Below are 115,343 nucleotides of genomic sequence, written 5' to 3'. Positions count from 1 at the left end.
ACCAACTGAACTACCGGTCCGCTGTATCGCACTGATATCTAGCAGGGTATTGCATCATTACCATTTGAGTACGCCAAGCGATTCAAATGGTGGGTGGTACTGGGTTCGAACCAGTGACCCCCAGCTTGTAAGGCTGGTGCTCTCCCAACTGAGCTAACCACCCAGCGCATTGGCATCATTAGCTGAACTTTGCCAATTGAATTTTTACCGCTTGTTTATCGTGGCGGACCGGACGAGACTCGAACTCGCGACCTCCGGCGTGACAGGCCGGCATTCTAACCAACTGAACTACCGGTCCACATACGACAAAACATGGAAAACAAACGAAAAAGTGACGATGGCGGACCGGACGAGACTCGAACTCGCGACCTCCGGCGTGACAGGCCGGCATTCTAACCAACTGAACTACCGGTCCGCTGTATCGCACTGCTAACGCTAGGTGCTTTCCTTACTGCAACGTTTCCAGGCCATCAAAAGATGGTGGGTGGTACTGGGTTCGAACCAGTGACCCCCAGCTTGTAAGGCTGGTGCTCTCCCAACTGAGCTAACCACCCGCTGGTCACGTGGCGCTGCATTCTACAGTAGATGCGAAGGAAGTCAACAGACTATGTCGAAATACTGCGTCCAGATACTGTCCTTACAAAGACTGTTTCCAACGCAATTTTCCAGACGCCTCACTGCGGCGATTGAGCGCGCACGAAGGATGCCCCATGAGCCGCTGCCTCGTCAATCAAAATCGTCTGATCAAGCCCCGATGCCCGGCGGGGTTTGAAGTCGTGATCGCCATCGGTCAACCAGGTCACGCGGGCATTATCCGGTAGCGCATACCCCGCGACTTCATCACGATTCCCCAGCGGATCGCGCTCGCCCTGAAGTATGAGCGCCGGCACCGGCACCTTCGACCAGTGCGCCAGGCGCAGTCTGTCGGGCGCTTTGGGGGGATGAAAGGGATAACCGGCAATCACCAGCCCGGGGCAAGGCTGCTCGCTTGCCAGCATACTCGCCACACGGCCCCCCATGGATTTACCCCCCAGCCATAGCGGCTTGATCGTTAGCGGCGACAGGCAGGCATACCAACGCGCCAGTTCAGCAACGCTCCGTTCGATGGCGGGCGGTGGGCGGCGTTTGCCCGTCGCCTGCATTTGCTGCATGTAGCCCAGATCAAAGGTAATCACCTGCAGCCCCCTACGCGCGAGTGCACTGGCAAACTGCTGCATGAAGGCCGAACGCTGCCCGGCACCCGCTCCATGAGCGAGCAGTAGGCAGCCGAGGTCTGCCTGGCCATAAAGCCTGAGCGGCCCCAGGCCCTCCCGCCAAAAACAGCCTTCGGCCTGCTCGGCGACCGCTTCAGCCAGCAACTGCTGGCTGACGACTTTTTCCTCTGGCCATTGCGCGTCCAACTCACCCCTCCTGTGTCGCTTGTCGGTAACGGGCTTTTCCTTGACGTGGCTCAACGTTGCCTCGTGCGGCACTCGCTACCATGAATCAATACTCAGTCTGGAGCCCTGCCTCATGCCTGCCCCTATTCATTCAGCGCCTGGTAATCCACTCGCGTCGCCGGTGTGGGCCCCTGACCGCCTCCATCGCTATGCGAAAAGCGGACCGCGCTATACATCCTACCCGACCGCGCTATCCTTTGACGCGGCGTTCACTGCCGACGAGTTTAGCGCGGCACTGCAACGCAGTAACGAAGCTCAACGACCACTATCACTGTATGTGCACGTCCCCTTCTGCCGCAAAGTCTGCTTTTACTGTGCGTGCAACAAGATCGCGACCAAAAACACCGCGCTCGCCGCGCCCTACCTCGCAAGGCTCGACACGGAAATGGCGCTGACAGCGCAGCATCTGGATACCCGACGCCCGGTTGAACAGCTCCACTGGGGCGGTGGCACACCGACGTTTCTGACTCTCGATCAAATGAGCGAACTGGTGGATAAGCTGGATGCGCACTTCGGGCTTTCAGACGCCCCTGAGCGCGACTATGCCATCGAAATCGACCCTCGCGAAGCCGATGTGCTGACGCTGCGTCATCTACAGTCACTGGGTTTCAATCGCTTGAGCCTGGGCGTACAAGACCTCGATCCACGGGTTCAAAAGGCGATCAATCGCCCCCAGCCGCGGGCGCTAACCGAAACGTTGATGGACGAAGCCCATCGACTGGGCTTCCGTTCGTTAAACCTCGACTTGATTTACGGCCTGCCCAGACAAACCCCAGACAGCTTTGCACAAACCCTTCGCCAGGTGATCGAGCTGAACCCCGCACGCCTGTCGGTCTTCAATTACGCCCATTTGCCCCAGCGCTTCCCTCCACAGCGACGGATCCTTGATGCCGAGCTACCCAGTCACAACGAAAAGCTGGCGATGCTGCGCATCACGATTGAATTGCTCACAACCGCCGGCTACGTGCATATCGGCATGGACCATTTTGCCCGCCCTGATGACAGCCTGGCCATCGCCCAGCGTCACGGTACGCTACAACGCAACTTTCAAGGTTATTCCAGCCACGCCCAATGCGACCTTATCGGCCTTGGGGTCTCCGCCATTTCACGCCTGAATGACAGCTACGCACAAAACAAAAGCACGCTTGAGCACTACGAGGCGGCGATTGACCAAGGGCAACTGGCCACACAACGCGGCATACGGCTATGTCGAGACGACCTGCTTCGCCGTGAAGCCATCGAGCGTTTAATGTGCGATATGCGGCTCGACTTGTCAGCGCTCAGTGAGCGCTGGCAGGTCGATGCGCGAGATTATTTTCAATCGGCCTTGAACGCCCTGGAGCAGGCGCAACACGACGGCTTGATCGATATCCGCGGCAGTTTACTGGAGGTGACGCCTGTCGGACGCCTGTTAATACGCCACCTGGCCATGGCCTTTGATGCACGCTTGCTTTCTCAGACCGACAACCACTACTCGAATATTGTTTAGCAGTTGTTATTCATGGGCACACGCTTCCATAATGAACATACGAATTCTCTTTTGGAGACTCTAATGCTGGAAGCCCCGCAACGGCGGCGCGCCGTCCTGCACGAAGCACGCTGCCAGACCTGCAGCTTGAGTTCGCTGTGCCTGCCGCTGGCACTGGAGCTTGAGGATATCGATCAATTTGACGCGATCATTCGGCGACGCGCCCCCCTCAAGAAAGGAGAGCATCTGTTTCATCAGGGGGATGCCTTCAACAGTGTCTATGCGGTGCGCTCTGGTAGCCTCAAGCAGGTCACCAGCGAAGGTGGCGGGCATGACCAACTGACCAACTTTTACCTGCCCAGTGAATTGGTGGGGCTTGATGCTATCGATGAGCCGCACTACCCCGGCAGCGTAATCGCCTTGGAAACCACCACTGTGTGTGAGATTCCCTTTGACCGCCTGGACCAACTGTCTGAGAAACTGCCCGAGTTACGCGGCCAGATATATCGCAGCATGAGCAAAGAACTGCGCAATGACCGGCGGATGATGCGTCTGCTATCGGGCAAGACCGCTGATCAGCGATTGGCAACCTTCCTGGTCACGCTTTCCGATCGCTTCCGTCGCCGGGGTTACTCGCCCTATAGCTTCCGTCTTTCCATGCCCAGGGCTGATATCGGCAACTACCTGGGCCTTGCCGTTGAGACCGTCAGCCGGATTGTCAGTCGCTTCCAGTCCCAGGACGTGGTAGCCATTTCCGGTCGTGAGGTAAACATTCTCGACATGGCGAAGCTTCAACGACTCGCCGAAGAAGAGCCCGCTTAACCGACGTTGAGCGCCTGAATACGCCCAGCCCTCAATTCCGCCTGCTTGGCCTCCAGCCCGGCAAAGTCGAACAGGTCGCGGTCGGCCAGCTGTGAAGGCGCGACGTTGGTGACGGCCTTGAACATGCTTTCCAGGCGGCCAGGGTGTTTCTTGTTCCATTCGGCCAACATTTCCTTGACCACCTGGCGCTGCATATTGGGCTGGGAGCCGCACAGGTTGCAGGGGATAATGGGAAACGCCATCAAACGCGCGTACTCGGCAATATCCGCTTCTTTGCAGTAGGCCAGCGGCCGGATGACGATATTCTTGCCATCATCGGAGAGCAGCTTGGGCGGCATTGATTTCAAACTGCCACCGAAAAACATGTTCAAAAACAGCGTTTCCAGGATATCTTCCCGGTGATGCCCCAGGGCGATCTTGGTCGCACCGATTTCCTCGGCAAAGCCATACAGCGACCCGCGCCGCAAGCGCGAACACAGCGCGCAGGTGGTTTTGCCTTCGGGGGTTTTCTCCTTCACCACCGAATAGGTATCACGTTCCAGAATGTGGTAGTCCACACCGCGTTGCTCGAGATAGGTCGGCAGCACATGCTCGGGAAACCCCGGCTGTTTCTGGTCCATGTTGACGGCTATCAGCGAGAAGTTGACCGGCGCGTTGCGCTGCAGGCTGAGCAGCATTTCCAGCATGGTGTAGCTATCCTTGCCACCGCTCAGGCACACCATGACGCGGTCACCTTCGTCGATCATGCGATAGTCGATAATCGCATTGCCCGCTTCACGGCGGAGCCGCTTTTGCAGCTTATTGAACTCGCGTTTTTGTCTGACATCTTGGGACTCCGAAGTGTCAGCCGCTTCGGATAAGCTGGATGTCGCGTCGGCAGTCGCCAACGCTGGATCAAAATGAACAAGATCATGTTGCATGGTAATAGCACTGCCGATGGTAAGAGAAGCAGCCGTTATTCTAGCAACTCACAGCGCAATGACCCAATCGCAGGCCGCTATGAAACAGTATCTACCTCGTTACGCTGCAGACGAAGGTACAAGAGCGCGCTGGCTGTGGCGTCTTCCAGTGCCCGCTGAGGCGTCTTACTGGGCACTTGCCAGCAGTCAAGCGCACGCGCCAGCTCGGCCGCGTGTTCCGCCTGGGGATGTAGACGACGCAGATGGCGCTGATGCAGCTTGGTAACATCCACCCGGGCATTGGGCAGGCCAAACCCCAAATGATGGCGAAGCGCCTGCTCAAGCGGGGCGAGACGCTGGTCGAGTTGCCAGCCAATGATTGGCCGATTACCGATAAACTCAACCAGCGAGCGCAGGCTTTCAATGTTCAACGGTTTGGTCGCCTCGACGCTATACAGCAGTTGATGGCGCCGCTCGGCGGCATCACTTCCGCACGCGTCTTCAATGAGCGCTGCCACCCAGGCACGACTGGTCAGCACCTGATGCTGGCGCAGTGTGACCGCTGCTACGCTCATGACGCCATGGTGAGCAAAGCATGCCAATGCCACCAGCTCATTGCCCAGGTAGGGCTGGAAGAGCCATGCGTAGGGAGAAGCTGCATAACGGCGGCGCTCGCTTCCTCTGCGCAGCATGCCGCCAAGCCAAGCGAAAGGGGCGTCCAGATAGTGTCGACTGATCACGAATACTCCAAATGGTAACGATGCGAGAGACGCTGCTTGAAATCCTTGACGATATGCAGCGCTTCGCGCAGTAAATCGCGCTCCAACGACGATAATTCCTGCACCACGACGCGGTTGGATCGCTCCTGTTGGTCACCGGAGCCGTCGTTGGTAATGTCGTCCAGTTGCTGTTTGAGCCGCAACTCGCTAAACAGCGCCAGGGCTTCGCCAAGGTCATCGGCAAAACGACGGTTGAGTCGTCCGTCCTCTGCCAGTGCATCCAGACGTTCAAATGTCGAGGTGGCATGAATACGCCGTTCAAGCGCCAGTGTGCGAACACCATGAACAATGGGAAAAATGCCGCCTTTCTTGATATCGATACCGTGCTGGGGCTTCTTTAGCGAACCGAACAGCGTCAGCGGCGTGGAAAAGCGCAGCGCGGTGCGGGCGAAGTAAGACAGCAGCAACTCATCCCGCGAGCAGCGCTCGAACAGCTCTTCGCGCACGCTTTCCAGCAGGCTCGGATTGCCCGCCACGCCGTGGGAATCAAGCATGATGGCAAGTTTCATCAGACTGTCGCCGTCCCGCGCGCTGGCCCAGCGCGCAATGCGCCCTTTCCATTCACTCACCGTGGCGACCCAGTCCGGGTTCGACACCATGATATTGCCCGGGCACGGCGGATACCCCAGCTCGATCAGGGTCGAGGTAAGCCGTTGCATGTCGTCGTGCACCGCGGTCCAGTCTGCATCATCGGCCAGAATCAGCCCATTATCCTGATCGGTCTTGAGAATTTGCTCGCCGCGCCCCTCACTGCCCATGACCATCATGCAGCTGTCTTGGTGGTGCGCCGCATCAATCGTGAACTCCCAGGCCTTGCTCATGATGCGACCGTTCAGTGCCGCCAGCAGATCCATCGCAAAACGCAGCTTCACACCCTGGGCCATCAGCGCGCTGACCAATTCGGGCGTGCGGTGGCTGGCAGTTGCCAACTCGGTCAAGTCATGGGCCTGTTCAACCTGGAGACTGACCACATAACTGCGACTGGAGAAATAACTCAGCACATCGGTCAACTCGACGACGCCGACGACCTGTTTATCGTCCACCACCACGACACGCGTAACCTTGTGACGCGTCATGCTGACCAGCGCTTCAAACAAGTATTGATCGGACTTCACCGTCACCAGGGTATATTGGGCGATATCGGCAAGCGCCGTGGTCACCGGGCGCTGCGACAGCACAATGGCATTGAGCAGGTCGGTCTTGGTCACCATACCCGTCTGGCTGGAGGCATCGACCAGCAAACTGTCGGCATGGCTGTCGCTGAGCGTGCGCACGGCCTTGTCGATATCCGCGTTGGCAGGCAGAAGAAGCGGTGCGCGCATGCATTCGCTGACGCGGGCCAGCATGAAGCCCGCCATCGTCACGCCGCCTTCGGCGCGCTTTTCGGTCAACAGGCGAGCTTTATGGGCCAGTGACTGGCGGAAGAACTGGCTAAACTCGGGGTACTTCTGACACAGCGTCTTGAATAACGCTTTGGGCATCAGGTAACAAAGGCATTCCTGCTCCGCTTGAAAGCGGTAGCGGCTTTTACCGTTCAATATACTGATTGCGCCAAATAAGTCGCCTGCCGTGTAGTGCCCGATACGTGACATGGACGATGGCAAGGTAGGGTCCAGTTCAGCGACCTCCCCCCTGTGGATCAAATAGACGTACTCGCCAGTCTGGCCTGTCTCGACAATAATATCGTGGCGTTCAAAATAGGCGAGGTCCATGCCACGACGCACGTGATCCTTGCCCTCGTCATCCAGCAGTGAAAACGGGGGCTGGGAAAGGTCTACATCTACCATGGGCATGACCTCATTAGAATAATGCGGAGTCAGATAACCTGACGGTCTCAACTACATCTCACAACCACTCTTCTCAACCAGTCTCTCAACTACTACTTTGGGTTATTGCGCTAATGTCTAATGCGCTTTATTTACGTTGTCGGCATGTCACTGACAAAACAAATCGTCCCTTTTAGACTTATTAAAAAAGCGGGCTTTCCATATTCTGAACATAGCAAACATCGCCCTATACTCCCCACCTAGACCATCGTCCCATGCAGCTAATAAAACTTTGCACGATAGCGTCAAAAACCCACAAAAAGGCTCATTTTCAACTGATTGGATACCTTTTGTTCACCACCAAAGTTTATTGATACCAAAGTCTGGGATTTAATTTTTGCATTTATTGCCCAGTATTGTCAGTGAGTCATGCAGGGTAATCGCACGTCGTTGCACCACTCAAAGTCCTTCTTAGCCAAGTGACGTGTTAACGAACAGCTGATTCATGACATCACAAAAAGCGAGTGGATCTAAAACGTGCGATTGACCTGGTGGGTCAACCGCTATTCCGAGTGAACTTTCCAACCTAAAAAACACTAGTGGAGAGCAACACAATGGCAGACGACAAATCCAATGCTGCTGAATACTGGAAAGCCAACGTCCGTACCATTATTGGATGCTTGGCTGTCTGGGCATTCGTCTCATACGGCTGCGCTATTCTCTTTCGCCCGCTACTGGCCTCAATCCCTGTCGGTGGGACCGACCTGGGCTTCTGGTTTGCTCAGCAAGGGTCAATTCTCACCTTCATCGCCTTGATCTTTTTCTATGCCTGGAAAATGAACAAGCTCGACGAAAAATTTGGCCTAGGGGAGTAAGCCGGTATGAGCCAATTTGCAATCAACCTGCTCTTCGTAGGTGCCTCCTTTGCCTTGTATATAGGCATTGCGATCTGGGCACGTGCGGGATCGACAAAAGACTTCTATGTCGCTGGCGGCGGCGTCCACCCGATCACCAACGGGATGGCAACCGCCGCGGACTGGATGTCAGCGGCATCTTTCATTTCAATGGCGGGTCTTCTGGCCTCTGGTGGCTACGCCAACTCTACCTTCCTGATGGGCTGGACTGGCGGCTACGTCATTCTCGCCATGCTGCTTGCGCCCTACCTGCGTAAGTTCGGCAAGTTTACCGTTCCCGACTTTATCGGTGACCGCTTCTACAGCAACACGGCCCGTCTGGTAGCGGTTATCTGTTTGATCGTGGCTTCGGTGACTTACGTTATCGGTCAGATGACCGGTGCGGGTGTGGCGTTCTCTCGTTTCCTCGAAGTGCCCAACACCGCCGGCATCTGGATTGCGGCAGCGATCGTATTCCTGTACGCCGTTTTCGGTGGCATGAAGGGCATCACCTATACCCAGGTCGCGCAGTATGTCGTCCTGATCATTGCCTATACCATCCCGGCGGTATTCATTGCCATGCAGCTGACAGGCAACCCCATCCCGATGTTTGGCATGTTCAGCACGCATACTGAATCGGGTCTTCCGCTGCTGGAGAAACTCGATGACGTAGTGAACGCGCTGGGTTTCCGGGACTACACGGCTGACGTCGACAACAAGCTCAACATGGTGCTGTTTACCCTGTCGCTGATGGTCGGCACCGCGGGCCTGCCCCACGTCATCATTCGCTTCTTCACCGTACCGAAGGTCGCTGACGCACGCTGGTCAGCCGGCTGGGCGTTGGTGTTCATCGCGCTACTTTACCTCACCGCACCGGCGGTTGGTTCCATGGCGCGCTTAAACCTCGCCACGACGATCTACCCGGAAATGGCAGGGCAAGTAGAAGACTATGACGCCGCTGCGGAACAGGCACTTGTCTACGAGGATCGCCCTGGCTGGATCCGCACCTGGGAAGAAACCGGCCTCATCAACTTTGACGACAAGAACAATGATGGTCGCATTCAGGTCTACAACGACAGCAATGAAGAATATGCCGAAATTGCTGAGTCACGTGGCTGGGAAGGGAGCGAGCTGACCGTCAATAACGATATTCTTGTACTCGCTAACCCCGAAATTGCCAACCTACCCGGCTGGGTCATTGGCTTGATTGCAGCAGGCGGTATCGCCGCGGCGCTGTCGACGGCAGCCGGTCTTCTGCTTGCGATCTCGTCGGCCATCAGCCACGATTTGATCAAGACCATGATCAATCCCAAAATCACCGAGAAAGGTGAAATGTTGGCCGCCCGTATTTCCATGGCGGGTGCCATCCTGGTAGCAACGTACCTTGGCCTTAACCCACCCGGGTTTGCCGCGCAAACAGTGGCTCTGGCCTTCGGTATCGCGGGTGCCTCGCTGTTCCCCGCGTTGATGATGGGTATCTTCTCCAAGAAGATGAACAACTCAGGCGCCGTTGCCGGTATGCTGGCTGGTCTGGGCTGCACCCTGCTGTACATCTTCACCTACCTGGGCTGGCTGTTCATCCCCGACACCAACATGCTGGCCAACACCCAGGAAAACTGGCTGTTCGGCATTTCGCCGCTGTCCTTCGGTGCGGTCGGCGCAATGATCAACTTCGCCGTGGCCTTCCTGGTCTGCAAGGTGACCAACGAGCCTCCGCAGGAGATTCAGGACCTGGTCGAAAGCGTTCGCTACCCGAAAGGCGCTGGCGTTGCCGTTGACCATTAAGTCATAATCATCCCTTACCTGCCGACTCAAGGGTCGCAGGCTGTGGAATCGACCCGCCATCGGGCTTCCTCCGGGAGGCCCGATGGCTTTTTAGAAGGACGTATTATGATTTGGCATCTGATTGCCGCCATATTTGCAGGCTTGGCAGCGGCAGGGGTTGGCTTATTACTGCGCACGCTCAGCGGTAAGCGATTACCCAAATGGATTGTGCCCGTTTGCGGGGGGCTGGGTATGATCAGCTACCAGATCCATATGGAATATTCGTGGTTTGAGCATAAGCAGCAGCAGCTTCCCGACACCGCTGAGGTGATTTCCAGCGCTACAAGTCAACAGGTCTGGCGGCCGTGGACGTTCATCTTTCCAGTGACGACCAAATTCAGCGTCGTCGACAGCGAGAACATTCAACTGGGTACCAGCGACGATGCGCGAGTGGCACAATTTATTCTTTATCAGTTCGAACGCCACTACACCGATGTGATTACCCACCATCCGTATGTACTCAATTGCGATAGCCGTGAACTGATTCCTCTCGAGCCGGAAACCCGGGAGCCGCAAATCGATCGGATGCGTACGCTGCGCGATACCTCCCCGCTACTGAACAATGTATGCGATAACGCATAGTCACCCCTATCCCACGCCTGACGACAAATCTTATTTCGCCTAGAATGGTTCGCCTGACGGGTAGGTTCCAATGGCTTGAACGATAGGCATAAGGCGGGAGACAGATATGTTTCATGGCGGACTGTTAGTCGCGGTATCACTTGTGTATATCGCGGTGCTATTCGCTATTGCCTGGTACGGCGACCGCCGCGCTCGCATGGTCGGATCAAGCCGCCGTCGCCCCATTATCTACAGCCTGGCACTGGCGATTTACTGCACCTCCTGGACCTTCTATGGGGCCGTGGGCCAGGCAGCGACCGCCGGATGGTCGTTTGCCAGTATTTTCGTGGGGCCCGTACTGACCTTTTTACTGTTCTGGCCCGTGCTTGCGAAAATGATTCGCGTGGCCAAGCATCAGAACGTCACCTCCATCGCCGATTTTATTGCCTCGCGCTACGGTAAAACGCAATCGCTGGCGGCGTTCGCAAGCCTTGTCGCCCTGGTCGGCACACTGCCCTACATAGCGCTGCAATTAAAGGCCGTCTCGACGACCTTCAGCGTGCTGACCGCCGAAGGCGACATGACCAACACGCCGCTGTTTGGCGATACCGCTTTTTATGTCGCCGTGGTGATGGCAATTTTTGCCATTCTGTTCGGGACGCGACATACCGACGCCACCGAGCACCACGAAGGCCTGATCCACGCTGTCGCCTTCGAGTCGATGGTTAAACTGCTCGCCTTCGTGGTACTTGGCGTGTTTGTCACCTGGGGCATGTTCGACGGATTGGGCGAGTTGATGGGCTACGCGGAGACCCAGCTGGAACTTCAACGCCAACTGGCCAATCAGGATTTCGGTCAAAGCTTCTGGGCTCAGACACTGCTGGCGATGCTGGCAATACTCTGCCTACCCCGTCAGTTTCACGTTGCAGTGGTTGAAAACACCCATTCCGATGATGCGACAAAAGCACGCTGGCTGTTTCCGCTTTACCTGATCGTGATCGCGTTTTTTGTCGTGCCGCTGGCCGCCGCCGGCTTGATGATGTTTTCCGGCTCATCGGTTGAGCCCGACACCTATGTGCTGGCGCTGTCCATGGCCTCCGGCCATGAGTGGCTCACCCTGCTGACGTTCATCGGTGGCTTTTCTGCCGCCACGGGTATGGTCATCGTTGCGGCCGTCGCCGTGTCGATCATGATCTCCAACGAGATCGTGATTCCGGCACTGTTCCGGTTGCGCTGGTTCGACACCAAGGCCCGCGATTATGGTCGGCTGGTGCTGCGAGCCCGGCGGCTGACCATCGTCGCCGTCTTGGCGATGGCTTACGGCTTCTATCAGATGATCGCCGAGTTCACATCGTTGGCGTCGATTGGCATGCTGTCCTTTGCGGCGGCAGCCCAGTTTGCCCCTGCGCTGATCGGCGGCCTGTACTGGAAGCGCGGTAACCGGCTGGGCGTCATCGTGGGCATGAATGCCGGCTTTGCCATTTGGGTCTACAGCCTGCTCATGCCCGCCATGATCAGTGCTGATGTGCTGCCGGCCGACTGGCTTGACGGTGGCCCCCTGGGGCTTGCATGGCTGTCGCCTACGGCGCTGTTTGGCCTGAACCTGGGCGACAGCTTCACCCATGGGGTGATGCTTTCCCTGGGGGTTAACCTGTTCAGCTATATCTTCATCTCCCAGGTCACGTCCCAGCGCGTGGTCGAGCGTATTCAGGCGTCGCTATTCGTCGATAGTGTTGAAACCCGCCAAACCTCGATTAACCGCCCCTGGACCGGGGCGACCACGGTGGGCGACTTGAAGGTGCTCTGTGAACGTTTCCTGGGTGCTGACCAAGTGGACCGCGCTTTTGAAGACTACGCGCGACGCACGGGGAAACCGCTGGATGACAGTACTCGAGCCTCTATCGATGTTATCCAGTTCACGGAGCGCTTCCTGGCCTCAGTGCTTGGGGCGTCTTCAGCGCGGATCGTGGTCAACTCCGCGCTGCAAGGCCGCGGCATCGGTATTTCCGACGTCATCTCGATTGTCGATGAAGCCTCCCAGGTGCTCGAATTCAACCGCGCGCTGTTGCAGGCCACCATCGAGAACATCAACCAGGGCATCAGCGTTGTCGATCAGAACCTGCGGCTGGTGGTATGGAATCAGCGCTACCTCGAGCTGTTTCGTTTCCCTGATCACCTCATCCGTGTAGGTGCGCCGATGGACCGCATTTTCCGCTATAACGCCCACAACGGCGAATACGGCCCCGGCGACCCTGAGGAACACGTCCAGCTGCTGCTCGACAACATCCGCGACGGTCAGCCCCACCGCTACGTCCGCTACCGCCAGGATGGCAGTGTGCTCGAAGTCCAGGGCAACCCGATGCCCGGCGGCGGTTTCGTCTATACCTATCAGGATATCACCCAGCAGAAACGCATCGAGGAAGCGCTGATCCGATCCGAGAACAATATCCGGATTTACACCGATAACGTTCCTGCCCTGATCGCCTATTTCGATAAAGAAGGACGTTACCTGTTCACCAACCGTGCTTATGAACAGGCCTTTGGTATTGATCGTAATGCCGTGATCGGCAAACGCTACGAAGACGTGCTGCCCACACGCCAGGCCCAGGAAAGAGCCCCCTGGGTGGCCCTTACCCTGGGCGGTGAACGAGTCAGCTTTGAAGTCGCCATGCAGATGAGCGACTCCATGCGCCACATGCTGGTGACCTATACCCCGCACTTCGGTGACAGCCAGTCCATCCTGGGCTTTTTCGCCCTTTACCAGGACATTACCGAACGCCGTCAGGCGGAAATCGCGCTCAAGGAAACCAACGAAACCCTGGAAGAGCGTGTCCGCGAACGCACCCAGGCGCTTTCCGAGGCCAATGCGGCGCTGCGACAGGAAAACCGCGTACGTGCCGAAGCCGAGCAGGCGCTACGCCAGGCAAAGCAGCTGGCCGAGGATGCCAACGCCTCGAAGACACGCTTCCTGGCCGCGGCCAGTCACGATCTGCTCCAGCCGCTGAATGCCGCGCGCCTGTTCACCTCGGCGCTGATGCAAAACGTCAGCGTGCCGGATACCCAGCGCACCATTGGCCATATCGATAATTCACTTCAAGCGGCGGAAGAACTCCTCAGCACACTCCTGGATATCTCCAAGCTTGACGCCGGGGCTCTGACACCGCGCCGCAGTCACTTTGCGCTGGCCGACATTTTTCGACCGTTGCGCGCCGAGTTTGAAGTGATGGCCGATGAGCGAGGGCTGGACCTGGTCGTGGTACCTACCCAGCAATGGGTCGACTCGGATCCGCAGATGCTGCGACGTATTGTGCAAAACTTCCTGTCCAACGCGATTCGCTATACCCAGGAAGGCCGTGTCTTGCTCGGCTGTCGCCGTCAGGGCGAGCGACTGGTGATTGAAGTCTGGGACAGCGGTCCAGGCATTCCCGACTCGAAGCTGAGCGAGATTTTCCAGGAGTTTCGTCGCCTGGACCAGGTATCACGGCACAAAGAAAGTGAAAAAGGCCTTGGGCTTGGGCTTTCCATCGCCGATCGCATGAGTCGTGTGCTCGATCATCCGATCAAGGTCCGCTCATGGGAAGACACCGGCACTGCCTTCTCGGTCAGCGTTCCGCGCGTTGAAGCCAGCGAAACCCGCGTTGTCGACCAGGATCAGGGACCGCGTCGCACGGGTAACAAACTGGCGGGTACCCGCATCGTATGTATCGACAACGAAACGCTGATTCTCGAGGGCATGACCGCCATGCTCAGCGGCTGGGGGTGCGAGGTGTTCACCGCCACCAGTATCGGTGGCGCCAAATCGATCCTGCGCAACATGGACGGCGACCCGGATGCCATCCTGGCCGACTACCATCTGGACAACGAGGTCACTGGCCTGATGGCCCTGGAAGCCCTCAGCGAGCGCCTGACCAGCGCCGTCCCCGGCATCGTGATTACCGCTGACCGCACCGAAGCCGTGGCCGAGGAGGTCAAGCGCGCCGGGTATCAGTTGCTGCTCAAGCCCGTTAAACCGGCAGCCCTGCGTGCACTACTGACCCGCACACTTCAGGCCAGCCGGGCCAAACCGTGACCGTTGCAAGAACTTAAACGACGACGCCGCGCTCGTTATACAAACAGCGCGGCGTCGAATAAGGCGAACGGAGAAGGGTTACCCCAAGTGTCGTTATGACTCGACCTTGGGCGGCTCGACTTCCAGCTTCTGCGCTGCAATCACGGCTTGCGTGCGCGAGTGTACGCCCAGCTTGCGCAGAATAGCTGTCACATGCGCCTTGATGGTCGCCTCTGACACATTGAGCTCGTAGGCGATCTGCTTGTTCAGCAACCCTTCGGTGAGCATGTTGAGTACCCGGAACTGCTGCGGGGTCAGCGAGGCAATCGCTTCGGCAAAGCGCGATTCTTCTTCGCTGGTTTCTTCCAGAACGCCAGCCAATGCCTCGGGTAGCCACACCTCGCCCTGCAAAATCTCGCTGACTGCTTCAGCGATCAACTGCAGCGACGAGGACTTGGGAATAAAGCCTGATGCGCCATAATCGATGGCACGGCGCACGACGTAGGGCTCGTCGCTGCCGGAGACCACGGCCACCGGGATATCAGGCATTTGCCCACGTAGTTGGATAAGCCCCGAAAAACCGTGGGCGCCCGGCATGTGCAAATCCAGCAGAATGAGGTCAGCATCCGGGTGTCGGTTGACCACCTCCGTTGTCGCCTCCATGGTATCGGCTTCCACGATTTCTGCCTGCGGGGCCAGTTGGCGCAACGCCTGGGTGAGTGCTGCACGAAACAGCGGATGGTCGTCTGCGACGATAAACTTGTGGGCTACTGCCATGGATATTCCTCCGGTTCCTCAAGCAGCGGGGTTTGCTGCTGCCGCGACGCTAGGCTCATACGGTTAAAGCATGGTACCCCATGGGCTTCGCCATGCCCAAGCGTCATATGCACAATTTGTAATGGATTCTTCATCGCGCTGAACAAAGCAGTGCCGGCACGATGGCCGGCACTGATCGTCATGGCCCTTGGGAAGCAGGCCAACACTCAGCCTGTTCTTTATCACCTGCCCCATCGCGGCAACAACGGGGCCAAGTGAACGGGCTATTGATTTGCGCGATGTTCGATCAATTCATCCACTACCGAAGGATCGGCCAGCGTACTGGTATCCCCCAAACCGTCGCATTCATTGGCGGCAATCTTGCGCAGGATACGGCGCATGATCTTGCCCGAGCGGGTTTTGGGGAGGCCCGGCGCCCACTGGATGACGTCCGGTGAGGCAATGGGGCCGATATCCTTGCGCACCCACTGGGTCAGCTCTTTTTTAAGCTCCTCTGTCGGGTCAATCTCATCGTTCAGGGTCACGTAAATATAGATACCCTGACCCTTGATATCATGAGGGAAGCCGACCACCGCAGCTTCGGCAACGGCGGAATGAGCTACCAGCGACGATTCGATCTCGGCAGTCCCCATGCGGTGGCCCGAAACGTTAAGGACGTCGTCAACCCGGCCGGTGATCCAGTAATAACCGTCTTCATCACGACGACAGCCGTCACCGGTAAAGTACATGTTGTCGTAGGTGGAGAAATAGGTCTGCACGAAGCGATCATGGTCGCCCCAGATTGACCGCGCCTGACCGGGCCAGGCATCCAGGATGACCAGATTGCCTTCGGTGGCGCCTTCGAGCAGGTTGCCCTCGTTATCCACCAGCGCGGGCTGTACGCCAAAGAACGGCTTGGTCGCCGACCCCGGCTTGAGCGGCGTCGCACCGGGAAGTGGCGAGATCATGATACCGCCGGTTTCGGTTTGCCACCAGGTGTCCACAATCGGGCATTTTTCGTTACCGATGACCCGGTAGAACCATTCCCAGGCTTCAGGATTGATGGGCTCACCCACCGAACCGAGCAGGCGCAGCGAATCGCGTTTGCTTGAGTCCATGACATTGTCGCCGTGGGCCATCAAGGCACGCACCGCGGTCGGTGCGGTGTACAGAATATTGACGTTATGCTTGTCGACGATGTCGCCCATACGTCCATGGGTCGGGTAGCTGGGCACGCCTTCAAACATCAGCGTGGTGGCGCCGTTGGCCAGCGGGCCATAGACGATATAGCTGTGCCCGGTAACCCAGCCCACATCGGCGGTGCACCAATAAACTTCGCCGTCCTGATAGTCGAACACGTACTGGTGGGTCATCGCCGCAAAGGTCAGGTACCCGCCGGTGGTGTGCTTGAGCCCTTTGGGTGCGCCGGTGGAACCCGAGGTATAAAGAATGAACAGCGGGTCTTCCGCGCCCATCGCTTCGGGCTTGCATTCGGTTGACTGCTTGTCGACCAGGTCGCTAAACCACAGGTCGCGACCTTCTTTCCATTCAATCTCGCCGCCGGTGCGCTTGACCACCAGCACGTTCTGGCAGACGTCGGTGCCTTCCCGGGTCAGGGCGGCGTCGACGTTGTCTTTCAGCGGTACCTGCTTGCCACCGCGCACCGACTCATCGGCGGTAATCACCAGCTTGGAATCAGCCCCGATAACCCGCTGGGCCACGGCGTCGGGCGAGAAGCCGCCAAAGACGACCGAATGCACCGCACCGATACGCGCACAGGCCAGCATTGCCATGGCGGCTTCGGGAATCATCGGCATATACAGGGTGACCGTGTCGCCTTTACCGACCCCCAATTCCTTCAGGCCGTTGGCCAGCTGATTGGTGCGTTCGTAAAGCTCACGATAGCTGATGCGCTTGGAATCATTGGGATCGTCGCCTTCCCAGATGATCGCGGTCTGATCACCACGTTTTTCTAGGTGTCTGTCCAGGCAGTTGGCGGCAACGTTGAGCTGGCCATCTTCAAACCAGCGAATATCGACATTGTCACGCGCGAAGGAAGTGCTCTTGATCTTGGTCGGCGCCTTGATCCAGTCAAGCCGCTTGGCCTGCTCAGCCCAAAAGCCTTCCGGATCGTCTACCGACTGCTGGTACATAGCCTGGTAGGTGGCTTCGTCAGCCCACGCGTTGGCGGCGATATCCTCGCGCACCGGATAGACGTTCTGCTGTTCGCTCATGAAATTGCCTCTGTCCGTGGAAATGCACTCTCTGAAGGAATGTAGCCGATATTATTTTTTACGTTACCGGCACCACATAATGTCACCCTAGCATAAACCTCTCGGCCCGGCCTTCCCTTTAGACATTGGTATTAACGTTTTTAGCATTAATTACAATAACTTATAGCAAACAATCAGGACGTCATCCAGCACAGTAGACCAAGGTCTCAGCACAATGACGACATCGATAGCGACGACCTTTTACGACCAAAGCATGACGCCGTGGCGTCAACTGGTAATCTCGGCAACCGCACCGGTAGCGATAAGGGGCCGGTTGCGCACGCGCCACATTAAAGCGATGCGTTACCTTGGGCGGCAATCCAAACAGGTCTTGCATCACGGTTTTCCACTCGCGCCCATGGGGCTTCAAGCGGGTTCCATCGGCGAGGTGAAACACCAGCCAGTGGGCCATTTCATGAGGGATAACCTCGTCAAAAAACGCGCAGCGGTTTTCATCCAGCAGCACCGGGTTGAACCTTAATCCGCCGCGGCCAAGGTGCGCCTGCCCGGCAGAAGCACCGCGCAGGTCAAACCATACCCCAGGACACGGGAGTTCTGGATAGACCTCGCGGCAGCGCTGCCAAGCATGCTCGACGCGCTCGCGGGCAGCCTGGTGCAATGCGTCTGTCGTCAGGGCCGCAAGCGTTGCATCGGGCCAGGGGGGGAGTGGCGTGGTCGTCATTAGTGATAAACTAGCCGTCATTGTGTCATTTTGACTGTTTGTTTCCGCTGCTCATTGATGAGGCTCCTTATGCCAGCGCGTCCCCATTCGCCCGAAGAGGCGACTCCGCCACAGCCGCTGCTTGACGATGAACAACTCGATAGACTGGACGACTTTCTTGCGTCGGACCGGGTCGATGAAGATGCTCTGGATTTGATTTCGGCGCATGGATTTCTCGTCGCACTGGCCGTCGGCCCCAGCGAAGTGCCGCCTACCCAATGGATCGCCGAACTGTTCCATGGCGAACCCCGCTACGTCGACGAGGCGCAGCGCGACGATATTATCCACCTGCTCACGCTGCTACGCGATAATGCCATGGCGGTTCTCGAGCAGGGCGGCTTGCCTGAACTGCCTTTCGAACTGACCCTTGCCGGTATGCCCGCCGAAGAGACGCCCATCGGTGATTGGTGCGCCGGGTTCATGGAAGGCGTGTTCTGCGATGAGAGTGCCTGGTTCCGGGATGACGAAGAAACCGCGGCCACCCTGCTGCTGCCTTTCATGCTGCTGTCGGGGCTGTTTGACGACGAGCCCGATATGGCCGACATGGCTGGCGACCTCGAGCGCCAGGAAGCCCTGGTGACCCAGTTACCGGAGCTGGTGCTCGACCTTTACCTACACTACCGCGTGCCACCAGAAACCACCAAGCCCAAGCCGCGCCGTAAAACGCCCGCCAAGGGCAAACAGCGGCGATAAGTCACTTGAGCCGGGTCACCAGGGCATCCAGCAGTCCATAGACCCATTCCTTGGCGCGCTGCTTCCAGGGCCGCGCCGCCCAGGCGGCAGCGTCCACCTCCTCGCTGGCGGCGAAGTGGCCCTCGAAAAGCTCGCGCACTTGTTGAGCAAGGCCTGGATCCTCCACCTCCTGGTTCGCTTCGAGGTTCCAGTGCAGATTCCAATGGTCGAAATTGCACGACCCGATACTGACCCACTCGTCGGCCAGCACGAATTTAGCGTGGATAAACGTCGGCTGGAACTCATAGATACGCACCCCGGCCTTGAGCATCGCCTGATAAAAGCGCTGCCCGGCATAGCGCACGCCGGGGTGATCGTGCTGGGCCCCTGGCAATAGCAGTCGAACATCGACACCGCGCCTGGCGGCGCGCACCAGCCGTCGGCGCAAGGGAAACGTGGGCACGAAATAGGGCGTACACAGCCACAGTTGTTGCGTCGCCTGCCCTACCCGTTGATGCAGCGAATGACGAATGGCCTGGTAGCGATAGCCCCTCGCCGACATGACTCGCCCACGCACGCCGTCGGCAAGATAAGGTGGTTTGCGCTGAACGGGCAGCGGCTGGCTGCGCGCCTGCGACTTATCGGGGCGCGTCAGCCGTGACCGCCACAAACGTCTGAACAGGCCTTCCCAGTCCGCCACCACCCGACCTTCAACCCGCACCGCAATTTCGTACCAGGCATCGAGAAACTCATCGACCGCGCCAAAGCCGCCGGTGAACGCCAGTTCTCCATCGACCACCACGATCTTTCGATGGTCGCGACTCAAGTTGCGTGCCAGGGAGTGAAAGCCGAGCGGGTTAAAAAAGCGCAGTTGGATGCCCGCGTTGACCAAGCGACGTCGGTCCTGGCTCGACAAGCCCATCGAGCCAAACCCATCCAGCAGCAGACACACCGTTACCCCACGACCGACCGCCTGGACGAGCGCCTCGCTAACCCGGTCTGCCAACCTGCCTGACTCCATCAGATAGAGCTCTACCAGCACATAATGCTGGGCATGATGAACAGCCTCGAGCATTGCAGGTAGAAACCGCGACGCTTCAGGAAGCAGGGTAAAGCGGTTGCCTTCGCACCAGATCGGCGACATTCCCCCCTCCTTGGTCCTCATTAGCGCGTCAGGGCGCGATGGACATACATATCGTAGCGACTGGTTTTGCCTTCCAGCGTGTGCTGGGGTGAAGGTCCGTCAATCGGCGGCGCCTTGCGTGGTCGCTTGACCACCACACGGTGAGTGGCCACATCCAAAGCCGCTTCCAGCAGGCGAGGCGCATCGTCATCATCGCCCGCCAGCTCGCGAAACAGGCGCATCTCTTTTTTGACCAATGCGGATTTTTCACGGTGGGGAAACATGGGGTCCAAATGGACAACCTCAGGATTAAAGTCAGCGTCAGCCACCAGCGCGGCCAATGCCCCAGCGGCATCCCCATGGCGCAACGTCATACGCGCGGCAATGGGCGCGGTGTCGACCGAGTTGGCTGCACGGGCCAAACCATCGGCAAGCAGGGCGGCAATCGCCGGGACGCGCTCGATCATCAACACCGACGCCCCCAGGCTTGCCAGCACAAAGGCATCGCGGCCCAGACCGGCCGTGGCATCAACCACGTATGGGTCGCAACCCTTGTTCAGACCACAGGCCTTGGCCACCAACTGACCACGTCCGCCGCCAAATTGACGCCGATGAGCAGCCCGGCCCGCCACAAAATCAACACTGAGAGGTTTGCCGAACTGCCGCTCATCGCCGGTCAATACCAGTTGCCCATCACGGTAGGCAAGCATTAACCCGGCGGGCAGTTCACCGACATCGGGCAGTGTCATGCGGGCTTTTTCCACGCCACCTGGTTGCGCAGATAGACCGGCTGCACGGCGTGGGCTGGCTGCCCCAGACCAACCGCGAAGTCCCGGGCGGCCAGCCAGGCCATTTCCTCAGCACGCGGCTCCAGGTCGGTCAGGTGCTGCGTCATCGCCGCCTGCAAGGGTGCGCTGAACTGCTCCCAACGTGTAAAACCGGAACCGATACCGACCCAATCGGGTTCTTCGTCAGGCAGAGTTACCGCATCAGGCGCCATGACCGCCTCGGCACTTTGAAGGCGCAAGCTGTCGTGCAAACAGTGCCACGTCGCCACATAAACTTCTCCCATTCGGGCATCCAGCGCGGTGACAACATGGCGCAAGTGATAGCGTCGGTGGGCCTGGAGTGCCAGCGCTTCGAGCGTGGAGATACCCAGCAACGGTCGATCCAGTCCAAATGCCAGGCCTTGCGCTGCCCCCGCTGCGATACGCAGCCCGGTAAACGAACCGGGGCCGCGACCGTAGGCAATCGCATCCAGCTGGCTTGAGGTAACCTGGGCGTCGCCCAACACCTCATCGACCATCGGCAACAGCCGCCGGGTATGCGCACGCGGTGTCATTTCAAAGCGCGCAACACACTCGCTGTGGTCGGCGTCCTGACGCAGCAAGGCAGCGGAGCAGGCACTTGAAGAGGCATCGAGGGCGAGAAGATATAGCGACATAGCGATTCAGCACTCGTGAGAAGTAGAGAGGCATTATACCTTTGCCTTGCGCATACGACGATGACCCGCACTTGGCGGGCCATCACGTATTGGCTCGTGCTTGCCTGGGGCGCCCTAACTCAGCGCTTCGGTGACCTGACGCGTAATATCATCCACGCTTCCAACCCCTTCAACGCGGTGGTATTGCGGTGCCGCCTCGGGGTCTTCCTTAGCCCACTGCTGGTAATAATCGACCAGCGGTGCCGTTTGATCATGATAAACCGCCAGCCGATTACGTACAGTAGACTCCTGGTCGTCCTCGCGCTGAATCAGCGCCTCGCCGGTCACGTCATCCTTGCCCGGCTCTTTGGGAGGATTGTGCTCCACATGATAGACCCGCCCAGACTCAGGGTGAACGCGCCGCCCCGCCAAGCGGTTAACAATTTCCTCATCGGGAACGGCAATTTCCAGCACGTGGTCAAGCTTGACGCCGCCTTCTTTCATGGCATCCGCCTGGGGAATGGTGCGTGGGAAGCCGTCGAACAGAAAGCCATTTTCGCAGTCGGGCTGGTTGATACGCTCTTTGACCAAGTCGATAATGATATCGTCGGACACCAGGCCACCGCTGTTCATGATCTCTTTGACCTTGAGGCCCAGCTCGCTGCCATCCTTGATCGCCGCGCGTAACATGTCGCCGGTGGAAATCTGGGGAATTTTATAACGCTCACAGATGAACTGAGCTTGAGTCCCCTTCCCCGCACCGGGGGCACCCAACAGGATTAAACGCATGGCTCTGCTCCTTGAATAATAGAAATGCAATAAATCAATCAGCCGACAATAACCGTGCCTCTAAGGCGACACAACTACCCAAAAGCCTGAAAGCATGGTTGTGAAGGCATTTTTTTAAATAAAATCAGCCAAGTGACGCCCAACCTGTACTTTGGTCGCCCTTGTGTTCAAACAAAGGAGGCCCAAACACGAGCGGCGCCCTGACGGACGCCGCTCGCAAGACCCTCCATTGCCACTTACAGCAGTAGACGGCGAATATCGGTCAGGACATCCGCAAGGAACGCGGTAAAGCGCGCTGCATCCGCACCGTTGATCGCACGGTGATCGTATGACAGCGATAGCGGCATCATAAGCCTCGGCTGGAAGGCACTGCCATCCCATACCGGCTTCATCTGGGACTTGGAAACACCCAGAATGGCCACTTCCGGTGCATTGACGATAGGTGTGAACGCGGTACCGCCAATCGAGCCCAGGCTCGAAATGGTAAAGCACCCACCGGTCATCTCGTCACGCTTGAGCTTTTTGGACTGCGCTTTCTTGCCAAGCTCAGCCATCTCCTTGGCAATCTCAATCAGGGATTTCTGGTCGGCGTTACGCACCACCGGGACCATCAAGCCTTCTGGCGTGTCCACCGCCACCCCGATATGCACATAGTTCTTCCATACCAGCGTTTCGCCGTCACCTTTCAGGCTGACGTTGAACTGCGGGAATTTGCGCAGTGCGAAGGCACAAGCCTTGACCATGAACGGCAGCGGCGTCAGCTTCGCGCCCTGGGCCTCGGCTTCTGCTTTCATCGACTTGCGGAAGTTCTCAAGCTCGGTGATATCCGCTTCGTCGAACTGGGTAACGTGGGGCACGTTGAGCCAGCTGCGATGCAAATTGGTCGCGCCCATCTTGAGCAGACGACCCATCGGCTTCTCTTCCACCTCGCCAAACTGGCTGAAGTCAACTTCCGGGATCGGCGGTATACCTGCGCCACCGGTGGCAGCGGGCGCTGCACCCGCCTGCGCTTTGCCCTGATTGGCAATGGCCTGTTTCACATAGGCCTGAACATCTTCTTTCAACACACGGTCTTTCGGGCCACTGGGCTTGACCAGCCCCAGGTCAACACCCAGTTCGCGTGCCAGCATGCGCACGGCGGGGCCAGCATGAACCAACTTGCCATCACGTGGCTTGTGCGATGCCATCTGCGCTTCGGGGCTGGGGGTGCCAGCAGGCGACTCGGCAGATTTGGCACTGGATGGGCTGGCGCTCTGCGGCTGGGCTTTTTCAGAGGCGGCCTTTTTCGGGGCTGCCTGCTTGGCACCCGCGACTTCAATATAGCCGATCACATCGCCTTCGGAGACCGTGTCGCCCTCTTTGACGGTCAGCTCAAGGAGCTTGCCTTTGTAGGGGCTAGGGACATCCATTGACGCCTTGTCGGATTCCAGCGTGATTAACGGGTCTTCTTCGTTGACCTCGTCTCCGGCCGCTACGCCAATTTCAATAATCGGTACGTCAGAGGAGCCGGACAGGTCCGGTACTCGAATCTCTTTGCGCGCCGGCTCACCGCTAGCAGCTTCTTCTGGCTCGTCATGCTGCTCAGCCGCCGCTTGTGGTTCGCTGCTGGCCTGGCTGGACGTCTGCTCGTCGGCCGTGTCTTCGGCGTCGTCGCCTTCACCGGCGATTTCCATTTGCCCAATGACATCGCCTTCAGAGACCGTATCACCTTCTTTCACGCTGAACGAAACGATCTTACCGGTATGAGGACTCGGCACGTCCATGGAGGCTTTATCGGACTCCAGAGTGATCAAGGTATCTTCGGCGTCAACTTCATCGCCTTCACCCACCGCGACTTCAATGATTTCGACGTTATCCGAGCCACCCAGATCGGGCACTTTGATATCCACGGTCTGCTTGCCGCCGGACGCCTTCTTGGCGGCAGGCTTCGAGGGTTCCGGCGCAGGTGCTTTGGAGGGGGCTTCGTCCTGCTGGCTGCCGGATGACTCAGCGGGAGAGGCGTCGCTTTCACCCCCGGCGTCGCCACCACCTTCGACTTCCAGCTCGACGATATCGTCACCTTCAGAGACGCTATCGCCCTCTTTGACCAGCACCTTTATGACCTTCCCCCCTTTCGGAGCCGGTACGTCCATGCTGGCTTTATCGGATTCGAGCGTGATCAGGGTGTCTTCTGCTTCAATGACATCGCCTTCCGACACCGCAATCTCGATGATTTCGACATCGGTATCGCCACCGATATCGGGAACTTTGATGATTTCGCTACTCAAGGTCGCGCTCCTTTAAAATCGGATCGAGCCGGCGGGCATTTGCCCGCCGGGCAGCGGATCAGCTGGTCAGCGGGTTCGGCTTGTTGACATCGATGCCGTACTTCTTCAGGGCGTCACCGACAAGCTTGCGATCGATTTCGCCACGGTCTGCCAGTGCGCGCAGCGCCGCAACAGTCACGAAGTAACGATCCACCTCAAAGAAGTAACGCAGCTTCTCGCGGGTATCGGAACGACCAAAGCCATCGGTACCCAGTACAGTGTAATCGTTCGGCACCCAGGCACGCACCTGATCAGCGTATAGCTTCATGTAGTCGGTAGACGCAATCACCGGCCCTTCCCGGCCTTCCAGACACTTGGTGACGTGAGGCTTGATGGCCTCGGCATCAGGGCTCAGGAAGGCTTCCCGGTCCAGCAGCAGTGCTTCACGACGTAGTTCATTGAAGCTGGTCACGCTCCAGATATCAGCGCCAATCCCCCAGTCGTTTTCAAGCAGCGTGGCCGCTTCTTCGACTTCGCGCAGGATCGTACCCGAACCCATCAGCTGCACGCGGCCTTTTTTGCCCTTGGTTTCGCGTAGCAGGTACATGCCTTTGACGATGTCATCGACAGGCACAGTTTCAAGCTCGGGGTGCTCGTAGTTCTCGTTCATGACCGTCAGGTAATAGAAGCAGTTCTCCTTGTCGGTGAACATGCGCTTCATGCCATCATGCAGAATCACCGCGACCTCATGGGCATAGGTCGGGTCGTAGCTGCGGCAGTTGGGAATGGTCGATGCCTGAATCAGGCTGTGGCCATCCTGGTGCTGCAAACCCTCACCGTTGAGCGTCGTGCGGCCTGCGGTACCGCCAACCATGAAGCCACGTGCCTGCAGGTCGCCTGCAGCCCAGGCCAGATCGCCGATACGCTGGAAGCCGAACATCGAGTAATAGACGTAGAACGGCAGCAGGGTGACGTTGTTGTTGCTGTAGGAGGTGGCCGCTGCAATCCACGCGGACATTGCGCCTGCTTCGGAAATACCCTCCTCGAGAATCTGGCCCTTCTGATCTTCACGGTAGAACATGATCTGGCCTTTATCGACCGGCTCATACTTCTGCCCTTCAGAGGTGTAGATCCCCAACTGACGGAACATGCCTTCCATGCCGAAGGTACGCGCCTCGTCAGGAATAATCGGCACCACTTTCTTGCCGATCTTCTTGTCCTTGACCAGCCCGTTCAGCACCCGCACAAACGCCATGGTGGTGGACACTTCACGGCCTTTGGAACCGCCCATTTGCGAGGCAAAGGCTTTATCTTCAAGGGTGGGAATTTCCAGCGCCTCGAAGTCGCTGCGACGGCTGGGCAAATAGCCACCCAGGCGCTCGCGCTGCAGGTGCAAGTACTTGAGCTCGGGGGAATCCTGCTCTGGCATGTAGTACGGCACGTCTTTGAGCTGCTCGTCGGTCAGCGGAATGCCGAAGCGGTCACGGAAAGTCTTCAGCGCCTCGTATTCCATGCTCTTGACCTGGTGGGCTTCGTTGGCGGCTTCGCCATCGCCACTACCCATGCCATAGCCCTTGACGGTATGCGCCAGGATGACCGTGGGCTTGCCGTTCGAGGTATTGACCGCCTCGTGGTAGGCCGCGTAGACCTTGAACGGGTCGTGACCACCGCGGTTGAGCTTCCAGATGTCCTCGTCGGAGAGGTCTTTGACCATCTCTTCGGTTTCCGGATACTTGCCGAAGAAGTGCTCGCGGGTATAGGCCCCGCCGTTGGCCTTGTAGTTCTGATACTCGCCGTCGACTGCTTCGTCCATGCGGTTTTGCAGAATGCCTTTCTTGTCCTTCTCGAACAGTGGATCCCAGTGGCGACCCCAGACAACCTTGATAACGTTCCAGCCCGCACCGCGGAATACACCCTCGAATTCGTCCATGACGCGGGAATTACCGCGCACAGGGCCATCCAGACGCTGGAGGTTACAGTTGATGACGAAAATCAGGTTGTCGAGGTTTTCACGACCGGCCAGTGAAATGGCGCCCAGAGATTCCGGCTCGTCGCACTCGCCGTCACCCAGGAAGCACCAGATCTTGCGGTCGTACATGTCTTTCAGCTCACGGTGATGCAGGTACTTCATCACGTGCGCCTGGTAGATCGCCTGGATCGGACCAAGGCCCATGGAAACCGTCGGGAATTGCCAGTAATCCGGCATCAGCCACGGGTGCGGGTAGGATGACAGGCCATCACCATCGACTTCCTGGCGGAAACGGTCCATCTGTTCTTCGCTCAGGCGGCCTTCCAGGTAGGAGCGCGCGTAGATACCCGGTGCCACGTGGCCCTGAATGTAGATCAGGTCGCCTTCGAAGTCGCCCTGAGGAGCACGGAAAAAGTGGTTAAAGCCCACGTCATACAGCGTGGCTGATGACATGAAGCTGGCAATGTGGCCGCCCAGACCGGGCTTGGCGCGGTTGTTGCGAATCACCTGGGCAATGGCATTATAGCGGATCAAGGAGCGGATACGCCGCTCCATGAACAGGTCGCCAGGCATCGGCGCTTCGCGGTGAACCGGAATCGTATTACGATGCGGGGTTGTCACCGAGAAGGGCACCCTCATGCCGTCCCGACGCAGGCGGTCCGCCAGGCGGGTCATCAGGTAGCGGGCACGATCTTCGCCCTCACGATCCAATACCGACTCCAGGGAATCAATCCATTCCGTGGTTTCGATCGGATCGAGATCTTCTCTTGTCTCCAGACTCATAGAGGTCTCTCCGAATGACGATAAATGACAATCAACCCCGCTGGCCCGTTGGGCCTGGGGCGGCTGTGGTGTGTCGCCACCACTGGCATGCTGACAGTCGACGCCTGAGCGTCGTCTGGTTTTTCTTCTACATTCAACGAGCTACATACATGGAAATGTAGTAAAGCTACATAATTGTTGTAAAAGTTAGCCTTTTGTATAGGCGAAGATACCGCAAAGTCGCCACGCTGCCAATTACAGTAACACCTAAAAGGCTATCGAAAACAAACTATTGCACCGCAACATAAGGCATTGTTAAGGCACTTGCCAAGACGACCCAGACCCCCCTCATGTAGTCAAACTACCGTTTTAATTTCTTGACTCATCCCGACTTAAATCATCTTCCTGGGTCGCAACCAACTGACGCCAATAAGCCCAATCAAACGTTGGCCCGGGGTCGGTTTTACGCAACGGTGCCACCCGTGCATGACTGGTCACACGCTCCGGGGTAAGCGCAGGATAACGGCCCAACAACCACCGAGCAGCCTTGGCCAACGCCACATACTGGGCCTTGGTAAAGGGCGTCGTTTCATCACCTTCCAGTTCAATACCCACCGAAAAATCATTGAGCGCTTGCCGCCAGCGCTGTTGGCGCGAATCCCACCAACGGGAACGTCCTGCGTGCCAGGCCCGCTGATCGGTGTCGACAAACTGGACGCATTCGCCATCGCGGCGAATCAGCAGGTGGGCGGATACCCGTAAATGGGCAATGGCGGCAAAATAAGGATGTGCACCGGGGTCTAGCTGGTTGGTAAACAGTGCCTCAACGGCTGTTCCCTGAAACTGACCGGGAGGCAGGCTGATGGCATGAATCAGCAGTAGCGATACCTCGTCATCGGGGCGCTGGTCTGCATTTGGCGACGCCACCTGGCGTGCGACTTGCCATCGGCCAGGAGAAAATTGTCGGTCAATCACGCGAAGGACTCCTCTACGTTGGCGCTCTCTTTCACTATAATGCCGGTCATCGACGTTAACGCCCAGAGAATTGATGCCATGCATTACCAAACTGCCCTTGCCGAAGAAATCCGCTCCAGTGCTGCTCGTCTGCTCTCCGAAGACGTAGGCCCGGGCGATATCACCGCCGAGTTGATTCCGGACCACCAACTGGCGACGGCGGAGGTCATTACCCGCGTCCCGGCCGTGCTGTGCGGCGTTGCCTTTGTCGACGATATTTTCCGCCGCCTGGACAGCCGCGTTGCACTTTACTGGCAAGCCGCCGACGGTGACCGACTGGAGGCCGGGCAATGTTTTCTCACCCTGGAGGGCCCCGCACGTAGCCTGTTGACTGGCGAACGTGCCGCCCTCAACGTGCTGCAAACGCTGTCAGCCACGGCGACAACGACCCGCCGCTATGTCGACCTGATCGCCGACACCGGCGTGCGCTTGCTGGATACCCGCAAGACGCTGCCCGGCATGCGGCTGGCACAGAAATACGCCGTGATGTGTGGCGGCGGCCACAATCATCGCATTGGCCTGTGGGATGCGTTTCTGATCAAGGAAAATCATATCGCCGCCTGTGGCGGTATCCAGGCAGCGGTCGCCCAGGCGCGCAAACTGGCCGCCGAGCTTCCCGTTGAGGTTGAGGTCGAAAATTTCGCCGAGTTGGAACAGGCGCTGGCCGCGAAAGCAGATGTCATTATGCTGGATAACTTCAGCCTGGATGAACTGCGCACGGCCGTTGAACTGACGGCTGGCAGCGCCACGCTTGAAGCGTCAGGGAATGTTGATACCGAGACCCTGCGCGCGATTGCTGAGACCGGCGTCGACTGTATCTCCTGCGGCACCTTGACCAAGGACATCCAGGCCATTGACCTGTCGATGCGGATCACCCGCCAAACAAACCGTTAACCGGATGAAGTCAGGTCTCGACGGCGTTAAGCCGCTTCTGCAGACGAAAACGCTGAAGCGGCTCACCGCCACGCTCAACCCACTGCTCGCCAAGGTTTTCCCAACCGCGCCGCAGCAGCCGTTCATAGAGCGTCAGGCTTGCCTCGATCTGAATACGGGAAACACCCTGCTCCAACAGCCACCGTTCAGCGTGAATCAACAGCGTGGTGCCGATGCCGCGTCCGTTGAGCGATGGCCACACATAGAGGGTCTCAACCCGTCCGGCTGGCACATCAAGTTCAATAAACCCGACGCAGCGACCATCACAGCTGGCAACAAGCGTCGTATATAGCGCCTGGCGCGCTGACCAGGCGCTGGCCTCGCGGGGTAAGGCGCTCGCCCATGCGCGCCGCTGCGCCAGGCTGTAACGCGTTGCAGCCCCTTGCATGACGGCATGGTAAAACACCTCCGCTTGATCAGCGGCATCTCTGGCACGTGCCACGCGGTAGGTGATGCGGGCCGTCGAGGGCTGTGCAGTCTGTTCATCTGTCATGTTTCACCATGTGAGCGTTATCGCTTTCTTTTTTCAAGGCATGCTCAGCACCACTGTACTGAGAACACGGCTGTTTTATACTCAGCCCTCTGGTTTTCCCTTTGATAAGGCAGTGTGATGCATCATGCCCCTTCCAGCGAGTCCTTTACACTGACGCCTATCGGCTATGTGGTTAGCGACTACGCCGACAAGTTTGGCGTTCCCCGCCAGCCTGGCCTGGCGCCTGCAGCCAACGCCGAGTTGATACTTAGCCCGCCTTATGACGACCCGCTGGTCGTGCGCGGGCTCGACGCGTTCAGCCATGTGTGGATCAGCTTTGTGTTCCACCAGAGTCCTGAACGCTGGTCACCTCTCGTCAGACCGCCGCGGTTAGGTGGCAACCGAAAAGTGGGCGTGTTTGCCAGCCGCAGTACGCATCGCCCCAACAGGCTAGGTCTTTCGCTTGTCGAACTGGGGGGTATTGATACCCATCAGGGCGTGCGCCTGAAACTGTCAGGCTGCGACCTGGTCAACGGCACCCCCGTGGTGGATATTAAACCCTACCTCCCCTGGGCTGAATCCCCACCTAATGCGCAAGCAGGCTTTGCCCCCGCCCCACCCGAACAGTTGACGGTTCAGTTCAGCGCTACTGCCCTTGATCAGTTGGCACAGCGTGCTGATCGCGACTCATTAAGCGCGCTGATCGAGCAGGTCATTGGTCAGGATCCTCGACCGGCCTACCGGCACGGCCAAGCTTCCGAGCGGGTTTACGGTGTCCGGCTTCGCGATGTGGACGTCAAATTTTGTCCGCGCCAGAACGGCGAAGCCACCACACTGGAGGTGGTGGCTATCGACATTAGCGGCTAGACGTTAGCGGGGAAAGGTAACCCCGAGGCGGCGGCCAACTTCTTCGTAGGCTTCAATCACGCCGCCAAGGCCCTGGCGAAAACGATCCTTGTCGAGCTTCTCGCGGGTATTGGCGTCCCATAACCGGCATCCGTCCGGGGAGAACTCATCACCCAGCACCACTTGGCCGTTAAATACGCCAAACTCAAGCTTGTAATCCACCAGGAGCATATCGCCCTCCGCAAACAGCTGCTTGAGCACATGATTGACCTTGAAGGTGAGCGTTTTCATCTTGGCGAGCTGCTCTGGGGTCGCCCAGCCAAACGTTTCCGCCAGCGACTCGTTGATCATCGGGTCGCCCTTTTCGTCGTTTTTCAGGAACAGTTCGAACGTCGGCGGGTTCAGCGCGATACCTTCCTCAACGCCGAGTCGCTTGACCAGACCGCCCGCGGCAATATTGCGCACCACGCATTCCACCGGGATCATCTGCATCTTCTTGACCAGACTTTCTGTGTCAGAAAGCTGCTTCTCGAAATGCGTCGGAATGCCGGCATCTTCCAGCCGCTCCATGATGTAGGCATTGAAGAGGTTATTCACCATCCCCTTGCGCGCCAGCGACTCTTTCTTCTTGCCGTCAAAGGCGCTGGTGTCATCACGAAACTCAAGTACCAGCAGATCCGGATCATCGGTGGTGTAGACAGATTTTGCCTTACCGGCATAGAGTTCTTGGCGCTTTTCCATGGGAGCTCCGCAGAGAGACAAAGGTCATTGAATTAACGTAAATAGCTGGATACCCGCTCGAGCAGTTCGCGCTCGGCGTTTTCGCTCAACGGCTGCTCACCGGTTGCCTTGGCGCGAAGCACGCTTTGGTCGCCGCGAGGCTCAACGATCAGGCGCACTTCTTGGGCCTGATCGCTGGTATCGGTGAATAACACCACCTGCAACAAACTCCGGTCCCGCTGTTCACGGGCCAGATAGCTTACAAGGAAGGCATAGTTATCAGCGTCGGCGGCCAGCAACTCACGCTCGTCAGTTTGATCGAAGTCCTGCGCCAGATAATGATGGATCTCAGCCCATACACGATCTGCCGCGTAAGGTATTGATACTTCCCACCCATCACCACGCTGACGAAGCGAGAGGGGGTCATTGTTTTCCAAACGCTGCGCGCTCCAGGATGATGCAGTCGCCGAAGCGGATTGAGAAGCGGAAGCGTTGGCGCTCAGATAGGTTTTTAGAGCCTCAAGGCAGCTTGTCATGCTTTGGCCGCCACGCTCGCAGCGGACTTCACTACTCCCCTCCCGGAGACCGCTTTGCAAACGAAACTCAGCCTGAGAGGTGACCAGAACACCATCGCTGGCACGGCTTTCCTGAACGTCCAGACCGCGCTGACGTGCGAAGCTTTCAAGCTGTGTCCAGACGCTCCCCGGATCAGCCGCAACGACTAACCAGCGCTGATCTCCGATCTCACGGCCTTCAACATAATCTACTTCCGTACTTCCCCCAACCGTAAGAGGTTGAGGAGGACGCACTTCGGCCACCCCATCACGAGCACGCTGGCTGGCTGCTTCCGGCACCGGCAGTGCCTGACGATAACGCTGAGTATTGCGGGTTTCCGGCAATACCAACGGCGACGCAGGTTCTACGTCAGCATAATCCAAATTGCGATCATCATAAAAACCTTCATCCCGGGCGCAACCGGCAAGCGTCACGACACCTGCCAGCGCCAGCGGAATCCATTTCAGCGCGTGTTTTCCAAGCACAGAGCTCATCAAGCCACCTTAACAGTCAACAGATCGTTTACCTGACGCCATGCAACCCAGGATCGCCAAGTAGCAAAATTCTTTGCGGTTTATTCCTCGACAACCCCAGCAAGCTGAAGGGCCTCACTGACCGTGGCGTGATACTTGTCTGACAGCCATGTCAGCGGCAGGCGAATACCCGCGTCTGCGTAACCCATTCGGTTTAACGCCCACTTTACCGGAATAGGATTAGACTCGATCCCCAGATTGGTATGCAGCGGCATCAAGCGTGTATTGATCTGGTGCGCCTTATCCGCATCCCCGGCGACCGCAGCGGCACAAAGCTCATGCATGGCCTTGGGCGCTACGTTCGCGGTCACCGAAATATCACCATGCCCACCCATCAGCATGAAATCACAGGCGGTGGCATCGTCACCCGAGTAAAGCATGAAGTCGCTGCCCTTGAGACGGGCGATAAGATCTTCCGCGCGCTCCAGGTTACCCGTGGCATCTTTCAAGCCGATGATGTTGTTAATGTCGGCCAACCTGACCACCGTTTCATTATAAAGGTCTGAGCAGGTGCGGCCCGGCACATTGTAGAGAATGACCGGCAATTTACTGCCTTCCGCTACCGCTTTGAAGTGCTGATACAAGCCTTCCTGAGTCGGCTTGTTATAGTAGGGGCATACGGACAGGCAATAGTCAGCACCGACTTCACTGGCATAACGCGCCAACTCGACGGCCTCAGAGGTCGCGTTCCCCCCTGTACCGGCAATGACCGGAATGCGTCCATCCACTTCCTCGACCACACTGCGTATCACGTCGAAGTGCTCGGCAAACGACATGGTCGTGGGCTCACCCGTAGTACCTGCGGCCACAATCCCGTCGGTGCCATTGTCGAGGTGGAAGTTCACCAGACGACGAAGCGCCTCCCAGTCGATGTCGCCATTGACTTTCATCGGCGTCGCCAGGGCGACGATGCTGCCTGTGATCATCCTTTTTTCCTCACCTGCAAGTGGTTAAATCGAGCGTCTGAATATCACGAGATAAGGAGCCGAGCTAGTGCTTTACGCAGCGTGCCATCATCTCAACAGGAATCCACGAAGGACAAATGGTACTCAGGCCGCTCGACCCTGTACAGCGGAAAGCGCGGCGAGTTTTGCCCCTGCGATACTTTCTTCTTTGACATGCGGCGCAAGCTTGCGTGTAATCGCCCTTGAAAACCACGCTACCTGAGGAACCTTTTATGCCACTCGACATAGGCCAAACAGTCCCCGATTTTTCGGCACCGGCAACGGGCGATACCACCCTGACATTATCCGAGCTTCGCGGCCAACAGGTGGTGGTGTACTTCTATCCAAAGGCCAGCACGCCGGGATGCACCACCGAAGGCGGCGACTTTCGCGACCGCAAAGCTGACTTTGACGCCGCAAACACGGTGATTGTGGGTGTTTCCCGGGACGGCATCCGTGCCCAGGAGAACTTCAAAGCCAAGCAGGACTTCAACTTTACGCTGGTGTCAGACAAGGACGAGACGATCTGCAAACTGTTTGATGTCATCAAGCTTAAAAAGCTTTACGGCAAAGAGCACCTGGGCATCGAACGCAGCACCTTTCTAATCGACGCCGAGGGTAAGCTTGCCCAGGCCTGGCGGGGCGTCAAAGTACCCGGGCACGTTGACGAAGTGCTCGCGGCGGCCCAGGCGCTTGACGCGTCGTAAGCCCCTTCCCCATCCAACAGACGGTTGGATGGGGAGGTTGCCAAACCCGCCATTCCATTTGACTTACAGTGACTCTTCGCTGGCGAGCGCATGATGTTGCTCCTCGCGCCCTTTCATTCCCCTCGGCCATGCATGCACCAACGCCTTCAACAGCGTGGCGAGCGGAATGGCAAAAAACACGCCCCAGAACCCCCATATACCACCGAAGAACAACACGGCCACAATCACCGACACTGGGTGGATATTGTTGGTTTCCGAGAACAGTACCGGGGCGAGTACGTTGCCATCCAGCGCCTGGATAACCCCGTAAGCCACCAGTACGTAGACAAACGACTCGCTTAACCCGAAGTGAAATCCGGCGACTGCAGCGACCGGCAAGGTGACCACGGCCGCGCCGATATACGGCACCAGCACCGAAAAACCGACCAATACCGCCAGCAGCGCCGTATACGGCAGCTGGAAGAACGAAAACGTGATAAAGGAGACGGTGCCGACAATAATGATCTCGATGAACTTGCCGCGAATGTAATTGGCAATCTGGTCGTCCATTTCATGCCAGATACGCGCCATCAAGGCACGTTTTTGCGGCAGCAATGACAATGTGAAGCCAACCAGCGCCTCTCGGTCCTTGAGCATGAAAAAGACCAAAATGGGCACCAGTACCAGATAGATAATCAGCGATAGAAGATTACCCAGAGAGGCCAGCGAAAGCGTCAGGGCACGCTGGCCCAACTGACTTATTTCGCGGCTGGCGACGCCAATCCAATTTTGCATTTGATCCGGGGTAATCAAGTTGGGGTAGCGCGATTGCAGTTCATCCAGCCAGTTTTGCCCGCTTGCAAACATGCGCGGCGTTTCCTGAACAAGACCAATCAACTGATCCCATATCAGCGGTAGCAAAATAAACGCCAGGGCTAATAGCACGCTGACAAAGCCGAGGAACACGACGATTACCGAGAGTAGATGAGGGATACCTCTCCGCGTCAATGCGCCCACCACGCCCTGGAGCAGGAAGGCAATGACCAACGCGGTAAAAAAAGGCGCCAACATACGGCCAAACCAGATCACCGCGGCAAATCCGGCGATGAGCACTACCAGCAGAATCAAGGCTTCTTCGTCTGAAAAATACCGTTCGACCCAGCTTTTCAAGATCGTACGCAGGCTCATGAGCGCTCGCCTTCTGCCTTGCGAAGCCAGTAATGATAGATATCGCCACACTGCTCACGGGCTTCCAGATGATGGGCGCTCTGCTCGGCAAAGGCTTCTATATCCCTCCACGAGCCTGCATCCGTGGCGCGCACTTCCAGTAACTGCCCAGGGGCAAGGCCTGCCAAGGCCTGCTTGGCCTTGAGCAGCGGCAGCGGGCAATGAAGCCCGCAGGCGTCGAGCACGCTATCAGGCTGTAAACGCGTTGTTCGCTCTACCATTTTTCTCCCCTCAAAAAAGACCCTGCACGTATCGATCATTGTTGCATAGACTGTGCAGTATTGACTGCGATTTGATTTAACGGCACTTCACAAGGTGAATCAATGTCGTAAGTAGTGACCTAGCGCTTTCCATCACCGATGAGGATGACATGCCGCGCCTTTTTAACGCCTCAGCAGCCTGGACGCGTGCCTTAGCGTTCGCCTGCAGTACGACGCTGTTAATCCCCTCGCCTGCCGTCAGTGACGAGCAGACGCTACCCAGTCTGGGTAGCAGCTATTCGTCGGCTAGCGCCGAAGAACACCGGCTGGGCCGCGCTTGGCTGCGCCAGTTCCGCGCCCACGCCCCCCAATGGCAGGATCCCATTGCCCATGATTACTTGACCAGTCTGGTGGATCGCCTGGCCCCGCATAGCCAACTGGGCGACCTGGACGTGACCACCGTCATGGTCGACCATCGAACCCTCAATGCCTTTGCTGTCCCCGGTGGCGTGGTTGGGATTCACGCTGGCTTGTTCGCCTTTGCCGAAGACGAAGGGGCGTTTGCCTCAGTCATCGCCCACGAACTTGGCCACTTATCCCAACGCCACTATGCCCGTAGCAGCGAGCGCGCTGAACAGACCCAGCTACCGGCCATGGCCGGGATGCTGGCCGGTTTGCTGATCGCAGCGGGCGGCGGCGGTAATGCCGGCATCGCTACCGCCATGGGGTCTCAGGCCGCCCTCATTCAAGACCAACTCACCTACTCGCGCCGCTACGAGCAGGAAGCAGATCGCGTGGGCCTTCAGGCCATGGCCGATGCCGGCTATGACCCGGACGCCATGGCGCGCATGTTCCGTACTTTACAACGCATGTCCAGCCTTCAGGGTGGGACGCCACCGGAATTCCTGCTGACCCACCCGGTCTCGGAATCTCGCTTGAGCGATGCGCAGTCACGGGCCGCTCAGATGGACGTTGCCTCAAGCTACTCAAACGATACGCTCTACGACATGATTCGCGGCCGTGCCTTACTGCAGATTGATTCACAGTCGCCTCGGCAAGCCGTCTCCCGACTAGCTCAGGAAAATGCCAGCGAAACGGCACAGCGCTATGTAACGGCCCTGGTCGATGCTCAGTCCGGCCAAGTGGATACAGCGCTAAAAGCGCTTGATCGACTACGTGACGAACAGCCTGATCTTGCCATGTTACCGGCATCGGCGGCAGAGGTTGCCCTACAGGCGCAGCGCTACGATGAAGCGATCCAACGCAGCCAGCGGTTACTGCGTTTTATGCCTGACTACTTGCCTGCCCAGCTTATCTTAGCCGAGGCGCAACTTCAGCGGGATCCCAATGCCGCCTATGACATTCTGCGCGATGTAACCGCGCAACATCCTGAAAACCCGCAGGGCTTCAACCTGCTGGCAGAAGCTGCCGGGCGAAGCGGGCGCAACGGTTTGGGGCATCTGGCTCGGGCGGAATATCTTCAGCTTACCGGGCGCATGGATAGCGGTATTCGCCAGTTGGATATAGCCAAAGACGCCGCTGAACGCGAAAACGATCAGCGGACATTGGCACGCATCGAACAGCGACGCGAGGATTTCATGGACTACCGCGAGGCCCTGGAAGAGTTTTAGGCGCCACCGATTCAGGCAGATCACGGTCTCACGGACGCACGGCCAGACTGGGCGTGCGTGCTGGTTATGCGTTGAAGTTAAGCATCCGCTCCAGCGGCTTGAGCGCCAGCTGGCGCAACTCACTTCCGACCTGAATTTCGCCGCTACCTTCACGTAGCGCACCCGCCAGGTTGTCGAGGGCGTTCATGGCCATCCACGGGCAATGCGCGCAACTGCGGCAGGTCGCGCCGTTACCCGCTGTCGGGGCCTCGAATAACGTCTTATCAGGGACCGCTTGCTGCATCTTGAAGAAGATGCCGCGATCGGTTGCCACAATCAGCTGTTCGTTGGGCAGGGTTTTGGCCGCGTTGATAAGCTGCGATGTCGACCCAGCCACATCGGCCAACTGAACCACCGGCGCGGGCGACTCCGGGTGAACCAGCACGGCGGCATCCGGATACAGCCGCTTGAGATCTTCGACACCTTTCGCCTTGAATTCCTCGTGGACGATACAGGCACCGTCCCACATGAGCATATCGGCACCGGTTTTTTTCTGGATGTAGCCACCCAGGTGTTTATCGGGTGCCCAGAGGATTTTTTCGCCTTTGGCCTGAAGGTGCTCGATCACATCGACGGCAATCGATGAGGTGACCACCCAGTCGGCACGCGCCTTGACGGCAGCCGACGTATTGGCATAAACGACCACGGTGCGGTCAGGGTGGGCATCGCAAAAAGCGCTGAATTCGTCGGCAGGGCAGCCTATATCCAGCGAACAGGTCGCCTCCAAGGTAGGCATCAGCACGCGTTTTTCAGGCGACAGAATCTTGGCGGTTTCGCCCATGAAGCGCACGCCGGCCACGACCAGGGTAGTGGCATCGTGGCGGGCACCGAAGCGCGCCATCTCCAGCGAATCGGCCACACAACCACCGGTTTCTTCCGCCAGTTGCTGAATGGCGTCATCGGTATAGTAGTGCGCTACCAGCACGGCGTTATGCTGGTTAAGCAACTGCTTGATTTCTTCCACGCGCGCCTGGTCTTCGGCGGGTATGCGGGTCGGGCAGTACGGGCTTGGGAGCGGAGCATCAAGCTCAGCTTGAGTAGTCATAATAGTCATCGTGTCTACCACTGTGACGAACAGGGAATCCCCCTGTTAAACACCAGTCACGGCGTATGCACTCCGCACGCGCCGCTCTCGTTGACAGAAACCGCTTGCGTCTTTCGCGTTGGGTTTCTGTCGGTCTCAACATCAATGTGACTATTTTGGCGGGAAATGGTTGCTGACAGCAAGTCCAATTGTCAGGCATCAGGTTGTGCACATAGCAAAACACCCCTGACAGCGAACTGTCAGGGGTGTCGAATCTGGTGGGTCGTGCAGGATTCGAACCTGCGACCAATTGATTAAAAGTCAACTGCTCTACCAACTGAGCTAACGACCCGCTGCTCACACGGCGGCGGCAAATCTAAATAAAGTTCGGCTGGTGGGTCGTGCAGGATTCGAACCTGCGACCAATTGATTAAAAGTCAACTGCTCTACCAACTGAGCTAACGACCCGCCCGAACGGATGCATATCTTACGGATAGCCCACGCTATCCGCAAGTCTTTTTTGAACTTTTGCCTTAACGACCGCGCGATTTGCTCATATTACAAACGGCCTTTAGCGCCGCTTGGGCTTGCGCATTGCCTGCACCGGGCGGCGCTTGTTTTTATCGCGGCTCCAACGGTTCTTTTCATCCGGCGTCAGCTCGGGAACCTTGCGGGTTTCCAACTGGGCCAGTGCCGCCAGGTCATCCACTTCATCCTGAGAAAGCTCGACCCACTCTCCCGCCTTGGCGCGCTTATCAAGGAAAATATTGCCGTAACGAACCCGTTTCAAACGACTTACCGTCAACTCCTGAGACTCCCAGAGTCGACGAACCTCGCGGTTTCGGCCTTCCAGAATGACCACATGGAACCAGGTGTTGATCCCTTCGCCGCCGAACTCCTGAACATCGGTGAACCGGGCGGGACCATCTTCCAGCATCACACCGTCTACCATGGCCATGATATGTTCACGCTTCACTTCACCCATCACGCGCACCGCATATTCACGCTCGACCTGCGTCGAGGGGTGCATCAAGCGGTTGGCCAGCTCGCCGTCAGTGGTGAAGAGCAAAAGCCCACTGGTGTTGATATCCAGGCGACCGATGGCAATCCAGCGCTCGCCTTTCAAGCGCGGCAGGCGATCGAACACGGTGCGACGGCCTTCGGGATCCTTGCGGGTACACAACTCGCCTTCCGGCTTGTTGTACATGATCACCCGGCGCGGTGTTTCGTCTTCCGCTCTCAGCGTCACCAACCGGTCGTCAAGGCTGACCTTGTCGCGCGCTTCAACACGGTCGCCCAGTTTGGCGACCTGATTGTTGACCTTGACGCGGCCGTCGGCAATCACGGTTTCCATTTCACGCCGCGAGCCAAGACCGGCACGGGCGAGAACTTTTTGCAGCTTTTCGCTGGTAGGGGGGGTATTACTCTGACTCATGGTCGTCTGACCTCTCATCATGGGTCTGCGTGCGCGCCTCCTGGTCATCGGATCGCTGCGCACGTGCTGCCAGGCGTGCCTCTAAATCGGCAAAGCTCAGCGGCTGGGTTAACGCCGTCTCGGCGTGCGTCTCGGCGCTATCGGCCGTTTCGGGTGGCGCATCCTGCACGGTTTCGGGCGCGTCGTCCAGTGCTTCCTGCGTGTCAGAAGACGGCGAATCCGGCAACAGCGTTTGCCCGTCGTTCGTATCAGGCACATCAGCGGCGTCCTGGCCATCGGCTTCCCCACTGACCAGCTCGTGCATCGGCGGCAGGGCATCCAGGGTTTTCAAGCCGAAATCATCCAGAAAACTGCGCGAAGTCGCGTAGACCGCCGGCCTTCCCGGCACGTCACGGTGCCCGACCACGCGTATCCAGCCACGCTCCATCAGCGTACGCATGATCGAGCTGCTCACGCTGACCCCGCGGACATCTTCAATGTCACTGCGGGTCACCGGCTGTCGATAGGCAATCAATGCCAGGGTTTCGAGCAGTGCCCGTGAGTAACGCTGGGGGCGCTCATCCCAGAGCCGCGACACCCACTGCGAAAGCCGCGGGCGAATCCGCAACTGATAACCCGATGCCGTTTCGATAAGCTCCAGGGCGCCGTGTTCATGACGCTCGCTCAACCGGACCAGTACTTCGCGAAGCTCGTATCGAGACGGGCACTCGCCATCCAGAAACAACGTTTCCATGCGCTCCAGCGGGAGTGGTTCCCCCGCCGCCAGTAACGCGGCTTCGAGTATTTCCTCCAACGGCGAATCAATCTCACTCATGGTGCTTCCCTGTCGGCAGGTGCTTCAAACGCGCTTTCTTCATCAGAATGTTCGCCAGCGTCATCGATTGCAAAGGCGTCTTCGGGGTCATGGCCGTCGCTAATGGCAGCGGGGCGCGCGCGCACATGGATTGGTGAGAGCGGGGCATTTTGCACGATATCGATCATGGCTTCCTTGGCGAGCTCCAGAATCGCCATGAACGTCACCACAACGCCTGCCCGCCCCTCTTCCAGGGTAAACAGCGCGGCAAAGGGCACGTAGTGCGGCTCGCCGCCCTCACCACCGAGCCGCTCCATGATGGCGAGCATCCGTTCACGGGTGGAGAGTACCTCACGGCTAATATGGTGCGCCTGGGCAAGCTCGGCGCGCTTGAGAATATCGGCCAGTGCGCCCAACAGTTCATCCAGCTCGACCGGCGGATGAATGACCCGCGCCTCCAGCGGCGGCAAACCTGCCTGCACGCTGAACCAGTCGCGGCCAACGCGTGGCAGCGTATCCAGCGACTCGGCGGCTTCCTTGAGGCGTTCATACTCTTGCAGGCGACGGATCAATTCTGCCCGCGGATCCTCTTCATCCTCGCCTTCCGCTTTGGGCGGCCGGGGCAGCAAGGTGCGCGACTTGATCTCGGCCAGCATCGCCGCCATCAGCAGATACTCGCCCGCCAGCTCGATCTCCATGGCCTTCATCAGTTCCACGTATTCAATGTACTGATGCGTAATGGTGGCCACGTTAATCGTCAGAATATCCAGATTCTGGCGGCGAATCAGGTAAAGCAGTAAGTCAAGCGGCCCTTCAAAGGCTTCCAAAAAGACGCGCAGCGCCTCCGGCGGGATATATAAATCCTCCGGCAATTGAGTGATCGGCTCGTTGAAGAGCCGCCCCAGCGCTTCGGCCACCGGCGCTGTGTCCGAGGTGTCCGTGCTTGAGGGGGCCTGTTTAGCACTTGGCGTCTCGCTCACGCGGGTCGGTTCCTCAGTTAGATAGGCGATTTTTAAGGCTGTATGTATCTGCTAATGGATCAATATTCCAATATCGGCATTACTTAATAAAGTGACCCCGCCACCTTAACCTGCATCGCTGGCTTTGCGGTAGCGGCCCTGATAATCAAACAGCTTATCGCGAAGCTGCCAGTGACGCCCTACCTTGCGCCCGACCACGAAGTCGGGATGGCGCAGGCGGCGCTGTTCGCTGACAACCTCCTGCGGCGTGGCAGGTTGCCAGGGCATACCCGGCGCGCGCAAATGATCACGCAAAAATGCAACGTAGAAAGCACGCCGTTGCGCCGATGTTTCCAGGGCAAACCATTCCGCCAGGCTCGCGCCGTCTTCATCATGATAGGTGACCTTGAGTCGCGGCAGCCCGCGCCCGTTGGTGGCAGCTTCCAGTAACATGCCACTGACCCTAAGCACCCTGGCGTCTTTCAGCCTCAGGGCATCCTTGAGCTTGCTATCCGCGTCGACCAGCAGCGTTTGGCAGCCGTGGCAACGGCGGGCGGCGATATCGTTCTCGGCGCCGCATTCATCGCAGACTTTGAAGCGAAAGCGAAACTCGCATTGGCGACGCGTGCCGTTTTCGTCCTCGACAAGCCCCTGGCAGCGGCGGCCAAAATGCTCGATCACCAGTTCACCGTCACGCTTGCCCCAGTACAGGTTGGCATGACCACATTCAGGACAAGTTACCTGCACCGGCTCGCTATCGCTATCCGGCCTGGGTTCACCCACTTCCGGCGCGTAGAGGTCCCACGGGTTGCCTGCATAGTCGAGCACCAGGCAGTCCTGTTTGCCAGGCGACAAGCGCAGCCCCCGGCCCACCATCTGCTGATACAGGCTGACCGACTCGGTGGGCCGCAGTATTGCAATCAAATCCACGTGGGGAGCATCAAAGCCAGTGGTCAGCACGGCCACGTTGACAAGGTATTTAAGTCTTTGGGCTTTGAAGGCGTCGATAATCGCCGTGCGGTCCTGCGATACAGTGGCGCCGGTAATCAGCGCCGCCTCCCCCATCGGCAGATAGCCCATGATCTCTTCCGCATGGGCCACGGTCGCGGCAAAGATCATCACACCCTGGCGCCCCTCCGCCAACTCGACGACCTGGCGGATAATACCCGGCGTGGCACGATTGCCGGCCACCACCTGATTCAACGCCGCCTCCGTGTAAGCACCCGTCGCCGCCGGTATCAGGCGGGAAAAATCATACCCTTCGACCGCCATATCACGCCGCTTGGGCTCGGCCAGATAGCCTTGCTTAACCATCAATCTGAGCGGCTGCTCGAACACGCAGTCGCGAAAGAAGCAGTCATCACTGCCTTTCACCATGCCGTGATAATGGTGGTGATAGATGAACCCCTGCCCCAGACGATATGGCGTTGCCGTAAGGCCTAGTATTTTAAGCTGTGGGTTTTGCTGCTGCAGGTGATCGATTACCTGACGATAGCTGGCGTCTTCATTGAGCGAAATACGGTGGCATTCATCAACCACCAGCAAGGTGAAGCGACCGTCGGCAAAACGATCCAGGTTTCGCACCACCGACTGCACCGAACCAAAGACCACCTGTCGCTCGGCCTCTTTACGCTTCAACCCGGCACTGAAAATATCGGCTTCCAGGCCGTAGGCCTGATACTTGGCGTGGTTCTGCTCGACCAGCTCGCGCACGTGTGCCAGCACCAGCACTCGCCCTCGCGCCAGACGGGCAAGCTCGGCAATCACCAACGATTTACCGCTTCCCGTGGGCAATACCACCACCGCCGGGGCGTGGGAAGCACGGAAATGTTCAACCACACGGCCAACCGCCTGGCTCTGATAGGGGCGCAGTTCGGGGGTCATCACGTCAGTCGCGAAAGGCGGCCCTGAGGCCGCCTTTTCAGGGTGTGTCATCCATCACCTGGCATTTGTGCGTCAGGCCTCGCCTAACCACGCTCGGGCATTGCGGAACAAGCGCAGCCATGCACCATCCTCGGTCCATTCGCTGGGGTGCCAGGAATTAGTCACCGCCCGCGCCACGCGTTCAGGGTGCGGCATCATGATCGTGACGCGCCCGTCAGGCGTGGTCAGCCCGGTAATTCCCGATGGTGACCCGTTAGGGTTCGCCGGGTAACGGGTCGTTGCCTGACCATAGTTATCGATGTAGCGCAGGGCGACCTGACTGCTCGACTGCATCCGGCGCAGGTGCGCACTGTCGCGGAACGCCGCCTGACCTTCACCGTGAGCAACAGCGATGGGCAACTGCGAGCCTTCCATGCCAGCCAACAGGATGGAGGGGCTCTTTTCCACCCGGACCATGGAAAGGCGCGCCTCGAACTGCTCGGATTCGTTGCGCACAAAAGCGGGCCAGTCTTCCGCGCCGGGGATCAATGACCGAAGCTGCGATAGCATCTGGCAGCCGTTGCACACCCCCAGCGAGAAACTGTCGTCACGCTTGAAGAATGTCGCAAACTGTTCCCGGACACGCTCGTTGAACAGCACTGACTTCGCCCAGCCACCGCCAGCGCCTAATACGTCGCCGTAGGAGAAACCACCGCAGGCGACCAGGCCTTTGAAATCATCGAGCGACACCCGCCCTTCAAGGATATCGCTCATATGGACGTCGACAGCGTCAAACCCGGCCTTGTCGAATGCCCAGGCCATTTCCACCTGGCCATTGACCCCCTGTTCACGCAGCACGGCCATGGCCGGTTTCGTAGTATTGATAAACGGGGCGCTGATATCATCATTGATATCGAAACTTGGTGAAGCGCTGAGACCAGGGTCGCGAACGTCGAGCAACTGATCGAATTCATTCTTGGCACATTCGGGGTTATCACGCAGCGCCTGCATGCGATAACTGGTTTCAGACCAGGTGCGCTGGGTGAGTTGGCGAGTGGTTTCGAGTAACGGCTCTTCGAACAGCGTCACGCGCACCTGATCGTCGTAGCGCGGGCGGGCAATCACGCCGCAGGTCTCAATACCGGCCACGGCGAACTGGGTCAGCACCTCTTCGGTATCCTGACGGTTGACCTGGATCACCGCCCCCAATTCTTCGGAAAACAGCGCGCCAAACGCTTCCACCGGCTCGTCGATCAGCCAGTCGAGCTTGATTTCAAGCCCGGAATGGGCGGCAAAGGCCATCTCCAGCAGCGTCACCAGCAAACCGCCGTCACTGCGGTCATGGTAGGCAAGCAGCTTGCCATCGCGGTTGAGCCCCTGAATGACTTCGAAGAACGCCTTGATGTCTTCGGCGTCATCCACATCCGGGCACTCATTGCCAACCTGACCGTATACCTGCGCAAGCGCCGAGCCGCCTATCCGATTCTGACCGTTGCCCAGATCGATCAATATCAGGTCGGATTCATCCTGCTCCAGATTGATCTGCGGCGTTAAGGTCGCCAGGGCATCGGTCACGGGTGCGAAGCCGGTAATCACCAGCGACAGCGGCGAGGTAATGGACTTCTCTTCCACCTCCCCCTTGGGATTTTCGGCCTGCCAGGCGGTACGCATCGACATGGAGTCCTTGCCTACCGGTATGGCAATGCCCAGCGCCGGGCAGAGTTCCATGCCGACCGCGTGCACGGCATCGTAAAGTGCCTGGTTCTCGCCAGGGTAGTCGGCAGCGCTCATCCAGTTGGCCGACAGCTTGACGTCGCCCAGCTTTGCTATTGGCGCCGCTGCCAGATTGGTAATCGCCTCGGCCACCGCCAGACGGGCGCTGGCGGCGGGGTCAATCAGGGCTACCGGCGGGCGTTCGCCCATGGCCATCGCCTCGCCCGCATGGGTGTCAAAGCTCGCCGTCGTCACGGCGACATCCGCGACAGGTACCTGCCAGGGGCCGACCATCTGATCCCGGGCCACTTGCCCTGTAATGGAGCGATCACCGATGGTAATCAGGAAGCTTTTCGAGGCCACCGTGGGCAGACGCAGGACGCGGTCCAGCGCCTCGCGCAGGTCCAGATTGTCGAGCATCACGCCCGACAGCGTTGGTGACTGGCGATTGAACTCACGCAGCATTTTGGGCGGTTTGCCGAACAGGACACTCATCGGCAGGTCAACCGGCCGGGTCTCGAAATGACCGTCGCGCACTTCAAGGTGGTGCTGCTCAAGCGCTTCACCGACCACCGCATAGGGGCAACGCTCGCGGGCACACAGCGCCTCAAACGTCGCCAGGTCATCAGCCGCTACCGCCAGCACATAGCGCTCCTGGGCTTCATTGCACCAGATTTCCAGCGGGCTCATGCCCGGCTCGGCATTGGGCACCGCGCGCAAGTCAAACAGACCGCCCCGGCCACCGTCCTTGACCAGCTCTGGCAGGGCATTGGAAAGTCCGCCGGCACCGACATCGTGAACAAAACGGATGGGGTTATGATCGCCCATCGCCCAGCAGCGATCGAGAACCTCTTGTGCTCGGCGCTCGATTTCCGGATTTTCCCGCTGCACGGAGGCAAAATCCAGGTCGGCACTCGACACGCCGGAGGCCATACTGGAGGCAGCCCCGCCACCCAGGCCGATCAGCATCGCCGGGCCGCCCATGACGATGAGCTTGCCGCCGACAGGAATATCACCTTTCTGGACGTGCTGGGCACGAATATTGCCGTAGCCGCCGGCGATCATGATCGGCTTATGGAAACCGCGCCGTTCGATGCCGTCTTCGCTGAGCACGTCCTGCTCGTAGGTGCGGAAATAGCCGGTCAGGTTGGGTCGGCCAAATTCGTTGTTGAAGGCCGCACCGCCGATCGGGCCATCCAGCATGATCGAAAGCGCCGACTGCATGCGCTCGGGTTTGCCATAGTCGAAGGCTTCCCAGGGCTGAACAAACTCGGGAATACGCAGGTTGGAAACGGTAAAGCCGGATAGCCCCGCTTTGGGCTTACCGCCAATACCGGTCGCCCCTTCGTCGCGAATTTCACCGCCCGAGCCGGTCGCCGCACCGGGAAAAGGCGCAATGGCTGTCGGGTGGTTATGGGTTTCCACTTTCATCAGGATGTGGATAGGTTCCTGATGGGTGGCGTACAGGGCGCGCTCGTCGTCGTCCCCGGTCAAGGGAGTGGCAAAAAAGCGCCCGGCCTGGCTCCCTTTGATGACCGCCGCGTTATCGCTGTAGGCAGACAGGACGTTGTCCGGCGATGTGGCAAAGGTATTCTTGATCATCTTGAACAGCGAATGACTTTGCGGCTCGCCGTCAATCAGCCAGTCGGCATTAAAGATTTTATGGCGGCAGTGCTCGGAGTTCGCCTGGGCGAACATCATCAACTCGACATCGCTTGGATTGCGATCCAATTCATTGAAGGCATCGACAAGATAGTCAATCTCGTCATCGGCAAGTGCCAGCCCCAGCTCATGGTTGGCGGTGGCCAGGGCTTCACGGCCGCCGGTGATGATATCCACACTGCCCAGCGGGGCCGGGTCGTGGTGGGCAAACAGCTTGGCGGCATCCGTGGCATCGGTGAGTACGCTTTCGGTCATACGGTCATGCAGAAGGGCAGTCAGCGCGTTGAGTCCCTCCTCATCCGGCATGACGGTAACACTTATCCGATAATCGACACCGCGCTCTATGCGGCTGACCTGGTGCAAACCACAGTTATGCGCGATATCAGTGGCCTTGGACGACCAGGGAGACTGGGTCCCTATGCGCGGCACCACCAAAAAACGCTGTGCGCCCTTGGGTGGTTCAACCGCTGCTTCATGGCCGTAATCCAACAGCTGAACCAGCCGCTGGTGAGCGTCTGCCTCCAACGGCGCGTGATGGTCGATAAAGTGAACGTAGTCGGCGGATAGCGCCTCGACCTCGGGAACACGTTCACGCAGCACCGCTAATAGCCGAGCATGACGGAAGGCAGAAAGGGCGGGTGCGCCTCGCAGTTCGAGCATATCCAGAAGCCTCTAGAGCAGGGGGAATTCGAGCAGGGAAATCACCGGGCCGCCGAGCGGCCTTCTTTTATGACACTGATTGCCCCTATGATACTGGAAAGCGTCGGCCACACGAAATCAACAAGGTGACAGTCTGCTGATGGCTGGGTATCGTGGCAGCTTATCCTGCGCCGACAAGACACCATGCTGACGCTGATTTGCCGACATTTTATCGCTCGCTCAAGCTATTACTATGCACTAACAGCCATTGCGCTGCTGGTGATGATGCCGACCTTTTCATTTGTGCCGGACGGCGAACACCTGAACCAGATACGCCAGCGCGACTTCATCACCCTGCACACTCGAAATACGCCGACCACCTATTATGAAGGCCGTCATGGGCCAACTGGCTTCGAGTATGAACTCATGCGCCGTTTTGCCGATCGCCTGGGGGTTAGCCTGAATATCGATGCCAGCCACCACCCGGAGAGCGTGCTCACAGCGGTGCGTGAAAAAGGCGACCTGGGAGCGGCAGCGCTTCCCTTGCTCACCGACACGCCAGGCATTCACTACACCCGTCCGATCATCAACATGCAGCCACTCGTGGTCTACCGTCGCGGACTCAACGGCATCGATGAACCCGGCGACCTCGTCGGGCTCTCGCTGGGCACACTGAGCGGAGCGGGCACAAGCAAAGCATTACGCGAGTTGCAGGAAGATTATCCCGAATTAAGCTGGCGCGAGTCCCACGAGCTGGAAGTTGCCGAACTATTGGCCCAAATCGAAGATGGCCGTTTCGATGCGGCGGTGATTTTCGAACATCAGTTCCGCATTAACCGGCTGTTTTTTAAAGATGTCGAAGATGGCTTCCCGCTGGGTGACCCGGTCTCGATGGCATGGGCGGTTCCCAGCGGGCGGGGACTGGGGTTGCTTGAATCGGCTAACCGCTTTCTTGAAGACCTTCAACAGACAGGGACTCTCGACCAACTTGTTGCACGCTATTTCGGCCATGACGACTACCTAGAGTATGTCGGTACACGCACCTTTCTCTCCCATCTGGATGCCCGTCTTCCCCGCTTCACCGAGGATTTCAAGCAGGCCGCCGAGAATACCGGCTTCGACTGGAAACTGCTTGCCGCCATCGGTTACCAGGAGTCCCACTGGGACCCCGATGCCGTCTCCCCCACCGGCGTCCGCGGTCTGATGATGCTTACCCGCCCTACCGCCAAGGAAATGGATATTGAGAATCGCCGCGACCCAGCGCAAAGCATCGACGGCGGCTCGCGTTACCTGCGCAGCCTCATGGATCGCCTTCCTGACGACATCACAGGAGACGACCGCCTGTTTATGGCAATGGCGGCCTATAACGTCGGTCTGGGGCATCTTTACGATGCGCGCAAAATCGCGGAAATGCGCGACGGCGACCCGGACAGCTGGACGGATGTGCGCAAAGCGCTCCCATTGCTGCAACAGCGCGAATGGCATAGCAAAACGCGCCACGGTTACGCACGCGGGGGAGAGCCCGTCATTTATGTGCGTAACATTCGCCGCTACTACGAAATGCTTGAGTACGTTGAACGCAGTCGCCAGCAGTTCTTTCAGCTAGAGCAAACGCCTGTCAACGCAGACCCACTGTTAATGTTCGAGTTGATACCGCCGCTTGATTAAGTCGAGACCGTAATGCCTCAAACGCTTCGCAGCCGCTTTGCGCTGACACTTGCTATCGTCGTAATGCTGGGGGCGACAACGCTGCTGTGGGTAACACCAGGGATGACGACCCTGGCACTGTGGTTGCTGGCACTTGCCAATCTAGCTGCCATGCGCGGAATCTGGCCATTGGCATGCCTGCTTGCTTTTGGCGTACTAGGGATGCTCGCACCGGGCATGCTCAGCTACCTGCTGCCCGAAGCCTGGCTATCCACCGCCAGTTGGCAACGACTGGCCGAGCACTTTTTACCGGATGCGACGACTGAAACACTCAGGGCGCCGCTACTCACGACGGTCGCCCTGCAACTGACTGCGCTCAGTCTAATTCTGCAGTTACGCGCGCGACTGGGCGCACCGTTATTAAGCGCTTCGGCCGCGCTTTTACTCGGCCTGCAAGGCATTGAACCCGCCCTGTATCCTGGCTTCTCCCCCCTGCTCGACTACGCAACGTCCTGGCCCGTGCTAATCCTCCACGCGGCCCTTTTGACCGCACAGGTGGTTCATGCCCTTCCCTATTGGCGAGGCAAGCGACGCTATTTGGCTGTAACGTTATGGTCAACGCTTGCCGTGGTCGGCTTTTCGTTGCTGCTTTGGCAACAGCTTCACCTGCACGCCGAACGCGCGCTCTACCAGCGCGCCGAGACCCGCGTACAAACCCTGGCAACACAGCTCAGCCGCGAAATTACCGCCCATCTCGACGCCATGCGCCGCTTTGCGCGCACCTGGGAGCTTCAGTCGACGCCCCCCAGTTATGCCCAATGGGTCCAGCAGGCAGAAGGCTATCAGAAAGACTTTGACTACCTGATCAACATGGCCTTCATCACACCTGACAGCGGTATTCGACAGGTATACCCCGCTACACCGCTCAACCTGAGCACCCTGGGGCTACGCCTTTTCGACGCACAGCCAGCAGGACGTCGCGCGCTGGAGCCGGCATTAAATGGCGAGCGCGAGGGCAGCACCGATATCATCCAGCTACTCCAAGGCGAACGCGGCATGATCCACTATTTGCCCGTCAAAAATGAGCAGCAAGCGCCCATAGGCGCGGCGGCCATGGTCATAAGCTTCCCCCAGTTGGCTGATACCCTCTTCAAGCAATTAACGGACGCTGAAGGTATTATCCAATGGCACAGCGACGAGCAGATACTCGCCGTCTACGGCGATACCAGACACCCGGGCCCATGGATTTACCACCACCAAGTGATGCTTGGCGATAAGGCGCTGACACTCTCGGATCGACCGCGACGCAACTACCTGCTGAGCCAGCTCCCCCGGCTGCCCACCTTGAGCCTCGTGCTGGGCCTGACATTTGCCTATCTCGTGTATCTGGTCATCTATAGCTTCAAGCGCCTGGGTTACCAACATCGCGCCATGCTGCAAAGCAATACTTCGTTGCAGCAGGAAATACGCACTCGCAGTCAGTTACAGCGCGAGATTGAATGGCTGGCTAGCCATGACGAGCTAACCGGCATCCCCAACCGGCGCCACTTTCTCGACCACGTCAGCGCACACCGGTCAAAGCGGCCACTCAGCCTGGCGCTGTTTGATATTGACCACTTCAAGCGCGTCAACGACCAATTGGGTCATCTGGTAGGCGACGACTACCTGGCACACATCGCGTTGCTGGGAGAGGCGCTTATGGAACAGCATGGCGGTATTTTTGCGCGTTACGGTGGCGAGGAATTTGTCGCCTTGCTGCCCGGCCTGAACATGGACGCCGCCCGAAAGCTGGCCGATACGCTGCGCTTGCAGGTTATCGATACCTGCTTGACCCATGCCGATGGCAAGCCAATCACTCTGAGCGCTGGGGTCGTGAGTGTCACCGACCCTCAACCGTTCGACATGACGCGCTTGATGCAAACCGCCGACAAAGCCCTTTATCGTGCCAAGCGGGAAGGGCGTAACCAAATCGCCACCGGCGGCATTGACGACTAGGCTATCGGTCTGCCTCGTTCCGCCTGGCGGCAAAAAAAGCTTTTAAGCACTTGCTTGCCTGCCCCGCCAATACCCCACCCCGAACATCGATGGCATGATTGAACCACGGCTGCGCCAGCAGATTGGCTTTAGACTCCACCATTCCCGTGCGCGGCTCGGCAGCTGCGTAGACCAGGCGGCGCAGGCGAGCGTGGATCATCGCCCCAACACACATCATGCAGGGCTCCAGCGTCACGAATAACGTACAACCGGACAAGCGATAGTTACCTACCTGCCGGGCCGCCGCGCGAAGAGCACGAACCTCTGCATGACCACTGGGGTCACAACTGGATACCGGGGCATTGCCAGCTTCACCGATAATCCTGCCATCAGCGTCAACCACCACGGCCCCCACCGGCACTTCGCCCATTTCAGCCGCCAGATGCGCCTGGTCCAACGCCCGGTGCATGTAAAATTCATCGCTGCGAATCACAGCAAACTCCGTTAAGGTAACAAAACGATCGTATGAACGGCGCCATTGAGCGCCGCCGAATGAGAGACTACAGGATACCCAGAATGGCAGACGCGCTGAATACGCTGGTCAACTTGCTTGAGCTTGAAGCCCTTGAAGACACCCTTTTTCGCGGCCAAAGTCAGGACTTGGGATTCCCCCAACTCTACGGCGGGCAGGTATTGGGACAGGCGCTCGCCGCCGCCAGTCGCACCGTGCCCGTCGAGCGTCGCCCGCATTCCCAGCACGGCTATTTCCTGCGCCCCGGAGACCCCCACCGGCCGGTGGTCTATCAGGTGGATACCATTCGTGACGGGGGCAGCTTCACCACACGCCGCGTGACAGCAATTCAAAAGGGCCGCCCGATCTTTTTCTGCAGTGCCTCGTTTCAGAGCAACGAAACAAGCTTCAGTCATCAGCGCGCAATGCCTGAGGTGCCGACTCCCGAATCATTGATAGACAGCGGTGATGTCAAGCATTCTCGCTTCCCTGGCCACCCGATCGAGTTTTTGCATCTCAAGGGGAATCCAGATCGGTCACACCCTGCCGGTCAGTGCCTGTGGTTTCGCCTGGCTGGCAGCCTGCCCGATGACGCGGCCCTTCACCGTCATTTGCTCTCCTACGCGTCCGACTTTAACCTGCTGACCACCAGCCTGACGCCCCACGGCATCCGCTATACCGATCCGCAGCTGCGCATTGCAAGCCTGGATCATGCCCTCTGGTTACACGAAGACACCCGCCTGGACGATTGGCTACTGTACGTTATCGATTCGCCGTGGGCAGGCAGCGCCCGCGGACTTGCGCGGGGGCATATCTACCAGCGCGACGGCCGCCTGGTTGCCTCTACCGCCCAGGAAGGCCTGACACGCTATTCCACCGCTGACTGAACGACCAACGCCCGCTGGATAGCGGGCGTCAGAATAAACAGTCGCGGATATTGCGGGCTCTATTCGCCGTAAACGTCATTAATTGACTGTAGTGGATAGTGCGCCGGATATGGCTTACGTGCCACGCCAGAATCCACCGCGGCCTGAGCCACCGCCGAAGAAACCCGCGCCAGCAACCTTACATCGACGGGCGTGGGAATGATGTACTCGCGGCCAAATTGCATCTCGGTGCGTTCATAGGCATCCAGCACCTCCTGGGGAACCGGCTCGCGAGCCAGGTCCTTGAGTGCATGAACCGCCGCCAGCTTCATGGCCTCATTGATGCGCGTCGCGCGCACGTCGAGGGCGCCGCGAAAGATAAACGGGAAGCCCAGGACATTATTCACCTGATTGGGGAAATCGGAGCGGCCGGTTGCCATGATCACATCCGGACGCGCCTCGCGAGCAACATCGGGATGAATCTCGGGATCAGGGTTAGTGCAGGCGAAAATCACCGGATCCGGCGCCATTGTTTTCACCTGCTCAGCCGACAACAAGCCAGGGCCTGACAAACCGATAAACACGTCGGCGCCATCGATGGCGTCATCCAGGGTGCGCATGTGCGTATCACGGGCAAACTCGGCCTTGTATTCATTGATGCCTTCGCGATCGCTGTGAATAACCCCGCGCCGGTCAAGCATGATCAGGTTTTCCTTACTCGCCCCACAGGATACCAGCAGTCGCATACAGGCAATGGCCGCCGCACCTGCGCCCATGCAAACGATCTTGACGTCTTCGATGGTTTTACCCGCGATATCCAGCGCGTTCAGCATGCCCGCGGCGGTGACAATCGCCGTGCCGTGCTGATCGTCATGAAACACGGGAATGCTGCAACGCTCAATCAGCGCCTTTTCGATCTCAAAACATTCAGGTGCCTTGATATCTTCCAGATTAATGCCCCCCCAGGTATCGGCGATGCGGGCCACGGTGTCAGTAAACGCCTGCGGGCTTTCGGCATCCACCTCGATATCCACCGAGTTGATGCCGGCAAAACACTTGAACAGCACGCCCTTGCCTTCCATCACCGGCTTGCTCGCCATTGGCCCCAGATTGCCCAACCCAAGGATCGCACTGCCGTCGGAAATGACCGCGACCAGATTCCCTTTGCCGGTATATCGGTAGGCGTTTTCGGCTTCGCGAGCAATCTCCCTGACCGGCTCGGCCACCCCAGGACTATACGCCAGCGCTAAATCCCGTGCCGTCGCGGTGGGTTTGGTCAACTCCACCGACAGCTTGCCGGGAATCGGCTTCGCGTGATAATCCAAGGCGGCCTGCTTGTTTGCATCGGTCATGGTCAAGGGTCCAGTTACATAGAAAGGAGATAAGTGGTGCCAGAATATAGAAAAACCCCGGCCCGCTCAAGCAAGCGGTAAACCCGGCATAAAAACGGTCGTTTAATCGACGTTTACCCTCATTTCGTAACATTTCAAACATTTTTAGTGAAATTTACACGTAAACACTTCAACGGTAACGATTGTTTTTATTAATGCAATGCAGCATTTATGGAAAATTTTTCCATTTTATCCTGGCATTTGGCTATTACCTGTTGCCAACGCTCTCGTCACGCACAAAAAAACCCACGCCTTGGCGTGGGTTTTCGCAAGCCCTGGGGCTTTCGATATGGCAGGTCCGTAAAGGATCAGCCGCGCTTGATAGCAGCGCCGAAACGCTTGTTGAAGCGCTCTACACGGCCACCGGTGGTCGCTTGTTTCTGCTTACCGGTGTAGAAAGGGTGGCAGTTGGAGCACACGTCCAGGGAAAAATCCTGACCCGACGTGGAGCCCACCTGGAAGCTGGCACCGCAGGAACAGTTGGCGGTGACCGTGTTGTAATTCGGATGGATACCTTGTTTCATCTTGAGCCTCATCAGCGGTATGCCGCCACCTGATCTCGTGCCAGGCACCGCATACGGGTTTAAAAAACGACTAACCGGTTAATCGCTCCTTCGTTTAAAGTCAGAGCGGCCGCGTATTCTAGCAAAACTAATGCCGGAGGCCAATTGTCCGACGCTGTTTCCGCCCAGGTGCTCAAAATCGCCCTGCCGTCGCCCTTGCGACGCCTGTTCGACTACTTGCCCAACCGCCAGACACCGCCTGGCGGTTGGCAGCCAGGATTGCGCGTCCGCGTCCCGTTCGGCCATCGCGATGTCGTCGGTGTGGTCGTTGAACTGGCGGACCACAGCGACCTGTCGCACGCCCAACTGCGCAGCGTCAGCGAAACGTTGGACGATGCTCCCCTGCCCGCCGATTGGCTATGGCTTTGCCAGTTCACGGCACGCTACTACCAGCATAGCCTGGGCGACACCCTGGCCATGGCCATGCCTGCACGGATGCGCCAGGGCCACCCCATGGCCGGACGCACGCAAACACTTTGGCGGGCGTCGGGCCCGCCGGGCGATGACCGCTTGAGCCGCGCCCCGAAACAGGCGGCGTTACACGCGCTGTTGCAACAGCATCCCCACGGCTTGCCGGGACGCGCGGTCAATGCGCATGGATTTAGTCGCGACCAGTTGCTCGCGCTGGAAAAAAAGGGCCTGGCCGAGGCACAAGACATTACCATCACCGCCCCCACGCCACCCGGCGGCAGCCTGCTGGCAAGCCCTGCGCTGCCGCTTAACCGGGAACAGGCGACGGCGCTGGCCGCCCTGCATGAAAAACTCGATGACTACCACCCTTGCTTACTGGAAGGCGTTACCGGCAGCGGCAAGACCGAAGTTTACCTGCAACTGATCGAGGCCGTGGCAGCCAAGGGAAAGCAGTCGCTGGTACTGGTCCCCGAAATAGGCCTGACCCCACAGACGCTGTCACGCTTCAAAAGCCGCTTCCGCGTGCCCGTCGTGGCATTGCACTCGGGACTTACCGACCCCGAGCGCCTGGACGTCTGGGAGGCGGCAGCCTCCGGGCGGGCCTTGATCATCATCGGCACCCGATCAGCGATTTTCACCCCACTCGCCAACCCCGGCGCGATTATCGTCGATGAAGAGCACGACGGTTCCTATAAGCAACAGGACGGTTTGCGCTATCACGCGCGGGACCTGGCCGTGGCCCGTGCCCACCACCATAAAATACCGCTGTTGCTGGGTAGTGCCACACCGTCTCTGGAAAGTCTACAGCAAGCATTAACCGGGGCTTACCGGCACTTGCGCTTGACCCAGCGGCCCAGCCGTCACCCGCCCGCCAAACTCGAACTGGTGGACATGCGTCACCAGCGGCGCCAGGGCGGCCTATTACCAGCCTCCCTCAGCGCCATCAAAAATACCCTGGCCGCTGGCAAACAGGTGCTGATTTTCATCAACCGGCGAGGCTTTGCGCCGACACTGGCCTGCCACAGCTGCGGCTGGCTCGCCGAATGCGGCCAGTGTGATGCCCGCATGACCCTGCACCGCCAGCCACCTCTGCTTGCCTGCCACCACTGCGACAGCCGCCGCGCCCTGCCAGACGCCTGCCCGGAATGCGACAGTGGCGATTTACGCGCCCTGGGCAGCGGCACGGAACGTACCGAGGAGACCCTGCAAAGCCTTTTCCCCAAGACCAAGGTGCAGCGCATCGATCGCGACAGCACGCGGAAAAAGGACAGTTTCGAGCAGATGCTCAAGGAGATTCAGCGTGGCGAACCCTGCCTGCTGGTGGGCACACAAATGCTCGCCAAGGGCCACCACCTCCCCCATGTGACGCTGGTGGTGGTGGTCAATGCCGATGGTGGACTCTACGCAGCAGATTTCCGCGCCCTGGAACACAGCGCCCAACTGCTCGAACAGGTTGCCGGTCGTGCTGGACGAGCGGCCCACCCAGGGCGCGTGCTGGTACAGACCCTGCATCCCGACGATCCGCAACTGGGCCAGCTTGCCGAACACGGCTATGGCACACTGGCGCGCAGCCTGCTGGAAGAGCGCCGCCTCGCCCAGTTGCCGCCGTTTTGCTTTATGGCACTACTGCGTATTGAAAGCCCCAAAGAGGAAGCAGCTCTTGGCCTGGCCCGGCAGGCCGCCCAGGCTCTGCGCCAATGGCTATCCAATAGCGACACACCCGCACGCTGCCTGGGACCGGTGCCCGCCCCCATGGAGCGCCGCCAGAACCGTTACCATCTGCAAGTCATGCTGACCGCGGATAAGCGCAGCCAGCTCCACGCCGCCGCCAGTTGGCTGACACAATGGCTTGAAGCCAACCGCGACGCACGCCGGGTTCGCTGGTCGATTGACATTGATCCACAAAGCTTGTCCTAGATGCCAGCCGACACACCGCTTTGAAACTGCGCCTCAATTGCCGATAATGGGGCACCTTGCCGCTGAATAGCGATGCGTGCATGCCCACGCCGCCACTGATAACACCCGGATACTTAAATGAAAGACACGATTAGTTCACTGCTCGACGGCGCGGTCTCCGCGCTCAAGCACCAAGGCGTGCTGCCCGCTGATCTAGCGCCCACCATCAAGGTGGACCCCACCAAGGACAAGGCTCACGGAGATTACGCCACTAATCTGGCGCTGATGCTGGCCAAGCCCGCCGGCATGAAACCCCGCGAGCTGGCTGACGCCCTGGTAGCGGCGCTGCCGTCGAGCGACGCCATCCAGAAAACCGAGATTGCTGGCCCTGGATTCATCAACTTCTTTGCTGCCTCGGACGCCGCCGCGCAAATTGTCGCTCAGGTGCTCGACAGCGGCGATGCCTTTGGTCGCAGCCTGATCGGCAGGGGTGAGAAAGTGCAGGTCGAGTTTGTCTCCGCCAACCCCACCGGGCCACTGCACGTGGGCCATGGCCGCGGCGCTGCGATCGGCGACTGCCTGTGTCGTCTGCTCGATGCCAGCGGCTATGACGTGACCCGCGAGTTCTATTACAACGATGCGGGCGCGCAAATTGCCAACCTGGCAGGTTCGGTACAGGCGCGCGCCAAAGGCCTGGGTCCTGACGACCCAAGTTGGCCGGAAGACGGCTATCGCGGTGAATACATCGTGGATGTTGCCAGGGACTTCATGGCGGGCAAAACGGTGAGCGCCGATGATCGCGAGGTCACCGCCAATGCCGACGCCGATGACCTTGACGCGATTCAAGCCTTTGCCGTGGCCTGGCTACGCAGGGAGCAGGACCTCGACCTGAAGGCGTTCGGCGTCGAGTTCGACGTGTACTTTCTGGAGTCTTCGCTATATGCCGACGGCAAGGTGGATGCCACGGTCGAACAGCTCATCGCCGCAGGCCACACCTATGAAGAAGACGGTGCCATGTGGCTGCGCACCACCGACTTCGGCGACGACAAGGACCGCGTGATGCGCAAGCGGGAAGGCGGCTATACCTACTTCCTGCCCGACGTGGCCTACCACCTCGACAAGTGGCAGCGAGGCTTCACGACGGTGATCAACGAGCAGGGGGCCGACCACCACTCGACCATCACCCGGGTACGCGCCGGTCTGCAGGCGCTGGATGTCGGCATCCCCAGGGGTTGGCCGGATTACGTGCTGCACCAGATGGTGATGGTGACCCGCTCCGGCGTTGAAGTAAAACTCTCCAAGCGCGCAGGAAGCTACGTCACTGTGCGCGACCTGATCGACGAAGTGGGCCGCGACGCGACGCGTTTCTTCCTGGCCGCCCGCCGGGCCGACTCGCAACTGACTTTTGATATTGACCTGGCACGCTCCCAGTCCAATGACAACCCGGTCTACTATATTCAGTACGCCCACGCCCGGGTGTGCAGCATGCTGCGCAAGGCCGAAGCGGCGGAGCAGCCTTTCGATCACGACCTTGCCATGGCCAATCTGGCCCTGCTGGACAGCGATCAGGAACGCGCCGTACTCAATCGCCTGGCCCGCTACCCGGAAGTCATCGAAAACGCCACCCACAACCGTGAACCCCAGCAGGTCGCCCAATACCTGCTTGACCTAGCAGGTGATTTCCACACCTGCTATAACGCCGTCAAGGTCATGGTTGAAGACGACACCCTTCGCAACACACGCCTGGCGCTGGGCCTTGCGACCCGCCAGGTGCTGCGTAACGGCCTGGATTTAATGGGGGTCAGCGCCCCCGAGGAGATGTAACCCATGGCGAGCCCGCGTAAAAAGCCCGCCCGCCGCGGCGCTACCAGCCAGCGCAAATCGCCCCGCCCCTCAAGTGGTGGATTCCGTTTACCCGGCTGGCTATGGGGTCTGGCGGGCATGGCGGCCGGTTTCTTTCTGGCCCAACACCAGCATGGCACAGCCCCCTGGCAGGACACCGCGGATGACGCCACCCAAACGACGTCTGAATCAAGCGCTGAGGAGCGGAATGCACGTGAGGCCGCCCGGGAAACCGAAGACTCGACAGAGCCCTCCATGCCGACCTTCGAGTTTTACACCCTGCTACCTGAAACCGAGGTGATTGCCCCCGGCGTGGCCCCTCCTTCAAGCGTTGAGACGCCGACTGCCGCCGAAGCCGATAGCCCCAGCAGCGATGGCGACACCGTCGACGATCCCATCGCCCAGGTGATCGCGGCCAATATGCGCCCGGAAGAACAGGTCACCACCGCGCAGCAAACGGCCAATGAAGACGGTGCCCGCTACGTGTTGCAAGCGGCATCGTTTCGCGAGCTGGACGATGCCGAACAGTTGCGTCAACGGCTGCGTAACTTGAGCCTGCTGGCACAGATCAGCGAGATCCAGGCCGACGGCAGCACCTGGCATCGTGTGCAGGTGGGTCCTTACGAGGATACCCGCGAACTCAACCGCGCTCAGGACTTAATGGCCACCCAAGGCATTGAGCCGCTGCTGATTCAACTGCAAAACTGACAAACTCACTCCCCAATGACGTGCGGGCGGTTGATTTTTTATCGACCGCCCGCATTTTGTTGAGAACTGCTTAAAGAGGGTCGAGCACCGACCCGATCGTCATCGGGAGCAAGCCTCCCCCCAAGGAGTTACCTCCATGACCACCATCGTATCCGTGCGTCGCGGAAACCAAGTCGCCTTAGCGGGTGACGGCCAGGTATCACTGGGCAACACCGTGATGAAAGGCAATGCCAGCAAGGTACGCCGCCTCTACCGGGGCAAGGTACTGGCGGGCTTTGCGGGTGGCACCGCCGATGCTTTCACCCTGTTCGAACGCTTTGAAGCTCAGCTTGAAAAATACCAGGGGCACCTCACCAAGGCTGCCGTCGAGCTTGCCAAGGACTGGCGCACCGACCGCGCCCTGCGCCGCCTCGAAGCCCTGTTGGCCGTGGCCGACCACAGTGCTTCGCTGATCATTACCGGCAACGGTGACGTCGTCGAGCCCGAGCGCGGCATTATCGCCATTGGCTCAGGCGGCAACTATGCCCAGGCAAGCGCTCGGGCACTGCTGGAAAATACCGAACTGGGTGCCCGGGAGATCACTGAAAAATCCCTCGCTATCGCTGGTGACATCTGCGTGTTCACCAATCACCACATCACGCTTGAAGAGCTGAACACCAACGAACGTTGAGGCCCCTTATGACCCAGATGACACCCCGCGAAATCGTCCACGCCCTGGACCAATATATTATTGGACAACAGGATGCCAAACGCGCCGTTGCCATTGCGTTGCGCAACCGCTGGCGCCGCATGCAGCTCGACGATGAGCTGCGCCCGGAGGTTACGCCCAAGAACATCCTGATGATCGGCCCTACCGGCGTGGGTAAAACCGAGATTGCCCGTCGCCTGGCCAAACTGGCGCGCGCGCCGTTTATCAAGGTGGAGGCTACCAAGTTTACCGAGGTTGGCTATGTGGGTCGCGACGTCGAATCGATCATTCGCGACCTGATCGAAGCGGCCATCAAGATGGTCCGCGAACACGCCAAGGAAGAAGTCGCCCATCGGGCCGAGGATGCCGCCGAAGACCGCATTCTCGATGCGCTACTGCCCCCACCTCGCGGCCAGGAAGACAAGCCCCGCGAGGATAACGGCACCCGCCAGACGTTCCGCAAGAAGCTGCGTGAAGGAGAACTGGACGACAAAGAAATCGATATCGAGATTTCCGCCCAGGGTCAGGGGATCGACATCATGACGCCCCCCGGCATGGAAGAGATGACCAGCCAGTTGCAGAGCCTGTTTTCCAACATGGGCCAACAGAAGCGCGAGACACGCCGCGTCAAGGTCAGAGAAGCCTTCGGACTGTTGCGCGATGAAGAGGCCAGCAAGCTGGTCAACGAGGAAGAGATCAAGGCCCGCGCCGTGGAAGCGGTCGAGCAGCATGGTATCGTTTTCCTGGATGAAATCGACAAGGTCGCCAAGGGCAGTGGCCAGTCGAGTGGCGGCGACGTCTCCCGCGAGGGTGTGCAGCGCGACTTGCTACCGCTTATCGAAGGATCGACCGTCTCGACCAAGTACGGCATGGTCAAGACCGACCACATCCTGTTTATCGCCTCCGGTGCCTTCCATCTGTCGCGGCCATCGGATCTGATCCCCGAGCTTCAGGGCCGCCTGCCCATCCGCGTCGAGCTGGATGCGCTGACACCCGGTGACTTCAAACGCATCCTGACCGAGCCGTCTGCCTCGCTGACCAGGCAGTACACGGCCTTGCTGGCCACCGAAGGGCTGAACGTCGAGTTTACCCAGGACGGCATCGAGCGCATCGCCGAAATCTCCTGGCAGGTCAACGAGGGCACCGAGAACATCGGCGCGCGGCGCCTGCATACCGTCATGGAGCGTCTACTGGAAGAGGCTTCGTTCAAGGGTGGCGACATGGAAAGCCCGCTACTGATTGACGCCGATTACGTGAATGCCCAACTCGGTGAGCTAGCCGTCGACGAAGACCTGTCGCGCTATATTCTGTAACCTGTCGGCTCGGCAGGGATGCCGAGCCTTGGCGCGCCACCAATGGCCGCCGACACCCAGCTGCTTTTGAGGTGTATCATGACTGCTCCCACCCCCACCCGCGTTCACTACCACAAGTCGACCCGCGAGCTTGAGCTCGGCTACGCCAATGGCGAAAGCTATCGCCTGCCGGTGGAACTGCTGCGCGTTTACTCACCTTCTGCCGAGGTACGCGGCCATGGCGGCGATACCGCGGTGCTGCAGGTCGGCAAAAAGGATGTAGGGCTGCAGAACATTACCCCAGCGGGCAACTACGCACTCAAACTGCACTTTGACGACGGTCACGACAGCGGCCTGTTCAGTTGGAACTATCTCTATGACCTGGCCCAGCATCAAACGGCCTACTGGGAAAACTACCTGCAACGGCTTGAGGAGGCCGGGGCCTCCCGCGAGCCTGCCAGTATCCAGTTCAAACAGCTGTGACGTAACGCCCCAGAGCAAACGCAGACAAGCCGGGGCGGACAAGGCTACAATGCTGACAACCTTATTAATGCGGCGACCGCTGGGTCGACGCTCATCGCCTCGAACTCTGGAGCCAGAGCCCCATGAGCCCCACGGATAAACGCACGACCGATTTTGGTTATCAGGAAGTTCCTCTCGACGAAAAAGCCTCTCGGGTAGCCGACGTTTTCCACTCGGTCGCCGCACGCTACGACGTCATGAACGACCTGATGTCGATGGGCATTCATCGTGTCTGGAAGCGCCTCACCATTGAGCGTGCCGGCGTTCGGCCGGGTCACCACGTCCTCGATATCGCGGGCGGCACCGGTGATCTGACGCTTAAGTTTTCGCGCCTGGTCGGCCCGCGAGGCAAAGTCGTGCTTGCCGATATCAACGCCTCCATGCTCAACGTTGGTCGCGACAAGCTGATGGACAACGGCGTGGGCAGCAACGTCGAGTATGTACAGGCCAACGCCGAATGCCTGCCGTTTCCCGACAACAGCTTTGACTGCATCACCATCGCGTTTGGCTTGCGTAATGTCACCGACAAGGACGCCGCGCTACGTTCCATGGCAAGGGTCCTCAAACCCGGCGGACGCCTGCTGGTGCTGGAGTTTTCCAAGCCTAGCAATGCGCTACTCACCAAAGCCTACGACGAATATTCTTTCCGCCTGTTGCCGAAAATGGGCGAATGGGTGGCAGGCGACGGCGAAAGCTACCGCTACCTAGCCGAATCGATTCGTATGCACCCCGATCAGGAGACGCTGAAAGGCATGATGGAAAATGCCGGTCTCGAGCGGGTGGAGTACACCAACTTAACCGGCGGTATCGTGGCACTGCACCGCGGCATCAAGCTATGACACCAACCACCGAGAGGTCAGCATGCTGCTAACCCCGACCCTGTTGCTGGCCGGATGTGAACGCACGCTGAACGCCCTGCTTGCCCGTGACCCGGCGTCACCAGCGCGGCTTGCCCAGCTCTCGGGTAGTCGGCTGCTCGTGCGTTTCGAACAGCCTCAGTTCGCCCTGGTACTTCATTATCACGCCGCCGGGATTGACCTGCTGCGCGCCGACGATATTGACGAACGCCACGTTGATGCCGTCGTGGAGCTGACTCCGGAAACCCTGTCAGCCTGGATTGGCGGCACGTCGATCGAGCAGTTGATGTTTGAAGGCAAGCTGGCGATACGCGGCCAGGTGCATTTACTCGAAGCGACGCGCACGCTGCTTCTTGACCTGGATCTCGACTGGGAAAACGAACTGGCACGTTGGTTGGGGGATACGCCTGCCCACTCACTGGCCGAGGGGGTGCGGCGAGCGGCTGACTGGGGGCTGCGTACCAAGGACGAGTTGGTGCAGGATGTCTCCGAGTACGTGTTTGAAGAAGCCCGCTTACTGCCCGGCCGCCAGCAGCGCGATGTATTACGCGACCAGTTGACCGCGCTCGAGGTGGCGACTGACCGTCTGGAAGCCCGATTCAAGCGCCTCGAGCGACGGCTGCGAGCAGGAGCACGCCCATGAGTTTGCGGTTGTTTCGCATCAGTTGGGTGATGGCCCGTTACCGCCTGGATACGCTCCTCCCGCTTGATCGGTTTCCCTGGTGGTTGCGCCTTCTGCTGTGGTTCTCGCCACTGCGCCTGATGCCCGTCGGCCATCGCACGCGCGGCGAGCGCCTGCGCCTCGCGCTGGAAACACTGGGACCGATTTTTATCAAATTCGGCCAGATGCTCTCCACCCGACGCGACTTGTTACCCGAAGACATTGCCGACGAGCTCAGGCGCTTGCAAGACCAGGTGCCGCCCTTTCCGGGTGAGCAGGCCGTGACCCGGGTGGAAAAAGAACTCGAAATGTCGCTCAGCGATGCCTTTGCGTTCTTCGACACGGCGCCTCTGGCCTCGGCTTCCATTGCGCAGGTTCATGTCGCCCAATTACATAGCGGCGAAGACGTGGTGGTCAAGATCATTCGACCCGGCATCGAGCGCATCATGCGTCAGGATATGGCGTTGATGTATCAGGTGGCCAAACTCTTGGCCAAGGTACCCGAAGCCCGACGTCTACGCCCGGTGGAAGTCATCAGGGACTACGAGGCCACGCTTTTCGATGAGCTTGACCTGTATAAGGAGGCCGCCAACACCTCTCAGCTCAAGCGCAATTTCAAAGACTCCCCGCTGCTGTTTGTACCGACCATCTACTGGCCGTTTACCCGCCGCCACGTCATGGTCCAGGAGCGTATTCGCGGCGTGCCCGTCGCCGACCTCGACACCCTCAAGGCCAACGGTACCAATCTCAAGAAGCTCGCCGAGCGCGGTGTGGAAATCTTCTTTACCCAGGTGTTTCGCGACAATTTCTTCCATGCCGATATGCACCCCGGCAATATTTTCGTCAACTGTGATAACCCGGAAGATCCGCAATATATCGCCATTGACTGCGGTATTGTCGGCAGCCTGACACGGGAGGATCAGGATTACCTGGCCCGCAACCTGCTGGCGTTTTTCCATCAGGATTATTACGAAGTCGCTGCACTGCACATTGAATCGGGCTGGGTGGGCGAAAACACCCGCGCCAACGAGTTTGCAGCGGCGATTCGCACGGTTTGCGAACCGATTCTGGAAAAACCGTTGAAAGATATATCCTTCGGCCAGGTCCTGCTGGGGCTGTTCCAGACCGCACGGCGCTTTAACATGGAAGTACAGCCCCAATTGGTACTGTTGCAGAAGACCTTGCTCAATATTGAGGGCCTAGGCCGACAGCTTTACCCTGACCTGGACCTGTGGAGCACGGCAAAACCCTATCTCGAGCAGTGGATGAAAGAACGGGCGGGCGTCGGCGGCCTATGGCGCTCGTTGAAGCGCCAGGCACCGGAACTGTCGCACCAGTTACCCGAGCTACCGGTACTGGCGCATCAGGCGCTCAGCCGCATGGAGCACGAGCACCGCCAGCGTCACCAGCAGACCTCTGCCATCAGCGACATGCAACAGCAAATGGCTCGCCAGGGCAAACGCCAGCATCGCCTGCGTATTGGCCTGGTTCTGCTAGGCCTGGCACTGGCCTGGCAGCCACTGAGCCAATGGGCAGGCAGTCAGCAATGGCCGGTGCTTGTCGCAGCCGCCATCGGTCTGCTGCTGCTGGTATGGCAATAGTTCAAGAACCCGAGGATCCCCATGGACACGACGCCTTACACCCCTAATAATGCACCTGTGCTTGATGCGCTCGCCGACGTATTACGTCAGCGTCGTCACGCGTCGCCGGACGATTCTTATGTTGCCTCCTTGCATTACAAGGGATTGAACAAGATACTCGAAAAACTCGGCGAGGAAGCCACCGAAACACTGCTCGCCGCCAAAGACGCCGAACATGGCAGCTTTGACGAGCGACAGGCACTGGTCGCCGAAACCGCCGACCTATGGTTTCATAGCCTGGTGATGCTGTCGCATCTGGACCTGGATCACCAGGATGTACTCAACGAATTGGCGCGCCGTTTCGGCATTTCCGGCCACGACGAAAAAGCGGCGCGTCAACAATAGCCTTCAGGCTTTGCAACACAGCCCCATCACGAGGACACGCTTATGTTAGGTGGTATCAGTATTTGGCAGTTGCTGATTGTACTAGGCATCATCATCCTGGTTTTCGGCACGAAAAAGCTCCGCAACGTCGGTACCGACCTGGGCGGTGCGGTGAAAGGCTTCAAGAAAGCCGTCCATGAAGACGAGAAAGACGCCAGCAAGAAGGACGATGACCAGCCCCAGGCGAAAGTTCGTCACGATGAGGCTGGCAACACTTACGACGTTCAAGCGGAAGAGAAAGAAAAACAGACAGCTGATCATCAAGACGAGCGCAAATAAGCCATGTTCGATTTTGGCTTTTTTGAAATTCTGGTCATTGGCGTTGTCGGGCTCCTGGTACTGGGTCCGGAACGCCTTCCCCGCGCGGCGCGCACGGTCGGCCTGTGGGTCGGCAAGATCAAGCGCACCGTCTCGGGCATGCAGCGCGAAATCAGCGCCCAGCTCGAAGCGGAAGATCTGCGTCAAACGCTCTCTGACCAGCAGAAAAAGCTCGATGACAGCCTTCGCAAAGCCAAGCATGACGTAGAGCGGATAGCGGACGCCCCCGAAAAGCCAACGCCAGCCTCCGGCGACCCATCAACGACGTCGGAAAAGCGTGCCGCCAGTGCCGCCTCGCATCTGGATGAAGCACTGGAAACCGTCCGTGAGAAAGCACCCGCGTCGCCCGACGCCGAGTCATCTACCAAGGACAGCAAGCACCCATGAGCACCTCTGATGATTCGCAGGAGCCCAGCAATGATCAGAAACAAGCGCCGTTAATCGAGCACCTCATTGAACTGCGCTCGAGACTGATGCGCGCGGTTATCGCGATTCTTTTGATCTTTCTCGGGCTTTATGCGTTCTCGAACGACATCTATCTTTTCGTGGCAGAACCGCTGATGGCGCTGCTGCCCCCAGGGTCGCAAATGATTGCGACCGAAGTGGCCTCACCGTTTCTTGCACCGTTCAAACTGACGTTGGTAACAGCGCTATTTATTGCGGTGCCGTTTGTGCTGCACCAGGCTTGGTCGTTTATCGCACCAGGGCTTTACGATAACGAGAAAGCACTGGCAATTCCGATCCTGGTCTCCAGCATTCTGCTGTTCTATGCCGGGGCGGCGTTTGCATATTACGTGGTGTTTCCGTTGCTGTTTGCGTTTTTCACCCAGGCAGGGCCGGAAAACATCACGGTAATGACGGATATCAATCAGTACCTGAACTTCGTGCTCAAGCTCTTCTTTGCCTTTGGCGTGGCGTTTGAAATTCCGGTTGCCACGTTTTTACTGATTCTGTCCGGCGCGACCACGGTCGAGAGCCTCTCCCAAAAACGCCCGTACATTATCCTGGGCTGTTTCGTGATTGGCATGGTGCTCACACCACCCGACGTCATATCGCAAAGCCTGCTGGCCATTCCCATGTACCTGCTTTACGAGGTTGGCCTGCTGTTTGGCCGCCTGGTCCGCAAGCGGCGCGCCGAAAAGGCCGCCGAAGCGTCAGGTGAAGAATAGCTCGCACTAAAAACAAACCGCTGCCCAAAGGCAGCGGTTTGTGGATGGATATAGACGTCCGGCGGAGAGCGTCGCTAATGGGTCAGTCCATCATTTCATCGATCCGATCAACGAGCTTGAAGATGCCGGTGGCCGCTTCACTGATCCGCGTTGCCAGCATATAGGCAGGCGTCGAGACCACGCGGTGCTCAAGATCGACCACGATATCCTCGACACTACAGCTACGGTGAAGGCCGCCCATGGCGCTGATGGCCCCGGATACGCCAGGATCATTGCCCACCGTCACGGCGATCCCGTCGCCCAACAAACGCGTCGCCAACACTGGCGCAATGCAGATCAGGCCGATCGGCTTGGCATCTTCGCGAAAGCCTGACAGGACTTCCCTGAACGACGCCAACACCTGCATGCTGTCTCCCGCCAAGGCGAAATCCGATAGGTTTTTGGCGACACCAAAACCACCCGGTACAATTACCGCGTCAAATTCGTCAGCCGCCAGGTCAGTTAGTGGGCTGACGTCACCGCGGGCCAGACGTGCTGATTCCACCAGCACGTTACGTTTTTCGTCCGTGTCAGTCTCCTGGGTGAGGTGATTGACCACATGGTGCTGCTCGATATCCGGGGCAAAACAACGATATCCTATCCCCAACTGGTCCAAGCGCAGTAGCGTCAGGGTGGTTTCGTAAATTTCCGACCCGTCGAATACACCGCAGCCAGCAAGAATCACTGCTACCTGTTTGGTCATGCTTTTCTCCTTGTGCAGGGCCTGCTCGTTCAGCAGCGTTTGCGCCACTTTAGTCAGTCTTTCAGCGCACCACAAGACGGCTTTCGATGCAGACCAGGGCTGATATACTCAGCCAAGGTCGGCAGATACCCTCATTTACGAGTTTTTGTGGAGAATACCGTTGAGTACACCTACCCCTCGCCACTTTCCCGCGACGCGTCTGCGTCGCATGCGCCGCGACGACTTCTCCCGCCGTTTAATGCGCGAATCAACGCTGACGCCCGGCGACCTCATTCTGCCGGTTTTCGTCCTGGAAGGCAGCCAGCAGCGCGAAGCCATCGCCTCTATGCCGGGTGTGGAGCGCCTGTCGATTGACCTGTTGATCGAGCAGGCCCGCGACGCCTATGCGCTGGGCATTCCCGCAATCGCACTGTTCCCGGTTGTCGGCGGTGAACAGAAAACCGAACTCGCCGAAGAGGCCTACAACGCCAACGGGCTCGTACAGCGCAGCGTGCGCGCACTCAAGGAGGCGCTGCCGGAACTGGGTATCATCACCGACGTCGCCCTGGACCCGTACACCATCCACGGCCAGGATGGGATTATCGACGAGAACGGGTACGTGCTTAACGACCGCACCGTCGACACCCTGCTCAAACAGGCGCTCTCCCATGCCGAAGCCGGTGCCGATGTCGTTGCCCCCTCCGACATGATGGACGGGCGTATCAGCGCTATCCGCCAGGTGCTTGAACAGGAGCATCTGCACAACGTGCGCATCATGGCTTACAGTGCCAAGTACGCCTCGCACTACTACGGTCCCTTCCGCGATGCCGTGGGCTCCTCCGCCAACCTGGGCAAAGCCGACAAGCGGACGTACCAGATGGACCCGGCCAACAGCGACGAAGCCCTTCATGAGGTGGCAATGGACATTGCCGAGGGAGCTGACATGGTCATGGTCAAACCGGGAATGCCTTACCTGGATGTTGTCCGGCGGGTCAAAAGCGAGTTGCGCGTGCCCACCTATGCCTATCAGGTAAGTGGCGAATACGCGATGCACCGCGCTGCTTTCGACAATGGCTGGCTGGATGCCGACACGGTCATCCTGGAGTCTCTGATGTGCTTCAAGCGCGCCGGGGCAGACGGTATTCTGAGCTACTTTGCCCTTGACGCCGCACGTCTGCTGACGAATGCGCGTTGATCCTGGGAGGCTGAAGCCAGTAAAGCGTAGATGACAATGCCGTGACACGTCTTTGTCATCTTCCTCCGCCATACTGCGTTAACAGATGCGTATCAGGCAGTGATATGCTCAGAGACGACTAACGCCGGAGGCAGCTACCATGGACGACCAGGTCACCGATAACTCGCCCTACCCGCGCCATGATAATGACGGTAGCGACAGCGAGATGTCCACGCTTCGCGTCAACCGCACGCCCACAGGCGTTCAGGCCCGCGAAGCGCTGCCTGAGACCGATCTGGACGACCCGCAGCTTTACTTCAATCGCGAGCTCTCCCACCTGCAGTTCAATATCCGTGTGCTGGAGCAGGCGCTGGATGAAGCACACCCACTGCTCAACCGATTGATGTTCTTGCTGATTTTTTCATCCAACATGGATGAGTTCTTTGAAATTCGTGTGGCCGGACTCAAGCACCAGATTGCCCTGGGTGACGATACAACGGGTGCCGACGGGCGGCTGCCAAGGGCGGTGCTTGCCGAGATTTCTGACATTGCCCACGCGCAAATCGTCCGCCAGTATCAGATTCTCAACGATACGTTGTTGCCTGCTCTAGAAGCGCAGGGGCTAAGGTTCCGTCGCCGCGACCAATGGACAAAGGCGCAAAAAGACTGGGTCCACGAGCTGTTCAACAACGACATCATGCCGGTCATCAGTCCCATCGGGCTGGACCCCTCGCACCCTTTTCCGCGGTTGGTGAACAAAAGCCTCAACTTTATCGTCGAGCTGGAGGGCAAAGATGCCTTTGGACGCGCCGGGGGCATGGCGATTCTCCCCGCGCCCCGCTCGTTGCCACGCCTCATGGCACTGCCCAAGCATCTGTGCAGCGAGGGCTATACCGAGTACGTGTTCCTGTCGTCGATGATTCATGCCCATGCTGAAGAACTGTTTCCAGGCATGAAGGTGCGCGGTTGCTACCAGTTCCGCCTGACACGCAACGCCGACATGAGCGTTGACCCGGAAGAGGTCTCCGACCTGGCCTCCGCGCTGCGTGGCGAGCTTTTGGCTCGCCGCTATGGCAGTGGCGTACGTCTGGAGGTGGCCGATAACTGCCCGGACGACCTGACCAACTTCCTGCTGCGCCAATTCAGCCTTGAAGCTGACGACCTGTACCGTGTGCAAGGCCCGGTCAACCTGACCCGGATGATGGCCGTTCTTGGCGATGTTGACCGGCCGGAGCTGCTCTACCGGCCGTACACGCCTGGGATCCCCAAAGCCCTGAAAGGCGGCAGCCTGTTTGATGCCATCGCCAAGCAGGACGTGCTGCTGCACCACCCTTTCCAGTCGTTTTCGCCAATTGAGGACCTGCTCAGCGAAGCAGCCCGCGACCCGAATGTGCTGGCCATCAAACAGACGCTCTACCGCACCGGGGCCGATTCGCCGATTGTCAGCGCACTGGTGGACGCGGCCAGCCAGGGCAAAGAAGTCACCGTGGTGATCGAGCTGCGCGCGCGCTTTGACGAAGCCGATAATCTACAGCTGGCATCGCGCCTGCAGGAAGCCGGGGCCATCGTGATTTACGGCATCATGGCGTACAAGACGCATGCCAAGATGCTGCACATCGTGCGCCGCGAACGCGGTGAACTACGCCACTACGCCCATCTGGGTACTGGTAACTACCATTCGAAGACCGCCAAGCTGTACACCGACTATAGCCTGCTGACCGCCAACAAGGCACTTTGCGCCGACGTTCACCGGGTATTTCAGCAACTGTCGGGGATGGGCCGCGCGCGCAAGATCGACACGCTGCTCCATGCGCCGTTTACCCTGCACGAGCGGCTCATGGAAATGATCGACCGTGAAGCCCAGGTCGCCCGCAAGGGCAAGCGAGCCCACATCATCATCAAGTGCAATTCGCTCACCGAGCCGAAACTGATCAAGGCGCTTTATCGCGCCTCCCAGGCGGGTGTTGAATGCGACCTGATCATTCGTGGCATGTGCTGCCTGAAACCCGGCCTGCCGGGTGTGTCGGACAATATTCGTGTGCGCTCGATCATTGGCCGTTTCCTGGAACACACACGGGTTTTCCATTTCCACAACGACGGCAAGCCGGAGATCTGGTGTTCAAGCGCCGACTTCATGTCGCGCAACATGTTCCACCGGGTGGAAACCTGCTTTCCACTATTGGATAAAAAGCTCGCCACGCGGGTACGCAAGGACCTGGAAACCTACCTGGTCGACAATTGCCAGAGCTGGCTGCTGCAAAGCGACGGCAGTTATCACCTTCAAAACCCCGGTAGCGGGGATGCGATCAGCGCCCAGGAAACCCTGCTCTACGCCTACGCCAGCAAAAGCTAGCCCAGTTAACCCCCCCGGCACCAAGCCGGGGTTAAACGTCCTGTAGTATGTCGCTTACGTATAGCGCTGACGAATCTGCCGGGCAGCCTGGACCATATTGGCCAGGGCCGGCTCCACCTCCGCCCAGGTGCGGGTTTTCAGGCCGCAGTCCGGATTGACCCACAGCTGCTCGGCGGGCATCTTTTCCAGCGCCTTTTCCAGCAAATCGACCATCCACGCCACATCGGGAATATTCGGCGTGTGGATATCGTAAACACCGGGCCCCATTTCATTGGGATAGGCAAAGTCCTGGAAAGCGTCCAGCAATTCCATATTCGAGCGTGACGTTTCGATGGTGATCACGTCAGCGTCCAGCGCCGCAATCGCACCTATGATGTCGTTGAACTCCGAATAGCACATATGGGTGTGAATCTGGGTGCTGTCGTCGACGCCTGAGGCACTTAATCGGAAACACGCCACTGCCCAGTCCAGGTAGCCCTGCCATTCATGCTGGCGCAGCGGCAAGCCCTCCCGCAGGGCGGGCTCGTCGATTTGAATGATCCTGATGCCGGCGCGCTCCAGATCCTGCACTTCGTCGCGCAGCGCGAGGGCAATCTGCTGACAGGTGGTTTCCCGGGACTGATCATCGCGTACAAACGACCACTGCAGGATCGTCACCGGCCCCGTCAGCATGCCCTTCATGGGCTTGTCGGTCAGCGTTTGCGCATACTCGCTCCAGCGTACGGTCATGGCGGCCGGACGGTTCACGTCACCAAAAATGACCGGCGGCTTGACGCACCGCGAGCCATAGCTTTGCACCCAGCCAAAACGGGTAAAGGCAAAGCCGTCCAGCTGTTCACCAAAGTACTCCACCATGTCGTTGCGCTCGGCCTCACCGTGAACCAGCACATCCAGACCCAAGGCTTCCTGACGCTCGACCGCGTAGGCAATGTCCGAGCGCATGCGCGCCTCGTAGTCGGCCTGGCTTATCTCACCCGCTTTAAAAGCACGCCGCGCCGCACGAATATCGGAGGTTTGCGGGAAGGAGCCAATCGTCGTGGTCGGCAACAGGGGCAGGTTCAGGGCACGCCGTTGCGCCACCGCGCGTTCTGCATAGGGAGAGCCGCGCTGGCTGTCCTCGGACGTGATAGCGGCAACGCGAGCACTGACGGCTGGCTGATGAATACGCCCTGATTCACGCCGGACATCCAACGCCTGCGTTGCCGCTTTCAAGCGCTGCTCATCAAGGTCGGTGGCGCGATTATCGATCAGCCGGGCCAGGGAAACCACTTCGTCGAGCTTTTGGCGGGCAAAGGCCAGCCAACTGACCAAAGCTTCATCAAGGTCTGTCTCCTGGGCAAGATCCACAGGCACGTGCAGCAGCGAACAGCTTGGCGCCAGCCAAAGCCGCTTACCCAGGCGAACCTTGAGCGGCAGCAGGCATTCGCGCAGCGCGGCAAGGTCGGCACGCCAGATATTGCGGCCATCAACAAACCCCACCGATAGCACCTGGTGCGGGCTCAGTCGATCAATCACGCTGTCTACCTGCTGAGGCGCGCGCACTGCATCAATGTGAAGCCCATCCACCGGCAGCCGGGTCGCCACCGACAGATTATCACCCAGGCCGCCAAAGTAGCTGGCCACCATCAGCTTCAAGGGAGCGGACTGCAAGCGGTGATAGGCACGTTCAAAGGCCTGCTGCCAGGCAAGGGGCAAGTCCTGCACCAGTGCTGGCTCATCCAGTTGAACCCACTCGACCCCCTGGGTGGCCAGGCGTGCCAGCACGTCGCAGTAGACATCCAGGATGCTATCCAGCAGCGTCAATCGGTCCAGCTCGGCGCTTTGGGATTTCCCCAGCCACAGCCAAGTGAGCGGACCGGTCAGGGTCACCTTGGGGGTAAATCCCGCGGTCAATGCTTCATCGACTTCGTCGAAAAGCCGGTGGGAGGCCAGAGCAAAACGTTGCCCTTGGTGTAGCTCCGGGACCAGATAATGATAGTTGGTATCAAAGTACTTGGTCATTTCGCAGGCAGCTGCCGGTTCGCCGCTGGGCGCACGTCCCCGCGCCATGCGAAAGGTGGTATCCAGGTCAACGTCACCCGCCGCCACTTCCTGTGCCGCATTGAAGCGCTCGGGTACCGCGCCTAACAGCACCGAGACATTCAGCACCTGATCGTAAAACGCGAAATCGCCCACGCTGACCATGTCGAGTCCCGCCGCCTGTTGGGCTTGCCAATGGCGCAAACGCAAGTCCCGGCCGGTCTGTTCAAGCTCTTCGCGGGAACACTCGCCCTGCCAGTAGGCTTCAGTGGTTTTTTTGAGCTCGCGACGAGCGCCAATTCGGGGATAGCCGAGGATATGAGAAACTGTCATGATGAAACCTTGCAACGTGAATGATTTCACTTAGTCTGGGCATCGACAGAAAGTGAATCAAACTAAAGTTTTTAATATTAACTATGAAAAACCTTCATCATGATTGAATTACGCCACTTGCGCACCCTGCTGGCGCTGCGTGAGACAGGGTCTCTGGTAGAGGCGGCCGAGCGGGTCCATCTCACCCAATCTGCGCTGTCACATCAGTTGAAAGACCTTGAAAGCCGGGTGGATAGCCCACTGTTCATGCGCAAGACCCGGCCGGTTGAATTCACCCGCGCCGGACTGCGTTTACTGGCACTCGCTGATGAGGTTCTGCCCGAAGTGCGCAAGGCCGAGCGCGACCTGGCACGCATGGCCGGAACCGAAATGGGGAGACTGCACATGGCCATTGAGTGCCACAGCTGCTTCCAGTGGCTGATGCCCACGGTGGACTACTTTCGCGATCACTGGCCCGAGGTCGAGATCGACATACCCAGCGGCCACCACTTTGACCCGCTGCCCGCGCTGGCGCGCGAACAGCTCGATCTGGTGATCACGGCTGATCCGCAGCCCATCGAGGGGGTGCACTACGCGCCGCTGTTCCGCTATGAAGGATTGCTCGCGGTTGCCAGGCAACATCCACTTGCCGGTCAGAGCTTCGTGACGCCCGAGGCACTGGCCGATGAAACCCTGATCACCTACCCGGTCGAGCAGTCACGACTTGACGTCTTTAGCCAGTTTTTAACACCCGCCAATGTGCGCCCCCGGGAAATCCGCACCGCCGAGCTGACGATCATGATGATGCAGCTTGTCGCCAGCGGCCGTGGTGTCTGTGCGCTGCCTAACTGGGCGCTCTCGGAGTACCTGGAACGCGACTACGTTAGTGCCGTGAAGCTTGGAGAGCAGGGTGTGTGGAGCACCCTGTATGCCGCCGTGCGGGAAGAAACGCTGGAGGCGCCATGGATGCAGGATTTTTTACGCACCGCACGGGAAACGTCGTTTGCCGTCCTCAACGGTATCAAACCGGCGACTCGCGACGCGGAATCAGTAGCGTGAAGCGCGCGCCACCCAGGGAAGGGCTGGTATCCACGGTGACGCTACCGCCATGGCCTGCCATGACTTTTTGCACAATCGACAACCCCAGCCCGTAGCCCCCCGAACTGCGCGCACGGCTATCGTCCAGACGGGCGAAAGGTTTGAACACGTCGGCCCGAGCATCGGCTGGAATCCCCGGTCCATCATCCTCCACGTCAATACGCACCAGGTGGGGCTCATCCCATAGTCCAATCACCACCTTGGACTGACCATGTCGGCAGGCATTACTGACCAGGTTCTGCAGCGCGCGCTGCAGGTAGCGAGGCTCCGCCAGGAGCTCGACGTCAGGCCCCGGCGCCAGCGTTATCGACAAGCCTTCATGAAGCGGCGAAAGCGAATCGATCACCCGCTCGGCCATCGCCCGACATTCCACCAGCGACGTTTCCAGCTCGGCGCCGTTGACCGTCTCGCCCCCCAGCCGGGCATAGGTGAGAATTTCATCGATCAGCTCATCCAACTCGGCAATATCGGTATCGATACCCTGAAGCTGGCGTCGTATCGCGGGCTGATCGGTCATATCCTCGACCATTTGCACGGCAAAACGGATACGGGCTACCGGCGTTCGCAGCTCGTGTGACACGGCGCGAATCATCTCCTGCTGCCCACGCAACAGCGACTGCACCTGATTGGCCATCCCGTTGAACGCCATGCCCAGGCGCCCAAGAAAGTCGCCGCTTTCGACTTTGACGCGGGTTTCCAGGCGACCACTGGCAATCCTTGTCGCCGCCAGCTCGAGACGCGCCATGCGTGATTCGATACTGCGCATCACCAGGTAGATAATCAGCGCCAGCACGACCATCAGAGCCATCAATAACGGCAGGTGAAGGTTCAACGGCAGGACGGAGCCCCCGGCTGCAGGCCCTACTTCAAGCCATTGGGAGCCGTCGGACAGCTGATAGACGAAGCTTATCGATAGTTGTTCACCGCGTAAACGCGTGACGACCTCGCCGCGATTGAGCTGGCGACGCTGCGCATCACTCAACGCAGCAGGGGGGCGATCGGTCAGCGAAAGTGGCCAGCCACCCTGCTCCAGTGCACCAAGCCGCTCACGACGTTCGTTACCGTCAAGCGGCGACAGCCACGCACCGAGTATCTCTATGGTGGCGTGCCACTGTCGCTCGCTCCAGTAAGGGAAGTCGGCCTGTAACAGCCAGGGTTGGCCAGGGAGGCGGCGCTGTAATCGCCAGGGAGACGTCGCCACCAGTACTTTTCCCCGCTCCAGGCGGGAACGCTCGAAATAGCTCAGGGAAGCATCTTCCAACGGCAAAAGTGTCAACTGCATATCGAGCTGCTCAGCCCAACCCGCTAGCTTCGCCTGGCGTTCGCGCGGCGTGCTGTCGGCGAGTTGCTGCGTCATTAATGACATTGGCAGCGCCGTTAATGCCTCGCGATAGTCCTCGCGGCTAACCTGCTCGATAAAGGCGCGCCCGCCCAGGGCAATTAAAAACACCATTAGCAGCGCGGCACCCAGCAGCAGATAAAAGCGTAAAAACGAGCCGTGGCTGAGCACCCGCCGCATGTAGCTGTCCTTCTTAGCTGTCTTTTACAAACAGGTAGCCCTTACTACGTACCGTCTTGATACGGTGGGGCTGGTTGGGGTCATCACCAATCTTAGGACGAATACGTGACACTCTCACATCGATCGAACGATCCTGCCCATCATATTTGATCCCACGCAGATCATTAAAAATCTCTTCACGGGTGAGCACACGCCCGGCATTGCGCGCCAGCAACCAAAGCAGGTCGAACTCGGCGCTGGTCAAATCGATGCGTTCCCCCGACAGCCAGGCTTCACGGGTGGCATTATCGATTTCAAGATTCTCGAAGCGCAGACGTATTTCGCCTTCCGAGGCTGGCCCGTCGGCACGCCGCAACAGCGCTCGCATGCGGGCCAGGAGTACCCTTGGCTGAACAGGCTTGGGCACATAGTCATCCGCGCCCATTTCAAGTCCCAATACCTGATCCAGATCGTCCGTACGTGCCGTCAACATCATGATCGGACCTGCAAAGTTGGGTCGCACGCGACGACAGATCGCCAGGCCGTCTTCCCCGGGCAGCATTAAATCAAGAATCACCAGATCCGGCTGCAGGGTCAGGATGCGATCCACTCCCTTCGCCCCATCAGCCTCCAGCGTGACTTGAAAGCCGTTGGCTTCCAGATAATCCCGGGTCAGCTCAGCCAGGCGCTGATCATCCTCAATGATGAGCACGTGATCCTGGTCGGGATAATCAGGCTTGTGCGATTCTTGACTTCCAAGCGTCTGAAACCGTTCTTCTAAGTGATCCACCATCCTAGTTGTCAACTCCACTTAAGCTATGTGTCTTATCGCCTGCTTACCCCACACAGAAGCAGGCTGTTTATGTTTATTTACAGAATACCTCAAAAGTGCTCAAGCGCTTGTCAGCTGACGCAATATGCACGTTTCTTAAACATTTTACCCAAAAGCCGCCGCTTGATTCTTGCCACACCGACAGCTAATGTAAGTGACTACGCTGTCGTCAACCTGACAGGAGGAGACGGTCATGGGAAGTGACAAACCCAAAAGTGTCATCAAACGTGTTTACGTTCCTACCCAAGTGCGTGATTTGCCTAACGGGGAGAAACTTAAAATCCCTGGGCATTACAAATCCCCTCCCGGTGAAGAACAAAGCTGATCGCCATTTATCTATAGTAGTGACTTAATAAGGCAGGCCCAGGGCCTGCCTTATTCATATCTACATCACCAGTAACGTTTCGCTATCCTTTCGGCCCCAGCAGCAACCACACGATCAGCCCGACCAGCGGAAAAAACAGCAACACCAATATCCACAGTAACTTGGCCAGGCCACCGGCAGTGCTTTTCGCTACCTTAATGATGGCCCAGACGATGATGACGAGCCAGATAAGCCCCAGTAATCCACCCACTTCAATGCCCATATCAACTCCTTGTATTGGGATCCATGACTGTGCAGCTAAGCATATAGCTACAGCTGACACAAGCGACTAAGAGGATGCCTGCCAGTTCAGGGCGGCCTGGCGACCACGCGCTTCATTTACCCTTGCGCAAACCAGCATCGCCACGCCAAACAATACCGCGCACAGTAGGATAGATGCCTGGAGACCGACCAAGGCCTGCAACCCTCCCAGCAGCACAATCCCGATGACACCTGCCAGCTTGTTGGCCAGCCCCCAAAAGCCAAAGAACTCCGCTGACTTGGTCGTTGGCGAGAATAAGCCGACCAGCGCGCGGCTAGCCGACTGACTGGAACCCAGGCTCAGCCCGGCTAAACACCCCACGAACAAGAAGACATACTGGGGTTGCCATTGCCATTCAGTGACCTGGTTCACCCAGTCGGTGAACTGCGGGGTCAGCCAGATAGCCAGAATGGCGGCGATCCACAGCCCCAGAGTAATCTGATAGGTACGCTTGGCACCCAGCCGGTCCTGAATCCAACCAAACCCTAACGCCCCGGCGGCCGCCGTAATTTGCACAATAATGAACATGATATTGCGCACGCTTGCTTCCCAACCAATCACCTGGGCGCCGTAAATAAAGGCAAAGGCGATAATGATGTACACCCCTGCCATCGAAAACAGCAGCGATACCAGAAACACCGACAGATCCCTGAAATGCTTCAGGTCATGAAAGGTAGCCGTGACGCGCCGACGCGCCGTATGCCAGTAGGATCCGCGATGCGGTTGCGGCATTGCCCGCTCTTTCAGCCATATGAAGGTGGGTATGGCGGCCACCAGGAAAAATCCAGCAGCGAAGGGACCTACCCAGCGAATGCGCTCGAAGTTATCAGCGCTTGCTTCGCCCAACACCACCAGCGTGAACCCCGCGGCAAAGAGCCCACCGATATAGCCCAGCGCCCAGCCAAACCCGGAGATCTTACCCAATGCCTCGGGAGGACCCAGCGAAGGCAGAAAGGCCGCGATAAATGACTCACCCATCGAGTAGGCATAGTTCGAAATGATGATAAGTATGAGCCCGATGACCACATAGCCAGGCGCCACAAAATACAGCATAGCGGTCGTCGCAACCGTCGCCAGGTAGCTGAACAGCAGGAAGCGTTTCTTTTCTGCCCGCTCATCCATGATTGCGCCGCATAAGGGTGCGGTGACAACTACCAACAAATAACTGGTAGCCAGGGCGAGACTCCATAGCAGATTGGCAAGACGAAAGTTATCGCCGCGGTCACCCACAATCACGGTGGTAAACAATTCACCGAAAACCACAGTGATAATCAGCAAGGTATAGGCTTGGTTGGCAAAATCGAACATCGCCCAGCCAAAAATTTCACGACGCGAAGCGAAGCCTGAAGCAGCTTGGGTAGGTTGAGCGTGCACCATGATGTCTCTCACCAGCTAACAAGGTGCCAAGCGTATCAGGTTGGCGCACAAAAGCGACACGCCTATCGTTGGAAGAATAGAGGTGACAGTCGCGGCAGCTTGCTCTAAGTTTGATTGATCATCTAATAACAGGGACGTTAATGCATGAAGGAAGCGGGGGGAGTAAGGTGTCGTCGAAAGCCGATCGTCGGGCGCTGGCTAGCAGGCCTGCTGTTGCTTCTCGCACCGCTGGCACTCGCTGGCGGCTCGTCTTCTGACCTGACGTCGCTCACCTTTGTTACCGAAGAATACCCTCCCTATAATTATCAGGACCCACAGACTGGCCAATTGGAAGGCCGAGCGATCACGCTGCTTGAGTCAATACTTGAGCAGGCTGGCACACCTTTCAAGCGTGAGGATATTCTCTACTACCCTTGGATACGCGGCTACGAGTTGGCGCAAAGTGAACCCAATACAGCGTTATTTTCGACCACCCGCACCCCTGCCCGAGAAGCACACTTCAAATGGGTAGGCCCCATCGCACGCGACCGGGTCGTACTGTTGACCTGGGATAACCAGGTCGCTCGGCTCGCGTCGCTGGAAGAGGCAATTGACAAGCGGTTGAGCATCACGGTGATTCGTGAAGATATTGGCGCTCAGGCGCTGCAAGAAGCCGACTACCCGGCCGAGTTACTCCGCCCGGCCATTGATAACCGCAGCGCCTTGCACATGTTACGTCGTGGGCGCGTCGATTTATGGGCCTACAGCGATGAAGTGGCGCGCTGGATCGCCACACAGGAAGGCGTTGAGGCCAGTCGATTGACTGCCGTGCATACGTTAAGCGAATCGGATTTATACTTTGCTTTCAACCCGGCCACGGCTCAAGGCCTGATTAATCGCCTGCAGAAGGCCCTGGAGAATGTTCGTGCTGGACAAAAAGACCGGGAGGCCGGCCATCATGCGAACTAACCCAATACAACAACGCATCGCGTCATGCTGGCGGTCTTTGCTTGCTACGTTATTGCTGGCCCTGAGCCAGCCACTCAGCGCGACACCGCTGATCATCAATACCGAAGATTACCCACCCTTCAATTACCCAAGCGAGCAAGGACAGATCATGGGTAGTGCCACCCAGGTGCTGCGCGAGGCATTGCAGGCGGCAGATATTGACGCGGAGTTTCGGGTGCTGCCCTGGGCAAGGGCCTATACGGCTGCACGCCTGCGCGAGCAACACTGCGTTTACTCGACCACCCGCACCACTGAGCGCGAGGCGCTCTTTCGCTGGGCGGGGCCGCTGGCTATCAACGAGTGGGCAGCATTCAGCCTTGCTGGCCGGGATATCCAGGCGAGTTCAATACAAGAACTGGCTCACTTTCGTGTGGGTAGCTTCCGCGAAGATGCGGTGGGTAATCATGTCGCTGCTCAGGGAGTCGACGTGCTGCGCGCACCGAATGAACGCGAAAACCTGGCGCGCCTGGACGCGGGACTCGTTGATGTCATCGTCACCGGCAAAGCCACCGGCGAGTTTCTGGCCAACGCGAAAAACGTGGCGTTACGGCACCTGTTTACGTTTTATCGCGCACCGCTTTATCTTGCCTGTCATCCCAGCGTATCCAAGGATCTGATCAAGCGGCTACAGCACCACCTTCCTCCCCTTGGCGAGGCGCGCGGAGTTTCGCGCCATGAATAAAACTTCCATACCGTTGCGCTCGGGTAGCCTGACGTCCAAGCAAGCGCTGCTCACCATATTGCTGGCTATCTTGATCAGCGTTATTGCCGGCAGTGTAGAGTTGTTTAATCACGCCTTGTCGATGCGCCAGAATGTTGCCCAGCGTGTTGAACAGCAGTTGGCTATCGTCAGCGGCGCTGCCGCCGAAGCCGCTTTTCAACTGAACCCTGACCTGGCTCACCAGATCGCCTATGGGTTATTCAGCGATAACGAAATTGCCGAAGTCGCCATCCGCGACGATTTCGGCAGCCCCCTGTCCGAGTTTGCTCCCACCGAGGCGGTTGAGTCGAGTTGGTTAAGCCAGCGGCTGTTTGGCGATATGCTGCATTACCAGATTCCGCTGAATTATTACGTGGCCGTCGACTTACCCGAAGCCGTGGTGGGCGAGGTCGAACTTCGGCTTGATGAACAGCGCCTTACCCAACAATTCCTTGATCGCAGTATATCGGTCGTTGGCTCCAGCGTGCTGGAAGCCTTTATACTCAGCCTGTTGATTATTGCCTTCTTCCATTACTTTATTACCCGACCACTGCTCAAGGTCCACGACGCCATCGCGCATGCCGATCCTGAACGCCCCGGCGAGTGGGATAAACCGCAGTTGCGGGGCCACCGTCATGATGAGCTGGGGCATTTGGTCGACAGCCTTGACCACTTGCTGCAGGCCTTCCAACAAGGGTTGGACCAACGCGACCAACTCCACCACCTATCGCATATTGATGGACTGACCGGTGTCGCCAACCGGCGGCATTTTGATCTGTTTTATCAACAGCAGTGGAAGCGCGCCAAGCGAGGTGCCCACCCCTTCTCGGTTATCTTTATCGATATCGATAACTTTAAAGAATTTAACGACCATTACGGTCACGCCATGGGAGATGACACGCTTCGCGCGGTGGCACAGGTGTTGAATAACTGCATCGACCCGGCCCATGACCTGCTTGCACGCTATGGCGGAGAAGAGTTTGTCTGCGTCCTGCCCAATCAAGATGAAGCGGCCGCGCTTGACGTCGCCCAGCGTTTACGCCGGGCAGTGCTGTCTCTAGCCATTCCTCACGCTTACTCAAGTACGCATACCCACCTGACCGCCAGCATGGGGGTCGCCAGCACATCAGCCCAGACAACGCTCAGTGCAGCGGCACTGCTGGCACAGGCAGACCAGCACCTGTATCACGCCAAGCATCTGGGCCGAAACCGCATCGAAACCCGTTCGCGGACAGCTTGAACGACCGGCTCACAGCCACCAGTGTGCGACGACAGCGGCAAGCCCGATCACCAGCGCCGTTATGACAGCGACACACACGGCATGGTCCAGCCAGCGATCAAAGGCAGCCCCTTTGGACTGCCGCCGTGTGGCTCCGTGCCGTGTTTGCCTGACCATCAGTCGTTACCCTTCATGGGACACCTTCAGTGATTGATACGCCGATTGACGACGTTGGGCGCACGGCGTAAACGCTCTTCTTCGCCTAGCTCTTCCGCTTCAAAAGCATCGGCCCCCACAGGCGTTTCACCGTGGCGACGGTAGAGCTGGGTAAGCATCGCTTTACGGTCGGCACGCAGTTCGCGCACCAGCACGATCACCATCATATAGAGAATAAAGGTAAACGGCAGCGCGGACAGCACCGCTGCCGATTGCAGGCCGGTCAGCCCGCCCGCCAAAATCAGGGTAAAGCAGATCGCGGCGATCAGCACACCCCACAACACCCGCTTGTAAAGCGGCGGATTGATAGAACCATTATCGGTCATTTGCGCCACGATGTAAGACGCCGAGTCGGCGGACGTCACCAGGAAAACAAAAATCAACATGATGGCAATGAGTGACAGCACGCCGGAAAACGGCATCAGTTCGAACATTTCAAATAACGCCACCGTAATATTGTCCTGGGTCGCCGCCGCCAGACCAATATTCTCACCGACAATTTCCATGTTGAGCGCGGCGCCGCCGAATACACCAATCCACAAGCAGGCCAGTAGCGGCGGCACCAACAGCACGCCAAAGACATACTCCTTGATTGTACGCCCCCTGGACACGCGGGCCACAAAGGTACCCACGAAAGGCGACCAGGCGATAACCCATGCCCAGTAGAAAATGGTCCAACTGCTCGCCCAGTTCTCATCGCTGTACGGCGCGGTACGCAAACTCATACCGATAAAGTTTTGCAGATAATCGCCAATCCCGACCGTAATGGTCTCGAGAATCGCGACGGTCGGGCCGGTAAACAACACATAAAGCATCAGGCCAATGCAGAGGATCATATTCAGATTGGACAAACGCTTGATGCCTTTATCAAGGCCTGACCAAGTGGAAAGCATATAAGCGCAAAACATTACGAACAGGATGACGAACTGCCAAAAGCCGTTTTCCGGCAGGCCAAAGACGGCATTCAACCCGCCATTCATCTGCAACACACCAAGGCCTAGCGAAGTCGCCACCCCCATGACCGTGGCCACGACAGCAAACACGTCCAGCCAGGAGGCGTAAGGACGTATTCTTGGGTGCTTCGCCGTGACCGATGACAGAACCGAGGACACCAGCCCCGCCTGACCCTTACGAAATTGGAAATAGGCAATGATCAAACCGACGACAGAAAACGCTGCCCACTGGTGAATCCCCCAGTTGAAATAGCTGTATTGGATCGCGTAGCGTGCCGAGGCTTCGCTTTCTGCGGTCACATCTCCGTAGGGCGGGTCAATGTAATGAAACATGGGTTCGGCCATGCCGTAGAAAACCAAGCCTACGCCGAATCCGGCGGCCAGCAGCATGCTGATCCAGGAAAAGAAGGTATAGTTGGGCCGACTGTCCTGAGGCCCCAGGCGCACCTTTCCGTATTTACTGAGCGCCAGGCCAAACAAAAACACCACAAAGCCAAACACGGAAAATAGGTAGAACCAGCCGAACAACTCGGTGATCGTCGCGAGTGCCGACTCTGCGGCACTGCCAAAACTTTCCGGGAAAGATGCGCCGACAACCACCAAGCCAAAAATGATCAGTGTCGATGCGATGAACACCGACTTTCCTCCATGATTTGCCATACAACAACCCTGTTAAAATGAACTCGTTACGCTGCAAAGGAGCGTAACACCTGCGCCCTTGCTCTGCATGCAACGCGACTTTAACTTACGGTCCAGCCAGGTGACTGAACTCTCCCCAACCGGTGTGTTCCAAGCAGTGACACCAAACGAGGGAGGCTTTCATGCCCCACATGAATCGTGATCAACGCAATGCCGCCTGGCAGGCCGCCCACCAGTGGCGCGCCCGGGCAACCCGGACTCAACCAAATGGCGTCATGGGTAGCTTGAAGCTGCTCTTTACCTGGCTGGCATTTGGCCTGTTAATGATTGTCGGCGTCGTGCTGGGTCTTTTTTTCCTGTTGGTGGGTTGGGCCATGATGCCCTTTGTCCGCCACAAGATGAAAAAACGCATGGAGCAGATGCGCGCCCAACAGGCCCAGGACATTGGCGGCAACCACTCCGAACCTTCTTCAGGCTCTCGCCATCAGGATGTTCTCGAAGGACAGTATGAAATTAAAACTGAAACGGGCAAGAAAACTGACGATGGCGTTAGTTAGATAGTGCTTGAATGCCCCCGTTTCCACGGCAGGTGGCTTTATTGGGGTGCATGAAGCCAGATAAAGGCCGCCGCCAGGGTAAGCGGCATTACCACCAGGCTGCCCAGGTTACCTATCAACACGATGGAAGCCACCTTGTGCGGCGACAGTCGATACTGCTCCGCAACCAGGTAATTCAACACGGCAGGCGGTAGCGCGCCGAACACCAGCAATACCGCCGCCTGAAGACTATTAAGCGGCAGCAGCACAATCAGCGGTAGCGCAATGACCAGTCCCGACAGAGGACACAGCAAGGCGCCGAGCAGGCCGGTTCGCCAGTCGCTGAAATCGATATCCAGCAGCCGCACCCCGAGCGCAAACAGCATCAGCGGAATGCATACCCCACCCAGCATGTTCATTGCTTCTAAAAGCCAGTCGGGCAACGGCATTCCGCTAACGTTGACGGCCAAACCCGCCAGACTCGCCGCGACAATCGGCATGCGCAGCAAACGCCACAGCGACGTGCGTGGATCAAGCATGTAGAGGCCGACCGAAAAATGCAGCAGCATTTCTATAATAAATACCACGACCGCCGCCGGAAGCGCTTCCTCTCCAAATGCCAGGACCAACAAGGGCACGCCCATGTTGCCGGAATTGTTGAACATCATCGGAGGTAGGAAGGTTTTGATATCCAGACCCAGCCAGCGTGCAACCGGCCACAACACCACCCCCGAGCCCAGCACAACGGCTACGGCGGCACTTGCCAGCCAGGCGTAATCGGCCAGTGGTGCCTGCCGGTCGGCCAGTACAGCGAACACCAGAAGCGGGACGAACAGCTCCATGTTCAGGGTATTCAAACTGCGAATATCCGGCGTGCGAAAGCGCCCATAGGCAGCACCCGCTCCCGCAATCAGAAAAACGGGCAGCAAGGTGCCAATAATATTACCGATCATTGCGCGCCTCTACTCTTCTGCTTACCTGCTGTACTGTGTTCATCCACTGTCCTTGTCAGCCTTCAAGGCGCCAAAAAGCGCTGCCACAATGCCGTTACGACATGACGATGGGCCTCGTAATCAGCGGCACGCCCCACGGCTTTGTCACCGGTCAGCGCGGCCCGGTGGGTCGCGCTCCGGTATGCAAGATACGCCTCGCGAAGCTGTTCCGCCTCTTCCTCTGGTAAGTGCCCACTCTCTGCCAGGGCCTCTAAAATACGAATGTTATCGCTATAGGTCAGCAGCGACGGCGTCTGGTTAGCAAGTGCTAACACCGCGTATTGACAGAAGAACTCGATATCCACCATGCCCCCGGCGTCATGCTTGAGGTCGAAGGTATCCCCCTCGCTTTTGGTGGCAAGATGATCGCGCATTTTTTGACGCATGTTGACCACATCGTCGCGCAAAGCGGTCGTATCCCGACTGCGCCCCAGAATATCACCGCGCAACTGGTCAAACTTGTCTGCCAACGATGCGTTACCCGCCACCACGCGCGCTCGCACCAGCGCCTGGTGTTCCCAAGTCCAGGCGTGCTGGCGCTGATAATCGGCAAAGGCGGCGAGCGAGGTGACCAATAGACCGGAATTACCCGAAGGCCTGAGCCGCATGTCGACCTCGTACAGGCTGCCCGCCGGGGTTACCGCCGTGAGCAGATGAATAACCCGCTGCCCCAAGCGGGTAAAAAATACGGGCGTATCGATGGGCCGCGGGCCATCAGTGGTCCCCTGTCCATCGCTATCGTGGAGAAACACCAGGTCCAGGTCGGACCCATAGCCCAGCTCGATTCCCCCTAGCTTGCCGTAACCCACAATCAAGAACGCGGGCTCGCGGGCATCGCACCCGCTGGGTACGCCATGCTTGGCAGCGAGATGCTTCCAGGCCATCGCCAGCACGGCATCCAGGATCACCTCGGCGATATAAGTTAAGTAATCACTCACTTTCATCAAGTGCCGAGTGCCTACGATATCCGAAGCTGCCACGTGGAGCATCTGGGCATGCTTGAAGACCCGTAGCGCTTCGAGCTGGGCTTCTTCGTCATCCTCGGGAATCCGGTTCAGTGTCTGGCGCAGTTCATCCGCCAGACGGTCTTTATCGGCCGGCGTATAGAGGGTATCGGGGGTCAGCAACTCATCCAGCAGAATGGGGTAGCGCGCCAGCTGCTCGGCGATCCAGGGGCTTGCCGCGCATAAACGCATCAGATGCTCAAGCGCATGGGGGTTTTCACGCAGCAGGGCCAGATACGCCGTTCGCCGCAGCACCGCTTCGATCAGCGGCTGAACACGCGAAAGCGCCGTATCCGGCGTGTCATTATCGGCCAAGGCATCCAGCAGCAGAGGCATCAACGCATCCAGGCGCTCAAAGCCAATACGCTGCATGCTTTGCACCTGACGCGAATGATACAAACGAGACAGTCGCGTGAGTGTCTTGTCAGGGGCCTTGAACCCTGCCTCCCCCAGGCGCTCCAGGGCTTCGTCCTGCTCCAGCTCGCCACGCCAAAGCAGCCGCCACTGCTCAAGCCCCGGCGCTTGCTCATCGCTGTCGTTCTCCACTTCGTCTTCAGGCTCGGCAATAACCGCGTCGAAGTGATGACGAACACGTTCGCGTACTTCATCCAACTGGTGCACAAGGCTCGGCCAATCATCGTGCCCCATGGCAAACGCGACCCGTTCACGATCCGTTTCCGCACCGGGCAGTGTTTGCGTTTGGCGGTCTTCCAGGGCCTGCAGGACGTGCTCGATATCGCGCAGGAAGGCGTAATCCGGCAACAGATCATCCACCACTTCCTGAGGTAACAGCCCAAGCGCTGGCAAGCGTGTCAACGCCGTATGCAAGGAAGCCACCTGAAGTTCGGTGTCGCGCCCACCGCGAATCAGTTGAAATGCCTGCACCACAAACTCGACCTCGCGGATGCCGCCAGGCCCCAGTTTGATGTTTTGCTGCATGCCTTTACGCTTCACCTCACGATTGATCATCGCTTTCAGTTCGCGCAGCGACTCGATGGCGCCAAAATCCAGATACTTGCGGTACACAAAGGGGCGTAGCCCGGCCAGCAGCGCCTCACCCGCGTCCAGGTCACCCGCAACAGGACGCGCCTTTAGCATCGCATACCGCTCCCACTCGCGGCCCTGGTCCTGATAATAGCTGGAAAGCATCGCAAAACTGCCCACCAGCGGCCCGCCGTCGCCCAGCGGGCGAAGACGCATGTCAACACGGAAGGCAAAGCCATCGGCGGTCATGGCATCCAGCGCCGCGATGAGCTTCTGGCCTAACTTGGTGAAATACTCCTGGTGCTCAAGCGGCTTGCGGCCGCCCTGGGTTTCGCCGTTTTCGGCAAACGCAAAGATCAGGTCAATATCCGAGGACAGGTTCAGCTCGCCGGCCCCCAGTTTCCCCATACCCAGCACCACTAGTCGCTGCGGCTCGCCATCACGTGTAGGGGCTGGCAGCCCCCAGCGCGGTGCATAAAACTGTTCGAGCCAGCCAAGCGCCGCTTCAAGACAAATCTCTGCCAGTTGGGAGACTGCATGGGCGGTATCCCACATGGTGTAGCCCGGCGGCCGATTGAGGTCTCGCCACACGATACCCAGCATACGCGCGCGCCTGAAACGGCGAATGGCCCGATGCATGGCGTCTTCGTCATCAGCATTTTCCAGCGCGCTGGCTAACAGCTGGATTTGGTCGTCCCTTGTCGGCGTGGCATCCAACTCACCGCCACTGTCGAGCGTCGCCAGCCAGTCGGGATAACGGATCAGCGTATCGAGCGCAAAACTCGAGACTGAAAGAACGCGGGTCAGGTCCTTGCGGCGTTCAGCGGACAGCGATGGCCAATCAGCAGACGGCAGTGGTTGCTGGGTCATGTCAGCCACGTTGTCCGCCTGGGAAAGCGCCTCACAAAGCCGCTGCCAAGCTTGCTTCGTCACCGGCTGAAGCGCTTTGGGTAAGATATCAAGCGGTAAAAACGCCTCATTGAGTTGCATAATGACCTCGCTGCCCTGGAGTGAGTCTTACGTTAGCCGACGAATTTCAGCCAGCCTAACAGGCCCCAGGTCAGCCCGGCGAGTATCAACGACAGCATCACCGCCGCTGAGCCAATATCCTTGGCCCGCCCGGAAAGTTCATGGTGCTCGGTGCCAATACGGTCCACCACGTTTTCTATCGCGCTATTGAGCAACTCAACGACCAACACGAAAAAACAGCTGCCGATCAGCAACAGCCAGCTCACCGGGCCTTCGCCAATCCACCAGGCAAACGGTATTAGAATGGCCGTAATGGTGACCTCTTGACGGAACGCGGCTTCGTTGCGGAACGCCGCTTTCAATCCTTTCCATGAGTAGCGCGTTGAATGCGCCAAATGCGTCAAGCCGGTGTGCCCTGGTTTCATGGCGGTTGCCTCAAAATAAAGTCGTCAATTGGCGAGTATCATGGCTTCAAGATCTTTGGTCAGCGGATCCAGCACCTGCGACCAGTTCAGGTAAGGTGTACTGGCATTACCGTTGACCAACACGCTGAATACCCCCCAACGCCCCTGAGCCGTGCGAAAGTAGCCGGCAGCAGCGCGCACGGCGAAGGGCTGATTAAGCGTACCGGTTTTTAACATGACATTGTGTTGAAAGGTATCGGAACCGCGCCGAATAAAACGCATCACGCCGTTGGCGGGTGACTGAAAGGCCGCTATAAAACTCGGAAATAGCGCACTTTCATGGAACATCTCGGTCAGCATTACATTGATACCATGCGCCGATGTACGGTTTTCGGTGGTCAGCCCGCTACCGCTGTATAGCGTCAGCGGCCCGTGCCCCGGCAGGCTCTCGGCATAACGCTCCAACGCCAGCCCCGCTTCGCGAAGCTGTACCTGGGGAGGCTCCACCAGGTTGAGGGCCAGCACATCGGCCATGTAATTATTTGAATAGTTCATGATGCGCAACAGCAATTCCTGTAGCGGCTTGCTATCCACCGCGGCAAGCCGCTGCGCATCACCTGGCGGCCGTATCGAGGTGATGCGCCATCCATCACGCACGCTAATCCCTGCCTGCCGGAGCATGCCCAGCACTACCTCGGCGGTGACCTCAGCGGCATCTCCCGCACCACGGTAAACATCTCGTGCCCGGGCATTCGTTGATATTTGCCCGCTCAATCGAAAGATATCGCCGTCGGCGTTGGTGATCCTTTCGGCGCTGATCTCGGTGCCACTGTTATCGGGCTTGGTGACCACCCGATTGTCAATCGTGGTCCCCAAGGACTGACCGTCGCATAGCGATATTCGCGCCGGGTTGCCGGGCACCGACGCGGGAGCGACATTGGCACACCAGCTACCAAAATTCACACCCGCTGACGACAGCGGCGCGCTATAAGCATTGGCAACACGCGTCAGCGCGTCACAGCGGTCGGTGGTGATGCAGTCAACAGGGCCAAAGCGCCACTGATTGACAACCAGAGCACCCTCAACCTGACGCACGCCTGTTTGCTGCAACCGTTGCACCAGACGCCAGATATCTTCGGTGGTGAGACCGGGGTCACCGCCGCCCTCGAAAATCAGATCCCCGCGTAAAACGCCGTCTTGAACGCGCCCGGAACTGACCAGTTGACTGGTAAACCGATGCTGGGGACCAAAGCGCTCCAACGCAGCAGCAGCCAGATACGCCTTGGTAACCGATGCCGGGGAAAGCTGGCTCATCGGCTCAATGCTTGCCAGCGGTGCCGCATCGGCATTAAGCAAACGCGCCTCGGCGCTGACAGCAAACCCTTTATCCTGAAGCTGGCCTACCCGGCTAAAATCAGCCCACAACGGGCAACTGATCAAAAAGCTCAGCACACCCACTGCTGACCGCCATCCCCAATCACTGCTACTAAAACGCTGCCAGCCACCGCGCAACATCCGCCTCTCCTTAATGCACGCTCATTTTCGAAAATACTTGCAACGTCACCACACCGGCGACGATCAGGCCAATACCGACGACCGCGGGCACATCCGGCTTTTCGCCGAAAACCACTATACCCACCAGCGTGACCAGTACGATCCCCAGCCCTGCCCAGATGGCGTAGGTGATCCCGACTGGCAAGCTACGCAGCACCAGACTCAACAAATAGAATGCCATCCCATAACCGCCGACTACCAGAAGGCTTGGTAACGGACGGGTAAACCCCATTGACGCTTTTAAAGCGCTGGTAGCAATCACTTCGGCAATAATCGCCAGCACCAAATAGACAAATGTCATGTCGACTCCAATGCCACACGCAAGCGCCATAGTGTTTGGCCGCTTTGATGATACTTGGCCTCAAACGGTGTTAAATATTCACCGCTGGGCACCCATTCAGTGACGTCGGCCCGCTGACCGGTCACCTGGCAGGCCGCCATGGCGAACTCCTCAATATACAGCGACCAGTTTGAGCGGACTTCCAGCAAGCCTCCCAGCGCCAACAGTGTGGGGAAGACCGGATGTCCATGCCAGCGCATTTTCAAATGCGACGCCTTTGGGTAAGGATTCGGGTAAAGCAGATAGTGCCGTTCGGGTGCCCACCCGGCCTCGTGCGCCAACCGCCAGAAATCGACCAGATCGGCGCGCACCAGCCGGGCATTGGCGGGCAGCTCGCCATGAGCCCGGGTGAGCCGGTCCTCGCTGCGATCAACACCGATAACCGTATGATCAGGGAACTGCTCCGCCAGCCGCCGGGTCGAAAACCCAACGCCGCAACCCGCATCGAGTATCAACGGACCTGACTGGCACTCATACCACTGCGCTACGGAGGCGAATGCTTCCTGGGTATGCCTCGCAATCGGCTTACGCAGTGGATGAGTGAGCCCACGGCTGACCCGGCGGGCCAAATCGTGGTGCGGGCCTGGCTGATTGGTCACCACCGGCCTCGAAGGCTGCTGCATATTGACTCTCTTGTAAAAGGATCTGTCGACCATCGCGCCATGTCACCCGCACCCGGGCACCAGCGCACAATAAATCGCGTAAATAATGCGATTCTACCAGTCCAGCATGGTTGCGGCATGACGCCGCTGCTCGCCCGGTGATATGATCACTGGCAGCAATACGCATTTTGTCATATTTATTAAGTGCAAAGCGGCGGGTAAGACTCTTTGCTTATAAGCAACAGGTGTTACTGTCAGTGACGCATTGCCGATAACTGTTATTTAAACCACCGCACCACGAGGAACCCGGCTTGTCACACTTACCGGTGATTGTCGGCATGGGCGGCATCAATCCCGCTGGCAGAACCTCGGGCCATCAGGCCTTCCGCCGGACCGTGCTTGATGCCCTCTCTGCTGACCAGCAACGCCAGACAATAGAGGGGCTGGCGGCACTGATGCGCCTGGCTTCGCCGTCTCCCCAGGGGTGGCACGACAGCGCAGGACAGCCCATCAAGGCCCCGGCTGATACGTTACGCGAATACGTTCTGAACCACACGCTGATTCGCCGCAATGAAGACCCGCGTTTCAGCGAGCCTGGGCTCCCAGCCAATCGCCATGTGAGCATGCAACTCGCTGAGCCGCTGCGTTTTCGGCTGCGCCGTCGACAGCTGCCTGAACAGCTACCCTACAGCTGGCAGGTTCAGGATATCGACCTGCGTACGGTTGAAGTCTGCGTGCCCGCAGGTGAGATGAATGCCCTGCTCCCCGATGCGCAGCCCCCAAAGGTGCGCGCGGCGGCTCAATTGCCTACCGGCTTCGACCCCGCCAGCCTTTACCGCAGCGTACATCACCCTCGCGGCTTGGCGATGTCAGTGTTTGGGGCCAGTGATTGCCTGGGCGCCAGCGGCCTTTCGTGGGAACACCTTCGCCAGCAGTTGAACCCGGACCATATTGCCGTTTATGCAGGTAATTCGATCGGTCAGCTAGACGAACTGGGCTGGGGAGGACTGCTGAAGAGCCTGGTCAGCGGACAGCGCGCCACCTCTAAGCAGATGCCGTTAGGCTATGGCCAGATGCCCGCCGACTTCTTGAACGCCTACGTGCTGGGCAGCGTTGGGGGCACCGGCGCCGCGCTGGGTGCCTGCGCGAGCTTTCTCTACAACCTGCGACTGGGTATCGACGATATTCGTGCCGGGCGACGCCGTGTGGTGATGGTCGGCACCGCCGATGCGCCGATCACCCCCGAGATTATCGAAGGCTTCCGGGCCATGGGCGCCCTGGCCGATGATGCCAGCCTCAAGGCGCTCGACACGCTGGAGCTGTTGACCGATGCAGATTACCAACGTGCCTGCCGCCCCTTTGCGCGCAACTGTGGTTTTACCATGGCCGAGGCCAGCCAGTTTGTGCTGTTGATGGACGATGCCTTGGCCCTTGAAGTCGGCGCCGATATTCTAGGCGCCGTGCCGGAGGTATTCGTCAACGCCGACGGCTACAAACGGTCTATTTCAGCTCCCGGTATTGGCAACTATATTACGCTTGGCAAGTCAGCATCGTTGATCCGCAACATGCTGGGCGACAACGCCTTGAGGTCACGCAGCTTCCTGCACGCTCATGGCACCAGCACACCCAAAAACCGCCTTACCGAATCCCACGTCTTTGATGAGATCGCCCGCGCCAACGGCATCGACGACTGGCCGGTGGTGGCGGTCAAAGCCTTTATCGGCCACTCCCAGGGTAGCGCGGCCGGCGATCAACTGGTCAGCGCACTGGGCAGCTTTGCCCACCAATTACTGCCCGGCATTCCCACCCTGGACGCCGTGGCTGACGATGTTTACGCCAACCGCCTGCGCTTCTCGTCAGTTGCCCAGCCGTTTAACGCCGATGCCGCCCTCATCAACGCCAAGGGATTCGGCGGTAATAACGCAACCGGCGTTGTGCTGTCTCCTGCGGTGACCGAACGCCTGTTAACGCAGCGCCATGGCGCCGCTGCCATCCAGGCTTGGAAAACACGCCGCGAAAGCGTTCGTGAGAATGCCGCCGCCTATCTGGAGCATGCCGACCAAGGCCATTACGCACCCCGCTATCAGTTTGGTGAAGCGGTACTTGAAGGACCCGAACTGGATATTCGGGCGGATCGCATCCATATTCCCGGATATGACCACGCGGTATCGCTGGAAAGCGATAACCCCTTCGGCCGCCTGGATGATGAGGAGCCAACGTCATGACGGATCAGCGCGTCAATATCGCCGTCTACCCGGGCACCTTCGACCCCATCACTCACGGCCATTACGATTTAATCGAGCGCGGCGCCCGCATGTTCGACAAGGTGGTAATTGCGATCGCCGCCAGTCCCGGCAAACACCCAACCCTGGATTTAGCCACCCGCATCGAGTTGGCTCAGGAGGTCTGTGCAGGGTTACCCAATGTGGGCGTCATCGGCTTTTCCAATCTGCTCACCAGCATGATGCACGAACAGGGCGCAACGATTATTCTGCGCGGACTGCGTGCCGTCTCCGACTTTGAGTACGAGCTTCAGCTCGCCAACATGAACCGCGCCCAGAACCCGGAGCTTGAGAGCGTTTTCCTCACGCCAGCAGTGGAAAACTCCTATATCTCCTCCACGATGGTGCGGGAAATTGCCAAGCTTGGCGGCGATGTATCACCGCTGGTCCATCCCAAGGTCGCAGAGACGTTGCGTAAGCACTACAATGGCTAAGACGCTAATGTTGAGCAAAACACTCGGGTAATCGCATTACCCGAGTGTGAACGCCATCCGTGAGGTATACCCATGGCCCTGATGATTACCGACGAGTGCATTAACTGCGACGTCTGTGAACCCGAATGCCCCAACGACGCCATCTCGCCTGGCGAAGAAATCTATGTAATCGATCCCAATCTGTGCACCGAATGCGTGGGTCACTTTGACGAACCCCAGTGCCAACAGGTTTGCCCGGTCGACTGCATTCCACTTGACCCGGAACGCCCCGAAACGCACGACCAACTGATGCACAAGTACCGTCTTATCACGGCTGCCTAGGCTAATCAGGTGCGTATATGGCAGCTAGCCTGGCCCATCATCATCTCCAACATCACGGTGCCGCTGCTTGGGCTGGTGGATACAGCCGTGGTCGGCCACCTGCCTGACTCCCGCTACCTGGCTGCCGTTACCCTGGGTGCCACCCTGTTCAGCTTCCTGTATTGGGGGTTTGGCTTTCTACGTATGGGCACTACGGGGCTAGTCGCCCAGGCAGTCGGCCGAGAAAGCGACAGCGATGTGCGCAACCTGCTTGGCCAATCGCTGATCATGGCCGTCGTTATCGGCAGTTTATTGATTGCCTTCGCATCGCCGATTATTGCCCTGGGACTATGGCTGCTCGATGGTAGCGAGGCCGCCACAGCCCTTGCGAGAAGCTACGCTGAAATACGTCTATGGTCGGCCCCGGCGGTTTTGGCCAATTACACCATTCTGGGCTGGTTCCTCGGCCAGCAGAACGCTCGCGTCACGCTGATGATCCTGGTGCTTACCAACAGCGTGAATATCGTCCTTGATGTGTGGTTCGTGATGGGCCTGGGCCTCACCAGCGATGGCGTGGCGTGGGCCAGCGTGATCGCCGACTATTCCGCCCTGGCATTCGGCGGTTTTCTCGTCTTGCGTCAGCTAGGCAAGCTCGAAGGGACGTTTCTGCGTAGCCGTCTGGGGGTTCTTTCTGCCTATGCGGCGTTGTTTAACGTCAACGCCAATCTTTTTATACGCACACTCGGACTTTTGTTTGCCATGGCATTTTTCACTGCCCAGGGTGCACGCCAGGGCGACACCATCCTCGCCGCCAATGCCGTACTCCTGCAGTTCATCATGCTTACCAGCTATGCCCTTGACGGCTTTGCCCACGCAGCGGAATCGCTGGTGGGGCGTGCCGTTGGCCGTGATGACTGGCCAGCGTTTGCCGACACGGTGCGGGCGGCGGCGCGATTTTCCTGGTGGACTGCCGCCGGCGCCGCACTCGTGTTCGCTGTGGGCGGCAATGGGTTGATTGCCATGCTCACCGGTCTTGAAGCAGTTCGCGCCACTGCCGCCACTTACTTACCCTGGATGGTCGTGATGCCACTGATCGCCGTGTGGAGCTACCTGCTGGACGGCGTGTTTATCGGCACGACATCCATCGCGGCCATGCGCAACAGCATCTTTATCGGCCTGGCGGCCTACCTGCCTACCTGGTGGCTAACCCAAGAACTTGGCAACCATGGTCTGTGGCTCGCCTTCATGGCATTTACCTGTGTACGCTCGGCTGTCTTGATAGGCTATTACCGTCACTACCGTCTTACTCGCTGGCGTTGATCAAGCACTTGTCAAACCTGCCTGTGAGGATGAAAAAACGGTCGTTGCCCAGTATATTAGCGGTGCACTTCCTAATAATGAAAAAGTGAGCCTGCCATGTTGAAAATGATATCCAAACCGGCGGTGAAGATGGTCGAACGCTATCTTCCCGATCCATACATCTTTGTACTGCTGCTGACCCTGATTGCCGCTGTCGCGGCGATTGCCATCGAGCGTCAGACGCCACTGGCTGTCCTGCGTTTCTGGGGCGACGGCTTCTGGGGCTTATTGACCTTCTCCATGCAGATGCTGCTGGTACTGGTCACCGGCTTCATGCTGGCCAGCTCTCCCCCGGTCAAACGACTACTGCAACGCCTCGCCAGTACGGCGAAAAGCCCCGGTGGCGCGATTATTCTGGTCACCCTGGTATCGCTTACAGCAAGCTGGATTAACTGGGGCTTCGGCCTGGTGGTAGGCGCGCTGTTTGCCAAGGAACTGGCTCGCCTGGTGCGTGTCGATTACCGACTACTGGTCGCCAGCGCCTACTCCGGCTTTGTGGTCTGGCACGGTGGGCTGGCGGGTTCAATTCCGCTCACCATTGCCACCGAGGGCCACTTTGCCGCTGACGATATCGGCATTATCGGCACCGGCTCAACGGTATTTGCGTTCTTTAACCTGGCCATTGTGGCGTGCCTGTTCATCTCCATTCCGCTGGTCAACCGGCTGATGCTGCCGGACGAAAAAGACAGCGTCTATGTAGACACCAAGCTGCTGGACGATGAGCCAGAGACCAAAGGCCGTATTACCCGCCCGGCTGAAAAGCTGGAAAACAGCACCTCATTGGCCTGGCTGGTAGGTATTCCAGGACTGTTGTTCCTGGCCGATCATTTCCTGCTGCGCGGGGGCGGCTTGAACCTCAACGTGGTGAACTTTCTTTTCCTGTTTCTGGCGATTGTTCTTCACCGCACACCGCGCAACCTGCTCAACAGCCTGCACGAAGCCATTAAAGGTGGCGCTGGCATTGTCATCCAGTTCCCCTTCTATGCCGGCATTATGGCCATCATGGTCGAGTCCGGCCTGGCACAGAGCATGTCCGAATGGCTGATCTCGTTTGCCACTGAAACGTCACTACCCTTCTGGTCGTTCATCAGCGCGGGGATCGTCAACCTGTTTGTGCCTTCAGGCGGTGGTCAGTGGGCTGTTCAGGCACCGGTCATGCTGCCCGCGGCGGAAGCCCTGGGGGCGGACATTTCACGCATTGCCATGGCGGTTGCCTGGGGTGATGCCTGGACCAACCTCCTGCAGCCATTCTGGGCCTTGCCGGTTCTGGCGATTGCGGGCCTGAAAGCCAAGGATATTATGGGCTTTTGCCTGGTTCAGCTGTTTATTACCGGTGCCATCATCTCGGTTGGCCTTGTCTGGTTTTAAGCTCAGGCAATGCGTCTGCGCCTGCCATGAAGGCAGGCGCTTTACATTGATCTCAAGAGACGAGTAGAGCCCATGTCGGATACCCCTATGACCGCCCTGCCCGGTCAGCATGAATTGTCCATGACTGTCTTAATGACGCCTGACATGGCGAATTTCAGTGGCAAAGTTCACGGTGGTGCGATTCTCAAAAAACTCGACGAGGTTGCCTACGCCTGCGCCAGCCGCTATTCCGGCCATTACGTAGTCACCCTGTCGGTCGATCAGGTGCTTTTCAAGCAACCCATTCACGTTGGTGAACTGGTCACCTTTTTGGCCAGCGTCAATCACGTAGGGCGTTCGTCGATGGAAATTGGCATCAAGGTGGTGGCGGAAGATATCCGCAATAAACTGATCCGCCATACCAATAGCTGCTATCTCAGTATGGTGGCGGTAGACGCCGACGGAAAACCCGCTAAAGTTCCGCCACTTGCCTTGGCAACGCCATTGCAGCAGCTACGCTTTGAGAAAGCCGCCCTGCGCAAAAAAATGCGCAAACAAGCCGAGCATCAAGAACAGCTGGCCCAACAGCAGCATCAATCACAAACGCCGACTTGATCCGTCTTGCCGACGCCCGCCAACTAAGCCAAAGGAGCTGCCATGCCTGCCAGGGAGCGCTATCCCCATCTTCCCAAGGGCGTTGAGTACGCACACATTGGCTGGGACTTTTTCATTCTTGCGGCCGTGGTGATCAACCTCGGTTTGTTGTTGTTCGATTCACTATTTTTACTTGCTCCGATCAACCAGACGATAGAGGCGATATCGCCGAGCTTTCATGGCGCCTACGCGACCACCATTCATAGCCGCTTCATTACCATCGACCTGTTTTTTGTCAGCATTTTTATCGCTGACGTGTTGCTGGGCTGGGCCGTGGCGATTGCCGAGCGCCGTTACCACCGCTGGTTTTTCTACCCCTTTGTACACTGGTACGACGTCCTTGGTTGCATCCCGCTGAGCGGGCTGCGCTGGTTGCGCATTCTGCGGGTTATCTCGCTGCTTTACCGGCTGCACCGCCTGCGTCTTATCAACGTCGAGGGTTGGTGGATCTATAAGTTCTTCGGCAAGTATTACGATATCTTGCTGGAAGAGCTCTCCGACCGTATCGCCCTGCGGTTGCTTGGGAATGTTCAACAGCAAATACGCTCAAGCGACTCATTGACCGAACAGGTCATAGACCGTGTCGTCATGCCTCGCAAACAGCAACTCATCCAGGAAATTGCCCAGCGGCTTGAGACGTCTGTGGGCACTGCCTACCAGCACAACCGACACGCCATCATGGCGGCGATCAGCGAGTTGGTCAGCCGTACGCTGCGTGAAAGTCCCGAAATCCAGCGACTACGCCGCCTGCCCATGGGAGAGACTGCCACCAGCGCCATGGAAGCATCGTTAAGCGGCGTTGCCCAACGGCTGGTGGATGAAGTCGCCCTGTCGATTCACTCCCCCGAGTTTCAACGGCTCGTTGAAGGCGCGGCGGAAAATGGCTTTGATAGCTGGCTGACCCCAGACGAAGGCAGTGACCGGGTCACCGAACAGGTGGTGTACGACGTCCTGGAATTACTCAAAGAACAGGTCAACCGCCAGCGCTGGAAGGACCGCTACGACTAGCTGACAGACAAAAAACCGATGACACTGAAGGATCAATGCGGGCTAACCGCAGCTTAGCTTTTCGATCACGTCATTATCGTCGAGGTGGATATTCAGCCGCCCCGGGCGATGGTCCAGGGTGGCAGCCTCCCCTGGCCGCAACACGCGAACTTGTTGAGCACCGCTTTGTTGCGCCAGCGCGTCGCTTGAGGTGCCATCTATCGGCGCTCCCAAGGCAAATTGAATATCTTCCAGACGGCAGGCTGTCCTTTCATCATCGGTGGTGTGAGCGCTACCAACCTGCGGCGGCGGGGGCGCACTCGGGACATCATCACCCGCGCCGGGGGTCTGGGCACAGGCCGCCAAGAAGAGAGATAAAAGTGTTAAAACACTAAGCTGCCAACCTCGCCAACACATCATCCTTGAGACTCCTGTTACATGAAAAATGCGTTTATAACGCAGCGGACCGACGCTAAACGTCGGTCCGCCAGGTACCACTTTGCTTAGCTTGCCGCGTCCTGAACGGCTTCACCGCCCTCTTCTATATCCTGGCCTGCGCCACTGAGGGTATTGCAGCCCGCCAGTACGCCTGCCGACATTAAAAGAATAAAGCTCATTGCCAGTAGTTTTTTCATGAGTGTTCTCCTTAACAAATTCAATCACTATCGGGATACTTCAACTCAATACGTATGAGCCAAAAGCACTTTCAGGGTAACAGCCTTTTCAGTATGGCGCCTACTTTGAAAGCCATACCTTTTACTACCCGATGAGGATCACCGTAATGACAACCTTTGCACTTGATGAGCGCCTGGCCAAGGATACGCTGCTACTGTCAGACTTGCCGCTCTGCCGCGCTTTGTTAATGCTCGACGCGCGCTATCCCTGGGTAGTACTGGTGCCCAGGCGTGCTGCGCTGAGCGAGGTGTTTGAACTGACGACCGACGACCAGCAACAGCTCTGGCGGGAGGCAGGCCAGTTGGGCCAGGTGATGAAGACCGCCTTTAACGGCGACAAGCTCAATATCGCCACGCTGGGTAACGTGGTCAGCCAATTGCATGTGCATGTAGTGATTCGCCACCACGACGACGAGGCCTGGCCAGCGCCCGTTTGGGGGTATGGCAGGGCCGAGCCATACACGCCCAACAAACAGCAAACCATGCAAGCACGTCTTTCGGCGCTGATTGAAACGCTGGACTTACGCTAACCACCGGTGAGCGGGTTGCCTGACCGAGACGGCGGCTCGCCTAACACCGGGTCCCCCACCGGCTGTGCGACACCGGCCGCCCAGAGCGAAACGCCCAGCGTGACAATCACGATGCCCCCCGCAAGGGCCACCCAACCCGCTGCCCGCTGAACGCGGTGGTGAGCTGCCCCCTGACGCGCCAGACGACGCTGCGCCCAGCCTCGCGCCACAACACTGGCCAGCGCAAGCATCGATACGGTGAGCCCAGTGCCCAACGACATGGCGGCAACAGCGGCCACCCCCACCGCAAACTGACCCAACAAGCCTGCTGCGCCTAGCATCAGCACCGCCCCGCTGCACGGGCGCATGCCAATCGCACCGACGGTCATCAGCGCGGTGCGCCAATCAAGCGATTGCTGCGGGCCAATATGGTGCCCCCCGCAGCATGCATGGTCGTGGTCGTGGTCGTGGTCGTGGTCGTGGTCGTGGTCGTGGTCGTGGTCGTGGTCGTTCACAGCATAGGCTCGGCGCAGTTGGCCGACAGCCCGCCAGCAAAGCCATACCCCCAGGGTCGCCACCAGAAGAAAACTGGCGTATTCCACCCATACGACGCTGCCCATCGCCTGGCGCGTTACCCAGCCGAGGCCGTAGACCAGGATGGCCACCAACACGATGGCCGTTAGCCCCTGGAGCAGCGCTGCGGCAAACGAAAGCCCCAGGGCACGCCCCACGGCACCACCGTGAGACATCAGGAATGTTGCCAGCACCGCCTTACCATGCCCTGGCCCGGCGGCATGAAACACGCCGTAGCCAAAACTTACCCCCAGCAGTGTTGCCCAGGTTGCCACCGCTGACTGCTCGGAAAGCGCCGTCAGCGCAAGGGTAAGGTCCCGGTGCAACTCACGCTGCCAGCCGAGCAAGGTGTAACTCATTGACGCTAACCCGCCCTGCCACACGACAAGGCTGGCGACGGCAACTCCCAGGGCTAAAAGGCATAGCAACCCTAAAGGTAAACGCCGAGACATCATGGACACACCACCTGACCCGTTTCAGCAAAATAGCGCCCTAACCCCGGCTCGCCGCTTTCATCGGCATCCAGGCGTGACGCTTCCATGATCTTCTCGGGATCCGGGTCAGCGGGCATGATGGTGAGCTCGCACTCGGGCATATCACGCAGCACAAGGGCATTGTCGCTTGGCTCGTCACCTTCCGCTTTATGCACCACCTCAAGGTAATAGGTCGGGTCATACACTTGATACGTGAGCGTGCTGCCGCTTAATGCTGGCGTGGATGCGAACGGCAGGATAAAAATAAACGTCAGTCGATTATCGCGTCGCATGGCGGTGTATTCGCTAACCTCTTTAAACGGCAGGCGCTCACCGTCTATCCGCGCTTCGGTAAAGTAGCCTTGGCTGGCAAGATTGTTGCGTATTTCGCCACCTAACTGATCAAGCCCCTCGTCGAGCGTCGCCCCATCGACACGTTGCAGCTCGTCGAATACCACCAGGCTATAGAACGGATCCATTTGCCAGGTTTGGTGCAGGCCCGTTACCCGTCCCTGGTCATCGGTGAGCACACGGACGCTGATATCTATCCATCCGTGGGGATGCGCCATGGCACTCGCGCTTGCCAACAGGCTCAACGCACCTATAAAGCCGACCCAGCGGGGTGCCAGCCAGCGGAGCAAATACGTCATGGTACCAACCCCAGGCGGCTTTGGAGCGCCACCAACCATGGATCCAGACGGTTCGGCGGTAACGACTGCCCACCACGCCACGCCGAAACGCTCACATGGCTGTCTCTGCCTACCTCACTCACCTCGAGCACTAGCCGGTAACCTGGCCAGCGTGCCAACACGCCTTCGGCACGCCCAAGCGATAAATCGGCGTGGCGCAGGACATAGCCTTGCTCGATCATCAGGCTAACTGCCGCGCGAAAGGTGTCTTCAGCCGGGGCCTGATAGACCAGTTCGCGTGGCTCCGGCGGCGGTGTCGTCGCGCAGCCGCTGAGCATTACCAGCAAGCCAGCCGCGGCCCAATGAATCACTCTCATGGTGCGCTGTCTCCTGTGGCCGTATACGCGTCCAGGGCAGTTTGGAATCGCGCGCAAAAATCGTCGGTACTGGCGCTACGCCCCGTGCGCAAACTGCCATACTGATCAAACCGGCGGATATCGCGTGACACTCGCACGTGATGGTTATCCCAAAGCAGCGATACCCGTTCTACTTCGGTGGGCAACTGGCCAAACCCACCACCCAAACCAACTCCCAAATGCGACCGGCTGCCAACGCCCATCCCGCCGAACACGCTCAGCGACATTCGTGAGCTGAAATGCGGCGAGGCGTAAAGGTCTGACGCACCATGTAGCTCACGCTCTCGACTGGCGCTTAAAAAACCTAACCGGGTATCGCTTGCGTCCAGACTGAAGCCCCATTCAGTCAGCACATCGACACTGGCAGTCAAGGTTGAAGGCGCCTCGCTTGGAAAGTAGCACGCCGGGGAAGGCAGGGGGTCCGCATTGGGCAGCGATGACGGTACCGCCTGACAGCCGCCAAGGGCGAGCAGGCATATGAAACTGAACGGCATCCACTTCATAACCACTCCTTGGGTTGACGGATGGTGCTGGTTTGCTTCGGCATGGCGCGCTAAGCTCATTCTACAGACCATGATCATTGAAAAGGGTGCCCATGCATATCCTGTTTTGCCCTGATAGTTTTAAAGACGCACTCAGCGCAGAAGAAGCGGCACATGCCATGGCCCGGGGCGCCGCAAGGGCGGACCCTGACCTGCATCCGCTGATCTGCCCATTGGCTGACGGTGGCGAAGGCAGCCTCGATGCCCTGATCGCGGCAACCGGGGCCGAGCGTCGTCAACAAACGGTGCTGGATGCTCTGGGCCGCCCGCGCCAGGCCTATTGGGGCTGGCTTGCCGAGCAGCGTACCGCGTTTATTGAACTGGCAGAAGCCAGTGGCCTGCAACCACTTACCCAGAACGAGCGCGATGCGCGTTATACGTCTACCTATGGCGTGGGCCAGCTGTTTCTCGCAGCACTGGACCACGGTGCAGAGAAGGCGCTACTGCTATTAGGCGGTAGCGCGACCAACGATGGGGGTGCTGGCATGCTCCAGGCACTGGGGGCTCGCCTGCTCGATGGCCAAGGACAAGCGCTGCCCCCAGGCGGAGCAGCGCTTGCCGACCTTGCGGCGCTATCGTTAGAGGAGCTGGACCCTCGGCTTGGCAAACTGGCCATTGATGCCGCGGTGGATGTCGATAACCCGCTGCTGGGCGAGCACGGCGCCAGCGCCGTCTTCGGACCACAGAAAGGCGCGACACCCGCTCATGTTCAGCAACTTGACCAAGCGCTCAGCCATTTCGCCGACATTGCGGCCGATACATTGGGCCGTGATGACCGCGACCTGCCCGGCGCGGGTGCGGCGGGCGGCATGGGCTTTGCGGCGCACGCATTCCTCGGCGCCACGCTGAAACCGGGCATCGACATGCTCATGCAGCAGGCCGGGGTTGATACCTTGCTCGCCCAGGCCGACCTGGTAATTACCGGAGAGGGACGTCTGGACGGCCAAAGCCTTTCCGGCAAGACACCCATCGGCGTTGCGCGAGCGGCCGCGAGGCATCAGGTGCCGGTGGTTGTCTTGGCCGGCAGTCTGGGCGATGGCTGGCAGGCCTGTTTGCAGGAAGGCGTGACCGCCGCCTTTGCGCTTGCGGATGGCCCGATGGCGTTAAGCGACGCATTGCCCAGAACGGCTGAGCTGCTTGAAGCAGGTTGCGAAAACCTGGTTCGGCTTTGGCAGTCGGCCCGCCCTTGAAAAACGACGGCCTCGTCTGCATTTATTGGTTATAGATTGATAGGTAATGGGCTAGCGCTATGGCGGCAATGCAAAAAACCTGCTTTGCAACGCTAGTCCGCCCTCTTAACCTAATCACCAACATTTGTCGCCGCGCAGCGGTGCCCATCAAGGAGTCTAGATATGTCCGATACCAACAGCATCGGTCTTCACGAAGGCAGCGCCAGCCAGTTGGCAGAAAAACTCAATCACCTGCTCGCCAACTATCAGATCTTTTATATGAACGTTCGTGGCTATCACTGGAACGTCAAAGGTAACGACTTTTTCGAGCTGCACGCCAAGTTTGAAGAATTTTACACAGACTTGCTGACGAAAGTGGATGAAGTTGCCGAGCGTATCCTCACACTGGGCCACAAACCTGTCCACGCCTACAGTGACTACATCAAGCTCTCGCGTATCGAGGAAGACAAAGACGTCCATGACGGCACCGCCTGCGTCAATGGCGTACTGCGCGGCTATCAAGCGCTGATCGAATTGCAGCGTGAGTTGCTGTCCATCGCGTCAGATGCTGACGATGAAGGCACCGCATCGCAGGCAAGCGATTACATTCGCGAGCAGGAAAAAACCGTCTGGATGCTGAACGCCTACCTCAGTAAATAAGCGTTTCAGAAGCCGGTCGTCGAATGAAAACGGCACCCATCGGGTGCCGTTTTTGGGTTCAGGGGTTATGCGCCAGGTCTTCCACCAGCGTTTTCAGCAAGCGCCAGAACTCGTCCACCGTTGCCAGCTCCACGCGCTCATCCGGCGAGTGCGCACCGCGAATCGTGGGGCCAAAAGACAACATATCGAGATGTGGGTATTTACTGCCCAGAATACCGCATTCAAGCCCCGCATGAATTACCTTGACTGCTGGCTGTTTCCCTAACAGCGACTGGTGGCAGGCGTTAAAGCGCTTGAGCAGATCACCGTTGGGGTTGGGTACCCAGCCCGGGTAGCCGTGCTCGACGTTAACTCGTGCCCCGATCAGTTCAAACAGTGCTTTAAAGCGGTCCGCCATCGCCGTGACGGCGCTGTCGTGTAGCGAGCGCACCAGTGCACATAGGTGAAAGCGCCCTTTATCGAGGCTCACCACCCCCAGGTTGTTGGACGTTTCAACCACACCGGGCACATCGGCACTCATCCGCTCGACGCCACAGGGGGCTGCATGCAACGCGGCCACCAGCATCGTGCTGGCATCCAGTGTCAGCGGTTCAACATTTCTACTTGGGCTAAGAGGCTCGGCAACCAGCCGCATACCCTCATCACCACTGCCCAGTTCACGCTGCAGCGTTTGCGTCAATTCGCTAACAATAGCCAGCGCCTCTTGCTGCTCGTCAACGGGCAGGGCGATATCGGCAAAGGCTTCGCGAGGGATCGCATTGCGCAGTGTGCCACCCTGATAGTTAAGTAACCGGGCATCGACATGCTCGAGGGAGCGCAGCACGCGTACCAACAGGCGGTTGGCGTTACCCAGCGGCTTATGAATATCCATCCCCGAATGGCCGCCCTTTAATCCCGTCAGCGACAGTCTGAGCAGGCACTCATCGTCCCTGAGTGCAGCACTAGGTAGTTGGGCATTCACGACCACATCGGCCCCACCCGCGCAGCCAATAAACACCTCGCCATGATCCTCGCTGTCGAGGTTAAGCAGGCGCTCTCCTTCCAGCCAGTTTTCGGCCAGATGCAGGGCACCGCCCATTGAGGTTTCTTCCTCAAGGGTAAACAAGGCTTCCAGAGGGCCATGGGTAAGCGCGGGGTCTTCAAGCAGCGCTAAAATCGCGGCCACCCCAAGGCCATTATCAGCCCCGAGGGTCGTGCCCTCGGCATGCAGCCAGCCGTCAGCGACATAGGTCGCGATCGGGTCACGCTGGAAATCATGCGCGTGCCCGGCATTGGCTTGAGCCACCATGTCCAGATGACCCTGCAAGATGAGCCCTGGGACGTGCTCATAACCCGGGGTGGGCGGCTTGCGCAGGCGCAGGTTGCCAAAGGCATCACGGTCGTGGGCCATGCCTTGTGTCGCTGCCCAGGCTTCCAGCAACTCAACAAGCTGGGCCTCATGGCCGGATGGGCGAGGCGTATTACACAGCGTACGAAAGTGCTGCCACACGAGTGTGGGGGTCAGCGCATCAAGATGTTCGTTCATGGAAACTCTTTATCATGGATAACCGGCTTACTTTAACGGTCCCGGGCAGCGGGGGGAAGCGGTTGCTGAGCCCAAAGGGTTCGCACCGCCTCGCGTAGCGCTTGCACAGACACGCTCGGCGCATCGTCAAGCGGCTGATTCTGGAACGCCCAGGCGGCCAGTTGCTGGTGCGCTGATTGACCCGCTGCCGACAGCGGCCAGCGACTCGCTTCGCGGGCCAGTGCCTGCAAGGACGACCGGGCAAGCGCGGGAGCTCGATGTGCTGTCGCCACATCGTCGATATCCTGCCACTCAACCTCAGTCAATGGCTGCTCGGGCAGTTCGTTAATCACCAGGCTCACCACCTCAGCGGGCAAGCGCGCCAATTCAAATGCCAACAAGTTGGGCAGCTGGGAGATAAATCGTCCGGAAAGGGCATCCAGCACTTTTTCACCTGCTGGAGTCAGGGCGCTTGCCACCATAATGGCGAACTCACCGCTTGACGGTTCACGAGTAACGCCCAGGCGCACCGTTCTAAACCCTTCGGCACGCCAGAAACGCAGCAGCCCTGCATCGGCCCCAAAGGTCGCGCCATACAGCATGGCGCCCTGACCGACGGCTTGTTGCCGGTCGTCGCTCAACAGCCTGCCCCCCACCCCCTGACGACGCCAGTCAGGGTGGCAGGCAATGCGAACCACCCGCCGCCAACACGCTGTCAACGCATCCCGGCAGCCCGAATGTGCCGCCAGTGATTGAGCCATTAAATGCCCCTGGGGGCGGCGTTCTCCGCGCGCCACCTGATCAGCAAGGTCCACCGCAAAGCCTCCTTCTTCACGGGTGACCAGCACCGCCTGCGGCCGCTGCCGATGGCCGATAACGCGCAGGCGCATACCGGGGCCATCCAGCAACTGGCGCAAGTCGCTGGGGGTCGTTCGATAGTGAGACTGCACCAGCAGACCAAATAGTGGGGCAAGAGCCTCCTCGTCCAGGGCAAGTTCATCTCTGGGGACCTCATAGGAAGCAGCGGGTAGCGCTAATGCTTCTTTAGCGGTGGGCAGCGGCGCGTTCAATAGCAACAAACGATTGAGCGTTTCTTCAAGCGGATCCGCCGCCTGCCAACGAACCGGTGTATCAAGGGTGAGTGCCTTCCAGTCCGGTGTCTTCACATTCAGCACTTGACGAAAACGCAGCGCAAACCCGCGCCCGGAACCTTCGTAGCCGTGGACGGTGGTGGCAAACGCAAGTCTGGGAAAGGCGGCCAGCCATTGTGCTAACAGCGCTGGCGGCAGTGCTGCGGCCTCATCGACCATCAGGTAGCTGCCGTCGCCACCCAGCTTACCTGCTGTCACGTGTTCGCCAAGCGCATCGGGCGCAACGAACAAAAGTTCAGCGCCGTTGGTGAATATAAATCGCTCTGGGGTGGTTCGATTGCCATCAGGGCATAGCGCTGCCACACGCTCAAACACAGCTTCCACGGCGGCCAGGCTTGGGGCGGTGACAATCACTCTCGAGGTTTTTTGCTGCTGTAGCAGTCGAACACAGGCAATGCCCAGCGCGGCGCTTTTACCACGACCTCGGTCGGCGGTGATGACCAGCGGCCGCCTGCGTTTGAGACCAACCAGTGCCCTGACGGCAGTGGCCTGATCCAGCGTGATGCAGTCGGTATCCTCGGGCTTTTGCATTATAGGCGGCGTGGCCACAAGACGCCCCAGTCGAGGCAGCGCTCCGGGTAACCAGCGGATGATCTGTTCTGACGTTTTCAACTGAGCGGCCAACCGTGCCAGGTAGCGCGCTGTCAGGTCGTTCCACTGCCAAGGGGAGTCAGCGATGCGCGCGTAGTCCGGGTCGGGCTCCCGGCCCCAGTCGGTGGGCGTGATCAACACCAGCAGCCCACCCACTGTCAGGGTCCCGCCAATGGCGCCTAGCGCATCAGGATTGAAGCCACCTGCGTGATCATGGGCATTGACCACCACCAGTTGATGCTCGGCACCGAGCCGATTAGGGGCCTGATTGGCTTTCATTGCGGGTTGAACAGGCGCGGCCTTGCCTATCCATAATGGGGAACGCCATGCCCGCGACTTCCATAACGCAACTGCTAGCGCTTCACATTGCCTGGCACCGCCTTGCAGCCAGACAAGCTGACGCCAACGCCGCCTTTCCAACTGTCTTGCCCGTTGAACCAATAGCGTGATCGACCGTGACGCTACCGCTTCGCCGGTTGGTAACGACGACATAACATCTCCTCGACGGGATAGACAGCTTACAACTTTGGTTGCATCACCGAGACCCTTTCAACGTTTTTCACACTTAGACCCTGTTGCCCGAACAATCCAACAACAAACTAACCACATGATTTATATATAAATAAAAAACATCTTCACCCTGCTTGCCAGCCATCAACCTAGCACAGCACGGATGTTGCATTGCAACGGCCAGAATGTGCTAATTTAAGCATGCAGGGTAATTCATTCCTTTACGTAAACGTAATGCATGCCAACTGCACGAACTGCATCCAAATCCCCTAATAAATCTAACGGCGACCAACAGGATCCAACATGAAAAAAACTGCCAAGTTTGCCATCACAAGCCTCGCTGCTGGTGTTGCATTAGCAGCCATCTCTTCGACCGCTCATGCCCAGCAAGAGTGGACCATGACCACGACATGGCCAGACAACCTGGATCTAATTAAAATTGATCAGCATTGGGTCGAGTTGGTCAACCAGTTGGCGGGCGACGAGCTGCAGATCAACTTCCGCGCCGGCGGCACGCTGATGCCGGGCACCGAGGTGTTTGACGCCACCGAAACCGGCGCCATCCAGGCCTCGGGCGACTGGCCAGGCTACTGGGCAGGCCGCAGCCCGGCGTTTTCGCCGCTAGCCACAACCACCAGCCTGTTCAACGGCGTTGACTACCTCAACTGGATTCAGCAGTGGGGTGGCTGGGACCTCTATCAAGAAGTATATGGCAACTACAACATGGTGTATCTGCCTTACGGGATCACCAATAACGAATCCGGCTTCATGGGCAACACGCCCATCGAAAGTATCGCCGATCTTGAAGGCAAGCGCCTGCGCCTGTCAGGCCGCGATCAGGGCCGCGTCCTTGAAGAGCTGGGTGGCTCACAGGTCACGCTGGCCGGTGGTGAAGTTTACCAGGCGATCGAGCGCGGCGTGATCGATGCGGGTGAATTCTCGACACCAGGCGTCGACTATAACGCTGGCTTCTCTGAAGTAGCCGATTACTGGTCGACACCTGGCTGGCACCAATCGGCCAGTGTCTTTGGTGTAATGATCAACAAAGATGCGTGGGATGAGCTTTCCGAGGAAACCCAGGAGACGCTGAAAATTGCTGCCGACGCGACAATGGCGTGGTCACTGGCATGGTCAGAGCGCCAATCCACCGAGGCAACAGTGAAATTCCAGGAAGATGGCGTCGAAATCAGCACCCTTTCGGCCGAAGACCTTGCCACCATCCAAGATGCGACTAACGAAGTGATTCTGCGCGGCGCATGTGAAGACCCGATGCATGCAAAAGTTTATCACTCCATGATCAGCTATATGGAACACTACGCGAACTGGCGTGACATCACCGTGCCGTTCAACATGAGCCGCTCCATCGACAACCTGCCATCGCTCGAAGAAATCGAAGCCTGCATGTAATTGATTGTCGATAGCCGCCCCGATGCCACCGTCGGGGCGGTTTTACGTCAAGTGCCTATACTTTAGAAGCGGGAGATGTCCCATGCATGCGATCGCAAAAGCCATTGACAGGTTCAATGAGCTCTTTGGGCGAATTGTTGCGCCTCTTATCGCGGTTATCACACTGATTGTGCTGTATGACATCGCGATGCGTTTTTTCCTTGGACGCCCAAGCGACTGGGCCTTTGACGTGACAAAAATGCTCTTCGGCGCCCATTTTATGCTGATGGCCGCCTATGGACTTCGTCACCATGCTCACGTGGAAGTCGACGTATTAAAACGCCTTTTATCCCGAAAAAAACAGGCAGCACTGGAACTCGCCGGCTACGCCATCTTTTTTGTACCATTTATCTGGCTGCTGTTAACCCAAGGCTGGGCCTTCTTCGAGCGCTCCATTAGCCGTGGCGAGACCACTTACGGCATGGTGGCCCTGCCGGTTTATCCTGTAAAAGGCGTGATTGTCCTGGCAGCGGTTTTGATATTGCTGCAGGCCATTGCCATCGTGCTGCGCGCTATTATCCAACTGCGTGAGGAGAACCACGCATGAGTGCAGAATTACTGACTCTGGTGATGTTTGGCGGCCTGTTAGTCGGCCTGTTCATGGGGCATCCGTTAGCGTTTGTGCTGGGGGGCGTGGCCGTCATTGGTGCCTTTTTGGGCCCGGGCGCCAACACCCTTGGCATTATTATCAATAACGTCTATGGCAACGCCATGGATAACTACGTCCTCGTCGCCATTCCGCTGTTTATCCTGATGGCGCGGTTTTTGAACGACTCAGGCGTGACCGAGAAAATGTTCGATGTCATGCGTTTATTACTCGCCAACCTGCGCGGCGGGTTAGCCCTGACGGTGGTCGTGGTCTCGGTGTTGCTCGCTGCCACAACAGGTATTGTCGGTGCTTCCATTGCCGTGATGGGTATGATTGCCCTGGTACCGATGCTCAAGTATGGCTACAACAAAGAACTGAGTGCCGGTGTCATCATGGCCAGCGGCTGCCTGGGGATATTGATTCCGCCCAGCATCATGTTGATCCTGATGGCGAGCTATTCCCCCGTATCGGTGGGTGCGCTATTTGCCGGGGCGCTGGTACCCGGCCTGCTACTCGGCGTCATGTATGCGCTTTACGTGTTGATTATCTGCTATGTAAAACCCTCATATGGCCCGAAGGTGCCAGCAGCGGAACGCGCCGAAGTCAGTACTCGGCAGCTTATGGTCATGCTTGCGAAGTATGTCGTTCCGCCGATGTCATTGATTTTGGGCGTATTGGGGGCTCTGTTTACCGGTATTGCAACGGCCACCGAAGCGTCCGCCATCGGGGTTTTCATCGCCTTCATCCTGTTCATGATTTTCGGCGACCGCAAACTCTCCACCTGCTACAGCACGATGATCGAAGCGGGCAAAACCACCACCATGGTAATGCTGGTACTGGTAGGCGCCACGGCGTTTACCGGCGTGTTTTCGATTGGTGGCGGTATGGAGGTTATCAGCGAGGTCGTCCTGTCCATGCCAGGTGGTACGTTCGGCGCTCTGCTGCTGATGCTCTTTCTGGTATTCATCCTGGGAATGTTCCTGGACTGGACAGGAATCGTGCTACTCAGCTTCCCCATCATGCTACCGATTGTCGAGACGATGGGCATCGATGTGCTGTGGTTTGTGGTAATGGTCGCCGTTGTGCTCCAGACCTCCTTCCTTACCCCCCCATTCGGCTATGCCCTGTTTTATCTCAAAGGGGTGGCACCGCCTGGGGTAGAGATTGTTGACCTCTACAAAGCGGTTATTCCGTTTGTGGCGCTCATTCTCTTCGCGTGCGCACTGATGGCTTTCTTCCCCGTCCTGATTACCGGCTTACCCAGCTTATTGGTCGGTTGATCTTCATCATCCTTCAAGTCGTTCAGCCCGGCATAAAGCCGGGCTTTTTTTTAACAGCACGTCACAAGAAGCCAAGTGGCTGCAGCTGTCGACGGCCGATGGTACTATTCCTCGCCGTGCGCACCCTATGTCGCTGCGATATCCGTTTGCTTTTGCAAGGAGTCTTCTCGTGTCCCGCTCCACTTCTGGTGAGTCAGCCGCACAGCGGCCCAGCCCTCAGCGAAAACTGAACCTCTGGTCGGCAGTACTCATCGGCGTCGCGTTAGTGGTGGCGCTGCCTGTCATCGTGGTATTTGCACATATTGCACTGCCCACCGATGGCGTATGGCAACACCTCGCCAGTACCGTGCTACCGCGCTACCTGAACAATACCTTCTGGCTTGTCGTCTGGGTGGGAGTCGGCACCCTGATCATCGGCACGGGAAGCGCCTGGCTGGTCGTCATGTGCCGCTTTCCGGGCAAGCGGTTATTCGAGTGGGCATTACTTCTTCCCCTGGCTGTGCCTACCTATGTCATCGCCTACGCCTATACCGACTTCCTACAATTTGCCGGGCCCTTTCAGAGCGCCCTGCGTGACATGTTCGGCTGGGAACACGGCGATTATTTTTTCCCTGACGTTCGCTCGCTAGGCGGTGCTGCCACCCTTATCACCATGGTGCTTTATCCCTATGTTTACCTACTGGCCCGGGCTTCCTTTCTAGAGCAGTCGGTCTGCGTTCTCGACGTTGGCCGTACTCTGGGTCGCGGCCCCTGGCGCCTGTTTTTCAGCATTGCGGTTCCGCTAGCACGCCCGGCGCTGGTAGGCGGCGTATCATTAGTACTGATGGAGACCCTCAATGAGTTTGGCGCGGTCCAGTTTTTTGGGGTCGATACTTTCACGACGGGCATATATCGAACCTGGTTTGGCATGGGCGAGCCAGTCGCCGCCGCCCAGTTGGCTGCCTGCCTGCTAAGTTTTGTGATTGTACTGGTGTTACTTGAGCGCTGGTCCCGCGGCAAGCGGCGCTACTTCCACACCACAAACCGGTATCAGCAATTGCCTGAATATGCGCTTCATGGGTGGCGGGCAGCCGCCGCCACTGGGGCATGCGCCATTCCGATCATTGTCGGATTTCTACTGCCCAGCGGCATTCTGCTCGATTTGGCGCTGACGCAAGGCGATTCTCTGTGGGGATCGCGCTTTCTCGGCTTTGCGTGGAATAGTCTAAGCCTGTCGGCGCTAGCGGCCATCATCGCCGTCGGTACGGCGGTACTGCTTAGCTATGGCGTTCGGGTACACGACACAGCGCTTGCGCGCTTTACAACACGTATTTCGGCGATGGGCTATGCCATTCCCGGTTCGGTAGTGGCAGTAGGGATTCTGATCCCCTTTGCCTGGCTGGATAACATCATCAATACGGGCTTGCAGGCGTATAACGGCCAGATCATTGGCCTGATCTTCAGCGGCTCGGCCTTTATTCTGCTCTACGCCTACGTCGTGCGCTTTCTAGCCGTTTCCTTCAATGCCGTAGAAGCCAGTCTCGGCAAGGTCACTCCCAGCATGGATGCGGCCTCTCGAACCCTGGGGCAAACGGCGGGCGGCACTTTGCGCTACGTGCACACGCCCTTGATGCGCAGCAGCTTGCTTGCGGCGGGCATTCTGGTATTTGTCGATGTCATGAAAGAACTTCCCGCGACGATCATACTGCGGCCGTTCAATTTCGATACGCTTGCCGTCAGAGCGCATAACCTGGCATCTGATGAGCGCCTGGCTGAAGCCTCCACTTCATCATTGGCGATCGTGATGGTCGGCATTCTGCCGGTGATACTGCTGAGTATGGCCATGCGTCGTTCACGCCCTGGGGCATAGCCGTAACCGCCAAGAATGTCGTTAACTGTCCTCAGACGCGTGAGGAAACACGAATACCTGAGACAAATCCAAATGAATATCGATCGGTTGGCCTTCAGCAGGCAGAAAAACCCCGGGAACCCTGGCATGCAAGTGGGCTTCCTGGCCGTCGTCTGCATGGGCACAAAGATGCAACAGACTACTGCGGCCGAGTAACTTCGCCATCACGATATGACTATGTGCATGGGAATTAGCCGGCAGATCGCGCTCGATGACACGCAAGGCTTCCGGGCGAATCATCACTTGCACGGCCGTCCCATCAGCAATGCCTTCAGCCGGCACCCACCCCACAGGCGTTGTAACGTGCCCTTCTTCAACCACGCCTTCGATCTCATTGACCTCACCAAAAAACGTCACCACGAATGGATCCTTGGGTGAACAGTAGAGCTCTCTCGGCGTGCCTGTTTGTACAATACGCCCATCGCGCATCAGTGCAATACGATCCGCCATGAACATGGCTTCTTCAGGGTCATGGGTAACCAGTAAGGTCGCAGCTCCGACCTTTTTTAAAACGTGTAGCGTATCGTCCCGTATCCGATCCCTCAGCCTCGCATCCAGGCTTGAAAAAGGCTCATCCAACAGCATCAGCCTCGGCTCAGGCGCCAACGCCCGGGCAAGCGCCACACGCTGCTGCTGACCGCCCGACAGCATATGCGGATAGGTTGACGCATAGTTCGCCATCCCCAGCTGAGATAACAGCTCCTCGGCACGCTCACGCCTGGCACTGGCCGACAAGTGCTTCAGGCCAAAGGTGACATTTTCCAGCACGGACAGATGAGGGAATAGCGCCGAGTCCTGGAATGCCAGCCCCACGTTACGCTTTTCTGGCGGCACGTGACGCAGTCCCGGCGCGGCAATTTGTTCATCTTGCAGGCTGACGCTGCCTTCTTGCAGCATTTCCAAGCCCGCTGCTATTCGCAGCAAGGTGGTCTTGCCACAGCCGGAAGGGCCCAGCAGGCAGACCACTTCTCCCGGCGCCACGGTAAGATCCACACCCTTTACAACGGTATTCTGGTCAAAAGCGTGTTGCACCTGATGCATCGCTAGCGCCGTTTCATTAAGCGCTTTTTGCGCCGCCTTCATTGTTGCTGTCATTGCATCACCGTTCTATTCCCGGTTGCCTGACCAACAGACAACCATATAATACGTTTGAAAGTAATTAACATTCTATTTTCTATTTATCCTATATGCACCCTTCAACGGTAAGTCATCTTGACGTTAACGCTGCAAAAAGCTGTAATAATCAAGTTAATAATACAACTTATTATCATTAGCAATATAAGGATTATCGCCGATGAAAACTGCACGTTTCGCCGCACCTATCGCGTTTGCTCTCGCCAGCTCTGCCTTCGCAAGCCATGCACTGGCGGATGAGCTTAATATCTACTCTGCTCGTCACTACGATTCTGACGAGCGACTTTACGATGCTTTCACAGAAGAAACGGGTATTGAAGTCAATATCCTGGAAGGTGATTCCGATCAGTTGATCGAACGCATCCAGCGCGAAGGTGTTGCCAGCCCTGCCGACATCATGATGACGGTTGATGCTGGCAGGCTGTGGCGCGCTGAACAGGAGGGGATTTTCCAGGGAATCGAATCCGATGTGCTAGCTGAACGCCTACCTGAATCCATGCGTCACCCTGAAGGGCTGTGGTTCGGATTTAGCCAGCGTGCACGGGCGATCTTCTATAACCGTGAGAACGTGGATCCCGGTGACATCACGCGTTACGAAGACCTTGCTAGCGACGACCTGGGGTATAGCATCTGCATTCGTTCGTCCAACAACATCTACAACCAGTCCTTGCTCGCTTCGATGATTGAGCATCACGGTGAGGAAGGCGCTGAAGAGTGGGCTCAAGGCGTTGTCGATAACATGGCACGTGACCCAGAAGGCGGTGATACAGATCAGATCCTTGGCGCCGCCAGCGGCGAGTGCGATCTAGCCGTCGCCAACCACTATTATTACGTTCGCCTGCTGAAATCGGACGATGAAGCGGATCGCGAGGCTGCACGCAACGTCGGTATCATCTTCCCCAATCAAGATGATCGAGGCGCTCACGTCAATGTCGGCGGTGCCGGTGTTGTTGAGGGTGCTCCTAACCGCGAAAACGCGGTGGCATTCCTTGAGTTCCTGGCATCCGATACGGCTCAGGAAATCTTCGCGTCGGGTAACAATGAATTTCCCGTCGTGAATAACGTCAAGCGTGACCCTGTCCTCGAATCATGGGGCAACTTCAAAAAGGATGATGTAAATATCAGCATTCTGGGAGAAAACAATCCCGAAGCGATTCGCATCTTTGATCGGGTCGAATGGCGTTAATACCCAGCGTTAACCAAGCAAAAAGCCCCACGGTCGACCGTGGGGCTTTTTTTGTCACTGCATTACAGCCGCTTACTCTTCAGCAGCCTCTTCCATTTCGTCACCGGCCTCTTCAATTTCATCGCCAGCTTCTTCCATGGTTTCATCAATATTTTCGCCCGCCTCTTCTGCAGGGCCTTGATCATCGCCACAGGCGGTCAGACCGACGGCGAGAAATGCTAATAAAAGCGCCACACCAATAGCTTTGAATCCTTTATCCATCACCATGCTCCTTCTATCACGGTAGTTAAACAGTTAAACGCCGTTTCATATTAGGTGCTACACATAAATCACGCCAATAAATGGCACATACAAACAAAAAACCCAGCCGATTGGCTGGGTTTTCTGCGGTATAGGTGCCTGACGATGACCTACTCTCGCATGGGGAGACCCCACACTACCATCGGCGCGAAGCGGTTTCACTGCTGAGTTCGGCAAGGGATCAGG

102 protein-coding genes, 7 tRNA genes and 1 rRNA gene (1 of these 110 running past the window's edge) are annotated in these 115,343 nt (G+C 58.3%); 49 read left to right on the top strand and 61 right to left on the bottom strand.

Annotated features, from left to right (window positions below):
* The 6 genes from QC816_RS00550 to QC816_RS00525 form a co-directional block, all read right to left on the bottom strand.
* Positions 1-20, bottom strand: a tRNA-Asp gene (locus QC816_RS00550) (it extends 57 nt beyond the left edge of the window).
* A gap of 67 nt (positions 21-87) precedes the next feature.
* Positions 88-163: transfer RNA gene (locus QC816_RS00545), tRNA-Val, on the bottom strand.
* 58 nt (positions 164-221) lie between these two features.
* A tRNA-Asp gene (locus tag QC816_RS00540) sits at positions 222-298 on the bottom strand.
* Between the two features lie 40 nt (positions 299-338).
* Positions 339-415 (bottom strand) — tRNA-Asp (locus tag QC816_RS00535).
* A 63-nt stretch (positions 416-478) separates the two neighbouring features.
* Positions 479-554, bottom strand: a tRNA-Val gene (locus tag QC816_RS00530).
* Positions 555-674: 120 nt separating this feature from the next.
* Positions 675-1,454, bottom strand: a complete 780-nt coding sequence (locus QC816_RS00525; protein WP_309780549.1) for an alpha/beta fold hydrolase — start codon at positions 1,452-1,454, stop codon at positions 675-677.
* Between the two features lie 58 nt (positions 1,455-1,512).
* Here QC816_RS00525 and hemN point away from each other — a divergent pair, with 58 nt between their 5' ends.
* Positions 1,513-2,928, top strand: coding sequence for an oxygen-independent coproporphyrinogen III oxidase (hemN, locus tag QC816_RS00520; protein ID WP_309780548.1), 1,416 nt, complete (start codon positions 1,513-1,515; stop codon positions 2,926-2,928).
* Positions 2,929-2,991: 63 nt separating this feature from the next.
* Positions 2,992-3,729 (top strand): fumarate/nitrate reduction transcriptional regulator Fnr, encoded by a 738-nt coding sequence (fnr, locus tag QC816_RS00515; protein ID WP_199283961.1) that lies wholly within the window; start codon positions 2,992-2,994, stop codon positions 3,727-3,729.
* Here the strand turns inward: fnr and ttcA are convergent.
* The 3 genes from ttcA to QC816_RS00500 all read right to left on the bottom strand — a co-directional run bounded on the left by ttcA (position 3,726) and on the right by QC816_RS00500 (position 7,194).
* Positions 3,726-4,649: a tRNA 2-thiocytidine(32) synthetase TtcA gene (ttcA, locus tag QC816_RS00510; RefSeq protein ID WP_309780547.1), complete on the bottom strand. Its 924-nt coding sequence runs from the start codon at positions 4,647-4,649 to the stop codon at positions 3,726-3,728. The genes fnr and ttcA overlap by 4 nt on opposite strands.
* Positions 4,650-4,726: 77 nt before the next feature.
* Positions 4,727-5,368, bottom strand: coding sequence for a 3'-5' exonuclease family protein (locus QC816_RS00505; RefSeq protein WP_233337279.1), 642 nt, complete (start codon positions 5,366-5,368; stop codon positions 4,727-4,729).
* The gene (locus tag QC816_RS00500) at positions 5,365-7,194 is read right to left on the bottom strand and encodes a putative nucleotidyltransferase substrate binding domain-containing protein (protein ID WP_199283962.1); all 1,830 of its coding nucleotides are present in this window, start codon (positions 7,192-7,194) and stop codon (positions 5,365-5,367) included. Before QC816_RS00500 ends, QC816_RS00505 begins: the two co-directional genes overlap by 4 nt.
* A gap of 593 nt (positions 7,195-7,787) precedes the next feature.
* On the opposite strand from QC816_RS00500, the gene QC816_RS00495 reads away from it, so the two are divergent.
* From QC816_RS00495 to QC816_RS00480, 4 genes are all read left to right on the top strand, one after another.
* A complete protein-coding gene (locus QC816_RS00495; protein WP_066318397.1) occupies positions 7,788-8,048 on the top strand; it encodes a DUF4212 domain-containing protein in 261 nt (86 codons plus the stop codon).
* 6 nt (positions 8,049-8,054) lie between these two features.
* A complete protein-coding gene (locus QC816_RS00490; protein WP_085917101.1) occupies positions 8,055-9,851 on the top strand; it encodes a sodium:solute symporter family protein in 1,797 nt (598 codons plus the stop codon).
* Between the two features lie 105 nt (positions 9,852-9,956).
* Entirely contained in the window at positions 9,957-10,472 is a 516-nt protein-coding gene (locus QC816_RS00485) for a hypothetical protein (protein WP_309780546.1), read from the top strand.
* Positions 10,473-10,578: 106 nt separating this feature from the next.
* Positions 10,579-14,520, top strand: a complete 3,942-nt coding sequence (locus QC816_RS00480) for a hybrid sensor histidine kinase/response regulator (RefSeq protein WP_085917099.1) — start codon at positions 10,579-10,581, stop codon at positions 14,518-14,520.
* Positions 14,521-14,613: 93 nt separating this feature from the next.
* On the opposite strand, the gene QC816_RS00475 is transcribed toward QC816_RS00480, so the two are convergent.
* The 3 genes from QC816_RS00475 to QC816_RS00465 all read right to left on the bottom strand — a co-directional run bounded on the left by QC816_RS00475 (position 14,614) and on the right by QC816_RS00465 (position 18,231).
* Positions 14,614-15,276, bottom strand: a complete 663-nt coding sequence (locus QC816_RS00475) for a LuxR C-terminal-related transcriptional regulator (protein ID WP_066318388.1) — start codon at positions 15,274-15,276, stop codon at positions 14,614-14,616.
* A 263-nt stretch (positions 15,277-15,539) separates the two neighbouring features.
* The gene (gene acs / locus QC816_RS00470) at positions 15,540-17,489 is read right to left on the bottom strand and encodes an acetate--CoA ligase (protein WP_264823628.1); all 1,950 of its coding nucleotides are present in this window, start codon (positions 17,487-17,489) and stop codon (positions 15,540-15,542) included.
* Between the two features lie 181 nt (positions 17,490-17,670).
* The gene (locus QC816_RS00465; RefSeq protein WP_268902545.1) at positions 17,671-18,231 is read right to left on the bottom strand and encodes a SprT family zinc-dependent metalloprotease; all 561 of its coding nucleotides are present in this window, start codon (positions 18,229-18,231) and stop codon (positions 17,671-17,673) included.
* 48 nt (positions 18,232-18,279) lie between these two features.
* Here QC816_RS00465 and QC816_RS00460 point away from each other — a divergent pair, with 48 nt between their 5' ends.
* Positions 18,280-18,942, top strand: a complete 663-nt coding sequence (locus QC816_RS00460) for a YecA/YgfB family protein (RefSeq protein WP_176243601.1) — start codon at positions 18,280-18,282, stop codon at positions 18,940-18,942.
* A 1-nt stretch (position 18,943) separates the two neighbouring features.
* Here QC816_RS00460 and QC816_RS00455 read toward each other — a convergent pair whose 3' ends face one another.
* The 7 genes from QC816_RS00455 to ampD form a co-directional block, all read right to left on the bottom strand.
* Entirely contained in the window at positions 18,944-20,065 is a 1,122-nt protein-coding gene (locus QC816_RS00455; RefSeq protein ID WP_309780545.1) for a phospholipase D-like domain-containing protein, read from the bottom strand.
* Positions 20,066-20,085: 20 nt separating this feature from the next.
* Positions 20,086-20,793, bottom strand: coding sequence for a class I SAM-dependent methyltransferase (locus QC816_RS00450; RefSeq protein WP_085917094.1), 708 nt, complete (start codon positions 20,791-20,793; stop codon positions 20,086-20,088).
* On the bottom strand, positions 20,790-21,488 hold the full coding sequence (gene tsaB / locus QC816_RS00445) for a tRNA (adenosine(37)-N6)-threonylcarbamoyltransferase complex dimerization subunit type 1 TsaB (RefSeq protein ID WP_264823631.1): 699 nt from the start codon (positions 21,486-21,488) through the stop codon (positions 20,790-20,792). The genes QC816_RS00450 and tsaB overlap by 4 nt, the downstream gene beginning before the upstream one ends.
* A 114-nt stretch (positions 21,489-21,602) precedes the next feature.
* Positions 21,603-22,256 (bottom strand): adenylate kinase, encoded by a 654-nt coding sequence (adk, locus tag QC816_RS00440; RefSeq protein WP_085917092.1) that lies wholly within the window; start codon positions 22,254-22,256, stop codon positions 21,603-21,605.
* 236 nt (positions 22,257-22,492) lie between these two features.
* Entirely contained in the window at positions 22,493-24,523 is a 2,031-nt protein-coding gene (gene aceF, locus QC816_RS00435) for a dihydrolipoyllysine-residue acetyltransferase (protein ID WP_309780544.1), read from the bottom strand.
* 58 nt (positions 24,524-24,581) lie between these two features.
* Positions 24,582-27,254, bottom strand: coding sequence for a pyruvate dehydrogenase (acetyl-transferring), homodimeric type (gene aceE, locus QC816_RS00430; RefSeq protein WP_264823633.1), 2,673 nt, complete (start codon positions 27,252-27,254; stop codon positions 24,582-24,584).
* 348 nt (positions 27,255-27,602) lie between these two features.
* Positions 27,603-28,205 (bottom strand): 1,6-anhydro-N-acetylmuramyl-L-alanine amidase AmpD, encoded by a 603-nt coding sequence (gene ampD, locus QC816_RS00425; protein WP_233337433.1) that lies wholly within the window; start codon positions 28,203-28,205, stop codon positions 27,603-27,605.
* Positions 28,206-28,286: 81 nt separating this feature from the next.
* On the opposite strand from ampD, the gene nadC reads away from it, so the two are divergent.
* Positions 28,287-29,141, top strand: coding sequence for a carboxylating nicotinate-nucleotide diphosphorylase (gene nadC / locus QC816_RS00420; protein WP_085917088.1), 855 nt, complete (start codon positions 28,287-28,289; stop codon positions 29,139-29,141).
* Positions 29,142-29,151: 10 nt separating this feature from the next.
* Here the strand turns inward: nadC and QC816_RS00415 are convergent, their stop codons facing one another.
* Positions 29,152-29,673 carry a GNAT family N-acetyltransferase gene (locus QC816_RS00415; protein ID WP_085917087.1) on the bottom strand — a complete coding sequence of 174 codons (522 nt, stop codon included), beginning with the start codon at positions 29,671-29,673 and terminating at the stop codon, positions 29,152-29,154.
* 117 nt (positions 29,674-29,790) lie between these two features.
* Here QC816_RS00415 and tsaA point away from each other — a divergent pair, with 117 nt between their 5' ends.
* Positions 29,791-30,519 (top strand): tRNA (N6-threonylcarbamoyladenosine(37)-N6)-methyltransferase TrmO, encoded by a 729-nt coding sequence (tsaA, locus tag QC816_RS00410; protein ID WP_085917086.1) that lies wholly within the window; start codon positions 29,791-29,793, stop codon positions 30,517-30,519.
* 3 nt (positions 30,520-30,522) lie between these two features.
* Here tsaA and purC read toward each other — a convergent pair whose 3' ends face one another.
* The 3 genes from purC to dapA all read right to left on the bottom strand — a co-directional run bounded on the left by purC (position 30,523) and on the right by dapA (position 33,232).
* Positions 30,523-31,239, bottom strand: a complete 717-nt coding sequence (gene purC / locus QC816_RS00405) for a phosphoribosylaminoimidazolesuccinocarboxamide synthase (RefSeq protein WP_085917085.1) — start codon at positions 31,237-31,239, stop codon at positions 30,523-30,525.
* Between the two features lie 32 nt (positions 31,240-31,271).
* Positions 31,272-32,267 carry an outer membrane protein assembly factor BamC gene (locus QC816_RS00400; RefSeq protein WP_085917084.1) on the bottom strand — a complete coding sequence of 332 codons (996 nt, stop codon included), beginning with the start codon at positions 32,265-32,267 and terminating at the stop codon, positions 31,272-31,274.
* Positions 32,268-32,347: 80 nt separating this feature from the next.
* Positions 32,348-33,232, bottom strand: coding sequence for a 4-hydroxy-tetrahydrodipicolinate synthase (gene dapA, locus QC816_RS00395; RefSeq protein WP_085917083.1), 885 nt, complete (start codon positions 33,230-33,232; stop codon positions 32,348-32,350).
* 251 nt (positions 33,233-33,483) lie between these two features.
* Here dapA and QC816_RS00390 point away from each other — a divergent pair, with 251 nt between their 5' ends.
* Positions 33,484-33,957, top strand: a complete 474-nt coding sequence (locus tag QC816_RS00390) for a peroxiredoxin (RefSeq protein WP_264823635.1) — start codon at positions 33,484-33,486, stop codon at positions 33,955-33,957.
* Between the two features lie 63 nt (positions 33,958-34,020).
* Here QC816_RS00390 and QC816_RS00385 read toward each other — a convergent pair whose 3' ends face one another.
* Together QC816_RS00385 and QC816_RS00380 are read right to left on the bottom strand one after the other, a co-directional pair.
* Positions 34,021-35,124: an AI-2E family transporter gene (locus tag QC816_RS00385; RefSeq protein WP_199283970.1), complete on the bottom strand. Its 1,104-nt coding sequence runs from the start codon at positions 35,122-35,124 to the stop codon at positions 34,021-34,023.
* The gene (locus tag QC816_RS00380; protein ID WP_085917080.1) at positions 35,121-35,384 is read right to left on the bottom strand and encodes a sulfurtransferase TusA family protein; all 264 of its coding nucleotides are present in this window, start codon (positions 35,382-35,384) and stop codon (positions 35,121-35,123) included. Before QC816_RS00380 ends, QC816_RS00385 begins: the two co-directional genes overlap by 4 nt.
* Before the next feature lie 149 nt (positions 35,385-35,533).
* Between QC816_RS00380 and QC816_RS00375 the strand changes: the two genes are divergently transcribed.
* Positions 35,534-36,994, top strand: coding sequence for a M48 family metalloprotease (locus QC816_RS00375; protein WP_309780543.1), 1,461 nt, complete (start codon positions 35,534-35,536; stop codon positions 36,992-36,994).
* 64 nt (positions 36,995-37,058) lie between these two features.
* On the opposite strand, the gene nadA is transcribed toward QC816_RS00375, so the two are convergent.
* The 8 genes from nadA to purL form a co-directional block, all read right to left on the bottom strand.
* Complete coding sequence (gene nadA / locus QC816_RS00370; protein ID WP_085917078.1) at positions 37,059-38,087, bottom strand: quinolinate synthase NadA; 1,029 nt, start codon at positions 38,085-38,087, stop codon at positions 37,059-37,061.
* Between the two features lie 246 nt (positions 38,088-38,333).
* Positions 38,334-38,409: transfer RNA gene (locus tag QC816_RS00365), tRNA-Lys, on the bottom strand.
* A 40-nt stretch (positions 38,410-38,449) separates the two neighbouring features.
* Positions 38,450-38,525: transfer RNA gene (locus QC816_RS00360), tRNA-Lys, on the bottom strand.
* 103 nt (positions 38,526-38,628) lie between these two features.
* Positions 38,629-39,492 carry a 23S rRNA pseudouridine(2605) synthase RluB gene (rluB, locus tag QC816_RS00355; RefSeq protein ID WP_085917077.1) on the bottom strand — a complete coding sequence of 288 codons (864 nt, stop codon included), beginning with the start codon at positions 39,490-39,492 and terminating at the stop codon, positions 38,629-38,631.
* Entirely contained in the window at positions 39,479-40,306 is an 828-nt protein-coding gene (gene scpB, locus QC816_RS00350) for an SMC-Scp complex subunit ScpB (RefSeq protein ID WP_085917076.1), read from the bottom strand. Before scpB ends, rluB begins: the two co-directional genes overlap by 14 nt.
* Positions 40,303-41,265 (bottom strand): segregation and condensation protein A, encoded by a 963-nt coding sequence (locus tag QC816_RS00345; protein WP_085917075.1) that lies wholly within the window; start codon positions 41,263-41,265, stop codon positions 40,303-40,305. The genes scpB and QC816_RS00345 overlap by 4 nt, the downstream gene beginning before the upstream one ends.
* Positions 41,266-41,370: 105 nt before the next feature.
* Positions 41,371-43,179: a DNA repair helicase RadD gene (gene radD, locus QC816_RS00340; RefSeq protein WP_422823595.1), complete on the bottom strand. Its 1,809-nt coding sequence runs from the start codon at positions 43,177-43,179 to the stop codon at positions 41,371-41,373.
* A gap of 21 nt (positions 43,180-43,200) precedes the next feature.
* Positions 43,201-47,142, bottom strand: a complete 3,942-nt coding sequence (purL, locus tag QC816_RS00335) for a phosphoribosylformylglycinamidine synthase (RefSeq protein WP_309780542.1) — start codon at positions 47,140-47,142, stop codon at positions 43,201-43,203.
* A gap of 183 nt (positions 47,143-47,325) precedes the next feature.
* Here purL and mltF point away from each other — a divergent pair, with 183 nt between their 5' ends.
* Together mltF and QC816_RS00325 are read left to right on the top strand one after the other, a co-directional pair.
* The gene (gene mltF, locus QC816_RS00330) at positions 47,326-48,789 is read left to right on the top strand and encodes a membrane-bound lytic murein transglycosylase MltF (protein WP_309780541.1); all 1,464 of its coding nucleotides are present in this window, start codon (positions 47,326-47,328) and stop codon (positions 48,787-48,789) included.
* 12 nt (positions 48,790-48,801) lie between these two features.
* Entirely contained in the window at positions 48,802-50,763 is a 1,962-nt protein-coding gene (locus QC816_RS00325; protein ID WP_309780540.1) for a GGDEF domain-containing protein, read from the top strand.
* 1 nt (position 50,764) lies between these two features.
* Here QC816_RS00325 and tadA read toward each other — a convergent pair whose 3' ends face one another.
* Positions 50,765-51,232 (bottom strand): tRNA adenosine(34) deaminase TadA, encoded by a 468-nt coding sequence (tadA, locus tag QC816_RS00320; protein ID WP_217807966.1) that lies wholly within the window; start codon positions 51,230-51,232, stop codon positions 50,765-50,767.
* An 86-nt stretch (positions 51,233-51,318) separates the two neighbouring features.
* On the opposite strand from tadA, the gene QC816_RS00315 reads away from it, so the two are divergent.
* Positions 51,319-52,140 (top strand): acyl-CoA thioesterase, encoded by an 822-nt coding sequence (locus QC816_RS00315; RefSeq protein WP_085917071.1) that lies wholly within the window; start codon positions 51,319-51,321, stop codon positions 52,138-52,140.
* 59 nt (positions 52,141-52,199) lie between these two features.
* Here QC816_RS00315 and QC816_RS00310 read toward each other — a convergent pair whose 3' ends face one another.
* Positions 52,200-53,471, bottom strand: coding sequence for a malic enzyme-like NAD(P)-binding protein (locus QC816_RS00310; RefSeq protein WP_309780539.1), 1,272 nt, complete (start codon positions 53,469-53,471; stop codon positions 52,200-52,202).
* 347 nt (positions 53,472-53,818) lie between these two features.
* Entirely contained in the window at positions 53,819-54,034 is a 216-nt protein-coding gene (gene rpmE / locus QC816_RS00305) for a 50S ribosomal protein L31 (RefSeq protein ID WP_044630499.1), read from the bottom strand.
* A gap of 144 nt (positions 54,035-54,178) precedes the next feature.
* Between rpmE and QC816_RS00300 the strand changes: the two genes are divergently transcribed.
* From QC816_RS00300 to tatC, 13 genes are all read left to right on the top strand, one after another.
* Positions 54,179-56,401: a primosomal protein N' gene (locus QC816_RS00300; RefSeq protein ID WP_309780538.1), complete on the top strand. Its 2,223-nt coding sequence runs from the start codon at positions 54,179-54,181 to the stop codon at positions 56,399-56,401.
* 117 nt (positions 56,402-56,518) lie between these two features.
* Positions 56,519-58,204 (top strand): arginine--tRNA ligase, encoded by a 1,686-nt coding sequence (argS, locus tag QC816_RS00295; RefSeq protein ID WP_264823638.1) that lies wholly within the window; start codon positions 56,519-56,521, stop codon positions 58,202-58,204.
* Between the two features lie 3 nt (positions 58,205-58,207).
* Entirely contained in the window at positions 58,208-58,930 is a 723-nt protein-coding gene (locus QC816_RS00290; RefSeq protein ID WP_264823639.1) for an SPOR domain-containing protein, read from the top strand.
* A 136-nt stretch (positions 58,931-59,066) separates the two neighbouring features.
* A complete protein-coding gene (gene hslV / locus QC816_RS00285; protein ID WP_066318308.1) occupies positions 59,067-59,600 on the top strand; it encodes an ATP-dependent protease subunit HslV in 534 nt (177 codons plus the stop codon).
* Between the two features lie 8 nt (positions 59,601-59,608).
* Positions 59,609-60,931: an ATP-dependent protease ATPase subunit HslU gene (hslU, locus tag QC816_RS00280; RefSeq protein ID WP_085917068.1), complete on the top strand. Its 1,323-nt coding sequence runs from the start codon at positions 59,609-59,611 to the stop codon at positions 60,929-60,931.
* Positions 60,932-61,009: 78 nt separating this feature from the next.
* Complete coding sequence (locus tag QC816_RS00275) at positions 61,010-61,393, top strand: gamma-butyrobetaine hydroxylase family protein (RefSeq protein WP_066318303.1); 384 nt, start codon at positions 61,010-61,012, stop codon at positions 61,391-61,393.
* A 122-nt stretch (positions 61,394-61,515) separates the two neighbouring features.
* A complete protein-coding gene (gene ubiE, locus QC816_RS00270) occupies positions 61,516-62,271 on the top strand; it encodes a bifunctional demethylmenaquinone methyltransferase/2-methoxy-6-polyprenyl-1,4-benzoquinol methylase UbiE (protein WP_085917067.1) in 756 nt (251 codons plus the stop codon).
* Between the two features lie 22 nt (positions 62,272-62,293).
* Positions 62,294-62,932 (top strand): ubiquinone biosynthesis accessory factor UbiJ, encoded by a 639-nt coding sequence (locus QC816_RS00265; RefSeq protein ID WP_085917066.1) that lies wholly within the window; start codon positions 62,294-62,296, stop codon positions 62,930-62,932.
* Positions 62,929-64,551, top strand: a complete 1,623-nt coding sequence (gene ubiB, locus QC816_RS00260; RefSeq protein ID WP_085917065.1) for a ubiquinone biosynthesis regulatory protein kinase UbiB — start codon at positions 62,929-62,931, stop codon at positions 64,549-64,551. The genes QC816_RS00265 and ubiB overlap by 4 nt, the downstream gene beginning before the upstream one ends.
* A 21-nt stretch (positions 64,552-64,572) precedes the next feature.
* The gene (locus QC816_RS00255; protein WP_085917064.1) at positions 64,573-64,935 is read left to right on the top strand and encodes a phosphoribosyl-ATP diphosphatase; all 363 of its coding nucleotides are present in this window, start codon (positions 64,573-64,575) and stop codon (positions 64,933-64,935) included.
* Between the two features lie 42 nt (positions 64,936-64,977).
* Complete coding sequence (gene tatA, locus QC816_RS00250) at positions 64,978-65,253, top strand: Sec-independent protein translocase subunit TatA (protein WP_085917063.1); 276 nt, start codon at positions 64,978-64,980, stop codon at positions 65,251-65,253.
* A 3-nt stretch (positions 65,254-65,256) separates the two neighbouring features.
* Positions 65,257-65,679, top strand: coding sequence for a Sec-independent protein translocase protein TatB (gene tatB / locus QC816_RS00245; protein WP_085917062.1), 423 nt, complete (start codon positions 65,257-65,259; stop codon positions 65,677-65,679).
* Positions 65,676-66,461, top strand: a complete 786-nt coding sequence (gene tatC, locus QC816_RS00240; RefSeq protein ID WP_085917061.1) for a twin-arginine translocase subunit TatC — start codon at positions 65,676-65,678, stop codon at positions 66,459-66,461. The genes tatB and tatC overlap by 4 nt, the downstream gene beginning before the upstream one ends.
* A gap of 82 nt (positions 66,462-66,543) precedes the next feature.
* Here tatC and elbB read toward each other — a convergent pair whose 3' ends face one another.
* Positions 66,544-67,203, bottom strand: a complete 660-nt coding sequence (gene elbB / locus QC816_RS00235; RefSeq protein WP_264823640.1) for an isoprenoid biosynthesis glyoxalase ElbB — start codon at positions 67,201-67,203, stop codon at positions 66,544-66,546.
* A 160-nt stretch (positions 67,204-67,363) separates the two neighbouring features.
* Between elbB and hemB the strand changes: the two genes are divergently transcribed.
* Positions 67,364-68,377: a porphobilinogen synthase gene (gene hemB, locus QC816_RS00230; RefSeq protein WP_199283980.1), complete on the top strand. Its 1,014-nt coding sequence runs from the start codon at positions 67,364-67,366 to the stop codon at positions 68,375-68,377.
* A gap of 205 nt (positions 68,378-68,582) precedes the next feature.
* Positions 68,583-70,709 carry a polyphosphate kinase 1 gene (ppk1, locus tag QC816_RS00225; RefSeq protein WP_422823606.1) on the top strand — a complete coding sequence of 709 codons (2,127 nt, stop codon included), beginning with the start codon at positions 68,583-68,585 and terminating at the stop codon, positions 70,707-70,709.
* A gap of 54 nt (positions 70,710-70,763) precedes the next feature.
* Here the strand turns inward: ppk1 and metE are convergent, their stop codons facing one another.
* Positions 70,764-73,061, bottom strand: coding sequence for a 5-methyltetrahydropteroyltriglutamate--homocysteine S-methyltransferase (gene metE, locus QC816_RS00220; protein WP_309780537.1), 2,298 nt, complete (start codon positions 73,059-73,061; stop codon positions 70,764-70,766).
* Between the two features lie 99 nt (positions 73,062-73,160).
* Here metE and QC816_RS00215 point away from each other — a divergent pair, with 99 nt between their 5' ends.
* Positions 73,161-74,099, top strand: a complete 939-nt coding sequence (locus tag QC816_RS00215) for a LysR family transcriptional regulator (RefSeq protein ID WP_085917056.1) — start codon at positions 73,161-73,163, stop codon at positions 74,097-74,099.
* Here QC816_RS00215 and QC816_RS00210 read toward each other — a convergent pair.
* The 4 genes from QC816_RS00210 to QC816_RS00195 form a co-directional block, all read right to left on the bottom strand.
* The gene (locus tag QC816_RS00210; protein ID WP_309780536.1) at positions 74,062-75,657 is read right to left on the bottom strand and encodes an ATP-binding protein; all 1,596 of its coding nucleotides are present in this window, start codon (positions 75,655-75,657) and stop codon (positions 74,062-74,064) included. The genes QC816_RS00215 and QC816_RS00210 overlap by 38 nt on opposite strands.
* A gap of 13 nt (positions 75,658-75,670) precedes the next feature.
* Positions 75,671-76,429 carry a winged helix-turn-helix domain-containing protein gene (locus tag QC816_RS00205; protein WP_233337280.1) on the bottom strand — a complete coding sequence of 253 codons (759 nt, stop codon included), beginning with the start codon at positions 76,427-76,429 and terminating at the stop codon, positions 75,671-75,673.
* A 446-nt stretch (positions 76,430-76,875) separates the two neighbouring features.
* Positions 76,876-77,055 carry a PLDc N-terminal domain-containing protein gene (locus tag QC816_RS00200; protein ID WP_085917053.1) on the bottom strand — a complete coding sequence of 60 codons (180 nt, stop codon included), beginning with the start codon at positions 77,053-77,055 and terminating at the stop codon, positions 76,876-76,878.
* Positions 77,056-77,121: 66 nt separating this feature from the next.
* Positions 77,122-78,471, bottom strand: coding sequence for an MFS transporter (locus QC816_RS00195; RefSeq protein ID WP_085917052.1), 1,350 nt, complete (start codon positions 78,469-78,471; stop codon positions 77,122-77,124).
* Between the two features lie 144 nt (positions 78,472-78,615).
* Here QC816_RS00195 and QC816_RS00190 point away from each other — a divergent pair, with 144 nt between their 5' ends.
* The 3 genes from QC816_RS00190 to QC816_RS00180 are packed head-to-tail and all read left to right on the top strand — an operon-like array spanning position 78,616 to position 81,398.
* Positions 78,616-79,419, top strand: a complete 804-nt coding sequence (locus tag QC816_RS00190; protein WP_309780535.1) for a substrate-binding periplasmic protein — start codon at positions 78,616-78,618, stop codon at positions 79,417-79,419.
* Positions 79,409-80,140, top strand: coding sequence for a substrate-binding periplasmic protein (locus QC816_RS00185; RefSeq protein ID WP_085917050.1), 732 nt, complete (start codon positions 79,409-79,411; stop codon positions 80,138-80,140). Before QC816_RS00190 ends, QC816_RS00185 begins: the two co-directional genes overlap by 11 nt.
* Positions 80,133-81,398, top strand: coding sequence for a GGDEF domain-containing protein (locus QC816_RS00180; RefSeq protein WP_309780534.1), 1,266 nt, complete (start codon positions 80,133-80,135; stop codon positions 81,396-81,398). The genes QC816_RS00185 and QC816_RS00180 overlap by 8 nt, the downstream gene beginning before the upstream one ends.
* 9 nt (positions 81,399-81,407) lie before the next feature.
* On the opposite strand, the gene QC816_RS00175 is transcribed toward QC816_RS00180, so the two are convergent.
* Both QC816_RS00175 and QC816_RS00170 read right to left on the bottom strand, forming a co-directional pair.
* Positions 81,408-81,554: a hypothetical protein gene (locus tag QC816_RS00175; RefSeq protein ID WP_176243600.1), complete on the bottom strand. Its 147-nt coding sequence runs from the start codon at positions 81,552-81,554 to the stop codon at positions 81,408-81,410.
* A gap of 26 nt (positions 81,555-81,580) precedes the next feature.
* The gene (locus tag QC816_RS00170; protein WP_085917048.1) at positions 81,581-83,206 is read right to left on the bottom strand and encodes a BCCT family transporter; all 1,626 of its coding nucleotides are present in this window, start codon (positions 83,204-83,206) and stop codon (positions 81,581-81,583) included.
* A 161-nt stretch (positions 83,207-83,367) separates the two neighbouring features.
* Between QC816_RS00170 and QC816_RS00165 the strand changes: the two genes are divergently transcribed.
* Positions 83,368-83,742 (top strand): hypothetical protein, encoded by a 375-nt coding sequence (locus tag QC816_RS00165; protein ID WP_085917047.1) that lies wholly within the window; start codon positions 83,368-83,370, stop codon positions 83,740-83,742.
* A 38-nt stretch (positions 83,743-83,780) separates the two neighbouring features.
* Here QC816_RS00165 and QC816_RS00160 read toward each other — a convergent pair whose 3' ends face one another.
* The 6 genes from QC816_RS00160 to trmB form a co-directional block, all read right to left on the bottom strand.
* Positions 83,781-84,674 carry an AEC family transporter gene (locus tag QC816_RS00160; RefSeq protein WP_085917046.1) on the bottom strand — a complete coding sequence of 298 codons (894 nt, stop codon included), beginning with the start codon at positions 84,672-84,674 and terminating at the stop codon, positions 83,781-83,783.
* Between the two features lie 62 nt (positions 84,675-84,736).
* Positions 84,737-87,691: a bifunctional [glutamate--ammonia ligase]-adenylyl-L-tyrosine phosphorylase/[glutamate--ammonia-ligase] adenylyltransferase gene (glnE, locus tag QC816_RS00155; protein ID WP_309780533.1), complete on the bottom strand. Its 2,955-nt coding sequence runs from the start codon at positions 87,689-87,691 to the stop codon at positions 84,737-84,739.
* 32 nt (positions 87,692-87,723) lie between these two features.
* Positions 87,724-88,095, bottom strand: coding sequence for a diacylglycerol kinase (locus QC816_RS00150; RefSeq protein WP_085917044.1), 372 nt, complete (start codon positions 88,093-88,095; stop codon positions 87,724-87,726).
* Between the two features lie 24 nt (positions 88,096-88,119).
* Positions 88,120-89,589 (bottom strand): D-alanyl-D-alanine carboxypeptidase/D-alanyl-D-alanine endopeptidase, encoded by a 1,470-nt coding sequence (gene dacB, locus QC816_RS00145; protein WP_199283985.1) that lies wholly within the window; start codon positions 89,587-89,589, stop codon positions 88,120-88,122.
* Positions 89,590-89,599: 10 nt separating this feature from the next.
* On the bottom strand, positions 89,600-89,929 hold the full coding sequence (locus QC816_RS00140) for a DMT family transporter (protein ID WP_309780532.1): 330 nt from the start codon (positions 89,927-89,929) through the stop codon (positions 89,600-89,602).
* Complete coding sequence (trmB, locus tag QC816_RS00135; protein WP_085917041.1) at positions 89,926-90,591, bottom strand: tRNA (guanine(46)-N(7))-methyltransferase TrmB; 666 nt, start codon at positions 90,589-90,591, stop codon at positions 89,926-89,928. Before trmB ends, QC816_RS00140 begins: the two co-directional genes overlap by 4 nt.
* Before the next feature lie 317 nt (positions 90,592-90,908).
* On the opposite strand from trmB, the gene QC816_RS00130 reads away from it, so the two are divergent.
* From QC816_RS00130 to QC816_RS00100, 7 genes are all read left to right on the top strand, one after another.
* Positions 90,909-92,795, top strand: a complete 1,887-nt coding sequence (locus QC816_RS00130; RefSeq protein WP_264823683.1) for a beta-ketoacyl synthase — start codon at positions 90,909-90,911, stop codon at positions 92,793-92,795.
* Positions 92,792-93,286 carry a pantetheine-phosphate adenylyltransferase gene (gene coaD, locus QC816_RS00125; protein ID WP_085917040.1) on the top strand — a complete coding sequence of 165 codons (495 nt, stop codon included), beginning with the start codon at positions 92,792-92,794 and terminating at the stop codon, positions 93,284-93,286. Before QC816_RS00130 ends, coaD begins: the two co-directional genes overlap by 4 nt.
* Before the next feature lie 72 nt (positions 93,287-93,358).
* On the top strand, positions 93,359-93,607 hold the full coding sequence (locus tag QC816_RS00120) for a YfhL family 4Fe-4S dicluster ferredoxin (RefSeq protein WP_085917039.1): 249 nt from the start codon (positions 93,359-93,361) through the stop codon (positions 93,605-93,607).
* Positions 93,608-93,616: 9 nt separating this feature from the next.
* Positions 93,617-94,906 (top strand): MATE family efflux transporter, encoded by a 1,290-nt coding sequence (locus tag QC816_RS00115; RefSeq protein WP_085917038.1) that lies wholly within the window; start codon positions 93,617-93,619, stop codon positions 94,904-94,906.
* Between the two features lie 96 nt (positions 94,907-95,002).
* On the top strand, positions 95,003-96,313 hold the full coding sequence (locus QC816_RS00110; RefSeq protein WP_085917037.1) for a short-chain fatty acid transporter: 1,311 nt from the start codon (positions 95,003-95,005) through the stop codon (positions 96,311-96,313).
* A 72-nt stretch (positions 96,314-96,385) separates the two neighbouring features.
* Positions 96,386-96,907, top strand: coding sequence for an acyl-CoA thioesterase (locus tag QC816_RS00105; RefSeq protein WP_199283987.1), 522 nt, complete (start codon positions 96,386-96,388; stop codon positions 96,905-96,907).
* A gap of 42 nt (positions 96,908-96,949) precedes the next feature.
* Entirely contained in the window at positions 96,950-97,954 is a 1,005-nt protein-coding gene (locus tag QC816_RS00100) for a hypothetical protein (RefSeq protein ID WP_085917035.1), read from the top strand.
* Between the two features lie 42 nt (positions 97,955-97,996).
* On the opposite strand, the gene QC816_RS00095 is transcribed toward QC816_RS00100, so the two are convergent.
* Together QC816_RS00095 and QC816_RS00090 are read right to left on the bottom strand one after the other, a co-directional pair.
* The gene (locus tag QC816_RS00095) at positions 97,997-98,353 is read right to left on the bottom strand and encodes an I78 family peptidase inhibitor (RefSeq protein ID WP_264823648.1); all 357 of its coding nucleotides are present in this window, start codon (positions 98,351-98,353) and stop codon (positions 97,997-97,999) included.
* A gap of 83 nt (positions 98,354-98,436) precedes the next feature.
* On the bottom strand, positions 98,437-98,568 hold the full coding sequence (locus tag QC816_RS00090) for an entericidin A/B family lipoprotein (RefSeq protein WP_085917033.1): 132 nt from the start codon (positions 98,566-98,568) through the stop codon (positions 98,437-98,439).
* A gap of 146 nt (positions 98,569-98,714) precedes the next feature.
* On the opposite strand from QC816_RS00090, the gene QC816_RS00085 reads away from it, so the two are divergent.
* Entirely contained in the window at positions 98,715-99,137 is a 423-nt protein-coding gene (locus QC816_RS00085) for an HIT domain-containing protein (RefSeq protein ID WP_199283988.1), read from the top strand.
* Here the strand turns inward: QC816_RS00085 and QC816_RS00080 are convergent.
* Genes QC816_RS00080 through QC816_RS00065 form a run of 4 tightly spaced genes read right to left on the bottom strand, consistent with a single transcriptional unit; the run spans position 99,134 to position 101,710 of the window.
* Positions 99,134-100,144 (bottom strand): nickel/cobalt transporter, encoded by a 1,011-nt coding sequence (locus tag QC816_RS00080; protein ID WP_422823713.1) that lies wholly within the window; start codon positions 100,142-100,144, stop codon positions 99,134-99,136. The two genes, QC816_RS00085 and QC816_RS00080, sit on opposite strands and share 4 nt — an antisense overlap.
* Positions 100,141-100,812, bottom strand: coding sequence for a DUF1007 family protein (locus QC816_RS00075; protein ID WP_309780530.1), 672 nt, complete (start codon positions 100,810-100,812; stop codon positions 100,141-100,143). Before QC816_RS00075 ends, QC816_RS00080 begins: the two co-directional genes overlap by 4 nt.
* Positions 100,809-101,168: a hypothetical protein gene (locus tag QC816_RS00070; protein WP_264823650.1), complete on the bottom strand. Its 360-nt coding sequence runs from the start codon at positions 101,166-101,168 to the stop codon at positions 100,809-100,811. The genes QC816_RS00075 and QC816_RS00070 overlap by 4 nt, the downstream gene beginning before the upstream one ends.
* Positions 101,165-101,710: a hypothetical protein gene (locus QC816_RS00065; RefSeq protein WP_199283992.1), complete on the bottom strand. Its 546-nt coding sequence runs from the start codon at positions 101,708-101,710 to the stop codon at positions 101,165-101,167. The genes QC816_RS00070 and QC816_RS00065 overlap by 4 nt, the downstream gene beginning before the upstream one ends.
* Before the next feature lie 92 nt (positions 101,711-101,802).
* Between QC816_RS00065 and QC816_RS00060 the strand changes: the two genes are divergently transcribed.
* Together QC816_RS00060 and QC816_RS00055 are read left to right on the top strand one after the other, a co-directional pair.
* Positions 101,803-102,939, top strand: coding sequence for a glycerate kinase (locus QC816_RS00060; RefSeq protein WP_264823651.1), 1,137 nt, complete (start codon positions 101,803-101,805; stop codon positions 102,937-102,939).
* A 162-nt stretch (positions 102,940-103,101) separates the two neighbouring features.
* Positions 103,102-103,578, top strand: a complete 477-nt coding sequence (locus tag QC816_RS00055; RefSeq protein ID WP_085917026.1) for a Dps family protein — start codon at positions 103,102-103,104, stop codon at positions 103,576-103,578.
* A gap of 58 nt (positions 103,579-103,636) precedes the next feature.
* On the opposite strand, the gene QC816_RS00050 is transcribed toward QC816_RS00055, so the two are convergent.
* Together QC816_RS00050 and QC816_RS00045 are read right to left on the bottom strand one after the other, a co-directional pair.
* Positions 103,637-105,103, bottom strand: coding sequence for an aminoacyl-histidine dipeptidase (locus QC816_RS00050; RefSeq protein ID WP_264823652.1), 1,467 nt, complete (start codon positions 105,101-105,103; stop codon positions 103,637-103,639).
* Between the two features lie 32 nt (positions 105,104-105,135).
* Entirely contained in the window at positions 105,136-107,316 is a 2,181-nt protein-coding gene (locus tag QC816_RS00045) for a tRNA(Met) cytidine acetyltransferase TmcA (protein ID WP_264823653.1), read from the bottom strand.
* A gap of 321 nt (positions 107,317-107,637) precedes the next feature.
* On the opposite strand from QC816_RS00045, the gene dctP reads away from it, so the two are divergent.
* The 4 genes from dctP (at position 107,638) to QC816_RS00025 (ending at position 112,498) form a co-directional block, all read left to right on the top strand.
* Positions 107,638-108,741, top strand: coding sequence for a TRAP transporter substrate-binding protein DctP (dctP, locus tag QC816_RS00040; RefSeq protein WP_066318211.1), 1,104 nt, complete (start codon positions 107,638-107,640; stop codon positions 108,739-108,741).
* Between the two features lie 82 nt (positions 108,742-108,823).
* On the top strand, positions 108,824-109,327 hold the full coding sequence (locus tag QC816_RS00035) for a TRAP transporter small permease subunit (RefSeq protein WP_085917023.1): 504 nt from the start codon (positions 108,824-108,826) through the stop codon (positions 109,325-109,327).
* Complete coding sequence (locus QC816_RS00030) at positions 109,324-110,649, top strand: TRAP transporter large permease (protein ID WP_085917022.1); 1,326 nt, start codon at positions 109,324-109,326, stop codon at positions 110,647-110,649. The genes QC816_RS00035 and QC816_RS00030 overlap by 4 nt, the downstream gene beginning before the upstream one ends.
* Before the next feature lie 226 nt (positions 110,650-110,875).
* Complete coding sequence (locus QC816_RS00025; RefSeq protein ID WP_233337435.1) at positions 110,876-112,498, top strand: ABC transporter permease; 1,623 nt, start codon at positions 110,876-110,878, stop codon at positions 112,496-112,498.
* A gap of 21 nt (positions 112,499-112,519) precedes the next feature.
* Here the strand turns inward: QC816_RS00025 and QC816_RS00020 are convergent, their stop codons facing one another.
* Positions 112,520-113,632, bottom strand: a complete 1,113-nt coding sequence (locus tag QC816_RS00020; protein ID WP_085917020.1) for an ABC transporter ATP-binding protein — start codon at positions 113,630-113,632, stop codon at positions 112,520-112,522.
* A gap of 199 nt (positions 113,633-113,831) precedes the next feature.
* Here QC816_RS00020 and QC816_RS00015 point away from each other — a divergent pair, with 199 nt between their 5' ends.
* Positions 113,832-114,857, top strand: a complete 1,026-nt coding sequence (locus QC816_RS00015; protein ID WP_085917019.1) for a Fe(3+) ABC transporter substrate-binding protein — start codon at positions 113,832-113,834, stop codon at positions 114,855-114,857.
* A gap of 72 nt (positions 114,858-114,929) precedes the next feature.
* Here the strand turns inward: QC816_RS00015 and QC816_RS00010 are convergent, their stop codons facing one another.
* Positions 114,930-115,118 (bottom strand): hypothetical protein, encoded by a 189-nt coding sequence (locus QC816_RS00010; RefSeq protein WP_085917018.1) that lies wholly within the window; start codon positions 115,116-115,118, stop codon positions 114,930-114,932.
* Between the two features lie 136 nt (positions 115,119-115,254).
* Positions 115,255-115,343, bottom strand: a 5S ribosomal RNA gene (gene rrf / locus QC816_RS00005); the annotation flags it as partial.

This window comes from Vreelandella janggokensis, assembly GCF_031451615.1.
In the GTDB taxonomy this organism is placed as follows: Bacteria; Pseudomonadota; Gammaproteobacteria; order Pseudomonadales; family Halomonadaceae; genus Vreelandella; species Vreelandella janggokensis.
The sequence above is the reverse complement of the archived record's forward strand: the minus strand, read 5'-3'. Positions and strand labels throughout refer to the sequence as shown.

Coding starts and splice junctions, on each gene's coding strand:
- hemN (WP_309780548.1), top strand. CDS start 1,513: ATGCCTGCCCCTATTCATTCAGCGCCTGGTAATCCACTCGCGTCGCCG.
- fnr (WP_199283961.1), top strand. CDS start 2,992: ATGCTGGAAGCCCCGCAACGGCGGCGCGCCGTCCTGCACGAAGCACGC.
- ttcA (WP_309780547.1), bottom strand. CDS start 4,649: ATGCAACATGATCTTGTTCATTTTGATCCAGCGTTGGCGACTGCCGAC.
- QC816_RS00500 (WP_199283962.1), bottom strand. CDS start 7,194: ATGGTAGATGTAGACCTTTCCCAGCCCCCGTTTTCACTGCTGGATGAC.
- QC816_RS00495 (WP_066318397.1), top strand. CDS start 7,788: ATGGCAGACGACAAATCCAATGCTGCTGAATACTGGAAAGCCAACGTC.
- QC816_RS00490 (WP_085917101.1), top strand. CDS start 8,055: ATGAGCCAATTTGCAATCAACCTGCTCTTCGTAGGTGCCTCCTTTGCC.
- QC816_RS00485 (WP_309780546.1), top strand. CDS start 9,957: ATGATTTGGCATCTGATTGCCGCCATATTTGCAGGCTTGGCAGCGGCA.
- QC816_RS00480 (WP_085917099.1), top strand. CDS start 10,579: ATGTTTCATGGCGGACTGTTAGTCGCGGTATCACTTGTGTATATCGCG.
- QC816_RS00475 (WP_066318388.1), bottom strand. CDS start 15,276: ATGGCAGTAGCCCACAAGTTTATCGTCGCAGACGACCATCCGCTGTTT.
- acs (WP_264823628.1), bottom strand. CDS start 17,489: ATGAGCGAACAGCAGAACGTCTATCCGGTGCGCGAGGATATCGCCGCC.
- QC816_RS00465 (WP_268902545.1), bottom strand. CDS start 18,231: ATGACGGCTAGTTTATCACTAATGACGACCACGCCACTCCCCCCCTGG.
- QC816_RS00460 (WP_176243601.1), top strand. CDS start 18,280: ATGCCAGCGCGTCCCCATTCGCCCGAAGAGGCGACTCCGCCACAGCCG.
- QC816_RS00455 (WP_309780545.1), bottom strand. CDS start 20,065: ATGTCGCCGATCTGGTGCGAAGGCAACCGCTTTACCCTGCTTCCTGAA.
- QC816_RS00450 (WP_085917094.1), bottom strand. CDS start 20,793: ATGACACTGCCCGATGTCGGTGAACTGCCCGCCGGGTTAATGCTTGCC.
- tsaB (WP_264823631.1), bottom strand. CDS start 21,488: ATGTCGCTATATCTTCTCGCCCTCGATGCCTCTTCAAGTGCCTGCTCC.
- adk (WP_085917092.1), bottom strand. CDS start 22,256: ATGCGTTTAATCCTGTTGGGTGCCCCCGGTGCGGGGAAGGGGACTCAA.
- aceE (WP_264823633.1), bottom strand. CDS start 27,254: ATGAGTCTGGAGACAAGAGAAGATCTCGATCCGATCGAAACCACGGAA.
- nadC (WP_085917088.1), top strand. CDS start 28,287: ATGCATTACCAAACTGCCCTTGCCGAAGAAATCCGCTCCAGTGCTGCT.
- QC816_RS00415 (WP_085917087.1), bottom strand. CDS start 29,673: ATGACAGATGAACAGACTGCACAGCCCTCGACGGCCCGCATCACCTAC.
- tsaA (WP_085917086.1), top strand. CDS start 29,791: ATGCATCATGCCCCTTCCAGCGAGTCCTTTACACTGACGCCTATCGGC.
- purC (WP_085917085.1), bottom strand. CDS start 31,239: ATGGAAAAGCGCCAAGAACTCTATGCCGGTAAGGCAAAATCTGTCTAC.
- QC816_RS00400 (WP_085917084.1), bottom strand. CDS start 32,267: ATGAGCTCTGTGCTTGGAAAACACGCGCTGAAATGGATTCCGCTGGCG.
- dapA (WP_085917083.1), bottom strand. CDS start 33,232: ATGATCACAGGCAGCATCGTCGCCCTGGCGACGCCGATGAAAGTCAAT.
- QC816_RS00390 (WP_264823635.1), top strand. CDS start 33,484: ATGCCACTCGACATAGGCCAAACAGTCCCCGATTTTTCGGCACCGGCA.
- QC816_RS00385 (WP_199283970.1), bottom strand. CDS start 35,124: ATGAGCCTGCGTACGATCTTGAAAAGCTGGGTCGAACGGTATTTTTCA.
- QC816_RS00380 (WP_085917080.1), bottom strand. CDS start 35,384: ATGGTAGAGCGAACAACGCGTTTACAGCCTGATAGCGTGCTCGACGCC.
- QC816_RS00375 (WP_309780543.1), top strand. CDS start 35,534: ATGCCGCGCCTTTTTAACGCCTCAGCAGCCTGGACGCGTGCCTTAGCG.
- nadA (WP_085917078.1), bottom strand. CDS start 38,087: ATGACTATTATGACTACTCAAGCTGAGCTTGATGCTCCGCTCCCAAGC.
- rluB (WP_085917077.1), bottom strand. CDS start 39,492: ATGAGTCAGAGTAATACCCCCCCTACCAGCGAAAAGCTGCAAAAAGTT.
- scpB (WP_085917076.1), bottom strand. CDS start 40,306: ATGAGTGAGATTGATTCGCCGTTGGAGGAAATACTCGAAGCCGCGTTA.
- radD (WP_422823595.1), bottom strand. CDS start 43,179: ATGACACACCCTGAAAAGGCGGCCTCAGGGCCGCCTTTCGCGACTGAC.
- purL (WP_309780542.1), bottom strand. CDS start 47,142: ATGCTCGAACTGCGAGGCGCACCCGCCCTTTCTGCCTTCCGTCATGCT.
- mltF (WP_309780541.1), top strand. CDS start 47,326: ATGCTGACGCTGATTTGCCGACATTTTATCGCTCGCTCAAGCTATTAC.
- QC816_RS00325 (WP_309780540.1), top strand. CDS start 48,802: ATGCCTCAAACGCTTCGCAGCCGCTTTGCGCTGACACTTGCTATCGTC.
- QC816_RS00315 (WP_085917071.1), top strand. CDS start 51,319: ATGGCAGACGCGCTGAATACGCTGGTCAACTTGCTTGAGCTTGAAGCC.
- QC816_RS00310 (WP_309780539.1), bottom strand. CDS start 53,471: ATGACCGATGCAAACAAGCAGGCCGCCTTGGATTATCACGCGAAGCCG.
- rpmE (WP_044630499.1), bottom strand. CDS start 54,034: ATGAAACAAGGTATCCATCCGAATTACAACACGGTCACCGCCAACTGT.
- argS (WP_264823638.1), top strand. CDS start 56,519: ATGAAAGACACGATTAGTTCACTGCTCGACGGCGCGGTCTCCGCGCTC.
- QC816_RS00290 (WP_264823639.1), top strand. CDS start 58,208: ATGGCGAGCCCGCGTAAAAAGCCCGCCCGCCGCGGCGCTACCAGCCAG.
- hslV (WP_066318308.1), top strand. CDS start 59,067: ATGACCACCATCGTATCCGTGCGTCGCGGAAACCAAGTCGCCTTAGCG.
- hslU (WP_085917068.1), top strand. CDS start 59,609: ATGACCCAGATGACACCCCGCGAAATCGTCCACGCCCTGGACCAATAT.
- QC816_RS00275 (WP_066318303.1), top strand. CDS start 61,010: ATGACTGCTCCCACCCCCACCCGCGTTCACTACCACAAGTCGACCCGC.
- ubiE (WP_085917067.1), top strand. CDS start 61,516: ATGAGCCCCACGGATAAACGCACGACCGATTTTGGTTATCAGGAAGTT.
- QC816_RS00265 (WP_085917066.1), top strand. CDS start 62,294: ATGCTGCTAACCCCGACCCTGTTGCTGGCCGGATGTGAACGCACGCTG.
- ubiB (WP_085917065.1), top strand. CDS start 62,929: ATGAGTTTGCGGTTGTTTCGCATCAGTTGGGTGATGGCCCGTTACCGC.
- QC816_RS00255 (WP_085917064.1), top strand. CDS start 64,573: ATGGACACGACGCCTTACACCCCTAATAATGCACCTGTGCTTGATGCG.
- tatA (WP_085917063.1), top strand. CDS start 64,978: ATGTTAGGTGGTATCAGTATTTGGCAGTTGCTGATTGTACTAGGCATC.
- tatB (WP_085917062.1), top strand. CDS start 65,257: ATGTTCGATTTTGGCTTTTTTGAAATTCTGGTCATTGGCGTTGTCGGG.
- tatC (WP_085917061.1), top strand. CDS start 65,676: ATGAGCACCTCTGATGATTCGCAGGAGCCCAGCAATGATCAGAAACAA.
- elbB (WP_264823640.1), bottom strand. CDS start 67,203: ATGACCAAACAGGTAGCAGTGATTCTTGCTGGCTGCGGTGTATTCGAC.
- ppk1 (WP_422823606.1), top strand. CDS start 68,583: ATGTCCACGCTTCGCGTCAACCGCACGCCCACAGGCGTTCAGGCCCGC.
- metE (WP_309780537.1), bottom strand. CDS start 73,061: ATGACAGTTTCTCATATCCTCGGCTATCCCCGAATTGGCGCTCGTCGC.
- QC816_RS00215 (WP_085917056.1), top strand. CDS start 73,161: ATGATTGAATTACGCCACTTGCGCACCCTGCTGGCGCTGCGTGAGACA.
- QC816_RS00210 (WP_309780536.1), bottom strand. CDS start 75,657: ATGCGGCGGGTGCTCAGCCACGGCTCGTTTTTACGCTTTTATCTGCTG.
- QC816_RS00205 (WP_233337280.1), bottom strand. CDS start 76,429: ATGGTGGATCACTTAGAAGAACGGTTTCAGACGCTTGGAAGTCAAGAA.
- QC816_RS00200 (WP_085917053.1), bottom strand. CDS start 77,055: ATGGGCATTGAAGTGGGTGGATTACTGGGGCTTATCTGGCTCGTCATC.
- QC816_RS00195 (WP_085917052.1), bottom strand. CDS start 78,471: ATGGTGCACGCTCAACCTACCCAAGCTGCTTCAGGCTTCGCTTCGCGT.
- QC816_RS00190 (WP_309780535.1), top strand. CDS start 78,616: ATGAAGGAAGCGGGGGGAGTAAGGTGTCGTCGAAAGCCGATCGTCGGG.
- QC816_RS00185 (WP_085917050.1), top strand. CDS start 79,409: ATGCGAACTAACCCAATACAACAACGCATCGCGTCATGCTGGCGGTCT.
- QC816_RS00180 (WP_309780534.1), top strand. CDS start 80,133: ATGAATAAAACTTCCATACCGTTGCGCTCGGGTAGCCTGACGTCCAAG.
- QC816_RS00175 (WP_176243600.1), bottom strand. CDS start 81,554: ATGGTCAGGCAAACACGGCACGGAGCCACACGGCGGCAGTCCAAAGGG.
- QC816_RS00170 (WP_085917048.1), bottom strand. CDS start 83,206: ATGGCAAATCATGGAGGAAAGTCGGTGTTCATCGCATCGACACTGATC.
- QC816_RS00165 (WP_085917047.1), top strand. CDS start 83,368: ATGCCCCACATGAATCGTGATCAACGCAATGCCGCCTGGCAGGCCGCC.
- QC816_RS00160 (WP_085917046.1), bottom strand. CDS start 84,674: ATGATCGGTAATATTATTGGCACCTTGCTGCCCGTTTTTCTGATTGCG.
- glnE (WP_309780533.1), bottom strand. CDS start 87,691: ATGCAACTCAATGAGGCGTTTTTACCGCTTGATATCTTACCCAAAGCG.
- QC816_RS00150 (WP_085917044.1), bottom strand. CDS start 88,095: ATGAAACCAGGGCACACCGGCTTGACGCATTTGGCGCATTCAACGCGC.
- dacB (WP_199283985.1), bottom strand. CDS start 89,589: ATGTTGCGCGGTGGCTGGCAGCGTTTTAGTAGCAGTGATTGGGGATGG.
- QC816_RS00140 (WP_309780532.1), bottom strand. CDS start 89,929: ATGACATTTGTCTATTTGGTGCTGGCGATTATTGCCGAAGTGATTGCT.
- trmB (WP_085917041.1), bottom strand. CDS start 90,591: ATGCAGCAGCCTTCGAGGCCGGTGGTGACCAATCAGCCAGGCCCGCAC.
- QC816_RS00130 (WP_264823683.1), top strand. CDS start 90,909: ATGGGCGGCATCAATCCCGCTGGCAGAACCTCGGGCCATCAGGCCTTC.
- coaD (WP_085917040.1), top strand. CDS start 92,792: ATGACGGATCAGCGCGTCAATATCGCCGTCTACCCGGGCACCTTCGAC.
- QC816_RS00120 (WP_085917039.1), top strand. CDS start 93,359: ATGGCCCTGATGATTACCGACGAGTGCATTAACTGCGACGTCTGTGAA.
- QC816_RS00110 (WP_085917037.1), top strand. CDS start 95,003: ATGTTGAAAATGATATCCAAACCGGCGGTGAAGATGGTCGAACGCTAT.
- QC816_RS00105 (WP_199283987.1), top strand. CDS start 96,386: ATGTCGGATACCCCTATGACCGCCCTGCCCGGTCAGCATGAATTGTCC.
- QC816_RS00100 (WP_085917035.1), top strand. CDS start 96,950: ATGCCTGCCAGGGAGCGCTATCCCCATCTTCCCAAGGGCGTTGAGTAC.
- QC816_RS00095 (WP_264823648.1), bottom strand. CDS start 98,353: ATGATGTGTTGGCGAGGTTGGCAGCTTAGTGTTTTAACACTTTTATCT.
- QC816_RS00090 (WP_085917033.1), bottom strand. CDS start 98,568: ATGAAAAAACTACTGGCAATGAGCTTTATTCTTTTAATGTCGGCAGGC.
- QC816_RS00085 (WP_199283988.1), top strand. CDS start 98,715: ATGACAACCTTTGCACTTGATGAGCGCCTGGCCAAGGATACGCTGCTA.
- QC816_RS00080 (WP_422823713.1), bottom strand. CDS start 100,144: ATGATGTCTCGGCGTTTACCTTTAGGGTTGCTATGCCTTTTAGCCCTG.
- QC816_RS00075 (WP_309780530.1), bottom strand. CDS start 100,812: ATGACGTATTTGCTCCGCTGGCTGGCACCCCGCTGGGTCGGCTTTATA.
- QC816_RS00070 (WP_264823650.1), bottom strand. CDS start 101,168: ATGAGAGTGATTCATTGGGCCGCGGCTGGCTTGCTGGTAATGCTCAGC.
- QC816_RS00065 (WP_199283992.1), bottom strand. CDS start 101,710: ATGAAGTGGATGCCGTTCAGTTTCATATGCCTGCTCGCCCTTGGCGGC.
- QC816_RS00060 (WP_264823651.1), top strand. CDS start 101,803: ATGCATATCCTGTTTTGCCCTGATAGTTTTAAAGACGCACTCAGCGCA.
- QC816_RS00055 (WP_085917026.1), top strand. CDS start 103,102: ATGTCCGATACCAACAGCATCGGTCTTCACGAAGGCAGCGCCAGCCAG.
- QC816_RS00050 (WP_264823652.1), bottom strand. CDS start 105,103: ATGAACGAACATCTTGATGCGCTGACCCCCACACTCGTGTGGCAGCAC.
- QC816_RS00045 (WP_264823653.1), bottom strand. CDS start 107,316: ATGTCGTCGTTACCAACCGGCGAAGCGGTAGCGTCACGGTCGATCACG.
- dctP (WP_066318211.1), top strand. CDS start 107,638: ATGAAAAAAACTGCCAAGTTTGCCATCACAAGCCTCGCTGCTGGTGTT.
- QC816_RS00035 (WP_085917023.1), top strand. CDS start 108,824: ATGCATGCGATCGCAAAAGCCATTGACAGGTTCAATGAGCTCTTTGGG.
- QC816_RS00030 (WP_085917022.1), top strand. CDS start 109,324: ATGAGTGCAGAATTACTGACTCTGGTGATGTTTGGCGGCCTGTTAGTC.
- QC816_RS00020 (WP_085917020.1), bottom strand. CDS start 113,632: ATGACAGCAACAATGAAGGCGGCGCAAAAAGCGCTTAATGAAACGGCG.
- QC816_RS00015 (WP_085917019.1), top strand. CDS start 113,832: ATGAAAACTGCACGTTTCGCCGCACCTATCGCGTTTGCTCTCGCCAGC.
- QC816_RS00010 (WP_085917018.1), bottom strand. CDS start 115,118: ATGGATAAAGGATTCAAAGCTATTGGTGTGGCGCTTTTATTAGCATTT.